Raw genomic sequence first — 115,343 nt, forward strand, 5'->3', positions numbered from 1 at the left:
ACTGCTACGCCGAGCCGTTCGTACGCAGCGTCCGGACTGAATGCACCGATCGGATGCTGATCTGCTACGAGCGCCGCGCCGTCGCGGTCCTGGGGGCGTACGTCGGGCATTTCAACGACCACCGACCACACCCGGGGTGCCGGCCAGCGGCCATCGGACCATGATCCGGCGCGCGTCATCCCCCTGGCGGCTCCGATCACACGCCGGGAGGTCCTCGGCGGCGTGATCAGCGAGTACCGACGAGCCGCCTGACCTGGACGGCGAAACACCTGATCATCGCCGCCGTACGGACCTCTGGCGCGGTACAGGACAGGGCACCGCAGGGGCTGTCTGCGGAGCCGACGTCTCGACGGGAAAGCAGTTGGTCGAGCTGACCGGACGAGGGTGAGACGTCAAGGCCGCATCCACCCGTGAGGCGGATGCGCGGCCACGGCGCGGCGGGCACTCTTGGCCAGCATGGCGGAACGGCGGCAGCGGCACGTCAACCAGGCACTGATGCGCATTCCCCGCCGCGCCGAGAGCACCGACCGGCACACGCTGGCTACGACGTACGTGGCGGCCGGCTCGTTCTCGGCCATGCTCAACTCCGAGGACCACCAGATCTTGTACGGAAGAAGGGGAACCGGCAAGACCCACGCCCTGCACTACCTGAGCGACCTGGTCGAGCGAACCGGTGACGTGGCCGTGTACGTGGATCTGCGCACGATCGGCTCTGCGGGCGGTCTCTACGCCGACAGCTCGCTCACACCATCGATGCGGGGGACGCACCTGTTGGTCGACACGCTGGAGGCGATCCACGACGAGCTGCTCACCGCCGCGATGGAGCGCGACTTCGACGACCCGGACGGCTTGCTGCGGGCCATGGACGCGCTCGTCGAGGCGTCGACGGCGGTCGAGGTGGTCGGTGAGGTCGAGGCGGAAACCCGGCTGGGGGAGCAGGAACACAGCGGCGTCCGAGTCGAGCTGTCGGCCACCGCGTCGCCCGGCGCGCGGTTCTCCGCCGGGCAGAAACGGTCGGTGCGGGCCGAGAGCCGGCTGCGGCGGTCGGGCGTCGAGCGGCACCGCGTGCTGTTCGGGCCGCTCAGCCGCGCCCTCAAGGCCGTCACGAGAGCGTTGGGCCCCAAGCGGTTGTGGCTGCTGCTGGACGAGTGGAGCAGTCTGCCGCTCGATCTCCAGCCGCTGCTGGCCGACCTGCTGAGGCGCAGCGTGCTGCCAGTGCCCGGGATCAGTGTCAAGATCGCGGCGATCGAGCGGCGGTCGCGGTTCTTCCTGCCGGCCGGCGGCGACTACCTGGGCATCGAGGTCGGCTCGGACGCGGCCTCGGCCGTGAGCCTCGACGACTTCATGATCTTCGACCACACCCAGAACCGGGCGCAGGAGTTCTTCGGCCAGCTGTTCTACAACCACGCCGGGCCGCGGCTGGCCGCCATGATGAAGGATCCGCCGGGCGACGCCGACGCGTTCCTCGGCGAGGCGTTCCGGCGCGGGGCGTTCGCGGAGCTGGTACGGGCCGCGGAGGGCGTGCCGCGGGACGCCATCAACATCGCCGCGCTGGCCGCGCAGCACGCCAATGCCGAGCCCATCGCGCTCGCCGACGTGCGCAATGCCGCCAAGGACTGGTATCTGCGGGACAAGCAGAACGCCCTTACCGTCAACGAGGCCGCGCGGCGGACGCTGCAACTGCTCGTCGACGAGATCGTCGGCAACCGGCGGTCTCGGACCTTCGTGCTGGACCAGGTCGGGTACGCGGCGTACGAGACGATCGACGAGCTCTACGACGCCCGCCTGTTGCACCTGCTGCGGCGGGGCATTGTCGACCCGCACCACCCCGGCCGGCTCTACGACGGCTTCGCCATCGACTACGGCTGTTATGTGGCGCTTCTGCTGGTGGGAGACCATAGCTTCCGGGTGCGGGACCGGGGTGGCTGGCTCTCGTCGCCGAAGGGCATCCCACCCGACGGCTTCAGCCTGTCTCGAGTGGCGGTGGACCTGCCGAGCCTGTTGGAGGGGACGGTCTGAGCGTGGGGGATTTCAGAAGTCGGTCCACGCGTCCCAGCAGCGACGGAAACCTGGGAATCTTCCGTGACAACACCACGGACGACACGCGCGGCTGGTGTCCCGGTGGGCTGGCGCCGAGACGGTACTTCCCGACCGGTGGCATCACCGGCAAGGACGTCACCATCGGCATCGACCGCCGGTTCCTTACGTCGGCGATTCCGGCTGCCGCACCGGCGTTTCCCTGCTGGAACGCTGATCCCGAAATCGGGCCGCCGCCCGTCCCGCCCGCAGCGGGCCGACGCGTATCACCAGGAGGAGCAACCCGATCGCCATCCCCGACAGCAGCGACACGCCGTGCAGATCGGCGTGGGCCGCCAGCGCCGTCGCGCAGACCACGGCGGCGGCCAGTGCGATGCGTCGGTTGACGTACAACGCCGCGGCGGCGGCGACCGCGCCCACCGCGGCGGCTCGGATGCCCAGGAATCCCCATCCCGTCAACGCACCGACGTAACACGCCAGGACAGCAACGTCCCAACGACTTGCCTGGTCGCGGCGCGCCAGCAACCAGACCGTCGCTCCGCCGGCAAGACCGCAGATCGCGATCGAATCGCCGCCACCCGGCTCCTGCCAGGAGTAGGCCGCGATCTGGCCGCCAACCGTGCCCGCGACGAACAGCACCAGCCATCGCCCGCGACCCAGTTCGCGCTCGACGACCATTCCCACCAACGCCAACGTCACCAGGTTCGTGACCACTTGGTACCAACCCAGCGTCTGCACGAACAGTGGTGTCGCCGACCGCCACCACTGGCCCGCCTCCAGCGCCCCGGGTGTTCGCTGCAACAGCGGCACTGCCGACGGCGCCGCGTACTGCACGACCGCCGCGATCATCGCGACGCCAACTGCCGCCAGGGTGAGGATCGGCCTATGCCGCACTGTCTGCACATTCTCCGAGACGGATGACCCACCGCGACGGTTGCCGGTTGAGTCCCAACAGTTGCCTTTCGGCAGGCGGAACCAGACGTCCTGGTTGGTGCTCTTGGGGGTGGCGTACACAAGGCAGCGGGTGGTGCCCGCGTCCATCACCCCGCCGCGACCGCCCTCCACGATCGCGGCGTCGAGCCTGCGCAATGTCCTGGCAGGGGTCAGCCCCGGCCGCGACCAGCGCGGCGGCGTTGTCCGGGCGGTTCGCGGCCACTGCACGCCACAGCGCGGTACGCCAGTCCGCCGCCGCGTCCACGTCGTCCACGTGCCGCGCTGGCTCGGCCACCACCCCCGCCGAGCCGTGTGCCGCATGGGCGCCGACTCGAACTGGCGCGTCGTCGCGCGTCGTGGCCGACGATCTTCCGGGCTTGACCAGGGCGCGAGCGGGCGAGGAAAGTGATCAGGACTGATCAGGCAGCCCGTGCTGACGGACCCGTCCGGCTCGGAGGTGGGGGATCATGGCTGAACACGACACCGCCACCCCACCCGGGCTGGGTGGGATGTGGGACCTTCAACGCGGCCGTCTGCGCCGCGACTTCCATCGGCTCGACGTGCTGTTCTTCCTCGTCTGCACACTGGTCGGCCTGGACACGATCGGGTCCGCCGCGGCGAACGGACCGCAGGGCCTGACCTGGCTGGTCGCGCTGGCCGTGGTCTTCTTCCTGCCGTACGGCCTGATGGTGGCCGAGCTGGGCACGGCCTTTCCGGTCGAAGGCGGCCCGTACGTCTGGACGAAGCTCGCGCTCGGCCGGTTGGTCGCCGCGGTGAACCAGTTCCTGTACTGGTTCTCCAATCCACTGTGGATCGGCGGCTCGCTGTGCATTGTCGCGATCAGCACCTTCGAGGCGTTTTTCGTGCCGCTGCCCGGCGCCTGGAAGTACGTGGCCGGGCTGGTGTTCATCTGGGCCGGCGTGCTGGCGGTGCTGTTGACGGTGCGGGTCGGCAAGTGGCTGCCGACGATCGGCGCCCTGGCGCGTATCGTTCTGCTGGCCTTCTTCGCCGTCCGTGGTGATCTACGCGGTGCGCAACGGCCTGCAGCCCTTGTCGGCGCGGGACTTCACGCCGACCTACGCCGGATTTGTCGGCCTGGTGCCGGTCCTGATCTTCAACTACGTCGGGTTCGAACTGCCCAGCACGGCTTCGGAGGAGATGACCGACGCGCGGCGGGACATCCCGTTCGCGGTGCTCCGGTCCGGTCTCGCGGCATTCCTGCTCTACGGCGGCCCCATCGTGGGGATCCTCCTCGTGCTGCCGGGGAAGGCGATCGGCAGCCTCAGCGGGTTCATCGACGCGGTCAAGGCCGTGTTCACCGTCTACGGCGGCTCGGTGGCCGAGGACGGCACGGTCACGCTGTCCGGCTGGGGCCAGGCGTTGGCTTCGATCGCCGCGGCCGGGCTGATTGTGGGCGTTCTGACCAGCGGTATCACCTGGGCGATGGGCGGCGACCGGGCACAGGCGGTGGCCTGCGCCGACGGCGCCGGTCCGGCGTGGTTCGGTCGGATCTCGCGGCGCTTCGGCACCCCGGTGCGGGTGAACGTGTTCTCCGGCGTGCTCGCCTCGATCGTGATGGCCGTCGCCTTCCTGCTCAGCAACGGTTCCGCCGACAAGTACTTCGCCGCCGGACTCGGCCTGGCCATTTCCACGAACTTCATCTCGTACGTGTTCACGTTCCCGGCGCTGGCCGTGCTGCGCCGCAAGCTGCCGGACGTTCCGCGACCCTATCGCGTGCCAGGGGGCCGGATCGGGGTGCGGATCGTCGCCGGCGTCACCTCGGCAATGGTGCTGTACACCGTGATCGTGCTGATCTGGCCGGGATTCGGGGTCGGCTGGTTCGGGACCGAAGGCGACCCGGCGGCTTCGCTGCCGAAGAGCTTCAGCGGGCAACGCTGGTCGTACACCCTGAGCCAGGTCGTACCGCTTCTGGTGATCGTGGCGCTCGGATTCGCCGCCTACGCGGCAGGTGCTCCCACGCGCCGCGCCGAACGCGAGTCGCTCGCCGCAGCCGTGCCGACAACGGGCCAGTCGAGTTCCTGAAACCACGGCTTGGCGCGCCGCGGGCAGACCGGAGACGGGATCGCTGCTGGCGGCACACCGGCCTCGCCGCAACGTATGCCGGGGCATCGGAGCAGTAGTCAGCACAGTCAACCCATGCCGTGCTGGCACCCGAGCGGTCCGGCGCGGCCGGCGACCCAGATCGGCATGGCGGCGGTGTGGACGGAGATGAAGGTGACCCGGAGGCCTCCGGGTGCTCCGACACCGGCGCCGACTCCTGCCCTGACGTCGGAGTCGGTCCACCGTCTCGCTGGGTACCTCGAACAACACGGCCGCGCTACTCGTCGCAGACCGTGTCCACCCTCTTCCTGGGACAACAGTGCGAAGTGGACCCCGTGGGGACGCTACTGTCCTACCGAGAAGCAAATGTATCCATTCGCTGCCGCCGTGTCTCGCCGGAACTGTCCCGAACCGGACCCAGAACTGTCGTCGCCAGGCCAATTCCCGGGAAACGTGCCGCGGCAGATGGAGGCACGCCCGGAGGTGGCCACATTTGGCCACGTGGCAAACTCTCACCCCACCGGGGGTATTCGCTACTTGTGACTCCTGATTGTGTGGACCACAATGCCTGGATCGGTTGCACGGCTGCCGAAAATGAGGATGTGTCATGCGCTCGGCCTTGGTCGACATCGTACGAAATGTGAATGAGAAGACCGCGAGGGGATCGTCGGCGGTAACGGCGATGGTGATCGTCGTCGGGTTCGCGTTGACCTCCTGGGTATGGACGTTGTTGGTCCTACCCCAGGTAGCGCTGACAGCCCGGTTCGGAACTGCCGCTCTCGGGCAGGTCATGCTGCTCTCTGCGTCGCTGGCCATGACCATGGTGGGACGGCTGGCCGCCGGCATACTGACCGACCGCTGCGGCGCCCGCGTGATGCTGCCGGCGGTCAGCGTGGCCGCCGCGGTGCCGCTGGCCGTGGTCGGGACCGTGGAGTCGATACCGGCGCAACCCCTGCTTGTGTGCGCGGCCGGAGTCACGGGCACGATGTTCCCGGTCGGGATCGCCGCAGTCGCCCGCGCCTATCCGGTGCGACGACGGGGCCTGGCAGTGGCGACCTGCGGCGCCGCTAGCCTGGGTGGGCTGGTGGTAGGCGCTCTCACCGGGCCGGCGCTGCTCGACGGACGTCGCTTGGTGCTGGTGCTGGCCGTCACGCTGTTGGTCGGATTCGCGATACTGGCTCCGACACTGCTCCGCGACAGGAGCCAGGGCATAGTGGAGCCGGCCTTACGGCGCACGTTCACCAGGACGCTGGGTATTCCGTCGACATGCCGTCTCGTCCTGCTCTACGCAGTCCCGTTCGGCATCATGCTGGCGATCATGCTGTACCTACCGGCCTACTTGAACGTCGAGTACGGGCTGGCCCGGACTCCGAGGGAGGGCCTCACGGTGGGCTGCCTCGCGGTGGCCGCCGTGGCACGCCCGATCGGTGGCTGGCTGGCCGACCGGAACGCCGGCGGACCGACACTGGTGACCTGTTTCGCTGTCGCCGGTGCGTGCGCGCTGGCGCAGGCGTTCCCGCCCCCTTTGCCCTGGGGCGTGCTCACGCTGGGCGGGGCAGCGCTGTGTCTGGGCATGGCGAGCGGGACAGTTCTGGCCCTGATCGGTTCGCTTGCCCCGACGGGCCGGGTGGGCGCGGTGGCGGGAGTGGTCAGCTCCGTCGGCATAGCCGCCGCGCTGGGGCTTCCCGCGCTGATGTTCGCGACCTACGTCCTGGATGGTTCGTTCGGGATCGCCCTGGCCGTCGTGGCGGCGTTGCTGGTGGCCACCGCGGCCGGTGTTCGACGCTGGCGGAGCCTGTTCGGTATGCGCACCGAGTCGGCCGCGGTGGTGACCGCCGCGGGCACGCTGGTCGACGAGTTCGATCCGATCGAATTCCTGCACCGGGTGACCAGTTGGTGCGTGGATCTGCCCGAGATCGATGCCGCCGGCCTGTTGGTGGTCGATCACCACGGACACCTGCGCGCGGTGGCGTCCTCGGCTGAGGAGAACGCGCTGACGCGACTGCTGGAGATCCAGGACGCGCAGAGCCCCGCCCAGGAATGCCTACGCACCAACGCGGCGGTGCACCACGCAGATCTCGCGGCGGCCGCCCGCTGGCCGCATTTCGCCCCGCTGGCCGTACAGGCAGGATTCGGCTCGATGCAGGTGCTGCCGATGCGGCTGCGTGGCCAGACCATCGGCGTGCTCATCCTGCTGAGCAGACAACTCGGGGCGCTCAACCACACCGAGGACACCGTGCAGGCTCTGGTCGATCTGGCCGCCGTTTCCCTGGTGCACGAACACGCGGTGCGTGACCCGAAGCTGTTGCTCACCCAACGCCAGGCACTGTTGCACGGACGCGCGGTCATCGAGCAGGCCAAGGGCGTGCTGGCCGCACGCCTCGGCGTGGACATGGACACCGCCTTCACCCTGCTGCGCGGCCACGGTCGGCCGCTGGTCGACATGGCCCGCTACGCGATCAACGGCCGACCACCGCAGTGAACGGACAAGGACGCGGATGTGGGCAGACCGAGAGCGCAGGGTGGCGGAGGCGATTCGGGAACTGGCCCGCGCGGAGGGCGCGCCGGTCGCCGCCCGTCACGTGTGCCGGGCCTGTTCCAAAGAGATGGCGGCCGGTGGGGTCGCCCTGTACGTCATCGGTGACCTGGGGCTGGGCGAGGTGGTGTTCACCACCGACCCGGTCAGCGGTCTGGTGGCCGAACACGAGGTGACGTTGGGGGAAGGACCCGCCAGCGACGCGGTGGAGCAGGGGCTGCCAGTGCTGGTGCCGGATCTGACCGGCGAGGCCGCGGCGTGCCGTTGGCCGGTGTTCGCGCCGGCAGCGGTGGCCGCGGGCGTTGCCGCCGTGTTCGCTTTCCCTCTCGCGATGGGGCTGGTCACGGTGGGGTCACTGGAGGTCTACCGGGCGACCTGGGGCGACCTGTCGGACGACGAGGTCAACAGCGGTCTGCTGTTCGCCGAAGCGGCCATGCAGTTGCTCGTCGAACGCATCCAGGGCCAGCCCACCATCTGGGCGGACGACCTGTTCGCCAAGGGGTTCAACCCCGACTGGGCGGTGATCCATCAGGCCACGGGAATGGTCTCGATCCACCTCCAGACCGATCTGACATCCGCCTTCCTTCGGCTGCGTGCGCACGCCTACCTCACCGACCGTGCGCTGTCGGACGTCGCCCTCGACGTCGTCACGCAGCGGTTGAAGATCTCCCCGGATTCGGACAACGAAGGCCAGTCGTAGCGCATCTGCTCACCGCCTCCGCATCGACCCTTGGCGCGGCACAGGCGTGCTGACGGCGTGAGGTCTGTCGTCGCCAACCGGGGTGCGGGACGTCGACGATGATCGTCTGGCTCACCTGGTGCCCCTGGAGAGGGCCCGGCCTGTGTGGCCGGGCCCCTTTCTGCTCAGATCCCGACGTACTGGCTCAGCCAGGCGCGGCTGGCATCGCGGTACAGCGAGGCGTTGGCGGCGAGTGCGACCGAGTGCCCGGACCCGGGCAGCACGTATGTCGTCAGCTGGGCCGCAGCGGAGAAGTACGGCGCCTCCTCGTCCTGCAGGGTGCCCGCGTAGGAGCAGTCGCGGAACAGTCCGCAGAAGCCGGTGTCATTCGTGCCGTCAACCAGGAACACCGGCACTGTGATGTTCAGCGAGACCGGGCTGGCCAGCCCCACCCCGATGATGTCGAGCAGGCTGCTCGCGGAGACCTGGTCCTTGGCGTACGCCTCGTCGGCGGAGACGGCGAGAGGGTCCAGGTCGCCAGGGGAGTAGTACATCGTGCCACGGCTGCCGGGCACGGTGGTCAAGTAGCCGGGATCACCGCCGCGCGGGGCTAGTTGCGGGTCCAGTGTCACCGGGTGCAGTCCCAGCGCGACATCGTCGATCACGACGGGGGCGTTGGGCAGGTGGGTCATTCCCGTCAGCAGTACCCCGTCGACGTCGTGGTAGCCGGCGGCCTCGATGATCGAGATAGCCGAACCGGCGGAGTGGCCGACGAGCACGACCTTGCCGAAGTGGACGCCGCCGACGGCGCCGGCGCGCAGGTCGCCCACGACCGCGTGCACAGCGGCGGCCTGCATCGCGCCGGTGATCACGGTGCTCAGCGGCCGGGTGCTCTGCCCGACGCCGATCTCGTCGACGGCGAAGGTGGCCAGCCCGTGGGCGGCCATGTCCTGTTGGTACGAATAGGAGGCGGGCTGGTAGGGCAGATCCCAGTAGGTCCTGTTGTAGGTGGCCCCGTGCAGCAGCAGTTGGACGGTGGGGGATGGGGTGCCGGCGGGCAGGCACAGCTGCCCGTGCATGGTCAGCGGCAGCAGAGGGTTGGTGGACACCGGCAGGTCGTGCTCGGAGCATCGGGCGGGATCGGCCGAAACGGGCGGCGCGGTCGCGAGCAGCGCGCAGCCGGCGACAAGGGACGCCACGAGAGTGGCCAAGGGTCTCAGTCTCATCGGGAAGGTGCCTCCTGGCGGTGTGGAAGCGCGGGCGGCCTGGGACGCTATCCCCGCCCGGCCCCAGCCACACCGGTTCGACACGATCGTGTGAAACACAGCGTGGTTGTAACCGTTCGATCGGCCGACTTCGGCTACCCGAAAGGGGTATTCAGTGCCGCTGAATGGGTTGTGTCGATCACCGTTCGCATCTACGTCCGGTACGGTCGCCCACCTCGGAGAGGTGGCTTTGTGGGTGAGAATGCGTCGAGACCCGTACCCTGGGTGGTCGATCTGAGCAGACCGAGCCCGTCCAGGGTGTACGACTATCTCATCGGTGGGGCCTGCAATTTCGCGGTTGACCGCGAGTGGGCCGAGCGAGCCATCGAGCAGATGCCCTGGCTGCGGGCGGCCGCCCGGTCCAACCGCATGTTTCTGCGGCGTGCGGTGTTCGCCTGCGCCGAGGCCGGCGTCCGCCAGTATCTTGACCTGGGCTCGGGCATCCCGACGGGTGAGAGTGTGCACCAGATGGCCCGGCGGGTGCTGCCCGACAGCCGCGTGGTCTACGTCGACAACGAGGAAGTCGCGGTCGCGCACAGCATGCTGACCCTCGCCGGGATCGCGGGCGTGGGCATTGTGGAGGCCGACATGCGACACGTCGGCGCCGTGCTCAGGGCGCCGGTCACTCGCCGGCTGCTGGACTTCGACGAGCCGATCGGCCTGCTGATGACCGCCTCGCTCTACTACCTGCCGGACGCCGACGAGGTAGCCGCCATGGTGGCCCACTACAAGGCCTTGCTCGCCCCAGGCAGCCACGTCGTGCTCTCGCACGCCACGCTCGACCGACGCCGTCGGGACATGCTCGAGCTCGGTGCGGTGCTCGAGATGACCAAGTCGCTGACCAGCTCCGCGACCGCGCGGTCCCGGGAGTGGATCGCGGCGCTGCTCGACGGCCTGGAAGTGCTCGACCCGGGGCTGGTCTACACGTCCTCCTGGCGCCCGGAATCGTTGCGTCAGGAGGGCGACACCCCGTGGCACGACTCGATGCTGGCGGCGGTGGCACGGAAAGAGTGACCAGCCGGTGACCCGCATCGGCTTCGCGTCCCGTTGATCGACGCGAGAAGACAGGGGAGGTCCTCGCGGTGCGCCACCAACGCACTGTCCTGCAACGGCAGCTCGGCGGCGTCCGCACGCTGTCGCCTCGATCCGTCACCATCGCCGTCGAAAACCTCGCTTGAAGCCAGCTCCACGATTGCCTGGTGACGGAACGAGTGATCCTCATTTCACGCCGCCTCGACGTCGCCGTCTATCGGGCAGGCAACGAAACCGACCGCAGTGTCCAGTTCAGACCGCAGCGGGCAGATCGTCGGTCCACTTCGCGATGAAGCTACCCCGCTTCACTGCTGGCACGGCCCCGCACAACCGCAGCCAGGTCTTCATCCCTTGCCGGGCAAGGACGTTGTCGGACGTGAACCGGTGAGCGAAGGAACACGAGGTGTTCACCGCCTCAAAACCGTAGGCGAGCATCCGCCGCTCGTACTGGCTGACCGCGGCGAGCAGGTCGCACTCGCCCCGGTGCACGGCCTTGATCTGGTGGGCGAGCAGCGCGGCGTCCCGGAGCGCGGTGTTGGCCCCGAGCCCCATGACCGGGGTCATGTTGTGCACGGCGTCGCCGATGAGCGTGACCGGCCCGGTCGGCCAGGCCTGGACCGGCGTCGCGGCCTTGAACTCGATCGCGTGCACGGTGTCCGGGCTGGACTCGGTGATCATCCGGATCAGGTCGGGATGCCAGCCGCGGAGGCAGTCGGCCACGAGACGCTGCAGGGCGGGTCCGGGCATCGTGTCCGCGTCGAGCGGATAGTCGGCGCGCTTGGCCGCGAACGCCCAGAGCACATAGTCCTGCACGTCGTCCAACAGCTCCGCGCCGGTCAGGCCGTACGCGCTCAGGTCGAGGCCGTCGCCGATCGCGTCGGTGGTGCGGCTGCGGCCGTTGAACACGGCGCTGAACAGGAAACTGCCGGCCGGGGGCAGCACGATGTTGAGCCCGCCCTGGATCCGGTTGGGCAGCCAGGCGCGGGTCTCGTCGGTCAGCGCCAGCTGGCCGGCCACGCCCATCTGGCCGGTCAGGACGCGATGGGCCTGCGGCAGCAACTGTGACCGCACCAAGGAGTTGGCGCCGTCCGCACCAATCAGCAGGTCACCGGTGGCGGTCGCACCGTTGGCGAAATGGGCCGTCACGGTGCCGTCCGCGTTCGTCTCGTAGCGCTCGCAGGCGTGTCCGAAGTGGACGTTGTCGGCGATGCCGGCCAGCAGCAGCCGGCGCAGGGCGATCCGGCTGACCGCGCGGTGCTCTCCCGTGCCGCCCGTCATCAGCTCCTGCTCGACGAACAGCATCTCGCGCAAGCGGTGGGTCTGGAAGCTCATTCCCGCGCCCGGATCTCCCGCCGTGGCGGCAAAAGCGTCCCAGAGCGGGGCGGGCAGGCAGCGGCGCAGGGCACGGCAGCCGAAGAGGTTGAGCTGGATCCGGTAGCCCTGCAACCAGTCGGTCGCCTCGTTGTTGCGCTCGTAGACGTGCACGTCCACGTCGGCGGCGGCGAGCGCCTGGGCCATTGCCAGGCCGCCGATCCCACCGCCGATGATCAGAATTCGCATGTCATCGCCCTTCCTCGGGGTTGCTCAGGTCGGCCAGCCGGGCCAGCACACGGTCGTGCCAGGTGATCTCGGCCTGCAGTCGGATGACAACGTGCTCGAACCCGCACTGCTCCAGGCCTCGCAGGTACGGGGCCGCGTGCTCGTGCAGGTGCTGCCAGGACGCGAGTTCGGCGGTCAGCGCGGCCCGCCGGTCCTCGATCAGCGCGCGCAGCTGCGGCTCGTCGAGGTCCTCGGCGTAGGCCAGCGCCAGGTCGACCGGGTCGGGCCGCAGGCCGGTGTCGCTCAGGATGGTGTGGCGCAGCACGGCGAACTCGCGCCGACCCTCGTCGGTGATCGCGTAGACCGTCCGCTCAGGCATGTTGCCGACGCGCTCGGTCCGCACCGCCTCGATCACCCCCTCGGCCGCCATCCGTCGCAGCGCGCCGTACAGCGAGCCCGGTTTGACGTCGGCCCACAGCTCCGTGCGGTCGACCTGCGCCGCGCGCCGGATCTGATGCCCGTGCATCGCGCCGTCCCGCAGCAACGCACCGAGGATGAACAGCCGTACTGCTCCCATATGACTACTCAAACACGACTACATCAATCTAGTCAAACGCGAGTAGTCGCGCCGGTGGCGCTGGTTACGGAAAGCGATCAACCACTCACGCGGCAGTGGTCAGCGGGCGAGGCTCGAAATGGTGTAGCGGGCGGCCAGCGACCACCGGACGCTCGAGAGCTACAACCTCCTGTCGCAGACGTCGCGACGTGGGTGCTTCTCCCGGCGTCCGCCGTGGGGTGTGCTGCAGGGCGATTGCAAGTTCCGGGGTCGTGTGGCTGGTCGGTTGTGACCGGTTGGGGTGCACAACCAGGCAGGCGCGGGCTTCGTGATCATTGTGGTGTCCAAGCCAGATGATCACGAGGTGGCCCGCGCCTGCTGCTGCGTCTTCTCCCGTCCCTGCCGTGCTGGTGAAACCGGGTCCACTGGAGACCGGCGGGATCGCCGAGTTGACATGGTGGATCGGTCACCGAGGGAAGTCCGCGAGTGTCAGGAGCCTCCTCCGGTACCGAGCGCCCGCAGAGCGGCAGCGCGAATCTCTTGGCGGGTGGCGTCGTCGAGTAGGCCTGCGTGCTCCTGCAATGTGGGCACGACGGTCTGAGCGACGGCGAAGGCGGCACGGGCGCGCACGCGGTCGGCCGGCGTTGCCGCCGGACCGGCGAGCAACTCGATGATCCGCCGGCACGCGGCATCGGCGTCGTACTGCGGGATGAGGTCCGCTGTGGAGGGGTCGCTCGCGAAAGCGAGGAACACGGCGCCTGTTTCGGCTGCGCCGTCGATGTAGTCGGTGAGGATCTGTGCCGGGCTCAGCCGCTGTTCCTCGGCTCGCTCGATCAGCCGGGATACGGCCGTGAACGGCGATTCCAGGAGTTCGGCGGCGATACTCTCCTTCGTCTTGAAGTGGTAGAACACCGCCGCCTTGCTGGCACCAGCGGCTGCGGCGATATCGGCGATCGAGGTCGCGGCATACCCCTTGCGCAGGAACAGCTCACGGGCGGCAGCGAGGAGCTCGTCGCGACGGCGCGGAGTCACCGCGGGCCCGCCGACATCGTCAGGACGATCTTGCCCTGGAGGTGCCCGCGTTCCCCGCGCTCATGCGCACCGCGGGCGTCTTCCAGCGGGTAGACACTATCGATGGCGACCGTGAGCGTGCCGGCGTCGAACAGTTTGTTCAGCTCACGCAGGTCCGCCCCGCTGGACTGCACCTGCCCGCCGGCTTTCGCGATACCGCGCCGCGAAAGTTCTCCGGGCGGATAGAACGCAAGGGTGATGGGAACCACACGGCCGCCGTCGACCAGGGCCGGCAACCACCGTCCCGCTTCGAGTCCCCCGATGCTGCCGACACAGTCGATCAGCACGTCCACTGTGCCCGCAGCCGCGACCGGATCCCCGGTGGTGTAGTCGACGAAAGTCTTGACTCCCAAGTCACGTAGGAACTTTTCGTGTCGCCCGGACGCGACCGCGACGACTTCCGCGCCCCGCAGCCGCGCCAGCTGCACCGCAAAGTGGCCGACTCCGCCCGCTGCGCCGACGACAAGCACACGCTGGCCCGGCTGCACCGCGTCATGACGGTGGATCTGCTGCCAGGCGGTGAGCGCCGCCATCGGCACGGCTGCTGCCTCGACATGGCTGAGCCGTTGCGGTTTCGGTGCCAGGTCGGCGACCGGCGCGTTCACGTACTCCGCGTGGGTGCGGCCGTGGCCGCGACCGTCGAAGGGCGGAAAGCGCACCAGGCCGTAGACCTGGTCCCCCACGGAGAACTCGGCGACGTCCGCACCCACGGCAACGACCTCGCCGCAGACGTCCGCGCCGGAAATCGACGGGCGCGCAATCGGGGGCCGGTACTCCGGCGGCAGATCCGCGAACCCGCTGCGGCCCCGCAGATCGGAGGGATTCACCCCCGCGGCATGCACCTCCAGCAACACCTCACCGCTGCCCGGGGCGGGGCGGTCGATCTCCTCCACCCGCACCACCTCCGGGCCGCCGGAGGTGAATACCACCGCTGCTCGCATCGTCTTCATTCCCCCACCACAACCTTCCCGTCCCACCCTCCTGACCGATCGGTCAGGTCTGTCACCGTACGGTCGCGCTGACCGATCGGTCAAGCAGTCAGGCGTGCCCGGCTTCGGCGTCGGTTCGGCAGCAGCGCACCGGGCGACGAGGATCCTGCTGGCTGGTGGCGGGTCACTGCCCATTCGCCGACATGTTGCTGACTGTCGGGACCAAACCTGTCGCCGGCAGAGCAGGCGTCGGCGGCGCTGGCACAGACCGGGCAGGGCAGAGCTTGATCAAGTGCCTTGGGTGCCCGGATCGTTGGTGATGCCCAAGACGGGGAGTGCTCGCCCTGGCTCGTCGCGGATGGCCCGGGTGGCTCTGGCGATGTTGTCGGCTCCGAGGGTTTTCAGCACACCGATGGCGATGTCGCGGAGGGGTCGCCATATGCTTTGAACTGCATGGACGTAGTTTTCGGCACGAAGAGCCGAACTGACGTCGGCTGCGGTCATCGTGCCGCCGCGCTGGGTCCGGCGCTGTCACACGGCCTGGTGCGAGGTCGGTGGACGTATCTGTGGCGTCAGCCCGTGCCTCTGTTGCCGGCGCCTCTGCCGGCACTCACCGACCGCATGCGCGCACCGTATTCACCAAGTACGTCCAGCACTGCAACGGTCGACAGCCGCGTCGTTCTCGCGAACTCCGCCCGCCGCAGTGGACCGCGCCACGCGGTTCAGCCGTTGTCGAGCTTCTTCACTCCCCATGCCTGGAACAGAAACGCCGTGGCCGATGTCTTGAGCAACCGCACCGTCTCGCCTCGGCCGGCCAGCCAGCGCAGCAGGTCGAGCGCGGAAGGCCGCAGACCGGCCAGGGTCAGCTGGACGCCGTGCCTCGCGCATTCACGCACGAGGGCCTTGCGATCCACCAGCAACGTCGGATCGTGGATCCCCCTGGGGATTCCGCCCGGAACCCGTTCCGCCACGGTGATGGCCAGGATCCGGCAGAGCCTGGTCGCTGCCAGGGTGTCGATGACCAGCAACCCTCCGGGGCGGAGTATTCGGCAGCCCTCGCTGACCGCGCCGGCGAGGTCGGGAAGGTGTTCGAGGATCTCGCCGGCCACCACGACATCGGCGCACGAGTCCGGCAGCGGAATCCGCAGCACGTCCGCGCGAACCGCGCACACCCCATGCTGGGCCGCCTGGGCGAGGGCGGGGGCCGAGAGGTCGAAACCCAGATGAAGGTAGCCCTTGTCCACGAGGTGCGGGGCGAGAAGTCCGGCGCCGCAGGCAAGATCGACCAGGAGTGCCCGCGGGCGATCGGCCGGCGGCAACAGATCCGCGCGGGCGGCAGCCAACCAGTGCAGACCGGCCATGGGTCCGTTGGGTTTCCACCACTGGTCGGCCAGGTCGTTGTACTGCTCGGGGTCGTTCCGCGCGCGGACGGGTCCGGTCCAGCGCTTCGGGCGGACGTAGGTTGTCACCTCGCGTCACCTCCAGTCGGTGGATGCCACAGGGCACCAATCTGCATGGAGCCACGTGAGCTATCCAAGTGGTACGTGCCCGCTCCCGCAGCGATCGGCGCTCGATCAGTCCTCCCAAGCTTTCACTGTCCTGAAAGTGGCTTCGTCGCTGCTGGCGTGCCGATGCCCTCGTCCTGACCAATCCGCACGCCCGTCGGCGGGACGACTGAGGAACTCGACGGGATGGCTCGATGGACAAACCCGGCTTCCCGCCCCGTGGTCCACACGGCGTTGCTCGCGACACGCTGACCCTCGCCGTCTCTGAATCTGTCAGTTCGCGACCGAAGCCGTGCGTGGGAGTTTCGACCACGTTCGGCTAGCCGGTGGGCGCATGGAGTCACATTTCCTGGTGCGTCGGTTCCTTCGGCCCGCGGAAAGTGGTCCCTGCCGTCCGCGTCCGTCGAAACCCGGGCTATTTCACTCGAACGGATGACGGTTGGATCGCGACGAGCGTCCAGCCGGCAGAAACGGTCGTTGCCGCGCCGTCCGCCGCGACGCGGGCGACCCTCGGCGCCGGTGTCGCCGCCGAACCTTCGCGTACGTGGAAATCAGCTGGCAGTGCGCCGGGAACCGGTTTCTTTCGCGTGGCTTGGGCGCTTCTCCGGCGGCGCTCGGCACATCGACGGGTCTCGACGGCTGTGCTAGGTTTCGCGCAACTAAGCAGTTGCAAAGTTCTTTAAGTCGGAAGGCGTTCGGGCGACGGCCTCGGCGGTGCCCGCGCGCCGCCGAGGGTAAGGAGGTGGAGGGCCGGGCGAATCGGCGGCCGTGTCGCGGGACGGCATCGGATCCGTCGACGGCGCACCGTTGATCGAGCGGAAGAATCGGTTGTTTCTGGGCTGTCGCCGAGCGGGCGACGGCGCAAAACGGGCTGCCCGCCCCGTTCGGGTGTTGCGGCTCTGTTTGGCGACGCCTTCTTTGTTTGTTTCGCCGATTCTGCGCGTCCGGCGCTCACTTGAATGTGTGCGCGCGGGCTTTGTGCTCCCTTTCGGAATGGTTCACTCGATAGTGTGGCCGGCGAAGGGGAAGTAACGTTGCCGGCGACTCTCCCGATGACGAATGGCGACGATATCGGGATTATTGGGAAGTGTTCGCCGGGCTGTTGTCGCCGGTGTGCGACGGTCGTTGCGGTGATCAAGTCGGTGACGTGTGGAGTGAAGGCGCGGCCATGTAAGGCGCGGCCATGTCCGGATGGTGTCGGTGAAAGGTGGCGCAATGAAGTTCGAACTGCGCCCGCGTTCGTCGAACGCGGCCTCCGCGATGTGGTGTCGGCGCGGGGCCGGGCTTTCCCAGTCGCCGCCGACTGTCCGGAGTGGACGGTGCGGTACGGACGCTTGTCCTGTGCAGTTGGGTCAGTACGAGGTCGAGGCGCGCGTGTCAGGCGGCGCGTCCTCGTTCGTCAGTTGATGTGAGGAAGGGACGCGTTGTGAACATCGATACGGCGTTGAAGGAATGCATGTCCATCGCCGGCGCTGTGGGTGTCGCGTTGGTGGACTACGAGAGCGGGATGTCGCTCGGCACCAGCGGTGGCGGTGACTGGCTGAACCTCGAGCTCGCGGCGGCCGGCAACACCGAGGTCGTCAGGTCCAAGCTTCGGGTGATGGGCGCGCTGTCGCTCAAGGACACCATCGAGGACATTCTCATCACGCTTCACCGTCAGTACCACCTGATTAGGCTGATCGACTCCGTGAAGGCGAAGAGCTCGCTGTTCCTGTACCTGGTGCTGGAGCGGGAGAACTCGAACCTGGCCCTGGCCAGGCACCAACTCAAGCGCGTCGAGGCCGACCTGTACGTGTAGGCGGCCGACGGCGTCGCGGGCGCTGAATTCCGCGCCGACGATTCGACCGGCGATTCGGCATTCTCTGGTCCGTGCGGGTGTGGCCGCCGCGCGGGCGATGGTTCTGGCACGTTGTCGACAATGTGCCAGAACCATTCGAGAAGCGCCTCCCTGGCCGGGTCGAGTGCGGGACGGGCACGCCGTGCCGCGGGCGCGGTTCTCGGTGGTTCTCCGGTCGCCGGAACGGGACGACGGTGGCCTGGTCGAGCGGGGCGGGTCGCGGGCTGACTGAAGGGAAGCCGAAGATGAGTGGCACTGCGCGGGCCGGGACCGGCGGCCGGAGAATCCGAATTCACCGCTGCGGCCCGGCGGCCCGCGTAACACCGGCAATTCGGTTACGCCTTGCTAAGCTCTGCAACTGTGGATCTCGTCGGGAGCAGATGTGTTCGGTCCTTCGGCCGTGGGTCGAGGAAGGGCCGCGGCGTGACGACGAGGGCGGGGTGGTCCGCGTGAGCAGGCCGCTGTACCAGCTGAAGGCCGAGTTCTTCAAGACGTTGGGGCATCCGGCGCGGATCCGGGTGCTGGAGCTGCTCAGCCAGCGCGAGCACGCGGTGGGCGAGATGTTGCACGAGGTCGGCATAGAGGCGGCCAACCTCTCCCAGCAGCTGGCGGTGCTGCGGCGGGCAGGCCTCGTGGTGACCCGCAAAGAAGGCTCGAACGTCTACTACTCGCTGACCAGTCCGGAGGTGGCCGAGCTGCTCGCGGTGGCCCGGTCGATCCTGACCGGTGTGCTGTCCGGACAGATCGAACTCCTCGAAGACCTCCGCACGGTGACCGGGCGGCGTGCCGGCGCGGAAGGCGCGGGGCTGAGCCGAGGCTGATTGACGCCGGCCGTGGCGCTTCCGTGGTCGGCCTCCGTCGACGGTCCGGGGCCGAGCGTCGGCTCTCAAGCAGTTGCAAAGGGTCAACTGCGCAGAATGTAAATGCCGGTGGCTGGTGGGACGGAGCCGGGGTCGTTGCGGGAGTCCGTGACCACGTCCCCTTGACCCCCAGTTGCCGCCCGAACGGTGCTCTGACCTGCGGAAGCGGAGAATCTGCTGCGTGCTGTGGGTTCGCTGCCGTCGGATGATGGGGGATTCACGCTGTTGAGGTAGGCACGTCGCTCCTGTCTCGCTCCTGCAACCGGCGACCACTCGATGACCGGCAGCAACGCTGGACCGTGCGCAAGTTCAAGGCCTGCGGGCCTTTGCGGACCTGAGTCTTCGCCGGAGTCGTCAACGAGTGCCGAGATGTGGCCTGAGGTGCAGCGACGACTTTTCGAGCCCCACACGGTCCGCCGGCGCTCGTGATCGCGTCGACCCTGGTCGCGTTGGGGCGCAGCCGTTCCACTGACCTTCACGTGGCACGGGTCCACAGACTCGACGACCCCATCGCGCTTGGCGCACAAAGCGGCCCCGCGCGGATCGCGCGTGCCGTCCTTCGTCCGCCGGGATCGCACGCCGAAGTCGCTTGTCCCGGATCACCTTGCGGCCCGAGCAGTCGTTCCACGGTGCATGAACTCCACCGGCAGCAGAACCTTGGCGCCCAGTTCGGGTTCGGTGCCGCCTAGCCAGCCGAGCAGCGTGCGGGCCGCCAGCGCACCCATCTTGTTCAGTGGCACCCGGACGGTGGTGAACGCCGGTGTCAGCCTGCGCATGAAGTCGACGTCGTTGTAGCCGGTGATCGAGACGTCACGCGGGCATTCGATGCCCCGTGCCGTCAGGGCCTCCAGCGCGCCGATGGCGAGCAGGTCGTTGCCGGCGACAATAGCCGTGAAGGAAAAGCCTTGCGCCAGCACGGTGTTGACGGCGGCGGCGCCAGCCTGCTCGGTGAACGACGAGCAGTTGACGACCGCGCGCGCAGTCGGCAACCGCCGCGCCCGCATGGCCTGCCGGAATGCGCTCGCCCGTTCGCGGCCGGTCGACGTGTCGGCGGGGCCCGCGAGGTGCAGGATCGACCGGTGGCCGAGCTGTTTCAGGTGATCGACGCACAGGTCGATGCCGTGCCGGTCGTCGGTGCCGAAGTACGGGAACGAGCAGCTCTGATTGCGGCGGTTGACGAGCACGGTTGGCACCGCGGCGGCGGCCAGCTCGTCGAGCACCGGGTCCTGCCACCGAGCGGTCGCGACGATGAACCCGTCGACGCCGCCAGCCCGCATCGCGGCGACCTGTGAACGCTCACGGCCGGGATCGTTGTTGGTGTCGGTGAGTACCAGGGTGTAGCCGGCCTCCACGAGCACCTGCTCAGCGCCGCGGACGATGTACGGGAACAGCGGGTTGGTGATGTCCGGGACGACCAGTGCGACAACAAGCGATCGAGACGTCCGCAACCCTCGCGCGACAGTGTTGGGAAGGTAGCCGAGAAGGTGCGCGGCCCGCTCGACCCGTCGGACCGTCTGCCGGCTCACCTCGCCGCGCGCGTTCGGGTTGAGCGCGCGAGACGCCGTGCCAGGATGCACACCGGCCTCCCTGGCGACGTCGACCAGGCGAACCCTGTTCACATCGGTAGGATAACCCCGTCACCAGGCACAATCGATTGCGTCGGCCGATTGGCGACGTTGTTCCTTGTGAACAAAGGATTTGCTCCGTACACGTCTTGACACGACCCGTGGTCGGGTGGACGCTTCCCACAATCGATTGTGGGCTTGATGGCGTGCCTCCGATGCCCGGGGAGGGCGGACGATGAGCAAGCGCAACGGCACGGTCGCGGTCGTGACGGCCGCGCTTCTCCTGACTACGGGATGTTCCTCGCCCGGCGGCTCGGCCTCCGGTGACGCGGGGGCGCCGCTGGTGATCGGCGCGTCGGTCTCGCTGACCGGCGACTTCTCCGACTCCGGCAAGGCTGTGCAGCGCGGGTACCAGCTGTGGGCGGACACGGTCAACGCCGCCGGCGGGATCCTCGGCCGCGCGGTGCAGCTGAAGATCGTCGACGACGCGTCCAGTCCGACGCAGGTCGTGACCAACTACCAGAACCTGATCAACAAGGACCGGGTGGACCTCACCTTCGGACCGTTCTCGACGCTGCTCACGATCCCGGCGTCCCAGGTGGCCAAGCGCTACGGCTACGCCTTCCTGGCACCGGCCGGCGGCGGGCCGAAGATGTTCGAGCAGAACCTGGACAACTACTTCTTCGTGCAGCCGGCGCCGACCGTGCAGTCCGGCGACGTGTTCGTCAACTACGTGCTGAGCCTGCCCGCCGACCGGCGTCCCAAGACCGCCGCGTACGCCGAGCTGGACGACCCGTTCGCCGCGCCGCTGGCCGAGAACGTCCGGCAGAAGCTCGAGGCCGCCGGCGTGCGCACCGTCTACAAGCAGGTGTACCCGTCGGAGACGATGGACCTGTCGCCGATGATGGGCGCGATCGCCGCGCTGCGCCCGGACGCAATCATCGCCGGCACCCAGAACGAGGACGCGTACTCGCAGGTGAAGAGCCTGGTGCAGTTGAAGTTCAGCCCCAGCGTCCTGTTCCAGTCCAACGGGGCCAACTCGCCGATGGAGTTCCCGGACAAGGTCGGCGCCGGCAACACCGAGGGCATCCTGTCGCCCGCGGACTGGTTCCCCGGCTCCAAGGCGCCCGGCAGCGCCGACTTCACCGCCGCGTACATCAAGAAGTACGGCGGCACCGCGCAGAGCATCGACGATAGCAGCGCCGAGGCGTACGCGGTCGGCCAGGTGATCTCCGCCGTCGCCGCCCGGACGAACAAGATCGACAACAAGACGATCATCAGCTCGCTGCACGCCGGCAGCTGGCCGACCCTGCTCGGCACTCTGTCGTGGTCGGCCAACGGCGCGCCGAGCGGCGAGTTCAACCTGGTGCAGTGGCAGAAGGGCAAGCTGCTGCCGGTGTTCCCCGCGTCGGTCGCGCAGGCCTCGCCGGAGGCGCCCAAACCGGCCTGGGGCGGGTGAGGCGGTGCACGCTGTGGTCCAGGGCGTCATCCTCGGTGTGCTCACCGCGGGCGTGTACGCGCTGATGGCGTCCGGGCAGACCCTGATCTTCGGCATCATGCGCGTGGTCAACATGGCGCAGGGTGCGATGGTCATTCTCGGCGCCTACCTGTCCTACCAGCTGTTCACGTCGTTCGGCGTCGATCCGTTCCTCGCGATCCCGGCGACCACGGCGGTCATGTTCACGGTCGGCGTCGCGGTGCAGCTGATCTTCCTGCGCCCACTGCACCAGGACGACCGGACCCAGCTGAGCGTGCTGGTGACGTTCGCGGTCGCGCTGCTGCTGGAGGGCGTGATGAGCGTCCTGTGGAGCACCTCGGACCGCAGCATCAACACCGGCTACGTGAATGCGAGCTGGACCGTGCTCGGCTACCAGATCTCGCTGGTGCGACTGTGGGCGTTCCTGCTTTCGCTTGTCGCACTGGGACTTCTGCACGTGCTGCTCAGGCGGACCCGGTTCGGTCGCGCGGTGCGGGCCAGCGTGCAGAATCCGGAGTCGGCGCGGCTGCTCGGTGTCGACGCCGACCGGATCGCCGCGATCGGCTTCGGGCTCGGCGCCGCGACCGCGGCCGCCGCCGGCTCCGTGTACGGCCTGCTGTACCCGTTCAACTCCGGCAGCCACTACGACCTGATCTCCCAGCTGCTGTCCATCGTGGTGCTCGGCGGTCTGGGCAGCATCGGCGGCGCGGTCGTCGGATCGCTGGTCATCTCGGTGTCCACGGCGGTCGTCGCGTCGGCCTTCTCGCCGATCTGGGCCCCGATGACCTTCTTCGTCGTGCTGCTGTCGGTGCTGCTGATCCGGCCGCGCGGCCTGTTCGGCACGGCCGCCCGAGGGGCGCTGTGAGGATGCGGCGCGGCGTCGGACCGGTCCGCGCCGCGGTGTTCTTCCTGGTGCTGGCCGTGGCGCCCACTTTCGGTCTCGCGCACTGGCTACTCACGATGCTGGTGTTCACGCTGATGTTCGCCGTCATGGCCAGCGCGTGGAATCTGCTCGGCGGATTCACCGGTTACCCCTCGCTCGGGCACGTCGCTTTCTTCGGCATCGGCGCCTACGCGGTGGTGTTGTGGTTCCAGCACCACGACATCAGCTCCGGCTACGAGCCGTTCCTCCTGCTGCCGGCGATCGGGCTCGGCGTGGCGCTGGTCGGCCTGCCCATCGCCGCGATCGCGATGCGCACCCGGGCCGACGTGTTCGCGATCGTCACCATCACGCTGCTGTTCGTCGGCCAGACCCTGGCGTTCAACCTGCGCGACATCACCGGCGGCGCGCAGGGGGCCTCGATCGTGCCGGCGCCGTTTCCCGCCGACAGTTACGAGATTCCCTTCTACGACGCGCTTGTTGTGCTGTTGGCCGTGTCGATGGGACTGACGTGGGCGACGATGAGGTCCAAGGTCGGCCTGTCGCTGGCGGCCGTTCGCATGGACGAGGACAAGGCCGCCGGCATCGGCGTGCGGGTGCAGACGGTCAAGTTGCTGGCGTTCTGCGTCAGCGTCGGTCTGACCGCGATGATCGGCGGGATCTGGGCGTACTACGAGGGGTTCATCTATCCGCAGTTCGCGTTCGACCCGTTGATCAGCGTCGCGATGGTGCTGATGACGTTCCTCGGCGGCCGGGCGACACTGTGGGGACCTGTGCTCGGCGCGTTCATCCTGGAGCTGGCCCAGCAGTACTTCGCGTACAGCCTCGGCGGCAGCCGGTTCTATCTCATCGCGTACGCGCTGGTCTTCCTGGTCGTGATTCTCGTGATGCCACGCGGAATCCTGCCGTCCGTTCGGGATCGGCTGTGGCGGCGAGGGCGGCGGCGCATCGTGGACGCGCAGCTGCCGGCGGGGGACGGTCCGCTGTGACACCGTTGCTGGAGGTGGACGGCGTCTCGCGCAGCTTCGGCTCCGTGCCGGCGCTGGTGAACGCGTCGCTGACCGTCGAGCGGAACTCGATCACGGCGCTGATCGGGCCCAACGGCTCCGGCAAGACCACACTGTTCAACGTCATCACCGGAAATCTGCGCGCCGACACCGGCCGCGTTCGCTTCGACGGTCACGACGTCACCACCGCCCGCCCGGCCGCGCTGTACCGGCGTGGCCTGTCGCGGACGTACCAGCAGGCCAGGGTGTTCAGCCAGCTCACTGTCGAGGAGAATCTCGTCGTCGCCGGCGGCTTCGGACTGGCGCAGCTGTTCGGCCGCCGCGTGAACCGCCGGGACCGACAGCGAGCGACCGAGCTGATCGACGAGTTCCGCCTCGGCCGCGTCGCGGACCTGCCGGCGGCCGAACTGTCCTACGGGCAGCGAAAGCTGCTCGAGTTCGCGGCCGTCCTGATGAGCTCGCCGACCCTGATCCTGCTGGACGAGCCGACCGCCGGCGTCAACCCCGTCCTGATCGAGACGATGGAACACCACATCCGCCGCCTGCACGCGGCCGGCATCACCTTCCTCATCGTCGAGCACGACATGAACGTCGTCATGCGGCTGTGCGACCCGGTTGTCGTCCTCGACCAGGGCCGCGAGATCTTCACCGGGCCTCCCGACGCCGTACGGGAGCACCCTGCGGTCCTCGACGCGTACCTGGGGGCGTGATGGTCGATCCGATTCTCACGCTGCGTTCGGTGGTCGCCGGTTACGGCGCGGGCGACATCCTCAAGGGGGTCGATCTCGACGTGCGACCCGCCACCGTGACGTGCCTGATCGGCCCGAACGGCGCCGGCAAGAGCACCGTTCTGCGCTGCGTCAGCGGTTTGCTCCGTCCGAGCAGGGGCAGCGTCGTCTTCCGCGACGAAATGATCGACCGGCTCAGCCCCCGTCAGCGGCTCGATCGCGGCATCGTGCACGTGCCGCAGGAACGCAGCCTGTTCCCGGCCATGACCGTCTGGGACAACCTGCTGATGGGTGGCTACACGATCAGGGATCGCAAGCGACTCCGGGAACGGGTCGAGCACGTGGCCGAGGCGTTCCCGGTCTGTGTGCGGCGCGCGCGCGATGATGCCGGATCCCTGTCCGGCGGCGAGCAGAAGCAGGTCGAGCTGGCCCGCACCCTGGTGCTCGACCCGAGCCTGGTGTTGCTGGACGAGCCGTCCATCGGTCTGGATCCCAGGTCCCGTCAGCAGGTCTTCGGCAGCATCCGCGGCCTGGCCGACCGGGGTGTCGCCGTGCTGCTGGTGGAACAGAACGCCCGCAGCGGCCTCGCGGCGTCCGATGTCGGAGCCGTGCTGGAGACCGGTGTGGTCCGACTCGTCGACAGCGGCGCCAGCCTGCTGGCCAATCCCGAGGTCGCGCGGCTCTATCTCGGCGGCCTCACGCGTACGACCACGGGAGAGACATGAGCACACCCCCGTTACGCATCGGGTGGATCGGGACGGGCCGAATGGGCGCCGTGCTCGTCCACCGGCTGGTCGACGCCGGGCATGACGTGTCGTCTTCGGGGAGGAGATCGAGCAGTTGCTTCGTGGTCAGGCCACGGTAGGCGCTGTCGTCCACGAACTCGACGTGGGCGATGAAGCCCTCCTCCGTGGGCTGCACGATGGCCGCTCCGATCGTGTCCCACGTCTGTTGGTCGGAGAAGTCGGTGCGGATCACCAACGCGACACGGCCCAGCGGCAACGGCTTCATCGTCCTCGCTGTGGTACAAGGCCATCTCTGGCAGGCACGTCCTTTCCGGCCACGGCCTCAGGCCGATGCCTTGCGTAGCGCGGGCAGCAGCTCGGACCGGGCGAAGTCGAAGAAGTCCTCCTGGCGATCGCCGCCGATCTGGACCAGGGCGATATGGGTGAAGCCGGCTTTCCAGTAGGCCGCGACGGCCTCGACCATGCGGTGCACGTCAGGCCCGCAGGGGATGGACTCGGCCACGTCCTCAGGCCGGACGAACTGGGTCGCGCCGGCGAACCCGGCCGGGCCGGGCAGCTCGGAGTTGACCTTCCAGCCGCCGCCGAACCAGCGGAACTGTTCGTGTGCCCTGGCCACCGCGGCCGCCTCGGATCGGTCGAAGCAGACCGGGATCTGCCCGATGAAGCGGTCGGTGTCCGGCGCGGTCCGCCGCCACTGGGCCACGAGGTCGGCGTCAGGGTCGACGGCGACCATCGCGTCGGCCGCCGGTGCGAACAGTTCCACGGACTGGTGCCCGGAAACCGCCAGGGCCAACGGAACCCGCTGCGCGGGCAGGTCCCACAATTTCGCCGAGTCGACTCGATAGTGCCTGCCGACGAAGTCCACCTGGCCGCCGTTGAACAGCCGGGAAATGATCTCCACAGCCTCGCCGAGCATCTCGTGCCGCACGTTGACCGGCGGCCACCCGCCGCCGGTGATGTGCTCGTTGAGGTTCTCCCCAGCGCCGAGCCCCAGCGTGAACCGGCCCTCCGAGAGCAACTGCACCGTGGCCGCCTTCTGAGCCACGACGGCCGGGTGGTACCGGATGGTCGGACAGGTCACGTAGGTCATCAACTCGGTCCGCTCGGTCGCCTGCGCGACCGCGCCGAGCACGCTCCACGCGTACGGGGCGTGCCCCTGCTCGGCCAGCCACGGCGAGTAGTGATCGCTCATCACCTGGAAGTCGAAGCCGGCCTGCTCCGCTGCGACCGCGTGCCGCACGAGCTCACGCGGCCCGGCCTGCTCGGTCATCAACGTGTATCCGAATCGAACCATGTCGGTGGTCAGTCCCTCTTGAACGCGTCCTTGACGTCCTCCACGGCCTGCTTGACCTTGCCCTTGGCCTGATCGCCCTTGCCCTCGGCAGTCATGTTGTCGTCGTCGGTGGCCTTGCCGACGCCCTCCTTGACCTTGCCCTTGACGTCGTCGGCGGTGGCGTCGATCTTGCGTTCGGTGCTCATCGTGCTCCCTTCATCGTGGACAGGCGGGTACCTCGACTCCCGGCGGCCAAACGTCCCTGCCGACGAAGAGGTGGGCGCCCCGCGACAGCGGTCCGCGTTCAGCGACAGCTGACAACGGCGGCGTGGCCTCCGACCGTACGAACCGCATGGCGGGTTGCAGCTGCCGGCCGAACCGGTGCGGGTGACCGGACTGGTGACTGACACTCCCGCGGCCCGCAATCGTTGCTTCCACGGCGTCCAAGGACTCCTCGCCTGGAGGTTGAACTCGACGACGTCCTCGTGGCCCTTCAGATGCGGCCTGTGCGTGGTTGACGCTGAGTGCCTCCGGGGCGGTCGGCGAGGTCGAAAGCCGCGCCGACCGCCCGTCGATATCGAGGATCAGTGCTGGTCCGGTCGTTCGACGCGGTCTCGCCAGGCGCCGGTCTCCCGCCCGTGGCCTTCGATGAACTCCTTGAACCGCTTCATGTCTGCGTTGACTCGGTGGTTGAGAAGGCCGAGTTTGTCGCCTATCTGCTCGACGAAGCCTTCAGGATCGATGTCCATCTGGGCGGTCACCCGCGTCGTCGTGTTGTCCAGCCGGTGGAAGGTGATGACGCCGGCGTGAGTAGGTCCGCTGTCCGACTTCCACGCGACACGCTCGTCGGGCCGCTGCTCGGTGATGGTCGCGTCGAACTCGCGCGTAACGCCACCGACCTGCGTGACCCAGTGCGTGTGGGTGTCATCGAGTTGACGGATTTCTCGGACGCCGTCCATGAACTGGGGGAACGACTCGAACTGCGTCCACTGGTTGTACGCGGTCGACACTGGCACGGACACATCGACGGACTCGGTGATGGTGCTCACACGCTCTCCTTCGCTTGGTCGAGTCGCGTGGTGAGGAATGCTCATCACGCATCGTTTGCGCATCGCGTTCAGCATCGGTGTACCCGGCGAGAAGCGAGCCACACTCGACGGTGCCGAGACGTGGGCGAGGACGCGCATCGGTTGTGCATCACGTGGTGGAATCTGGGTATTCGACGGTCATGACCAGCATCGGTGAGCAGACAGGGGAGAACGGCGGCCCGACCTACGACGTGGCGCTCGTGCGGGCTGTCGGCAAGTTGTCCGAGGCGTGGGAGGCGGCCGAAGAAGCCAGGGGACACCTGTACGCCTTCCATCGCCTGACCGGGCACGCCGACGCGGTGGCTGAGCAGGCCGTGAACCAGCTGCGCGACGCCGGCCAAGGCGCGCTCGCAGACAAGCTGGTGACGGAATTGATCGGTCGCAACGTGTTGCCCGGCCGATGGACCTTCCAGATCGTCGAGGAGTACGACGATGACTACCACCGGCTGTTCAGCGAACTGGAACGCGAGGGCCGGAGCCTGGTCGGCGGTCGCCGGCATGTGTACGAGGCGCAGATGAAGCACGATCGTCGCACCCACGGCCGATCCGGGCACGAGGCGACCCCTGCCGACTTCACGGCATGACTGCGGAAGACCGGGAACCGGAGGCCGCGTGGAGTGCCGGTGCTGTGGCACGCCATCTCCAGATCGCTGAGTCGACGCTACGGTCGTGGCACCGCCGCTACGGTGTGGAACCTCACGGCGCTCCCGGCCGATACCGGCGCTACACGCGGGGTGACGTGGCTCGGCTGCGACGCATGCGGGACTTGATCGCGACGGGCATGCTCCCGTCCGAAGCCGCTCGCGCGATCACCCAGACGCGCGGTGCGAACGGCAGCGTCGATGTGGGCACGCTCGTCCATGCCGCGCAGGACTTGGACACCGCACGATGCGTGGCGCTCGTCGCCGACGCGATTTCCGCGAACGGGGTGGTCATGGCGTGGGACACGCTGTGCCGTCCGGCGTTGATCGCCGTGGACGCCGCGCAAGCGGCCAACCCCGCCTGTGTGGACGGTGAACATGTCTTGTCCTGGGCCGTGCTTGCCGCACTGCACCGCGTCGTGGGGCCGCCCCCGACGGCGTCCACCCGACCGGTGTTACTGGCATGCGTACCCGGCGAACACCACACACTGCCGGTCGAGGCGTTGGCCGCGGCCTTGATCGAGGTAGGTGTGCCCGTCCGCGTTCTCGGTGCCGCCACGCCGTCGGCCAGCATCGCTCACGCACTGCAGCACTCCCGACCGGGCAGCGTCGTCTTGTGGTCCCAATGCCGCGAGACCGCGGACCGCGAGGCCGTGCGTGCCGCCGGTTCCTCGACCGCGCCCCTGCTTCTGGCTGGTCCAGGATGGAGCCATCTCCGGCTTGCCCACCTCGGGCCGTCGACGCGGAGTCCACGGCGCGTAGCTGATCTTCAGGAGGCGCTCATGGCGGCCACGCCTCCCCCAATGACGTCCATGGACCACAGGAGACTTTCCCCACGCGAGGCTGCCAGGGCGGCCACCGAGGCGAGGGTCCGGGGACGTGATGTCATGTGAACACTCCTCAACAGGGCGCATGGTGGTCTGGACCACATGCGGAGGTGTTCCATCAGAACGCCGGCTCTTTCCGTTGTCAATAGCGCTGTCCGAAGCGGACGGTCGCACCCGTTCCTGTCATCTCATACGTTGACACCGCTCTTGACCCACGCCGGCGACGACGCGACCCTTTCGCCCGCGTCGTGAGCCGGAGGACGGCTGGAAACCGTTTCGCCGAAAGGCCGGACGTGCCAGCCCGTATGGCCGCCTGGGTCGTGTCGACCATTGGCGCGGGTCCGTGTGCGAGTTCCAGATGTACCCGCTGGGCTGGCTCTGCCGGCCCCGGTCGGTCCGACGCCGGACGGAGCGGTGGTTGGCGCGCCGGATGCTCGGCAGGGACACGAGCACCCGGCGCGCCGGCTGATCGGCACGCTCCATGCCGTCCGGCTGGCTTGGTCTCGCCGCACGACGGTCACGGTGGCAGCCGACGCACATGATGGCCGCCTCGGATGTACGGCTGATCCAGAACGGGTTCAGCCGGGCCGGCGGCACGGAAGCTGCCGGGGTCGCTGCGGCCCGCGCACCCGGCGACAGGACCGCCAGGCTGTGGTCGCCACCGCGATCACCGGGCCGACCACCCGCTGTGCGCGACGCCCACGCTGGTGAAGCCGCTCGGTGGCCGAAGAGGTATCTCTTTTCTCCAAGGAAGTCGCAGCCGACTGGTCGTCGGTCCACGCCGGTTCGAGTTCTTGACGTCGTCGACCTTCCGGCGCCGGCGTCTTCTCATTGCGCCTCGTGCAATGAGAGATCCGAATGGATACACCCGTCGACGGCCGGCGGAACCCGCACTCTCACGCGTTCGACGCGCCGGCCGTCGTCGTCCTCGCCGTCATGGCAGGCGCCGTGAACATCGCCGAGTGTCGTGGAAAGCCCTGGTGTCGGTCCTCAATCGACCGTGAACCGGCACTCCACGGCGTCGTCGGCCCGGCCAACCGGTTCCAGTGATCGACTTCCGCGCGTTGTCGTCCTATAGATTGGGAACGCTGTTGACCCGTGTTGGCCGGCGGGCAAACCTGGTCCACCTTCCAGTCGAAGGAGGCCGGCGATCCGCTTCTCGGACGTGCTGAGTGACGCCATCGCGCGCAGCGGGCTGACGCTGGAGCGCGTCGCCGATGCGGTCGCCGCACGTGGCGGCGTGCTTGCCGTCAGCACGCTCAGCCATTGGCGGTCCGGTCGGAGCATGCCCACTCGCCGGGGTTCCCTCGTTGTCGTCGGTCACCTGGAGGATGTGCTCGGGCTGGAGTCCGGGTCGCTGCGCCTGCTGGCCAAGCCGGCCTATCGCGGCGGCCGGCCCACGGTGGAGTCGCGCATGTCGCCGGTCGCCGCGTCGTTCAGCAAAGGCGGTCGGGTGCGGGAGCTCCTCGGCGAGGTCGACATGAGATCCGACGAGCGGCTGATGCGGCTGAGTCAGCACGATCGGTGCCGGATCGGGCCGGATCGGGCCAAGGAGTCCCTGCTGGTCCGCCAGGTGCTGCGGGCGACCGAGGACGGCGCGGACCGGTTCGTGATCGCGTTCTGGCACGACACCAGCCAACCGCTGCCGCAGTTGGTGGCGCTGCGCGGCTGCCGCGTCGGCCACGTGGTCCGCGATCCCGCCGCCGCGGTGCTCGTCGCCGAACTCCTGTTCACCCGGCCTCTCGAATGCGGCGAAACCATCGTCACGGAGCATGAACTGCGCCGACTGGCGCCGGCGCCGGACGGTGCCGAGGACTGCTACGGCCGGTCGCTGCGGCACCCGACTCGAGAGTGCTTGCTGGAGGTCGACTTCGACCCGGACACCCTGCCTGTCCGGTGTGAGCAGGTGGCTGAGCCGGAGAACCATTCGCAACCGGCGACGCGCCGGGCCCTGACGGTGGACAGTGACTGCCGGGTGCACGCACTGGCCAACGGGTTCGGGCCCGGCGTCGTCGAGATCCGCTGGACCTGGAGCTGAGCCGCCGCTGACTCCGCCGAGGCGGCCGACCTGCTTTCAGGGCTCCGGTCGCGGCGGCTCGGCACTCATCGGGCTCGCCATCGGGATCAGCCTCATCGGCGGCCCTGGCCTGCGCGCCGGGGGAAGTCGGGCTGTCAGCCCGGCGAGCCGACCAGGGCTTCGGCGAACCGGTCCACGGCAGTGGCGTCGGCGAACGGCAGGAACAGCGACGGCTCGATCAACTCGACCTCCAGCACGCAGTAGCGGTCGTTGTCGTCACGGACGAGATCCACCCGGGCGTAGGTCGGCGTGCCCAACCGACGCGCGACGGACTCCACTGCCGCAGTGGCAACGGAAATCTGGTCGGGCGACGCGCTGTGCCCGGAATTGGTCTCGGCCGCGAACAGGGCCTCCACCGCCCCGGCCCGGGGCAGGGTGACCCGTTTGCTCGCGGCATGGCTGAACGTTCCGCCGAAGAACACCATCGGCCACTCACCGTGCCGGGCGACCGACGCCAACAACGGCTGGATCAGGACCGTCAGGCCAGCGGCGTGCAGTCGGGCGACGTGTGCGGTCGCGCTGTGGTGCTCGTCGGGTCCGTACCAGGCGGCGTCGCGGCTGCCCGCGCCCACGGCCGGCTTCACGACGAACCTGCCGTCCGGGAACCGCGCGGTCGCGCCGGGACGCGCGAACACCGTCGGGGTGATCGACACGCCGTCCTCCGCCAGCTCGGCGAGGTACTGCTTGTCCAGGTTCCACCGCACCGTCGCGGGTGGGTTCACCAGTTCGCTGACGGCGTCCACGTCCTCGACCCAGGTCAGGAAGTCGGGCAGGTGTTGCGGGTAGTCCCAGGCCGAGCGCAGCACCACCCGGTCATAGCCGGACCAGTCCACGCCGAGGTCGTTCCAGTCCACGACATCGACCACCACACCGGTTCGCTCCAGTGCGGTCAGGGCGATCGGCTCGTCCTCGTCCAGTCCCCGCGCTTCCCGTGCCGTCACCCACGCCAACCGCTCGATCATCGTCGGATAGTAGGGACATCGGTCCGTATGAGCGAGTCGCTCAGCCCTGGCGAGTCGGCCGGATGGTCAGGTCCCCGATTTCGACGTCGTCGGGTTGGTCGATCACGAATGCGATCGCCCGAGCCACCGCCATGGGGTCGATACCCAGATCGGCCATGGTCTGCCTGGCCTGTTCGCGCACGGCCGGATCGTCGACGGCGTTGTCGACAAGCTCGGTGCGGACGTAGCCCGGGGAGATCGATGTCGTCCGCAGAAGCCCGTCCGTGCTCTCCTGTCTCATGCCCTCAAGGAGGGTGCGTACCGCATTCTTCGTCCCCGCGTACACCGCTTGGGTGGGGACGATCTTCAGTCCCGAGGTCGAGACAACGGTGACGAGGTGACCGCTGCCCTGACGGCGGAACACCGGCAGGGCAGCGGCGATCCCGTGCAGGATCCCCTTGACGTTCACGTCGACCATTGCCGACCAGCCCTTGACGTCCAGATCGGCAACGGGACTGGTCCTGGCGATCCCGGCGTTGCCCACCAGGACGTCCAGACGGCCGAAGCGTTCGACTGCCATCGCGACGAGCGAGTGGAGGTCGCCGGGACGGGTGACGTCCACTCGCGTGGCGGCCGCCTGACCGCCGGCGGCTTCGATCTCGGCGACCAGCCGGTCCAGCCGGTCGGTGCGGCGGGCGCCGAGGACGACGGCCGCACCGACTGCGGCGAGGTGGCGAGCCGTGGCCGCACCGATTCCGCTGCTGGCGCCGGTGATGGCGACGACCTTGCCGTGGATGGTCATGAAGGTCCTCCGACTAGGATCGGACACATGTCCGGTTATCCAGACAACCATAGCGGACACGTGTCCGCTTCGGTCGAGAGCGGCGGAACGCGGCGTGCGGACGCACAGCGCAACCGCGAGCGGATCCTTCAGACGGCGCGCGATCTCGTACACCAGACGGGAGAGCTGAAGCTCAACGCGGTCGCGAAGGCCTGCGGCATCGGGCAGGGCACGCTGTACCGACACTTCCCGACACGTGAGGACCTCCTCGCCGAGGTGTACCGCCATGAGGTGGACGACCTTGTCGCCGCGGCTCCGCAGCTGCTGGCAACTCACGAGCCGGTGGACGCGTTGGCGGCGTGGTTCGACCGGGTCGCCGCCTACGCCCGGGTCAAGCGCGATGTGTTCGCCGCCGTCGAGGCGGCGACGTGGCACGACCTCGCCGCCCACAGCCTCGGCCCGATCGGTGAAGCGGTGGAACTGCTGCTGGCCGCCGGTCGCTCGGCCGGCAGCATCCGCGCCGATGCCGTAGCCCGTGACGTGATCGTGCTCATCAGCTGGTTGTCACGGCTGGACGACGCCGAACTCGACGCGCGAGGGCCGCGGTTGCTGTCGATCCTCGTCGACGGTCTCCGCGCACACCATCCCTGAGTCGAACGCGTCGCGACGCTCTGGTGACGCCGGTTCCGCTGCACACTCGTTGTGGCGTGTGGCGTGTGGCGTGTGGCGTGTGGCGTGTGGCGTGTGGCGTGTGGCGTGTGGCGTGTGGCGTGTGGTGTGCGGGGTCGCCGCGTCTTATGGCCACCGTTCAGGATCTGTTGAAGGGTGATGGCGACTGGGGTGCACCGGGACGAGATCCGCGTGGCCCTGACCAACGATGGGAGCGTTCCCGGGCTGACCCTGCCCGGCGTCACCTCGATCGCCCCGCCGGATGCCGGAATCGTGGGCAGCGGGTGAGCGTCCGGCGACGAGGAGTAACTTCCGGCCAGATTCCCGGCACGGAGGACGACAACCGGGGCGGTGACGGACCAAGGTGCCGGTCATGCCTCGGTTGGGTCCAGGTCTTCTCGCATCCCTGCTCGCGCTGCCGCTGCTGGCCGTTCCGGCCGGGGCAGCCCAGGATTCCCCACAGCCGGTCATCGTGCTGATGGCCGACCAGTCGGTGCCTTCTCCGTTCGGTTCCTCGTTGCCCGGTTCGGCGGTGCGGCGGCTGGGACTGATCAACGGGTACGCCGCCACCGTCGACATCGCCGCGCGATCGCGGCTCGCGTCGGATCCGCGGGTCCGGGCGGTGATGCCCGACCTGCCGGTGAAGGTGCGACGCCCGTCGACGCCCGTCGGGTCGGGCGGCCCGGGGCGGGCGTCGGCCGCCGAGGCGCCGCCGGGGGTCTGCCCCAGCGATCCCGGCAAACCACAGCTCGAACCGGAGGCGTTGGGGCTGACCGACGCCGTGCGGGCGCAGACCCTCGCCACCGGCAAGGGCGTGAAGGTCGGCTTCCTCGCCGACGGTGTCGACGTGCACAACCCGGAGTTCACCCGGGCCGACGGCAGTTCGGTGTTCGCCGACTACCAGGACTTCGGCGGCGACGGACCGAACGTGCCGACCGATGCCGCCGAGGCGTTCGGCGACGCGAGCGCGATCGCCGCGCAGGGCCGGCAGAGCTACGACCTCAGCCAGTTCGTGAATCCGGCGTCACCGCTGCCGGCGGGCTGCACGATCCGGGTGCGGGGCATGGCCCCGGACGCCTCCCTGGTCGGGCTGAAGGTGGAGACCTCGGACGGCTCCGCCAACACCTCGACGATCGTGCAGGCCATCGACTACGCGGTGAACGTCGACAAGGTGGACGTGCTCAACGAGTCGCTGGGCACGAACCCCTACCCGGATCCGCACAACGACCCGTTCTCGCTGGCCAACCAGGCGGCGGTGCGGGCAGGCGTGACCGTGACGACGGCCAGCGGCGACGCCGGCGTCGCCGGCACCGTCGGCGATCCGGCGGGCGATCCGGCCGTGCTCAGTGTCGGCGCGTCCACCTCGCTGCGGCTGTTCGCCCAGACGCAGCGGAACATGCCGGGGCTCAAGGGGTTCGTCAGCGACAACGTCTCGGCGCTCAGCTCCGGCGGCGTCACCGAGGGCGGTCAGGTGGACGATCTGGTGGCCCCGGGCAACGACGGCTGGGCGGTGTGCACGCCGGACACGACGAGGTTCACCGGCTGCGTGAACTTCAACGGCAAGCCTTCACCGGTCATCACCTTCGGTGGCACGAGCCAGTCTGCGCCGATCACCGCGGGCGCGGTCGCTCTGGTGATCCAGGCGTACCGGCAGACGCACGGCGGCAGCTCGCCGAGTCCGGCGCTGGTCAAGCAGATCCTCACGAGTACCGCGACCGATCACCTGGACCCGTCCGACCAGCAGGGCACCGGCGTGCTCGACGCCTATGAGGCGGTGCGCGCCGCCATGTCCATTCAGGACGGTTACGGCAGGCCCGCGGCCCAGGGCGACAACCTGCTCGTCAAGCAGACCCAGTTGTCCGCGACCGCGAAGCCCGGCGCCGCCCGACAACTGCGGCTGGAGGTCACCAACGTGGGCGCGGGGACGCAGACGGTGACGGCGGCGAACCGAGTGCTGAGCAGGACCGTGTCGGACCAGTCCGGCAGCGTCACGCTGGACGTGACCTCACCGAGCACGCCGCGCTGGACGAGCGGATCCGGCACGACCTTCGCGTTCGCCACCACGACGTTCACCGTGCCGGCCGGCGTCGACCACCTCGACGCGACGATGGCGTTCCCGCCGAATCTGGTGAACCTGCGGCTGTTGTCGCCGACCGGCCAGCTCAGCGCCTTCTCCGCCGTGCAGGGCACCACCGGCTTCGGGCACGCCGAGGTGCACTCGCCGGCGGCGGGCACCTGGACGGCGATCTTCGACAGCTCGGTGGCGAGGAAGTTCAACGGCACGATCAAGTTCGACTTCCGCTCCTCGGCCTACGCGCCGCTCGGCGCCGTGTCGCCTGCGAGCCTGACGCTGGCGCCGGGCCGGACCGGGACGTTCACGGTCGCCGTGGCGACGCCGACCAGCCCTGGCGACCTGGACGCGGCGACCGTGTTGAGTACTCCTCAGCATCGGCTCGCGGTGCCGCTGACGTTGCGCAGTCTGGTGACCGGTTCCTTCGACGGCGTGTTGACCGGCGGCAACGGGCGTGCGGGCATCGCGGCGCAGAACGTCAACTATCGGTTCGACGTCATGGCCGGGCAGCGGGACGTCGGCATCGGCATCACCCTCCCCGGTGCCGCGCACGACCAGTTGACCGGTTACCTGATCGGACCGGATCACCAGATCGCCAGCCGGACCGACAACGTCACGGCTGTGGACGACAACGGCCGGCCGACGGCGTTCGCGAGCTCGATCCAGTCGTATCGACGGGATCCGCAGCCCGGGCGCTGGACCTTCGTGCTGGAGCTGCACAATCCCTCGTCCGGGGTCGCGCTGACGCAACGGTTCTCCGGCCAGCTGCGGCTGAACTCGCTCGATGTCCAGGTCGGGGCCGTGCCGGCGACGCTGCCGGCCGGCAAACCCGCGACGGTGGCCGTTCACGTGCGCAACACCGGCGTCGCCACCGAATCGTTCTTCGTGGACCCTCGGACTTCCGCGCTGGGCGACATCGACCTGGTCGGTGATCGACCGGCGCAGGGGTTGCCTCTGCCGTTGGCCGGCCCGGTCGCCTACACCGTGCCGCCCGGCACTACGTCGATCGCGGGAACCGCGACGTCGAGCGTGCCGGTCGAGGCGGACCTCGTCGCCGACAGCCAACTGCCGGAGGCGCTCGGGCGGCCGACCGCCAAGTACAGTGCGACCGAGGTGCAGACCGGAACCTGGGTGCTGGGCGCGGCCACTGTCGGGCCGAATCCGAGCGGTCGCACCGGCACGGTCGATTTCTCGCTCACCGCGCACACGCAACTGTTCGACGGCAGCGTGACGTCGAGCACAGGCGACGCCTGGCTGCTGGCCGTGCGGCCGGAGCCGCCGGCGCTCACGCCGCTGGTGCTGGCCCCCGGCCAGTCCGGCACGATCACGGTCACCATCACGCCCAAGGCCGCACCGGGGACGCTGGTGTCCGGTGTGCTCTATGTGGACGATCAGAATGCCTTTGCCTTCACCGGGGACGAGCTACGTGCGGTTCCCTACAGCTACCTGATCGGCTGAGATCTTCCGACTCTCGTTGGTTGACCCGGCCTGCCCGGCCACAAAGAGTGGCCGGGCACGGGGATTCCCAACTGGCGAACGCGACCAGGCCACCGCCGCCGTCAACGCACTCACCGCGTGTATCGTGCCAAAAGTTCATGCGTAGGCGATGATCAGGAGTTCGCCGGTCAGGTCAGGCGGCTCGCCGGTACTCGTCGATCACGCCGCCGAGGACCTTCCGGCGTGTGATCGGAGCGTCCAGCGGCATGACGCTCGCTGGATCATGGTTCGGTGGCTGTTGCTCGACGTCCTGGTGTGGCCGGTGGTTGCCGAAATGTCGGACGTACCCTCCCAAGACAGCAGCAGTACACCCGCCGCCTGCGGGACATGCTGCTCGCCCACCCGCACGCGGTCACCATCTTCACCACCCGCCCGATCCGCTCACCAGCGGCGATCGAGACCGCAACCGCATGATCGAACTCATGACCGAGGCCGGCTTCACTCCGGGCGACGCTCTGCGCGTCCTGCGCTGCCTGTGGGAATTCACGATCGGCCACGTCCTCACCCTCGCCGTGCTCCAATTAGGCGGCGAGCGACGCAGTCGGAAACGACCGGTGGACTCGCCGGAGTACAACCTGCTCGCGCGCAGCGCCGACGACGCGGGCGTCGACCGGCACTTCGCCCTCGGCCTCGCCGCCATGCTCGACAGCTTCGCCGGCCATACAGACAAGGACACAAATGGGTTCTGAGACGATCGACGCGGCGGCCGCGGGGACCTGGACGCTCGGGGACGTGACGGTCAACCGGGTCGGGTTCGGCGCGATGCGCTTGCCCCAACGCGGGGCGGCGTTCGCACCCGAAGCCGTCCCCGGTGACCGCGGCCAGGCGATCAAGGTGCTGCGTCGTGCGGTTGAGCTGGGCGTCAACCACATCGACACCGCCGGCTTCTACTTCTCCTCGCTCCGTTCGGCCAACGAGCTGATCAACAGCGCCTTGTCGCCGTATCCCGACGATCTGGTCATCTCCACGAAGGTCGGGCCGCGCCGGGGCGCCTCCGGCGAATGGCTGCCGCAGGCCACTCCGGCCCAGCTGCGGGGCGATGTCGAGGAGAACCTGCGCCAACTCGGCCGTGACCACCTGGACCTGGTGAACCTGCGCCTGTCCGGCCTGGACTCCATCAGCGACCACTTCGGGGCGCTGGCCGAGTTGCGCGACGCCGGCCTGATCCGCCACCTCGGCGTGTCCAACGCCCGCCCGGAGCACGTTGCCCAGGCCCAGGCGATTGCTCCGGTGGTGTGTGTGCAGAACTCCTACGGCCTCGGCCACAAGCCCCAGCAAGACCGGTTCGTGCGCGCGTGCGGCGAGCAGGGCGTGGCGTTCGTCCCGTTCTTCGCCATCGCCGGTGCCGGCCGCGAAGCCGGGCCCGGCGGCGCAGAGCCCAAGGAGATTCTCGCGATCGCCGCTGCGCACCACGCGAGCCCGGCACAGATCCGCCTGGCATGGGCTCTGCACCGTGGACCGCACGTGCTGGTGATCCCGGGCACCGGCGACCTCGGCCACCTCGCCGACAATATCGCCGCCGCGGCACTACGCCTGACCCACGATGACCTGGCCCGGCTCGACGCCATCCATCAAGGCGGACAATAGGCCGAGCCGCTTCAATTCCTGCGCGACGGCAGACGGACTGCCGTGGCCCGCAGCAGCTGGCGACTTTGCTCCACGCGCCGCCCTCGGGACCACCTTTGAAACGACCCCCAGCCTGTCCGTGCGACAGCACAGCACGGCCATGGCGCACGGCGTCGGCTTCCGCTGGCGTGATGGCGAAGCTGGCCCGGGACTGGGACGGCTGGGCCTGATCGTGCGGTTCGGGCAGTTCGTCGACACCGCCCTGGTGCCGGCCGCGACGGGGCATGACGGCGCTGACCAGCGGCTCCGGGCCGGGGACCCGGTGGCGGGTCCCCGGCCCGTCCGTCGGCCGCCGCCGACGATTCAGGAGAGCGCGATCACGGCGTTGTGATCGGCCCCGGGAGTCACGCTGACGGTGAACAGGTGGGTCGACGAGTTGTAGGACACCGTGCCGGCGGCGCCGTCGGTCGCGGTGGCCTTGGGGGCCGACGGGGCGTATCCGTGCAGCGTCACCGACTTCTCGTTGCTCGCGAACGAGACGGTGGCGTGCACGGACCCGTTGTCCGACAGCTGCGAGACGCGCTTGCTGCCCAGCGACACGAACTTGCCGGCGTCGCCGAGGAACGCGATGCCGGACCGCCCGACCGGCGCGACCACGTAGTACGAGTCGGAGCTGACGGTGCCGTTGAACGAGCCGCCGGCCGGCACGAGCTTGCCGGCGCCGGTGAAGTAGTCGTACACGTAGGCGGCCCCGCCCACACCGAGGCTGTTCGGTGTGAAGCTGATCGACTGCGAGCCGCTGTTGCGGGCGTAGGCGAAGACGTAGCCGTCGCGCAGTCCGTTGTGGTCGGTGTAGGTGCCGGCCACCATGGGGGCGCTGGAGTTCTGGGCGACCGCCGCGTAGACGGAGTCCAGCGGCACCAGTGAGGCGTCCGGCTTGACGATCACGCCGTCCGCGCGCACGGTCTGGGCCAGGTTGGTAGTGCTCTCACTGCCGATCGCGTCACCCACGCCGACCATGCCGCCGGACAGTGTGGACAGCACGAGGTTGCTGGTCTCGGTGCTCATGAACACGTCGGTCCACGGCCATTCTCCGAGGCTGCGATCACAACCTTCTCCAAGCTCTACGGCACGAAGTTCCCCAAGGCCGTCAAGAAGATCACCGAAGACCAGGACCAGCTGCTGGCGTTCTACGACTTCCCGGCCGAACACCGGATCCACCTGCGCACCACGAACCCGATCGAGTCGACCTTCTCCACCGTCCGGCTGCGGACCAAGGTCACCCGCGGCGCAGGCTCCCGCACCGCCGCCCTGGCCGTGGTCTTCGAACTCGTCGAATCCGCCCAGCAACGGTGGCGGGCCGTGAACGCCCCCCACCTCGTCGCCCTCGTCCGCACCGGAGCCCGCTTCGAACGCGGTCAACTCGTCGAACGCCCCGAACAACTCGCAGCATGACGGGCCCGCTAGCCAGGGCTCCTGCTCGCAGGCCGTCGATCCGGCTTCAGGCGTAGCGCGCGAAAAGGGCCTGGAGGTATCCCTCCAGCCGCCTGGTCAGCAGGGTGGGAGTCAGATCGGCACGGCCCACCTCGCGCCACGGGACGGCGACCTTTTCGGCGTCCGGGGCGAAGGCCAGGGCGTCCAGCAGGCGCCAGTAGAGATGGGCGGCGCGCTCTTCGGCCAGCGTCCCTCCCGCCGCAACGTAGCGGTCGGCGAAGTGCATGCCCGCGGAAACCCCGTGCAGCAGAGCCAGGGCCGTCGAGCAGTGGGCCACGTCCAGGTCGGCCGGCCCCCAGGAGGTCTCCACCCAGTCGACGACACCGCTGATCCGCAGACCGTCGCCGTCGCCCGTGAAGAGGACATTGCCGGGATGGAAGTCCCGGTGCAGGAAGCAGGCCCGGTACTCCGGGGGCTCGCGGCGGATCACGTCCACGGCCCGTTGCCACAGTTCAGGGTGATCGGTGTCTTCGGGCGGGCTCACCCGCTCGGGAGAGGTCCACGCCTGATACGCGCGCGGCCGTGCCTCGGCGGTCACTGGCAGCCGGTGGATGCGCAGCAACTGGTGGGCCAACAGTTCGGCACGCCGGTCGGTCCCCTCATCGCCCAGGCGCACGGTCCCGGGCAACAGGGACATCAGCAAGGACGGATGGTCGCAGTACTGCGCTGTCGGGTCCACGGCCACCAGCCTGGCCGCGGGCACATCCGTGCTGCCGAGCAGGCGCAGAACGGCTGCCTCGCGGGTCAGCAGGCCCTCGGCGTGCCGAACGTAGAAGGGCTTGACGAAAGACCGCAGGACCAGCGACCGTCGACCGTCCCGCCCGCAGATGTCCAGACGGCGCATTTCCGACGTCCAGCCGCCACGCAACCGCGCGACATCCTCGATGCGTTCTGCCTCGGACAGCCCCTTCTCCACCCAGGCACGCGTCGCAACCCAACCCTGGTCCTCAAGATTGTTACCGATGTGCTCGGCCCCCTCGCCCGCAACCGTGGAGGCAGGCTATCGATCTCATCGACGGACGCATTCGACCCCCACCCACAACCCTTGGCAATCACTCTCTGATTTCCCATTGAACCGATGTGTTCGTCGTGGCGACGGGTCGCGTGGTTGTGTGTTTGGTGAGTGTGATCGCTGTGCTCGTGAACATGATGGCCAGCGGCTGCGGCGACCACTCCGTCACCCAGTCGCCGATCGCGGGCCAGCCCGGCCACCACTACTGGTTCGGCAGCTGTGTCAGCGCGATGTCCACCAAGAGCACGGCGGTGGCATCCGACGGGGACCGGTTCGCCGATCGCTTCGATGGCGTGGTGCAGGTGATCAAGCCGGGGTCTCGTTGCCGTCAGCCGCTGGCGTGGGCGGTGTTGTCGAGCCAGTGCTGGGCGAGGGCAGTGTCGCCATCGACGCTGACTTCGCGCTCGGTGAGCGGGAGTCGTCGGATCAAGGTCAGCAGCAGCGATCGTGCCGGGCCGGTCACCGTCACGTCGGCTTGCTGGGTTCCGGGCTTCCACGTTGCCCCGCCAGGCCGCCGTTCGACGAACCAGGCGCGCGTGTCGTCCCCAGTGTCGGTGGCCAGCCACTGCAGGGTCTGTCCGGTGCCCCGGATGGCGTGGGCGGACTCGGGCCGCTGCATCTCCCACGTGGGGGAGGTGAGCATCGCGAGGTGGTTGCTGATGAGCGCGGCTGCGAGGTCGGCGTCAATGTCGGTCGGTCGGCCCGCCGCGTTGGCTGCGTCGAAGCCGTGAACGACCGCCTCGTTGAGCATGCTGGCCATCCAGAATCGCGTCCCGGACCGCTCGTCCCCGGCGGCGTTGAACACCGGCGCGTCGAGCGCGTCATCGGAGCAGGCGCTCGCGACCCGCTGCGCGGACTCCGACAGCCATGCCTGCCACTCGCGGGGATCGGTGGGGAGTACTGCCATCTCCGTGGGCAGTTGGGTGGGGTCGGCGATGCGCCGCTCGATGATCTCCGCGACCCAGTGTTGGGTCTGGCCCACGTGCTCGACCAGGTCGGTGATGGTCCACTTCGGTGTTGTCGGCACGGCGGTGTCGGGCCCGGCAGCGGCGGCTGATTCCGCCAGGCGTCGGGTGTGTTCGACGATCGCTCGGCGGGCGTGGTCCACGTTCAGTTCGGTCATGGGACTGTCCTCAAGGTCTCGCTAGCCGGTGGTCGTTCACTGAGCCCCCTGCGGGTGCCTTCGACTACGCGTCGAACGACGGTAGCCGGGATCGACAGACCCCAGCAGGATTTTTCGATCTTTGAGGCTGACCATGCCGCCGGGGCTGCGGTCGGGTTGGACCCTGTGGCCGGGGCGCGCGTCCCGGGTCACTGCCAGGGGTCACACATAGTGGCGTGGTTGTCCGTTCTCATCCATCACGTCGTGGGAGCACACCGCTGAGCTGCGCGATGACAACTTCGACGAGGCGAAGTCAGGGGTGACGGCCTGAGCCGACGGGCAGCCTGCGCGCCGAGACCATGGCGACTTGATGATCTTGTCACTACGCGCGCTGCTGACCGGCGAAGTGGCAGGTCTGCTGAGGCCGAAGTCGTCGGTTTCTCACGGAAGTTGGCACTTTCTGGCGGGCGCAGGTCATGCCGCTGAACTACCGGTCGGCGGCATGAGCGCGTGGTGCGCAGGCGAAGCGTCACTCGTCCCGGACTGGGTCTGCTTGTGCGTCGTCGTTGATGGCGTCGGCACGGTCGATCTCGGCCATGTGTTGCTCGGCCCAGGTACGGAGCGCAGCCAGCGGGGTTTCCAGCGACAGTCCCAGCTCGGTGAGCCGGTAGTGCACTCGTGGTGGCACTGTCGGTTCCACCCGGCGGGCGACCAGACCGTCGCGGACCAGGCTTTGCAGGGTTGCCGACAGCATTTTCTGCGAGACACCGGGCATCCTGCGCCTCAACTCGGCGAACCGGACCTCGTCCGGCGCGGCGTCGGCGAGCACCTTGACCGCCATCGACGTCCACTTCGTGCCGATGCGGTCCAGCAGCCGACGCGTCGGGCACTCGGGATCGAACAGATCACCACGTCCGGAGCTCTTCGCACGTGCTGGCCGAGTGGTCACCTGAACCTCACCACCTGTCGACGAAGTGCCGTCTTGGCGGCATCTCTCGAGTTACCTATCGTTTGCTGGTAACCAATGGTAACCGCAGGAGGTATCGTGTCGCACACCCCGGCCACCGGCGCCGCGCAGATCCAGCAGCGCCGGATCGCCATCAACGGCATCCACGCCAACGTCGCCACGGCGGGCACCGGCCCGGCAGTCGTGCTGCTGCACGGTTTTCCGCATACCTGGCAGCTCTGGAGCGAGATCATCGGCCCGTTGTCGTCGCACTACCGGGTCATCGCCCCGGACCTGCGCGGGTTCGGCGCCAGCACCCGCGCCCCGGACGGCTACGACGCCGGCACCATGGCCGCCGACGTCGAGGGAATCCTCGACGTCCTCGCCGAACCCACCGCGGCCGTGGTCGGTATCGACGTCGGCACCACGGTCGCGGTCCTGCTCGCCCTGCGGCGACCCGACCGGATACGACGGCTGGTCGTCATGGAAGGGTTGGCGGGCACGCTTCCCGGCGCCGAGGACTTCCTCGCCGCCGGTCCACCGTGGTGGTTCGGATTCCACGCCGTCCCCGGTCTCGCCGAGACAGTCCTGACCGGCCACGAGGCGCAGTACATCGACTGGTTCCTCGCCGCCGGCACCCGCGGCCGCGGCGTGCCACCGGACGTCCACGACGCGTTCATCAACGCCTACACCGGACGCGATGCCCTCCGCTGCGCCTTCGCCTTCTACCGTGCACTGCCCACCAGCGCCTGGCAGATCAACGACGCCGTGGCCGACGGCCGGCTCACCGCGCCCACCCTGGCGATCGGCGCCCATCCGGTCGGCAACGCGCTGGAACGGCAACTACGCCCCATCGCCGACGACCTCACCGGACACGTCATCCCGGACTGCGGCCACATCATCCCCTTGGACCGACCCCAGGAACTGCTCAGCATCCTCACGCCCTTCCTCGCGGCCGGATCACGCGATCGCCTGCCCCTGCCGTAACCACTCCCTCATCGGCAGTAGCCGACGTCGACGCGCGGGACCTGCGGCATGAGCGGATGTTCAGTCAGCGGCGCGAGTCCGGACCGTCTCCGCCGCCACCGCCGCCGACATCACCTGGTCGATACCCGGTGAGCGGGGCGAGTTGCTGTGCATGATCCACCTGACTCCCGTGGAGCCGGCGCGCATCCAGGAGTTCACCGTGAAAGCCGTCCCCGCCGGCCGACCGCGATCGGCCGGCTCCACGAACATCTCGCTGCAGCGCCGTTTCGGCGAAGCCTACCTCACCCCAGCGGCGAACGTCCGGATTCGATTTCCGGGCTCCGATCCCGAATAACCATCCCTCCCCGCGACTCGGTCCCGACGTTCGAGGCACCGCCAGCATGTACTCGGTGATCGGAGCGTGCAGGGGCCGTCCGTCGTGCGCGTCCATCGGCAGGAGCGGACGTTCGGTCACGAGGAGCGTGCTATCACGCTTCTGCCTCACCATCATCTGAGTCGCTGACGCCACGACCGCGCACCAGCTTGGTCAACTGCCACTCGTAGCTCTCAGGCGCATCCCCGACTGCGATGCCGACATCCCGTTTGGCGGCTTCGTAGAAGCCTCGTCGTGCCAGGCTGGCGGCCTCCACCGCCTCCGTCCACGTCACCTCGACCCTTGCTCCGGCAGCAATGCGCTGAAGGCGGAACACGCTCTCGTGCCAGGTTCGTGCCGCGACGACGGTCTGGGCAGTTCCCAGGAGGAGCACGGCCTCCCATTTCATTGTGCGGTCCTCCTCGGCGAGGGCCAGCGCGGGCATCCCTCCTCCGGCGGAAGCGCGTCGATGTCCCGATGAACGCCTCGGTGAGCGGCCAGTCGGACGGAAATGGAGATCACCTTCTTCACGGCGTGCGCGTACTCCGCATAAGCGGTGAGACGTTTGTCGTCCCATCGGACCGACTGGGCACGCCGCCACCGGGCACGCTCCGCTGCCGATGTGGCGGTGTAGCTGGCCAGAGCGCCGACGAGCACTCCGAGCAACGCCGGCAACTGCTGCACGAACGCCTGCACGCCGGGCCTCTTCTCGTTGTTACCGATGATATTGGGCGGCCTTCGACAGGGCATCGCAATAGCGGTCAAGGTCAGTACGTCGAAGTCGGGCCCATCACTCGACCGGCGGCATGGCAGAGCATCGTCTCGTGGTCGAACCTTCTCCCGGCCGTCTTGCCCACAGAAGTTCCAAGACCGCGCTTGTCGCACCTGGAGAACGGGGAAGCCGCCGCCCCCGGTTACCTTGTATTCGCGCAACCGGCGGGACATTCACGGCCGGGCTCACTGCAAATCAACCGGCAGGACGCGACACACCGCGCTGATCAAGGCGTTCGACCACGTGTGCGACCTCTGCCGCGCCGTCCTCGGTCGCGACCTTCGCGGCGATCGACTTCGCTGCCCGCTCATACCGTGGTTCGTCGACGGCGGCGCGGATCGCGTCGGCGAGACGGTCTTTGGTGAGGTGCTTGAACGGCACGGGACCGGGGCTCACACCCAGCGCGGTCAGGCGCGCCGCCCAGAACGGATGGTCACCGGTCATCGGAACCGGCACAGCAGGCACACCGGCACGTAGACCGGCGGCGGTCGTGCCGGCACCGCCTGGATGCACGACGACGGCCATCCGCGGGAACAGCCACGCGTGCGGAACCTCGCCGATGGTGAGCACGTCGTCGTCCTCGACGGCAAGGCCGGCCCAGCCGGTCTGGATGATCCCGCGCCGTCCGACGCTGCGCAGCGCGCCCGCCACGATCCCGCTGACACGTGCCGCGTCGCCGGGATCGGCACTGCCGAAGCCGACGAACACCGGCGCCGGGCCCGCGTCCAGGAACCGTCGCAGCTTCTCCGGTGGCGTCCAACTGGCCGGGACCGACGGCCACCAGTAGCCGACGACCTCGACGCCTGGCCTCCACTCGCGCGGGCGCGGCACGACGTACTGGCTGAAGCCGTGCAGCACCGGCCACGCGCTGGCTGCCTGCTCGCGGCGGGTGGCGCCGTAGGTGGTCGGCGGCAGGCCGTGCTGGGCGCGGATCTCGTTGATATTGCCGAACATCGATCGCTCGGTGAGCCGGTGCGCGACCCACGCCGCCCGGATGCCGAGCCGTCCCAGCGAGGTGCCGAACACCATCGGTGGAAAGTCGGCCGTCGGCAGCTGCGGTTGCAGGTGCAGGCCGACGCTGGGGATGCCTCGCGCCTGCGCGACATGGTAGGCGGCCGCGCCTAATCCGTTGAACAACACCACATCCACCGATGGGTCGGCGGCGATCTCGGCCACGTTGATGTTCGTCTCGCGAATGAACTGCCGTGCGGCGGCGATCATGTCCATGCCGTTGCGCGAGAACAACCCGTTGCGCGTGTAGTTCTGGCTTGTCTCGTTGACCGCGCCACTTTTGCTGCTTAGCTGGGTCCACAGCGGACGGAATTCCAGGCCTGTCCCGGTGACCAGGTGCTCGAACTCGCGGTCGGCGGCGATAGTGACGCGATGGCCCACTGCGCGCAGCCCCGCGCCCACTCCGGTGTACGGCTCGACGTCACCACGTGAGCCGACGGCGATGATCAATACGTGACTCATGGACGCCTCCTGATCGCACGGTCGAACACAGCGATGAGTTCTGCGGCGAATGCGGTCAGGTCGGTGTCCGGGCGCAACGCGGCCTCCAGCACCGCCGCGTCGACCGCCTGCTGGAACAGCACAGCGAGCACGTGCGGGTCGAACTCGCCGAACTCGCCGGACAGCTGCCCCTCGATGAGGGTTTCTTCGATGCCGGACGGTCCGGCCGCGCTCGCCTGCGCGAGCTTGACCCGACCGGGCAGCGATCGCGCCTGGTTCCAGCCCTCCAGGCCGGCGAGCGCGTGCTGGGGGTGGGCGGCGACGAACTCGACGACAGCCTCGATCGAGCCACGTACCCGCTCCCAGGCTGTCGACGAGGTGGCCACTCGCGAGCGCACGAACTCATAGCTGGTCGCCGAGACCGTGGCGAGCACCTGTTCCACCAGCTCGTCCTTGTTCGTGAAGTGGTAGAGCACGACGCTTTTGGCCAGGTCGGCGCGTTCGGCAATGCGCGCGAGCGTCGCCTTGGCGAAGCCCTCCTGCGCGATCACCTCGATCGCACAGTCGATGATCTGGCGCCGACGGGCCTCGTCCGCGAAGGTTCGACCCGATGGACTATTCATAGACCGCACGGTCGAAGTGTATGCGATCTGCGTGACTGGCGACAGGTGATGAGGGCGCTCTGTCGCGCGGGACGATCCAGACGTGGCGATCAGGCTTGGCCCCACACCGCGACAAGGTCGCCAAGCGCGCAGCGCAGGTCGGCATGAGCGAGTGCCGGGAGCGGCGCGCTCGGCGGCAGCCGAGTGCGTTCGTGGCGGCGAATTGTCATGTCGCCGGCTGGGTCACCGGTCCGATGATCGGCTCATCCGCAATGTGCTTGGTCTTGGCGAAGCGTCTGATCTACTGTCCACCTCGCGTTGATCGCGCACTCCGGGGTGTTGTGGTCGCTCGCCGCTGAACGGAGGCTCTCATGCACAAGCTGGTGGTCCTGTATCTCAAGCCCGCCGATCCCGACCACTTCCGCGACTACTACGTGACCAACCACCTCCCGCTGGTCACGCAGATGCCCGGTCTGCTCGCGTGGCGCTACAGCTTCGACGTGGCAGCGACGCAGGGGCAGGCGCCGTACTTCGCGATCTTCGAAGCCGAGTTCGCTGACGCTGCGGCAATGACCGCGGCGAGGGCGTCTGCGCAAGGCCAGCAGGCGGCCGCCGATGTCGCCAACTACGCCACCGGTGGTGCGGTCGTCATCCACTATCCGGTGCAGAACGGCGCCTGCTGAGCCTGGCCCTGAGGCATCGCCGTATCCGCGGTGAGCCATGTTCGCCGCATTCTCGCGGAATCGGTCCCCGCACTCTCTTCGGCACGAGCGCGAACTGCCTTCACCGAACTACGAGGATCACCACGCAACGCGGTGACTGGGCGGTAGGGCAGCGTGACCACGCGGCGGTCCGGTTGGAGTTGACTCGCGGTTCGAGGGCGACGCTACGCCCGCATGCTCGCCGTGAGGAGGGCGCGGGTGTTGTGGGTGACGACGTAGTTGTCGGTCACGTACAGGTGGTTGAGATTGTCGACCGGCATGCTGGGCGAGTTGTCGACTCCGGTTGGCTGGACCGAGGAGACTCGGTGCCAGGGGTCGATGTCGCCGCCGTGATGCCCGTGATCGAGATGCTGGTTGCGTTGCCGATGCTGCCGATGCCGATCGGTGCGCCGACGATGTGGGGACTGAGGGTGTCCAGCCGGCCGGGAGCGCCGGTGAGCTTCACCGGATTGGCCAGCGGGACCCGGACGTGGTGGCGTGGCCGGAACCCACGAGCCTTGTCATCGTCGGCATGAGCTACCAGTTCGGAGAACTCGCGCGTGGTGACGAAGCGGCAGCGGGACTGCACGCGTAGGTTCCACTCGTCCTCAGACCTCATGCTCTGCGGGATGACCGGCACGCTTTCCTTGGGGGCTTACGGTTCCCGGCGATCAAGCTGGCCCACAGATGGTCGCCGTCGGCTTCGACCGAGGAGCCGACGGCAAGAGTGACCCGGTAGAACTGCCATGGGACCTACCGTGAGACTCGGCGGTCGTGTAGCAGGTCGGTGGGGCAATAATCCGACAGGATCGTTGCCCCACCGCTCGCAGTGGAACCGTCGAGACGTGATGTCAGTGCGTTTGTGCCAGGCGCTGAGTCTGGACCGGGCCGCGCTCGCCCTGGTATTGGGCGCCGCCGAAACCAAGAATCAGGAAGCCGATGACGCTGAAGAGCCAGAGGCCGACGAGTCCGAACACCTTGCTCTTGCCGAAGTTGCGCGCCACGTCCATCGCGACGATCGCGTGCACGATGACGTTGACCAGCGGGATCAGGTAGAGCACGACCCACCAGCCCGGTCGGCCGGCGACCTTGGCCAGCACGTACACGTTGTAGACGGGGATGATCGCGGCCCAGCCCGGCTTGCCGGCCTTGGTGAACACCTGCCACAGCCCGGCGATGAGCAGCACTGCGACGACAAGCCCGATGACGGAGCTGAGAGTGGAGTCCATGGTGTGAGACTTTCTGTGGGGGAAGATTGCGGGCAGTCGCCCGTCGTCGAACGTGGAAAATTTCGCCACTCGCCATGGTTTGCTCGTTTCGAGCGCCGGTGTTTATGCGCGTCTTACGGGCAGCGTTATGTTGTGGTGCAACGGGTGGCTCTTGCGTGTGTGACGTTATCCCGGGCGCACTGCCTGATTTGTGAACGGAAACTGACTGTCGGGCGCCTCCGATGATCCGATGGCTGTCGATGAGCCAGCAGAGAACTGGCGCCCGGCTCACGGGACAAGTGCGCCTGCGGGGATGATCGCGTGCCAGAGACCGCCGACACCCTGCCCTTTGGACTTCCTCTGCCCGATGTCCTTGTTGAACTCGTAGAGCGGGTGGCCGTTCAACGGTTGGTCGTGTCCTTGTCGAAGGCGAGAGGGTGAAGCCGTCGCTGTCCACGTCCGTCTGCCCCAGGTTGTCGTTCTGGGCCGAGTTCAGGTTGGCCAGAGTCGAGCCGCTGGACGCGGCCGAACCGTTGGAGCCCAGGGCGAACCACGTGCTGTTGACTCCCTGGCCGTTGGTCTGCCCCGCGGCGGTGTCGCGGACGAAGTGATACGCGGGCCAGCCGTTGATGGTGATCTGTCCCGCCCCGGATGACCGAGCCGACCGTGCCGGTGATGCCGCTGAGGCTGAGGTTTCCCGAGGCGGATATCAGTGCCGGGGGTCAGGTTCGCGCCCAGTCGTCGGCGCAGTTCGAGGTCGGCGGGTGCGGCGTGTCCCGGTTGAACCGGTACCGGGTGAAGCCGTTGCCGGTGGTGACGACGGTGCCCAGCGTGGTCGTCTCGCTCGTCGATGTCGTTGAGACCTGGCCGGATCGGCTGGCCTGGGAAGGTCGGCCGGCCGATTGCCCGCTCGCTCCGAACGCGCCGAGAACGCAGGCAACCAGCAGTCCGCCGAGTACCAAGGAGATTCGAATGTGAGTGTTCTCTTCCGTGGAAGTGCCACGACTTCGATCTCAGACGCAACACGAGCGTCGCTCGGCACTCGGCGGATGAGCGTGCTGGTGATCGCCCTAATGTGACACGGAAGGATCGGCGATCACCAGGCGACCGCTTTCGACGATTCGTGGTCACGTGTAGCCCACTCCGACAAGGGATCCAGCGTCATCACCACATGGGCGACGGTCTGCTGGCGGTCCGGCGCCTGGCGCAGGCACTGATCGAGCACCGCCCGCATCAGTCCCCGCTCCCGCTCGAACCGCGAGTGCGCCGAGGAGAAGTCGGAGAACTCGATGCCGCTGCCAGGCGGTGCCCCGAGTCGTCGCTTCCCGGTGCTGTGTCCTGGACGCTGCGTGCGATAGGCGTTGCTCACGGTCGTCAGCGGGAACGACAGCAAGCGGCTCAGCGCAGCCCGACGATCATCGTCCGAGTCGATCTCGGCACCCAGGTCACTCGCGAACACCCGGAGCAGGTCGTGGAAGCGGCAGCCACCCGTGCCCGTCGCCTGGACCATGCCGCTCGCGATGAGCCGGTCGAGCACGTCCTCCGTGTCCGGTTCGGGCAGATCGAGCAGGGCGGCGGCCCATCGGAGCGGCACCGATTCGATCCCGGGTACGGCCAGTATCCGGAAGGCCCTGGCGAGCGTGGAATCCAGCTGGTCGTATCCGAGCTGGAAGGTGGACCGGATGTCGAGGCCACCCGATCGCAGCTGGGGGAGCCGGCGGCGCTCATCGGCCAGTCGACGCACGATGTCCGCAATCCGCATCCCTGGCCTGCCCTGCAGTCGGCAGGCGGCGATTCGTATCGCCAGCGGCAGATGTCCGCACAGGGCGGCCAACTGTTGCGCGGACTCGGGTTCGGCGGCGACCCGCTGCCCGCCGATGAGTTTGCCGAGAAGACGGACAGCATCGTTCGGTTCGAAGGTCGACACGTCGACTCCGGTCGCCGGAGTGCCGGCCAACCGAGCACGGCTGGTCACCAGCACGGCACAGCCGGAACAACCCGGCAGCAGCGGCGTGATCTGGCTGCTGTCGCGCGCGTTGTCCAGCAGCAACAGCACCTTCCGGTTCGCCAGCAGGGTGCGGAAGAGGGCGGCGCGGGCCGACTGGTCATCGGGAATCGAGGGTTGCTCGACACCCAGTGAACGAAGGAAGTGTCCGAGCACGTCCCGCGGTGCGACCGGACGGGGTGACTGGCCGGCCAGGTCGACGTAGAGCTGGCCGTCGGGGAACTGGTCGCGTACGGCGTGGGCCACATGGACCGACAAGGCGGTCTTGCCAGCGCCGCCGATACCCGAGACCACACAGATCGGCGCCGCGGTGCCTGGTGTTGCCGTCAACTGGCGACGGAGGGTCGCGACGAACTCGCTTCGACCGGTGAAGTCGGCGATGTCTGCCGGCAGTTGTGCGGGGGCCGGCGCCGTGGAGGAAATGGACGGCGCGGGAAGGAGGCCGGTATCCGACCGCAGAATGCGTTCGTGGATCTCGGTCAGCCGAGGTCCGGGGTCGATACCGAACTCGTCCGTCAGCACGCGTCGGACATCGGTGAAGACACTGAGCGCCTCTGCCCGGCGTCCACACTGGTAGAGCGCCTGCATCTGGAGCGCGCGCAGGCTCTCCCGCAGCGGATGCGCGGCGATCAGCGGATCGATGTCGGCCGCCGCGACGGCAGCCTCGCCCAGGATCAGGTCCAGTTCGAAGCGTTTTTCGAGGATGGTCAGCCGGCGTTGGACGAGCTGATCCCGGCTGTGCTCGGCGAACGGACCCACCAGCCCGGTCAACGGCACTCCCCGCCAGCGTTGCTCGGCCCGCCGGAGCAGGCGGTGCGCTCGGGAAAGATCGCCCGCCAGCCGGGCCGCGTTCGCCGCCGCGACGTCCTGCTCGACCAACTGAACGTCGGTCGACCCAGGCGGCATTCTCAGAATGTAGGCGGTGCCAACGGACACGAGCAGACGTGGGCCGCCGTAGTCTCGATGGTCCGGTTCGAGGATCGTGCGCAGGCGTGACACGTAGGTGCGGGCCGCGCCCAGGGCAGCCTTGGGGGGATCCTCGCCCCAGATCGCCACGATCAGCTCGTCGATGTCGACCGGCTTGTCGTCTCGCGACAGCAGACAGGCGAGCACGGTTCGCTGCTGAGGGCTGCCGAGCGCCAACTCCTGCCCGTCGCGGTAGCCCGACACCGCACCCAACAGAGTGAAGGAGAACGTGCGGTCGTGATCCATCGTGCAGTCCCCTCGGCGGCGTTTCGTGCACATATATGAAATCAGACGAGGGAGCTCGGCAAGGGAAACGGGACAATGTGCCAGGACGTGCTGCCCGTTTTTGCCCCACGACGATCGTCGCAAGCTGCGCCGGCCGGGGTGAGGCGTGGACCGAGTTCGGTCGTGGTCTGGCCGAGCTCGGTTCGCATTTTGGTCCGGGTGTCGGGGATGGGGTTGGCGAATCTGGAGGGTGATCCGGCTGAGCGGTTCACGGGTTTGCGTCGCAGTCGGGTCGGCAGGTGCCGGCTGCACTGTGGAACTGCAGTGACGTGAGTGTGGGGCACCCTCCGAAAGGAAGCCTTGGGGCAGCTTCGGATTGTTGTGTGCTCGGTCGATCCGATCACGTCTGCGGGAATAATCGATGTCGTCGCCGGGCGGTCGGGAACTACGGTGCTGTCGACCTTAGGACACGTTGACGCGCGCGTGGCGATCGTGGCCGCCGACGTCGTCGGCGCCGAGACGATGGCCACGCTCCGATATGTGGCCGAGCACTCGGCTGTGCGAGTTGTTCTGGTGAGCAACGAGATCCCTCGGGCCGATCTGGCGGAGATCGCTTCGTGCGGCGTGGTGACGGTCTTCGGACGCTGCACGACCACCACGGCCGATCGGCTGTTCAGAGCGGTGCGCACGGCTTCGAAGGCGGAGCCGCTGCGGCCAACGAGCAGTCTCAAGAGACTCCGTGAGCAGCTCGACCACCGCGAGAAGCGCCAGCTGGAGCTGGTCGCCGAAGGCTGGGAGGACGACGAGATCGCGACGGAAACGGGCTACACGATCACCACGGTCGAGCGGTACCGGTGGCGGGTCAAATCCCGCCTCGGCCTGCGTGGTCGGGCGCACGCCGCCGGCTACGCGGCGCTGGTCGGCCTGGTGTGAGGTGGCCTGGATGTCATCGGTGTCCCGGGGCGCTTCCCGCCGGGCCATCGTGTCGTCACGTTCGAGTGATGCGGGCGATCTCCTCGTTGATCGTGTGGATGTCTTCGGAGCCGACCACGCCGACCCGACCGAACAGATCGGCTGCCGCGCGCAGGCAGGCAACAGCGTGGTCGACCTCGCCCAAATGCTCCAGTGCCCGGCCCAGCGTGGCCAGCGCGTGCGCCTGACCGCGTGAGTACCCGATCTCCACGCACGCCACGATGGCCTCGTCGGCGGCTGCCGCCGCGGTGGCGACGTCGCCGCGGTCCAGGTGCAGCCGCGCGAAATACGAGAGGAGCGCCGCTCTCATATGTGCCAGGCCATGGACATCGGTGAGCGCGAGTGCTTCCCGGTAGTGGCGCTCGGCTTCGTCCAGCCGTCCGAGTTGGTGAGCCGCGACGCCGTTGTGCAGCATGGCATGGGCCTCGCCCATGACGTCGCCCAGTTCTCGGTACAGGGCCAGCGCTTTGCGGCTGTGTTCATAGGCTTCTCGAGTCTGTCCCAGTTGCAAGCACACCGCGGTCAAATTGCCGAGATTGTTGGCTTCGGCCGAGCGGTTGCCGGTCTGGCGTTGCAGTTCCAACGCCAACCGCAGGAGCCTGATCTCCTCCTCCGGCATGGCACTGTCGCCGGCCACCAGTCCCTGCACCACCAGTGACTCGGCGAGCACGAGCGGATTGACCCGGCAGGCGCGCTCCACGGCGATCTCGATCTCTTCCATCGCCGGGTCGAGCTCGCCCATTTGCCACAACGCGCCGCTGAGCATGTAGCGAGCGGCCGCCTCGGCCTCGCGGAGACCAGCCTGTCGTGCGGTCGAGGCGATCAGCCGGGCCAGGCCGATGCACTGCTGCCAGGCGAAGGACCGCTCCATCAGCGGATCGAGCCCGAGCAGCACGTCGGAGGTGATGCCGATCAGCTCGGGATGGCGCTGCGCGGCCTGGCGCAGGACGCTCAACACGAACTCCCGTTCCTGTCGGAACCACGCGTCGGCCTCCGCTGCGGTGCTGAACCGAACGCCGACATCGGTAAGCGGCTGGAGCAGCTCGACGATGCGATTGCCCGGGCGCACCGCAAGGTAGGCGTTGCGGGCGGTGGCGAGCAGGAAATCGAGCAGACGGTGAGTGGCCTCGGTCAAGTCGGCCGGCGCGTCCTGCTCGGTGCTGCGCTCTCGGGCGAACAGGCGAAGCAGGTCGTGCAGGCGGTAGCGTCCGGAACGCGGCGTCTGGACCAAACCGGTGTCTATCAGCTGGTCGATCTCGTCCTCGGCATCGTCGGGGTGTAGACCGAGCAGCGCGGCGGCCGCGGCCAGCGGCACGGTCTCGGCGTCGGGCAACGACAGCAGCCGGAAGGCGCGGGCCAGCTGCGGGTCCAGTTGGTCGTAGCCGAGACGGAACGTGGCCCGCACGTCGAGCTCGCCGCTGTGCAGCCGGCTGAGCCGGAGACGCTCGTCGGAGAGCAGGCGCAGGACGTCGGCGATGAGCATGTCGGGCCTGGCCACCAGCTGACCCGCGATCACCCGGACCGCCAGCGGCAGGTGCCCGCAGCTCGCCAGCAGCTCACCGGCGGCAGCCGCCTCGGCGAGCACCTTGTCCTCGCCGACAATGGTGGTCAGCAGCCGCAACGCCTCGGCCGGGTCGAAAGCGTCCAGTTCGATGGTGGCGGCGGTGGGCACGGACAACCTGGCCCGGCTGGTGATGATCGTCGAGCAGCCGGGGTAGCCGGGCAGCAACGGCACGACCTGGCCGGCGTCATGGGCGTTGTCCAACACGATCAGCACGTGTCGGTCAGCGAGAACGGTCCGGTAGAGCGCAGACCGTCCGGCCTGGTCCACGGGCAGAGCCTTCTCCGCCACGCCCAGCGAGCGCAGGAAGTACCCGAGCACCTCGAACGGTGACAGCGGCTGGCTCGACGCGCCCGCCAGGTCGATGTACAGCTGCCCGTCGGGGAAACGACCTCGAACCGAGTGGGCGACGCGCACCGCGAGCGCCGTCTTGCCAGCGCCGCCGATTCCGGACACCGCGTACACCGGAACGGCTTGTCCCTGCCGTTCAGTGAGCACACCGGCGATGGACTCGACCAGGTCGCCACGCCCGGTGAAGTCGGCGGTGTCGGCAGGCAGCTGCGTGGGGACCGGCCCGGCCGGGGCGGCTTCAGCGGGTCGTTGTTCGGGCAGCAACGCGGGGTCGCCGCGCAGGATACGTTGCTGGAGATCGTGGAGCCTCTGGTCCGGAGCGACGCCCAGCTCCGAGGCCAGCACATGCCGGATGTCGGCGAAAACCGCCAGCGCCTCGGCCTGGCGTCCACTCTGGTACAGCGCGCGCATCTGCAACTCACGCAGGTTCTCGCGTAGCGGATGCTCAGTGGTCAAGCGGGTCAGGTCGGCAACCGCGGACGCCGCCTCACCCAGTTCGAGGTCCAGTTCGATGCGCTGCTCCACCAGCGCGAGCTGCCGCTGCGCCAGCCGATCACGGGCGTTGTCCGTGTACGGACCGGTCACCCCGGTCAGCGCGGTGCCCTGCCAGCGTCGTTCGGCCTGGCCGAGCAGCTCGTGTGCGCGGTGGAGATCGCCGTCGCCGCGCGCTACGGCCGCTGCGGCGATGTCCTGCTCGACGAGGTCGACATCGAGAGCGCCCTTGGGCAGCCGAAGCAGATACGAGGTGCCGACGGAGACCAGCAGCCGAGGGCCGTCGCCGTCACGATGCTCAGGCTCCAGGGCGGTGCGCAGCCGGGACACGTACGTCCGAGCGGCGCCGACCGCTGCCTTCGGCGGATTCTCGCCCCACAGGCCGAGAACCAGCTCCTCGATGTCCACCGGCTGATCACCGTGCAGCAGCAGGATCGCCAGCGCCGCACGCTGTTGGGGACTGCCCAGCGACAGTTCCGAGGAACCGCGCCAGCCGCGGACCGGGCCGAGCACGGTGAAGAAGAGGGAGCCGTCGGGATCCACCGGTCAGTCCTTTCCGTACGGATGGGAACCCGCCGGCGGTGCCGTGCGGCCGGTGTTGACCGGACATCGATTGGTTCCTGTCATCTTCCCTCCAGAGGATAAGAGAGTGCGCTCCCATCACGAGCCAGAACTTCGTGCATCGTGCTTGGTCCGTATGGGCAGGGGTGCCAGTGGCGGCCACGGCGTGAACGGGACCGAATACCTGGCTGCCGGCTGTGTCGCGAGGTGAGAAGGGAAATGAGCATGAGCACGTGGCTCGTGCTCGACGCGGTCGCCCGCGAGTGGCTGGACAAGGGAACGCAGGCAGCCCGGGAGCTCGCGTTTGCCATGGTGCACCGGGAAATGGGGGAATGAGATGACCGAGCCGACGACCGGTCGCCGGTCGACGTGGACGGCGAGGGACGGTTCCAACCGAACGAGGAGTACCAGCCGGCCACACCCGAGTCACCTACCGATACGGCGGACGCCGCGCTGCGGCTGGCCGCCCGGGGCGAGGTCGACACGGACGCGGTGTTCGCCGTGCTGCGGGAGGCGGAGTTCGCCGTGGCCATGGACGAAGGCAGTCCGGTAGTCGCCCCGGCCCGGGACGACGTTCCGTCACTTCCGGTGACCACGGCCCCCGCTCACCAGGCCCGGGTGCGGGTCGGGTCCTGGCTCTCGGTCGGTGCGTCCCCGGCCGGCGGATCTGCTCGTCGAGCAGGGCGTGGACGTGCTGTTCAATCCCGGGCGCCGACACCGACCCGGCTGGTCGGTGCGATTGTCAGCGAACAGATCGGCAGCCACGCCGAGTGAGACCGTGCGGGCGGGCACCCCGATAAACGGGCAGAACTCGGGCATTGATCCTGTGTTGATCGGGCTTCGGCATTATGGTCGCCGCACGGGGGAGCGCTCTCATCGAATCGTCCCGCGCGTGGCGATCGAGGCTTGCCCGAGAAGTGAGTGAAGGGGATTCGCACTATGAGGCCCCACGAGAGCATGGGTCCGATCGACGAAGGGCGTGGCGCGCGGGTGGCCGCCGTCGTCCGCCAGGACCGGTCCACCAACGGCGGGTCTTCGACGAACGACGCCGTGCGGCTGTCCGTCCTGGGCACGGTAAGGGCGTGGCGTGGCGCCGTCGAGCTCAACGTCGGGCCGCCGCAGCAACGTGCCGTGCTCGCGCTGCTGCTGGCCAACGTCGGGCGGCCGGTCAGCCTGGACGAGATCATCGACGTACTGTGGGGCTCGGACATGCCGCACACCGCCGCCAACGTCATCCACCGCTACGTCGGCATGCTCCGCCGCGTGCTCGAACCCGACCTGCCCTCCCGCGCTCCTGGTCACTGGCTGGTGCGTGGCGGCGGCGGGTACATGGTCCGCGCCGACCCCCAAGCCGTCGACCTGCTGCGATTCCGTGACCTGTTCAGCTTCGCCCGGGAGCAACTCGCCTCGAACGGGGCGGCCGCCGCCACCGAGCAGTTCCTGCGGGCACTGGCGCTGTGGCACGGGCCGGCCGCCTCGGGAATCCCGGCGGTGGCCCGTCAACACCCCGCGTTCGCCGCGCTGGACCGGGAACACCTGGCGGCCATCGCCGAGGCCACGGACGTGGCGTTGCGCTGCGGCATGGTGGCCAGAGTGATGCCGGCACTGCGCCGAAGCGCGGAACTGAACCCGCTCGACGAGCCGCTGCACGCCCGACTGGTCATCGCGCTGGCCGAGAGCGGGCGCCAGGCCGAGGCGCTCGAGGTGTGGCAGAGCATGCGCCTTCGCCTGCGTGACGAACTCGGCATCGATCCCGGAGCCGAGCTGTGTGCGGCCCAGTCGCGAGTGCTCGACGGCACCCTCGCCCCGACGCCCGCCTTGCCGCCGGCTCCGAACGCGACCGCCACCATGACGCCGATGGTTCGGCCCGCCCAGCTGCCCGCCCCGCCGGCCGTGTTCGCCGGTCGCCGCTCAGAGCTCGCGGACCTGCTCGCGCAGTCGGCCGAGCGTACGGGCGTCATGGCGATCACCACGATCGGTGGCATGGCGGGTATCGGCAAGACCACGCTGGCCGTGCAGCTCGCGCACCACATGGCCGATCGGTTCCCCGACGGCCAGCTCTACGTCAACCTCCGTGGCTTCGGACCGTCCGCGGTGGCGATGGATCCGGCCGAGGCCGTCCGGGGCTTCCTGGAGGCGCTGGGCGTTCCGCACCAGCGGATCCCGGCCGGCATCGACGCGCAGTCGGCCCTGTTCCGCAGCGTGTTGTCCGGCCGACGCGTGCTCGTGGTCCTCGACAACGCCCGTGACGCGGACCAGATCCGACCGCTGCTGCCGGGGGCGCTCGGCTGCATGACCATCGTCACCAGCCGAGACCCGCTGCACAATCTGGTCGCGACGGACGGCGCCCACCCGTTGTGCCTGGACGTGCTGAACGACGAGGAGGCCAGGGAACTGCTGGCGCTGCGCCTCGGCCGGCCACGGGTGAGCTCGGAACCGCTCGCGGTCGACGAGATCGTCTCGCTCACCGGCCGGCTGCCGCTCGCCTTGTCGGTGGTCGCGGCCAGGGCCGCGGTCAACCCGACGTTCGCACTGGCCGACGTGGCCGGGGAGCTGCGGACCGCCCAGGGCGGACTCGATGGATTCGCCTCCGACATCCGTGCCGTCTTCTCCTGGTCGTACAGCGCTCTCAGCCCCGACGCGGCTCGCCTGTTCCGGCTGCTCGCACTGCATCCCGGGCCGGACGTCTCGGGCAAGGTGGCCGCCGACATCGCTGGCATGGGCCCGACGCAGGCCCGGCTGGTCCTGGCCGAACTCAGCCGGGCCCAGTTGGTCGGCGAGCACGTTCCCGGGCGGTTCCTGGTGCACGAGCTGTTGCGTGCCTACGCCGGCGAGCTGGTGCGGGCCCAGGAGAACGTGGCCGATCGACGTGCGGCACTCCAGCGCATGCTCGATCACTACTTGCGTGCGGCGATCGAGGAGCAGGCCAGGTTCGCGCCCCGGCGTTCGGCCGTCGGCGTCGCCCCGCCCACGGCCGGACCGACCTCCGAGCGGTCGCCGCTCGACTGGTTCGGTGTGGAACGGACGGTCCTTGAAGGGATTGTTCGGCTGGCCGCCGCTGAGCGGTTCGACGCCCACGTCTGGCAGTTGGTGTGGCGCCTCGAACCGTTCTACGAGAGCCGCGGACACTGGCACGACTGGGCTGCCCTCCAGCAGACGGCCGTGGTGGCCGCGCGCCGCCTGGCCGACGGGCCAGGTCTCGGGCAGGCCAGTCGTGGTCTCGGCCGGGCCTGCCTGCTGCTGCGCCGCTACGACGACGCGTTGGTGCACCTGAGCGCCGCGCTCAACGAGTTCGTGGAGCACGACGACCTGCACGGCCAGGCTCTCACCCACCACGCGATCGGCCTGGTGCTCACCCGCAAGGGCCTGCACACCGAAGCGATCATGCGGGCGCGTACCGCGCTGGAGCTGCACCGGCAGGTCGGCGACATCATCGGACAGGCACAGGCGCTCAACGCGATCGGCTGGTACGAGTCGTCGCGGGGCAACCACCGCGCCGCGCTCGACAGCGGGGAGCGGTCTCTCGCGCTGTTTCGCGAGCTGGGTGAGGACACCGCGCAGAGCCACACATGGGACACCCTCGGCTATGCCTACCACCGGCTCGGCAACTACCGGCAGGCCACTGAGTGCCTCCAGAACGCCATCCTGCGCCACCGGGTCTCCGGTGACCGATACCACGAGGCGGGTTCGGCGAGCCGTCTCGGCGACAACTACGCCGACGCGGGCGACCGCGGGGCCGCTCAGCAGCAGTGGCGGATCGCGCTCACCACGCTGGCCGAGTTCGATCCGCAGTGGGCGACGGAGCTGCGGGACAAGCTGAACTCGACCGCGGCTCCGACAGCGGTGGCGTGACCGATGCGGCCGACGGTCTCAGGGACGGTCACCCAATGCCACGCGCAGCGCGCGGCGGCTCAGCTTGCCGATCGCGTCGCGTGGAAGGTCCGGCATGAACAGGAACTCCTGCGGCACCTTGGCCGCCAGCAGCCGTTCGCGGCAATGCTGGCCCAGGATCCTCGCGGCTTCGTCGGCGTCGGTTGGACGCTCCAGAACGACGGCCGCGGCGATGTCCCGGTCGTACTCCCCGTCGTCCACACCGAACACCGCCACGTCGCGGACCGACTCGTGGCCGCGCAGAACCCGCTCGACCTCGGCCGGGTACACGGTGACCCCGTTGGCGACGATCAGTTCGTCGCGCCGCCCGCTGAGGTAGAGATAGCCCTCGTCGTCGAGATGCCCGATGTCCCCGACCGTGCAGGTCACGTCGTCGAGATAGGCGGCCACGGTGCGTTCCGGCGCGTTGTGGTATTCGAACGGGCGTTGCAGCGGCCGCCGCTGGTAGATGGTCCCGTCGATGCCGGAGGGCAGGGGCGTGCCGGCTTGGTCGGCGACGAAGACCTCCGTCCCCGGAGCCGCGCGGCCGACGCTTCCGGGACGGCGCAACCACTCCTCAGAGTCGATCAAGGTGATCACGGCGGTCTCGGTGGCCCCGTAGTACTCCAGTAGCAGCGGGCCCCACCAGTCGATCATCTGCCGTTTGACCGGCTGCGGGCACTCCGAACCGCCGTGCCACACCAGTCGCAGCGAGGAATGGTCCGCGGCGGCTCGCGTGGCGGCGGGCAACCGCAGCAGCTGGACGAAGTGGATCGGCAACATGTGCGCGTGCGTGACGCCGTCGCGGGCGATGACGTCCAGCGCGCGGCCGGGTTCGAACTCCGCGCACACGGTCAACGGGCAGCCCCGCAGCAACGGGAACAAGGCGAAGAAGACCTGCGCCGAGTGGTACCAGGGGCCGGTCACGAGGGTTCGCCCGCGCTCGGGTATGCCGCACCGGTCACCGACCGCGTCCAGCATGCCCGCGACCGAAGCCAGCGGCGCGCCCACTCGCCACAGGCCGTTGACCGTGCCGTAGGGCTGGCCGGAGGTGCCCGACGTGTAGATCAACAGGGCTCCGGACGCCTGCGTCGGTGCCGTGCCACCGGTCACGGCGGCCAGCATCGGTTCGACGGGAGCGAATCCCTCGACCGGGTGAGTGCCCAGCACTGCGTTCAGTACCCGGTCCTGGTCCGAATCGAGGGCTGCGCCCAGGGCCGCCAGCTCAGGATCGACCAACAACGCGCGGCTGCCCGAGTCCCGCAGCACGTGGGCGAGCTCGTCACGGCCCGAGTTCCAGCTCAACGGGACCAACAGGAGTTCGCTGTGCACGCAGGCCAGCATCACCTCGTACACCTCGGCGCGGTTGCCGGACAGCAGCGCGACCCGGTCGCCGGGACGCAGGCCCGAGTCCCGCAGCAGCCTCGACCACCGATCCACCCGGTCGTCCAGCTCGCTCCAGGTCCGGGCGCCGAAGTCGTCCGTGATCGCCACCTCGTCCGGGCGGCCGCTGACGAACGCGGCCAACAGCTCAGCCATGGTGCCCCTCCGTCGATCAACGGAGGCACAGTGTAGGCGGACCGTCGGGCGGAGGTTCGGCGATCTCGACGGTGCTCTGGCCGGCGGCCACTAGGCGAAGCCGTTCCGTTTCGCGACGCCGCAGACCAGTGTGGTCGACGCCGTCGGGTTCGAGCGCGCCGGACCTGAGCTTGCGGACCTGTCCGAGCACTGTGCCCAGATGGTCCTGCGGCAGTCGGCTGCGCCCCCGCGCGGGCGTCCAGGATCGTGATGGTGAGCCCTTCCATGCTGGCCTCGGCCCGGGGTAGCAGCGCGCCGGCGCCGCACTCGACGCCTCGCGCATGGGAACGACGCGGAGCAGGGGACTGGTACGCAGTGCCGCCGTGATTCCGCCGCAGGTCAACGGATCGGGCGTGTGAACTGCGACGCGGATGGGGTCCACAATGGCCTCCGAGGTGCTGGACCGTCACGTGAAGGCGGTCGACAACAGCATCGGCGGGTGGGCTGAACGAGTCCTCGACGCGTGCTGAGCGCTTCCTTGACGCGGTGGCATTGGCGATGTTCAGGCCGCGACCAGCGTGGAGTGGCTGTCCGACAACGGATACCGGGCGGCGGCGACGCCGGCTTCCGGCGGGCGAGCCGGCTCGCCGACCACGGCAGATCACCCCGGGCCGTGGTGCTCGTGGATACCTACGCCTCGCACGATCCCCACTTCCGCGACCCCGAACAGTTCGCGGCGTTCCTCGAACAACTCTGGTGCCGCCAGACTCCGGGAGCACCGTTCGAGGAGGCCAGACTGTCAGCTTTCGGCTGATACTTGCGCCTGCTGCTGGACGCGCCTGCGGCGGCTCTGCCGCCAACGCCACCGGCGCTGCTGATACGAGCGACCACCGCTCTCAGCGGAACCGCGGGACCGGCACCGACGGCGAGGTCCCTGTCGTGGACGTGCCGGGAACTCACTTCACCCTCCTGGACGAAGGTAATGTCGCTGGCGTCTTCGAGGCCATCGAGCAGTGGGTTGCCCGGCACGGATTGCTCGGTGGCACTTTCGTGGGAAATTTCACCGGCGGCGAGTGACCAGTCGAGACGGATTTGGTGGCGCTGGTCAGTCGTTGTTCACACTTTCACGCGAGCTATCCGGGTACCGTTCGGCGCGGCGAGTTCAAGGGATTCGCTGTTTTGTGGTTCATGTGTGCAAGGTGGGAGTGATGATGAAGGCTTTCCGGCGTTGGGTTGCGGCGGCGGGGCTTGCCGGCCTGCTGTCTGGTGTCACGCTCGTGGCCTCGGCGCAAGCCGCCTCGGCGTCCACCATCCAGCAGGGATGGATTCAGCTCTGCTCGCAGGGTGGATACGATTCCTATCTGGAGTTTCCGGCCTGGCATTCGGCCACGACGATCGTTCCTCAGAAGCAGTGCGACTGGTGGCCGGTCAACACTGGCGGTGCCACCATCCTGGTGGTGGCTCACGACGACAAGGGAACCTCGCTCGGGAGCTACTGGTACAACAGCAGCGGAGAAGGTCTCGGCATCGGTACGGAGTCGGATGTGAAGACCGGCTGGCGGTACGCCATCAACTGGTGACGTCGACCAGCGCATGATTCGGCCCCGGCTGAATTGCCGGGGCCGAATCATGTGCGCGTCGGGTGTCGCGAGGTCAGGGCCGATGACCGGCGACGAGCTCGGCGGAAGTCACCGGCGCCACTGGCTGGGCGGCGGCGCGTTCGTTGGCTCGCTCGGTGCGATAGCCCACCACCACCGTAGTGATCAGCGACAGGGAGATCAGTGCCTCGGCGATGAAGAAAGCGCTGAAGTCCACGACCGATCCGATCGGGGGCTGACCCGGCACCGCGTTGCGCAGGGGCACCAGGGCGAACAGCAACGCGCCCATGAAGCTCATCGACGGCCACAGCAGGCCCCGCTTGCCGCTAACCGCGAACCACGCGGCGATCACGGCCGCCAAGCTCAGCGACCACATGAACACCATGATGAAAAGCGCGAACACGAGCGTGCCGAACGAGCGGCTCGCCTGCGCGGTGAAAAGCACCACGTGCGGGTCGTCCGTCTTCTCAGCCGCGAAGTCGCCGAAGGCGAAGAACGAGTCCGCGGAGGCGAAGGTGACGTTGACCGGGATGGTCGCCTCGTCCTTTGTCTGTGCCGCGAAGCCGAACTCGGCCCGGTAGCCGTCGAAGGGATAGTCGGTGACCACGCCGTTGTTGAGTGGCACCTGCAGGTCCGTCGTGCTGGGGTTGCGGCCTGCCTTGAACGACATGGTGTCGCCTTTGGTGCCTGTGGTGGTGATGGTCAGGTCCTGCTTCGGGTAGCCGTTGGCGTCGGCCACCGTACCCTGCGGTTCGATATCGACCTGCGCGGACACGATTTGGCTCGACGGATCGACCTTCTGCACGAACACGCTGATGTTGAGACGGTCCTGGCTGGTTGTGTCGCCGAGTGTGACCGTCGTCTGGCTCCGCGCCCGCTCGATCAGGTAAACCGACAAGCTCGCGCCGGTGACGACCAACACCACAACCACGGCAAGGGCGATCCGCGCCCGCCCGGCGAGTCGGTGGATGAACGACAACGTCTCTCCTTGGGGATCAAGACATGGCCCGCCACGCCCGGACGGCGTGTGGACCGCGAACAGCCGGTGCATCATGGCGTAGTGGCACGTGATGACTAGTGAACGGATAAATCGGTCCATTCACATGTTGCTCAGTCAATGCGCTGCGCGAGTCGCATGTGAATGCTTCTGGCGGCAAATTCTCCAGAGTTGTCGATTCCTGTTCGCGTGTCGCGGCAGATGTGGAGCTGACCTCGAATTATTCTCCACCGCGACGGTAAGTGGATGTTCACAATCTGTACAGTATCCTCGTCTAGAATCGGCGAACTGGATGTTTGAAATTCGGGAGTGAGTATGTTCGCGGTGGGCAGGATGTCGGCGAGGGTGGGTGTGGCGGCGTCCCTCGGTGTGGTTATGGTGACGGCCGGAGTGTTCAGCGCTTCGGCGAGCGCCGGAACCAATGGTCAGCAGATCGAGGTCTGTAGCGGATTTTCGAACGTCGCGCACGTCGTCGTGAGTGGCACCAATCAGAGTGGAAGCTTTACGTCGGAGTGGCTTGACGCGTCAGGTGGCTGGTGTGTGACGACGTGGGGCTGGTGGTTCAAGAACGAGGTTTACGCGTCGTTCTTGGATGCTGGTTACAATCAGATCGCACACTGGGACTGCGGTTGGGTGCCGACATCATCCAACAACGATGTCTACGGGTGCTTTCGGTCGCAAAGCTGAGTTCATTCGTTCTCGACACTGACCGCTGTACGGCGCCGCGAACCGTGCCCACTGGGCGGCGCGACGCAGGCGGGGAAGCTGACGAATCGACAGGGTCGACAGCCGACACCTCCACGGGATTCGGTGTCCCGAACATCGCGCTTCGGATGTTGGCTCATGCCGACAATATTGCCGTCGTACGGTCTTTGCGCACGATCACACCGGTGGGATTCCCCCTGCCCGTGGTGCGTCGCCGGCCTCGGTGCCGATGCCGCAAGCCCGTGCAATGTCAACGATGGTTGCTCCGTCGGACGTGATGTTCCGCATGACGTTGCCAGCGCGAGGCGGGGGACACGTCGAAGCCTGATTCCCGCAGTTGCGGTACATCCGGAACGCGCAGGCGGCAGGTCGGGCCCGTCGACGTATGAGAGCGCTCCCATGTGTTGGCGGCCGGGCGTCGGTCGTCAATCGGCTGAGCGGAAGCCGTTGGCGGATCAGCACATCCGCGACGGCGGATGGAACGGCGGTGTACTTTTCTTCGAGGCGTGGCCGCGTTCAGGCGGCGGTGCCCGGCCCGGTCGCGGTGGTGTCGAGGGCGGGCAGTGGTCGGCTGCAGATCTCGTGGGCTTCGGCCGCGGTGAGGCCGAGCATGCGCAACAGGTCCTCTGTCACGCGGTCCGTTGCCGCGGCGTCGTCGCGCTCGGGTTGATGGTGTAGCAGGTGACCGAGGCCGAGGGCGGCCCCGGCGATCGTGACCATGGCGAGTTCGGTGTCGCCGACGGTGAAGCGGCCGGCGCGCACGGCGGCCTCGATGTCGCGGCGGGCGCGGGGAGCCAGCCCGCTCTCCGAGGTGGCGAGTTCGAGCCCGTAGTGCAGCAGGACCTTGCTGAGTTCCGGGTGTCTCCGGTGCAGGCGGCCGGTCAGCCGGAAGCTCTGCGCGAAGACCTGTGCCGGGTCGTCGAGGCCGGTGGTCAGCTCGTCCAGCAGGGCCCCGTGCGTGTCGAGGGCGTCCTCGACCGCGGCCTGGTAGAGCTGCTCCTTCGTCTCGAAGTGGTTGTAGAACGACCCCATCCCGACGTCCGCCGCCTGGGTGATCTCCAGGATCGGCACCGCGGTCTTGCCCTCCGCGATGAGCGCCTGGGCAGCTCGGATCAGGGCTGCGCGGGTGCGCGCCTTGCGCCGTTCCAGTCGGCTCGGAGCGTGCTCCGGCATCCGTGCTCCCGTCTGAGCTGGTCGGTCGCCGCATCATAGCCCATCGCGTCACTGTTGAGGAAATCGTCATAACCCCTTGCCTGATGACATGTTCGTAACTGACGATGTCGTCATCAACGTGGATGGAGGGAGCAGCCGTGGGAGATCCGCACAGCGGGCTGCACAGCGAGCGCGGCGCGCTCGCGGGCGAGCGCCCCGGCCGGGCCGCGAACCCGGTGATCAAGGTGCACGACCTGGCCTGGCTGGAGTTCGAGAAGCCGAACCTGACGCGGGCGGAGGTGTTCGCCCGGGCCTTCGGGTTCACCACCGTGCTCAGCACCAGGCACGAGCTGCACCTGCGGGGCACCGATGCCGGCGCGCCGTGCGTGCTCATCCGCAAGGGTCCTCGGTCGAAGTTCCTCGGGCCGGCGTTCCTGGCCGCAACTCCGGGCGACGTCCTGCGGCTGGCCGAAGCCACCGGGCGGCCGGTCGCCGCGTTGCCCGACGCGCTGGGCGGTGTCGTCGTCGACCTGGCCGACCCGAGCGGCCTGCGCGTCCGAGTCGTCTCGGACACCCATGAGCTGCCCGCGCTGCCGCCGCAGGACCCGCACGTGCTCAACCTCGGCCACGAGGTCCGGCGGGTCAACGCCACCCAGCGGCCGCCTCGGGCCCCGGCGCTGGTGCAGCGGCTGGGGCACGTCGTGCTGCAGACGACCCGCTACGGCGAGGCGCTGGACTGGTACCTGCGGCACCTCGGGTTGATCGTCAGCGACTTCCTGTACTACCCGGGGCAGCGCGAGCGCGGGCCGGTGATGAGCTTCATCCGGTGCGACCGCGGTGCCACCCCGGCCGACCACCACACGCTGGCCATGGTCCTCGGCCCGGCCGACCGCTACGTGCACTCCGCCTACCAGGTGGCCGACCTCGACGCGCTGGCCGCCGGCGGCGAGTACCTGCGCGAGCGCGGCTACCAGCACTCCTGGGGCATCGGGCGGCACATCGAGGGCAGCCAGCTGTTCGACTACTGGCGTGACCCGGACGGGTTCCTGGTCGAGCACTTCAGCGACGGCGACCTGTTCGACAACACCCTGGAACCCGGCTGGGCGCCGTTGACCGCCTCCGGGCTGGCCCAGTGGGGGCCACCAGCCACCGCCGACTTCCTCGGCGTCAAGCCGGGCAGGGAATCCCTGCGCGAACTGCGTGCGGTGTTCTCCGCGCTGCGCGGAGACAACGAATTCGACGCCCAGCGTCTGCTGGGCCTGCTGAAAGTGGCCCGCTCATGAGCCTGACCGTGCTGCGCACCGCCGACGCCTGGTACGTCGCCACCCCGTCGGGGGCGGCGAAGGTTTCCACGGCCGCGACGACGACCGCCGAACTGCTCGGCGACCGTGCCGCGATCAGCGCCGCGGCCGGCTCCGCGGACACCGTGCCGGTGGCGTCGCTCGACCTGGTCTCCCCGGTCACCGCGCCCTGCCGAGTGGTCGCCCAGATGACCAACTTCGCCTCGCACGTCATCGATGCCGGGATGGATCCGGAGACCGTGCCGTTGACGTTCTTCCGCAAGGCCTCCGGGTCGATCAGCGGCCCGTTCGACGACGTCGTCCGGCCGGCGCACGTGACGCTGCTCGACTACGAGGTGGAGATCGGCCTGGTCATCGGCCGGGAGATCCCGACCGGCACGGGGATCACCGCCCTTGGCGACTACGTCGCGGGTCTGGTGGTGACCAACGACGTGTCGGCCCGCGACATCCAGCTGCCCCAGACCCAGTTCTACGAGGCCAAGTCGTACCCGACGTTCACCCCGGTCGGGCCGGCCCTCGTGCTCCTGGACGCCGACGAGCTGACGCGGTTCGCCGACCTGCGGCTGCGGCTCTCGGTCAACGGTTCGGTGCGCCAGAACGCGGTCGTCGGCGACGACATGATCTACCGCCCACTCGAAGCCCTGCGGGCCTTGACGCGGTTCCAGCGGCTGGATCCCGGCGATCTGGTGCTGACCGGGACCCCGGCCGGCACCGCGCTGTCCGCACCGCCGAAGGTCGTCGAGAAGATCGCCGCGCTGCTGCCTCCGGCACTGAAGTGGAAGCTGTTCTTCAAGGGCCAGGCGAAGAACGCGAAGTACCTGGCCGATGGCGACGTCGTCGAGGCGACAGTCGCCACCGACGACGGTGCCCTCGATCTCGGCACCCAGCGCACGGTCGTGAGGTACCGGCGATGACCGGCGCCTCCCTGTGGCCACGCTACGCCGAACCGGCCGATCTGGCGGCGATCGAGGCGGTCCCGCTCGCCGAACGGAACCTGCCGGAGTCGACGTACACCTTGCTCGGGCGCGCCGCCGCGCGGTGGCCGGACCGTCCGGCCACCACTGTGCTGCCCGCCGCCGCGCGGTGGCGCGAACCGGTCCGGCGCACCTTCGCCGAGCTGCTCGCTGACGTCCATCGCTACGCGAACCTGCTGCGGGAACTCGGGATCCGGCGTGGCGACGCGGTCGCCCTGATGGCGCCGAACTGCGCCGACCTGGTCCCGGCGACCCTGGCCGCCCAGCTCGCCGGGATCTCGGTCCCGCTCAACGGCGCCCTGTCCCGCGACCACCTCGCCGAACTGCTCCGCCTCTCAGGCGCACGCGTGCTGATCACCGCCGGCCCGGAACTCGCGCCGGAGATCTGGGATACCGCAAAGGGGTTTGCTCCACAGCTGGACGCGCTTCTCGTGCTGCGACCGACCGGCGCGGCAGGCGAACCCGCCGTGCTGCCCGCCATCGACAGCGTGCGCGTGGGCTACCTCGCCGACCTCGCTGCCGACCACGACGCCTCCGACTTCGACGGTGAACCACCGGCGGCGTCGGATCTGGCCGCGCTGTTCCACACCGGAGGCACCACCGGGGCGCCGAAACTGGCCGCGCACACGCACGCCAACGAGGTCGCCGACGCGTGGATGATCGCGGCGAACTCGCTGCTCGACGTCGGCTCGGTGATCTTCGCGGCGCTGCCGCTGTTCCACGTCAACGCGTTGGTGGTCACGATGCTCGCGCCGTTGTTCAAGGGCCAGCACGCGGTGTGGGCCGGCCCACTCGGCTACCGCGAGCCCGCCTTGTACGGGCAGTTCTGGAAGATCGTTGCGGAACACCGGATCGCCGCGATGAGCGCCGTGCCGACCGTGTACTCGGTCCTCGCGCAGTGCCCGGTCGACGCTGACATCTCCAGCCTGCGTCACGCCATGGTCGGCGCCTCGCCGCTGCCCGCGGCCGTGCGGGAGGGTTTCCAGGCCCGCACCGGCGTCACGCTGGTCGAGGGGTATGGGCTGACCGAAGCCACCTGCGCCAGTGCCCGCAGCTTCCCCGACGACCCGCGTCCTGGCACCGTCGGCCAGCGCCTGCCCTACCAGCGGATGAAGGTCGTCCACCCGGACACGGGGGACGAGCTGCCCCGCGGCGAGACCGGCGTGCTGGCCATCAGCGGCCCCACCGTGTTCCCCGGCTACGTCGTCGGACGGGACGGAGACGGGTACGTCCTGGACGGCCTCGGCAAACTCCGCGGCGGCTGGCTGGACACCGGCGATCTGGCCCGGCTCGATGCCGACGGGTTCGTGTCCCTGGCCGGCCGGGTCAAGGACCTGATCATCCGCGGCGGGCACAACATCGACCCGGCGATGATCGAGGACACCCTGCTGGATCACCCCGAGGTCACCGCGGCCGGCGCGGTCGGCCGCCCCGACGAGCACTCCGGCGAGGTGCCGGTCGCCTACGTGACCCTCACTCCCGGCGCCACGGCGACGGAGGCGGACCTGCTCGCCTGGGCCGCCGGTCGCGTTCCCGAGCGCGCCGCCGCCCCGAAGGCGGTCACCGTGCTCGACGCGCTGCCCGTGACCGACGTCGGCAAGCCCTACAAGCTCGCCCTGCGCGCCGACGCCGCCCGCCGAGCGATCGCCGAGGCGCTCGCCCCGTTTGACGGGGTGACCGTCGACGGGGTGATCGAAGACGGGACCGTGGTCGCCATCGTCACGCTCGCGTCCGAAGTGGACGAAACCAAGGTGACATCCACCCTCTCCCGCTACACCGTTCCCCTTCGCCTGACGTACGAAGGACACCCATGACCGCCTTGATCGTGCTGGCCGTCCTCGTGGCGGTCATCTTCCTCCTCTTCGGCGCGGCCAAGCTGTTCGCGCTCGCGCCCATGCGGGAACGCGCTGCGCACGCCGGGTTCTCGGTCGGCGCCTACCGCGTCATCGGCGCGCTGGAGATCGCCGGAGCCGCCGGGCTCCTGCTCGGCTTGGCCGTGCCGGTGCTCGGTTTCCTGGCCGGTGTCGGCCTGCTCCTGCTGCTGGCCGGCGCCCTCGTCACGCACGTGCGCAACCGGGACCGTGGCTCCGATCTCGTGCCGGCGCTGGGCTGCGCGGCGCTCGTCGTCGGCTACCTCGTGGTCCTCGGGGTGTCGGCGTGAAAGTGCCTGTCGTCATCGTCGGTGCGGGCCCGACCGGGCTGACCGCCGCAGCCCTGCTCGGCCGGCGCGGCGTCGAGTGCCTGGTGCTCGAGCGGTGGGAGTCGGTCTACCCGCAGCCCCGGGCGGTGCACCTGGACGACGAGATCTGCCGCATCCTCGGACGGCTCGGGCTGGCCGGCGAATTCGCCGCCATGTCATGGCCCTGCCACGGGCTGCGGCTGCTCGACCCGGACCTGCGGGTGCTGGCCGAGTTCCACCGTTCTCCGGGCGCCGGGTGCCACGGCTACCCGGAGGCGAACATGTTCGACCAACCCGACCTGGAACACCTGCTCCGTGCCCACCTTGAGGCGGTCGGCGCGGTCACCCTGCGCGGCAGCACCGAGGTCACCGGTATCCGGCAGGACAGGACCGGCGTGCGGGTCGAGGTGACCGACCGCGGCACCGGTGCGCGGGAGACGATCCACGCGGACTACGTGCTGGGTTGCGACGGCGCCAACAGCCTCGTCAGGTCGGCGATCGGCGCGACGATGGCGGACCTGAAGTTCGAGCAGCGCTGGCTCGTGGTGGACGTCGCCACCACCGCCGACCTCGGCCAGTGGGAAGGCGTGCACCAGGTCTGCGACCCGGCCCGCGCCGCGACCTACATGCGCATCGGGAAAACCCGCTACCGCTGGGAATTTCGGCTGCTGCCGGGGGAGGCTGCCGACGACTTCGGCGACCTCGACCGGCTGCACCCGCTGATCACGCCGTGGACGCGGGACATCCCGCCCGGCGACCTGGAGATCGTCCGGGTCGCCGAGTACACCTTCCGCGCGCGGATCGCGGACCGGTGGCGCGACCGCAGGGTGTTCCTGCTCGGCGACGCCGCCCACCTCACCCCGCCGTTCATCGGGCAGGGCATGGGAGCCGGCCTGCGCGACGCGGCCAATCTCGCCTGGAAACTCGCCGGCGTCCTCGACGGGAACCTGCCCGCGAACGCGCTCGACACCTACGAGGCCGAACGCAAGCCGCACGCCCGCGCCATGATCCGGCGAGCCGTGCTGATCGGCAAGGCCATGACCGAAGGCGGCCGGTTCGGCGACCTCATCCGCCGGGTGGTCGCACCGCGCCTGAACGGCCGCGCCCTCGACAGCGCGACACCCGCACTGCACCGCTCGGCCTTGGTCACGCGGCCTCGCTTCCGGCGGTCCCTTGCGGGCCGGCTGTGCCCCAACGTCCTTCTCGACGCCGGAACCCGCTTCGACGACGAGGTCGGAGGCCGCTTCGCCGTCGTCACGGCAGACATCCCGTCGGACCGCGAGCGCGCGATCATCGAGGAGCGCGGCGCGGTCCTCGTCACCACCCGGCAGTCCGGCGAGCTGCACCGATGGCTCCGGGCCGGGGCCGCCATCGTCCGTCCGGACGGCACGGTGCTGAGCACGAGCAACAGCCTCTCCCAGATCCTGCCGAGGTTCACCGCGGACCTTCGCTGAACGTGACAAGGAGCAACGATGCGCCGACGCCACGAAGTGCCGGTGTACCGGCCGGACATCTATTCGCCGCAAGCGATCCTGGACCCGTACCCGCATTACGCGAAGCTGCGCGAACTCGGCCCCGTGGTGTGGCTGCCCCGGCGCAAGGTCTACGCGCTGCCCCGCTACGCTGAATGCAAGGCCGTGCTGCTGGACGACAAGACCTTCGTCTCCGGTGACGGCGTCGCGCTCAATCCCGTCACCAACCGGCTTTCCCGCGGCACGACCCTCAACAGCGACGGCGAAGACCACGCCGCCCGCCGTGCCCGGGTCGCCAACCGGCTCACGCCCCGGGCGCTGCGCGCGATGACGGACGTCGTGGAACGCCAGGCGGCCGAAATCGTCGACACCGCACTCGAGCGGTGCACCGTCGACGGCGTCGAGGTCGCGGCCGCGCTGCCCATGTCGGTGGTCCCCGACCTCGTCGGGTGGCCGGAGGAAGGACGCGAGCACCTCCTCCGCTGGGGCGCGGCCACCTTCGACGTCCTCGGCCCCCTGAACGGCCAGGCGATCCAGGCGATACCAGACGGCCTCGGAATGATGCGGTTCGCGCACACCGTCGCGAAGCGGCGGAAGGTCCTGCCGGGCAGCATGGGCGACGACCTGCTGCGCGCGGCCGACGCGGGCGAACTCGCCCACGCCGAGTGCCCCGCGCTGATGATCGACTACCTGGCGCCGTCCCTGGACACCACCCTCAGCGCGATCGCGAGCGCCCTGCACCTGTTCGCCACCCACCCCGGCCAGTGGCAGCTCCTCAAGGACGACCCCGGCCTGATCCCCAACGCGGTCAACGAGGTCGTCCGGTTCGAGTCCCCGTTGCGCGCCTTCAGCCGCAAGGTCGCGCGCGACACCGAGATAGCCGGCACCGCGCTGCCCGCGGGCGCACGCGCCCTCGTCCTCTACGCCTCCGCCAACCGCGACGCGCTGAAGTGGGACGACCCCGACACCTTCGACATCCGCCGGAACGCCGCCCACCAGCTCGGTTTCGGGCACGGCACGCACGGCTGCGCCGGGCAGGGCCTCGCCCGCCTGGAAACCCAGGCGATGCTGCGTGCCCTCGTCGCCCGCGTCGACCGGATCGAGCCGGCCGGGCCACCCGAATGGGCGCGGAACAACATCATCCACCGCCTCGGGCGGCTCCCGATCGAACTCATCCCGGCCTGATTAGGGGACACCCGGTGAAGATCTCCGCCGACTACGACCGCTGCGAAGGCCACGGCCTGTGCGCCGAACAGGCTCCCGCGATCTTCGAACTCGACGACGATGCCGAACTCGTCCACCACTTCGACGGCAGCGACATCCCGCCGGAGCAACTCGCCGCCGCACGGGCCGCCGTCACCGCCTGCCCGGTCGCCGCGCTGCGGGAGCTCCCGTGACACCACCGCGCTCGATCGTCGTCGCTGGCGAGAGCACCGCCGGCATCACCGCGGTGAGGGACCTCCGGGAACTGGGCCACGCCGGTCCGACCACCGTAATCGGTGCGGAAACTGCGGCGCCTACGCCCGGCATCCGCTGTCCAAGGCCGTACTCAAGGACCACCGTTCCGACAGCTCGCTCGGCTACCGGCTCGACGGTGTACGTGCCGAAAACTACGTCCGTGCAGGTCAGCGGTCGTTGAGAAGTCCTGCGCTGGTCCTGATCTCGAAACGCGAGCCACAACCGGTTCACAAGCGGCCTGCCCTAGGAATGACCGATGAGGTTATTGCGAACACTCGTCGCGATGGCGGCGTTGGTGTGGGGCATGGCGGCGCCGTCACCAGGGGACACCGGCCAGCCGTCGCCGTGCGACCCCCAGAAGGCCAACTGCATTCCGGACCTGCAGCCGAACAGCGAACCAATCTGCTACCTGCCGGCCGACCGGTGCCCGGTCACCTTCGAGAACCTGACCGGACCGGTGCAGCAACCCGTGGAGGTGCACTTCAAGGCGGTGCCGCTGGGCCAGATGGCATTCGACTTCGTCCCGGAGCTCGACGGCGTGGCGGTCATCCAACCCGGCAAGACCACGGGGGAGTCGATCGTCTGGTTGGTGGCGAACCCACCGCTGCCGAAGGAGGAGTTCACGCTGGAGATCACGGCGGTGTCCGCCGGCAAGATCGCGGTCCCACGGGTCCGGAAGCTGATCACCCGGCGCGGGTAGTCAGCTGGTCTGCCTCGGTCGTCGCGTTGGCCTGCCGGTACAGCGCGGCGGCGCGGTCCCAGTGCTCGGCGGCGTCGGCCGGCCGGCCGCATCGCGCCTCCAGATCGCCGAGGTCGCGGTGCAGGTGCGCCTGCTCGTAGGCGTCCGGCACCGTGGCGCGCACGGCCATCGCGAGATCGAAATGGGTTCGCGCGGCGTCCAGGTCACCGGCGGCGAGGTGGGTTCGCCCGAGATGGCTCAGCGCGGACGCCTCGCCGTGCCGGTTGTGCAGCTCCCGGGCGATCCCCAGCGCCCGCTCGAACTGCGCCAGCGCCGTGTCCAGGTCCCCGAGCCCGAGATGGGCCCGGCCGGAGTCCAGGGTGGACCCCCACTCCAGCCAGCGGTCGCCGCAGGCGCGGCTCACCGCAAGCGCCTCGCCGAAGTGGGCCAGGGCGTTGCGGTGGTCGCCGAGTTGCAGCTCGGCTTCGCCGAGCGCGTCCAGCGTGCCCGCTTCGAGACGGGCGTTTCCGAGTTCCCGGAACATCGGCAGCGCGAGGGAGAGCGGCTCGAGGCCGTCGGCCGCACGACCCATCCGGACCAGCGTGTGCCCGAGGTTACGGAGGGAAAGCGCATGCCCGAACCGGTTGCGGGCAGCTGACGACCGGTCGACGGCCAGGCGGTGCGCGGCGATCGCCTCGTCGAACCGGCGCATCTCCGAGTAGGCGTTCGCGAGGTTGTTGTGCACGTGGCCCTCGCCGGTGACATCGCCGGCGGCCTTGGCCGCGCGCAGCGCCGACTCGCCCACCGCCACGGCGTTGCCCAGCCTGCGGGTCATGAAGTACGCCACCCCGAGCGCTCGCAGCATCTCCGCCTCGGCCGCCGGGTCGCCCGCCTCGGTGGCCGCCGCGGCACCTTGCCGGCAGAGCTCGACCCGATCCTGCCAGTGCCCGGTGCTGTCGTAGAAGCTGGTCAGCAGGTAGGTGAGCTGCCACGCGGCGACCGGCCTGCCGGTCTGCCGCGCGTAGCGCACCACCGCCGTCAAGTTCTCCCGTTCCGCGCCGAGGAAGGCGAGTGCGGCGCGCCGGTCGGCGCCGAACGGGACCTCGGGCGGCGGGTGCCGAAGCACCGGCGTGACCCGGTCGCGGCTGGGGTCAACCAGCCGGTTCGCCTCGGCGGCCACGGTCAGGTACCAGTCGACGAGCCGCTCGCCGGCCGCGGTCCGCACGGCTGCGGGCTCGTCGGCTTCCGCGCGGTGTCGAGCGAAGTCGCGCACCAGGTCGTGGAACCGGAACCGCTCGTCGCCGGCCGCGGTGACCAGGTGGGCCGCCGACAGCTCGGCGAGCACCGCCCGGCCGACGGGCGTCGGCACGCCGGAGACGGCCGCGCTGAGCCAGGTGCTGAACGACACTCCCGGCAACAGCCCGAGCAGTCGAAACGTTGTCGCCTGCTCGGCCGCGAGTGGCAGATACGCGCTCGCCAGCACCGCCCGCACGGTGCGGGTGTCTCCTTCCACCGCGAGGCCGTCCAGCCGGTCGCCGCCGGCCAGCTCCGCGGCGGACTCCGCGATCGTCCGGTCCGGGTCGACGGCCAGCCGGGCGGCTGCGATCCGCAGCGCCAGCGGCATCCCGCCGCACAACCGCGCCAGCCGCGCGGCCGGCCCGGACTCGCGGTGGACTCGTTGCGGGCCAAGGACTCTGGACAGCAACGCGGTCGACTCGCCATGGTCCAGCGGGCTGAGCGGGACCTGATGCACGGCGTGCCGGGCGCCGAGCGCGGCCAGCGTCAGCCGGCTGGTGATCACCAGCAGGCTTCGGCCGGTGCCTGGCACCAGCGGCAGCACCTGCTTCACGCCTCCCGCGTCGTCGGCGACGACGACGCATCGCCTGACGTGCAACAGGGACCGGTACAGGGCAGCGCGCTCGGCGAGCTCGGCCGGGATGCTCGCGTCCGGCACGTCGAGGCCGCGCAGCAGGTGGGCGAGCGCCTCGGCGGCCGGCATGGACAGCTCCGGATCGTGCCCGTGCAGATCGAGGAAGAGCTGGCCGTCCGGAAAACGGTCGACGATCCGGTGCACCCATTCCAGGGCCAGCGCGGTCTTGCCCATCCCGGCGGCGCCGGAGACCGCCACGACCGGCTGCTCGCCGACGGGTTCGTCCAACAGCCGGTCGAGTGCCTTGAGCTCGGCGTCCCGGCCGGTGAAATGCCCGACCCGCGCGGGGATCTGCGCCGGCACGGCGCTGGCGCGGGCCGAGTCCAGGCTCGGATCCCGGCGCAGGATCAAGGTGTGCAGGGTGGCCAGCTCGGGTCCCGGGTCGGCGCCGAACTCGTCGGCCAACCGGCGCCGCAGCCGCTGAAACGCCGCGAGCGCGTCGGCGTGCCGGCCGCAGCGGTACAGCGCCGTCATGTGCAGCCCGACCAAGCGTTCACGCATCGGGTGCGCGGCGAGCAGCCGGGGTAGCTCGAGCACCGCCTCCGCGTGCTTTCCCAGTCGCAGCTCGGCTTCCCACAGATCCTCCATTGCGGACAGTCGCAGCTCGTGCAGCCGGTCCACCTCTCGCCGGCCCCACCCGGCGAGGTCGGCGTCGGCGAACGCGTCGCCTTGCCACAGCGCCAGTGCCTCGCGCAGCGCCGCCGCGGCGCGCTCCGCGCCGCCACTGGCCAGGTCGGCCAGGGCGGTGCGCACCAGCGCATCGAACCGGTGCGCGTCCACCATGGCCGGATCGACCATGAGCGTGTAGCCGGGCCCGTTGGTCACCAGGACCGGCGCGAACCCGGATCCGGCGAGAGCCTGCCGAATTCGCGCGACGTGGCTGTGCAGCGTCTTGACCGCGGTGCGTGGCGGGTCCTCGCCCCACAGCAGGTCGATCAGCCGGGAGACGGACAGCACTGTTCCGGCGTGCAGGGCGAGCATGCCGAGGACGGCCCGCTGCCGGGCGCCGTGCAGCTGCGCCGCAGCGTCCGGACCGAGGGCACGGACCGGACCGAGCACGCGCAGCTCGCAGCGCTTGCGCACCCCGACTCCTTCCCCCGGGCCAGGCCTCGCACCGAGCGTAACCTCGCGCAATTGCGACGAAAACGCCCAACCGGCCGTCCTTTGGGGTAGCGCCGACAACCCGTTCACAACCGGCGGCGCTGAGCCTGGACGCGGTTCGACCACCATGAGGAGGGAACCGCAGATGAGACGATTATTTCGCCGGCGCGGACAGTTGCTCGTCGCGCTCGTGACCGTCATGGCCGGTGTGCTGCTCTCCGCCGTCCCGGCGGCGGCGACGCCGAGCGCCGTCGACGTGTGGATGCAGGACAACCCGTCCGACAACGCGTCCGAGCCCAGCCTGCCGGTACCGCCACCGTGGTGGGGGCCGGACGTGTTCTCCAGCCCGGACATCTGGGTCTGCCCGACCAGCAACCCGACCTGCACCACCGACACGAACCCGGCCAACGGCTCGCTGGCCTACGTCCACGTCCGGCTGCACCGGCGCGAAGGCGCACAGGGCAACGTTTCCGGCCGCCTGCAACTGTTCTACACGACCATGGGCACGTCCGCGTGGTGGGACAGCCCGACGTCGACCGTCGACGACTGGCAGGACATCAGCGGGACGCCCGGCGTCTTCACCGTCGTGCCGCCGAGCGGCACCGAGGTGATCATCCCCTGGACGGTGCCGACCGCGCCGACGCACTTCTGCCTGCTGGCCCGGTGGGACTCCGCGACCGACCCGATGACCTTCCCGGAGGGGCCCACCACCTCGCAGAACACCTGGTTCAACAACAACATCGCCTGGCACAACGTGAACACCGTGCAGCTGTTCCCGCTCAAGCCCGTCCGGGTGCCGATCATGATCGGCAACCCCTGGCCGGACCCGACGAACATCGACCTCGCGCTGTTCCCGGTCGGCCAGCCGTTCGTCGGCGGCGGCAAGGTGATCGTCGACCTCGGCCCGGAGCTGGCGGCCCGCTGGCGCAAGACCGGTCAGCACGGCGTCGGGGTGGCCCCGGTCGGCGACACCCAGGTGCAGATCCTCGATCCGAAGCAGGCGCTCATCCAGGGCCTGCCGCTGAACGGACGGGAACGGCTGGAGACCGACCTCGAGCTCACCGCGGGCGACCGGCAGGTGGGCGGTCAGTTCCTGCTGCGGGAGGTCCAGCTCGACAGCCAGCACCAGGACGCCGGCGGGGTGGACCACCGGATCAACGTCGGGAAATGACATCGTGAGTTCCGGCCCGGCCGCGCCCCCACCGGCGGCCGGGCCGGATCGCTCCTCTGACGGGTTGGCCGGTCGATCGGTGCTGTGACGGTGCAACCGGCCGAACGCTGCCAGCCGTCAACCCGACCGAAGGCAACCCCTGGACATGTACTGGTGAATCACCGCGACGTCTGCTCGAAGGTCGTCACCGCGACGACCTCCCCGATCGGATGTCTGGGACGTCGCATACATCCGATCAGTGACGGTCGCGCAGCGCTCATGGACCGGCGCCTCGATCGCGGGCCACCGAAACCATCGGCTGGTCCGATTCGCCATCGAAACTCGTCCTGGTTACATGTTCGTGCTGATCGACGCCAGGTTCCGGCGGGTCGTCGCCCGAGCGGCGGCGCGGGTGGTCGAGGACTTCCGCCCCTTGACGAGGTGCCCTGGTCGCATGTTTCCTGTTGGCCGATACATCGGAGGACTGCCCTTGGGTCTGTGTAGTTGGGGCTTGTCCGTCCGAACAGACGCCGCCGCCCAGCAGTTCCGACCACCCGTCGACGGCTTGCTCCTGGGAGGATGCCGATGAACACCACCGTCCTGCGTGGACAGTGGCGGCGGCCGCGCGGCGTGGCCGCACTGGCCCTGGCCGCGGTTGCCACGCTGACCCTCACCGTCTGCGCCGCCGCGAGTGTCAGCGCGGCGCCCCGCACGCCCACCGACGACTGGGCCGCGATCCAACGGATCCTGTCCGGGATCCAGGGGCACGCGGCCGCACCGATTGCCAACGTAGCCACGCCGAAGTTCAGCCCTGGCATGTTGCTGGGCAACGGCGACCTCGGCGCGGTGGTCGGCGGCAGCAGCACCACCAGCCAGAAGTTCTACTTCGGCAAGGGTGACTTCTGGGGCACCGCGTGGAACTCCGGGCACAGCCAGTTGGTGCCCGCGATCCTGTCGGCGGGCAACCTGACCATCTCGTCGCCTAAGGCCAGTTCGAACCCGGGCCCGGCGTACGGCATGACGCAGGACATCCTCGACGCCGAGGTGCGCAGCACGGTCCAACTCGGTGGCGTCACCGTGTCCATGCGTTCGTACACCGCCGACTCGGACAACGACTTCATCACCGAACTGTCCAGCCCGGCCGGCAGCCCGAGCGTCACCCTCGATGTCGCGCTGGCGCTGCCGGGGCCGGACTCGCACACCACCTACCCGACCACCGTCGCAGCCACCGGCGGCACGATCGTCGCCACCCGCCACAACAACCTGAAAGGCGGCAGCGACTTCCAGAGCGAGGTCGCGATCGCGGTCCGGCCGGTCGGGGCCGGCTTCGCGAGCACGAGCACCAGCGGCTCGACGGCCACCGGCACCCTCACCCTGGCCGGCGGCTCGACGGTCGAGCTGGCCACGGTGTTCCGCAGCGACGCCCGACAGGGCTCCGGCGGCCCGAGCGCGTCGGCGCTGGCCGGCAAGGCCACCTCGGCGGTCAACGGGCTGAGCACCGACGACGTGGCCACCCTGCTGGCCGCGCACCGCCAGTGGTGGAAGAACTTCTGGCTCCAGTCGTACGTGCAGACCAACGACCCGACGATGAACGCCTACTGGTACGGGGCGCTGTACGCGATGGGCTCGGCGTCCCGCCCGGGCAAGGTGCTGGCCGGCATGAACGGGCCGTGGGTCATCGACGACTTCACCCAGTTCCCGCGGTACTGGTACAACTACAACGTCGAGGCGCCGTTCTACGGCGTGGCCTCGGCCAACCATCCCGAGCTGCTGCAGCCCTACAACGTGCAGCAGCAGGCCGAGCAGCAGTGGCAGATCAACTGGACCGCCCAGAGCGGCGGCTACCAGGGCGAGATGTGGCAGCGGTCGATGGGCCCGTTCCACCAGTTCCTGCCGACTCCGGCGCCGGTCGCGCCGAGTGGGAGCAAGAAACCGCGCTGGACCGACCAGAAGTCCAACGGCATGTTCGCCGCCCTGCCCTCGCTGTTCTACTACGACTACACGCAGGACCAGAACTTCCTGAAGACCCAGCTCTACCCGAACCTGCGGGCGGTCGACGCCTTCTACCGCGACTACCTGACCACCAGCGGCAACCGGCTGGTGGTGGCGCAGAGTTCGGCGCACGAGGGATCCACCGACCTGAACCCGAATCTGGACATCGGCTTCATCCGACGGGTGGAGACCGCGCTGATCACGTTCAGCGGACGGCTGGGCGTCGACCAGAACCTGGTGCCGGTCTGGCAGAACACCCTGGCCAAGCTCGCCGCGTACCCGACCGGAACGGTGAACGGCACGACCGTGTACCTGATGGCCGAGAACGTCAACGGCTCCACGGCCATCGCGAACACGTTCCACCCCGGTGACCAGCCGATCAACCTGGAGGGCGGGGTGTTCCCCGGCGAGAACATCTACCGGGGCGGCGACCCGGCCCAGGTGCAGATCGCCATCAACACGCTGCGGCAGATGAACTCCTGGGGCGTCACCTCGGGGGAGAACATGGGCAACGGGTTCCCCAAGGAGTTCCCGATCGCCGCCCGGGTCGGCTGGCCGGCCGCCGACCTGGAGGCCAAGTTCGACGCCGCGATCACCAAGCAGTGGCGGTCCAGCAACCTGACCGTCGCGCAGTCCGGCGGCGGGATCGAGACCAGCGGCTCGATCGAGGCCGTCGACTCGATGCTGATGCAGAGCGTGTCCGGCACCATCCGGCTGTTCGCCGACGCGGACTGGCCGACCACCAAGGACGCCTCGTTCACCCGGCTGCGGGCCGAGGGAGCCTTCCTGGTCAGCGCGGCGCTGGCCGGTGGCAAGGTCGGCCCGGTCACGCTGACCAGCACGGTCGGCGGCCAGGTCAGGATTCTCGATCCGTGGCGGACCGGGGGTGTGAGCGTCACGGCGGCGGACGGCAGCACGGTGTCGGCCACCGATTCCGGTGGCGTGATCAGCTTCGCCACCACCGCCGGCACCACGTACACGGTCGCGGCGCGGTAGTCGAGTCCGGGTCGCCGAGCCGGACATCATCCAGGCCCAGGCCCAGGCCCAGGCCCAGGTGCTGGTGGCGCCGGCGTACGGGTCGCCGAACCTACTCGGCGACCCGTACATGATGGTGGTCGGCACCGCCGCCGCGGTCGTGCTGAACCTCAGCCCGAAGCAGGCGGCCGCCGTGCTCGGTACCGCCGCGAAAATGGGCTTCACCGCCCCGTTCCTGGTCAGCCTGCCCGGCTTCGGCCCCGGCGTCCTCGCCGGTGACCTCGCCCGACCGCGCCGGACAAGGCGGTCCCGTACGCACCGCTCGACAGGGGCTCGGCCGACGTTGAGAGCGGCGCCAGCGAGCGCGAGTTGGCGCCCCTGCGGCCGCTTGTAGAGCACGGGCGGGACCACCCTCTGCACCGGACCACCTGACTGGTCATGGCGGGGTGAGACCGACCCGCCTCGCCATGCACCGGCGAGATCGGTGATCAGCGCCGCCTGCCGGCGGCTGAGCCCGCACGCGGTGCATCGCGGCTGCTCCCGCTCAGCTGAGCGATCTTGCCACGCCCCGGCGGCCGAGGATCAGGTACAGGGCGGCGGCGATGACGAAGCCGACGAGGAAAGTGATGTCACCGATCTGCGGGATCGCCGCGGGCACCGGCCCGAGGTAGAGCGACTGGTTCGCGAAGAACAGGATCGAGATCACCGCGCCGGCCAGGAACGACACCAGCCCAGGCCAGCCAATGCGCGACCGGTCGGTGAGCAGGGCACTGGCGTCCCGGCCCGCGCACAGCCACTGGTCGGCGAAGACCACGCCCAGCCAGGGCGCGATCCAGTACGAGATGACCAGCAGGAAATTCTCGTACGCGGCGCCGGCGTCGGACAGACCGAACAGGGCGAGCACGTAGCCGACGGCGCCGAACCCGAGTGCGACGATCGCCCGCCGCCAGGCCAACGGCAGCGTGATGCCCAGGGTGAGGAATGCCAACGCGCCTGAGTAGATGTTGAGCGCGTTCGCCGCGATAGCCCCGAGCACGATCGCCAGCAGTGTGATCGTCGCCAGCCAGCCTGGCAGATGCCCGGTGAAGGCGGCCGTCGGAGTCTGGTCGGCGCCACCGCCGATGGTCGCGGACGCGGCGCCGACGCCCATCAGCACCGTGCACGACACGAACAGGCCGAGCGCAGCGAACCAGCCGACCGCCCGGCCACTGACCGTCGCCGGCAGATAGCGCGTGTAGTCGGCGGCGTAAGGATTCCAACCGGCTGCATAGCCGAACGCCGCACCCATGGTGAGCAGGAAGCCGCCAACACCGCCGGCGCCGCTGGGCGCGTTCGGATGTGCCTGGGCGAACGTCACCACGGTGACGATCGCGAAGATCACCGCCAGCACGGCGAAGACGTACTTCTCGTACGCCTGAACCAGATTGTGGCCGAAGAACGCGATGCCGCTCTGGACCACCACGACCACGGCGAGGGACGCCGGCAGGGGCAGTCCGGTCAGCGTGTTGAGGGCGAACGCGCCGCTCACGCTGTTCACGGCGAACCAGCCGATGCCGGCGGTGACGGACATCAGCGCTGCGGGCGCCAGGTTTCCCCAGTACCCGAATCCGAGACGGCTCAGCACCATCTGCGGCACGCCGTAGCGCGGACCGCGGGCGGACAGCAGTCCGTGGGTCAGCGCGCCGAGCCCGTTGCCGAGCACGACGGCGGCGATCGCCTGCCAGAACGACAGGCCGAACACCGAGACCGCCAGCACGCCGACGAAGATCGTGGCGAACTCCAGGTTCGGCGAGGACCACGTCCAGAACAGTTGGCGTGGTGTGCCGTGTCTGTCCCCGGCGCCGACGGGCTCTATGTCGCCGGTCTCGACGGCGACGACCCGATCTGCGTACGCGCTGGACCGCACCGGTCCGGTCGCCGAGACCGCCATGGCTGCCTCCTCTGATCGCTTGGACGCCGGAACGCTAGAGGACGCTTGTCACAGTAGTGTGGCTCGCCGTTAACGCGGCTTTTCGCCGTTCGGTCTCGGTACTTGTCAAGTGCAGTTGAGACGGTTGTGCCTACGAGGCTGGTCGTGGCTCCTGGCTGACGGGCTGGTTGATCCAGGCCTGTGCCGTGCCAGGACTCGACGCTGAAGCTGTGACCTGGCGTTTCGTCAGCGTCGGTACCACGGCATGATCAACTCACGTGGTGTTCCGTCTCTTGTACATGCTCAGAGTTCGGTTGCTCGGGTGGCTGGCGTTGCTTGCTGGCAGCAGGACCGTGTTGATCGCCGAGGTGCTGGCTCTGCGGCACCACGATCCCATGGCGTCGTGACGTACCAGAAAGTTCCCGAAAGGTTCGGTGGCGAACGATTCCATCCAAGGCTGGTCGCGCACAGCCGCGCGGATGCCGGTCTGTTCAGACACCGCTCCTGGCCATCATCCGCCGCGCAACGGCGAGGACAAGACGCGTTGGCAGCAACCTACCGAACAAGAAAGCGTTCAGCGCATTGACTTTGCCATCGACGACTGCGGGTCCGTTGCCTGACAGGGCACGCAACACGGTAGCGGCGACAGCCTCTGCGCTCCGCGTGCCGCGAGTGTTCATCGGCGTCTTCGTGGGGCCAGGACTGACCGCCACCACCCGGACTCCGGTGCCTTGGGTCTCGGCCCACAGCGCCTGGGTGAACGAGACGACGTACGCCTTCGTCGCCGCGTACACCGCCAAATAGAGGGCGGGTATGTAACCCCCGGTGCTGGCGATGTTGACGACGGCCCCGTGGCCGCGGGCGACCATCGCGGGCATCAGGAGCGTGGTGAGCTCGGTCAACGCGTTGACGTTGATGTCGATCAGGGACCGGAACCGGGCCGGATCCCCGTCGAGCACCGGACCTCGCGCGCTGACACCGGCGTTGTTGACCAGCATCTCCACCTCGATGCCCTCGTCAGCCAACGTCTTGGCCAGCCGCGTCGGCGCGTCGGCGGTGGCGAGATCGAGTGGGAGGGTGCGCACTGTCACTCCGTGACGACGGCTCAGCCGCGCGGCCGCTTCGTCGAGCTTGTCGGCGCTGCGGGCGACCAGGACGAGGTGCGCGCCGTGGGCGGCCAGCCGCTCCGCGATAGCCGCCCCGATGCCGGTGGAGGCGCCGGTGACGACGGCGAACTTGTCGCGCATCTGCGCTGCTGTGGTCATGGTCTCGACGCTAAACCTTGACGTCGGTGTCAAGGTCAAGGTGAAGTGAGGCATGCCCATCGGCGAGTTGAGCAAGGCGACCGGCGTCAGCAGTCGGGCACTGCGCTACTACGAGCAGCAGGGCCTGCTGCGCAGCGAGCGCCGGCCCAACGGGTACCGCGAGTACGCCCTCGAGTCGATCGAGGTCGTCGCGTTCGTCCAAGACCTGTTCCACGCCGGCCTTTCCTCCGACGTGGTCCGGGACATCCTGCCCTGCGCCCGGGATGAGCACCCGCGTGGCGACTGCGCCGAACTCCTCGCGCGCGTCCGGCAGGTCCGCGACGAACTCGTGCGGCAGGAACACCACATCGCCGAGCGTCGCCAGCGACTGGACGCCTACCTCGCCGACGGCTATCTCGCCGACGGCTACGAGGCGCGTCCCGCCCGTTGACCGGTCACGGCAGGCGACCGCGCACGGCGTTGCCCGACGTCGAGTACGCCGGCGTGACCAGCGCCCGGCCATCGCTTCCTGCTGGTGTCGTTGACAAGCAGGACGATTCGCCGCCAGTGGATCCCGCCCGGGATGCCGCTCGACGTTTCTGACCGGACGGGTTGGACGCCTTCACGCCGACGGCCCGCCCGGCCTGGTGTGGGAGGTCGACCGCGGTCGAGACGTGTCGGGCCGGCAGGGCGGCTTCCGCGCTGGCGAACAAGGCGGCGCGATCCTGCGGGGAGAGGGTGTCCCACCATGGTGTGTCCAATGTCCGGGGATAAGCCCCGTCCGTGGCTGTTCGGCTGTTGTACGGGATCTTGGTCCAGGCGTTGTCCTGGCTGACGCTGCTGGCTCGGGGCTCAGCGTCCATGGACGCGGAGATACTTGCGCTGCGCCACGAGGTCACGGTGCTCCGCCGCGCCAACCCTCGCCCACGGCTGGACTGGGCCGACCGGGCGGTTCTCACGGCCCTATCCCGGCGCCTGCCGAAATCCCTGCGGGCCTGCCGCGTCGTCACCCCGACGCATCGACAGTTTCGACAGTCGGAATCCACAAGATCGGCCGGCATATCTTGATCTGACCGAGGCGCGCGGTAGCGTGTGCGCACCACGGGAGGATCGATGCATTCGGTGCCGCGCAGCACCAATTCCACGGCGGAGTCCCACCAGCGGCCGGGCTTCTGGGTCAGGCCGGTCATGGGAGTGCCGATGCGCTCCATGGTCGGTGTGGTGCTCGCGTTCGTGACCAGCGGCGTGATCGCGGTGGAGACACTGCCCTCGACCGTGTCCCCGAGCCCGCAGAACGTCGTGGTGGCCGCGGATGCGCCGGCGTCGCCTCCGGACAGTTCCTCAACCCGCCAGCAGGTGTCGCCGCCCGTGGCCATCACCACGACGAATACGACACAGGCCGTCACTTCGACGAATTCGACACACACCGCCACATCTGGCACTGCGAGCACCGGCACGAGTGCAGCCGACAAGACGTCGCCGAGCCCTGCTGGTCAGACGTGCGGCGATTGCTCCGGCGGGGGTGGCACCACGACGAGTCCACGACCGCCGAGTGGCCCCGTCCATCTCGTGTCCTGCCCGGACGTCGCCTCGGCGTTGCCCACGGTCCCGCAGCAGGCCGCCGCGGAGGTGAACCAGAACCTGGCCGAGCTCGGTCAGCAGATCACCGACGCGGACAACGGGATCGCCGCCGCGCGGGCCCAGGGCCAGGGCATCGACTTCATCAACAACACGGTTCTCGGCCCGCTCAAGGACCGGCGGGTCGCCACGATCGACCGCATAGCCATCGCGATCGGGCGGTACGCGCCGCAGCCGACCGGCCTCGACCGCCTCGCACAGTGCGCACTCGCGTCGTAGTGAAGATCGAACTGCGGATGCCGTACCGCGGCGTAGCGTGTGCGGGCATGCCGGGTCCTAGACGACGTTCCGTGTTGATCGCGCGGCTGGCGGGTGAGCACCCCGACAGCTCGCAGGCGGCGATCCTGGCCGAGCTGCGGCGGTGCCTGCTGGACGGCGGGGTGCCGCCGGGCACGCCGATTCCGCTGGACGAGGTGGCGATGGTGTTCGGGGTGAGTGCGATCCCGGTCCGGGAGTCGCTGAAGACGCTGGTCGGCGAGGGGCTCGTGGAGCACCGGCCGAATCTGGGCTACACGGTGGCGAAGCTGACGGTGGCGGAGCTGCGCGAGATGTACCTGGTGCGGGAGGTGCTGGAGACGGCGGCACTGACCGCGGCCGTACGGGCGGCGGCCGCAGCCGACGACGAGGCGGTGGCGGCGGCGCACCGGGCGATGGAGTGCGCGGTCCGGGACGGCGACGCGCTGGCGTATCACCGGGAGAGCCGGGGGTTCCATCTGGCACTCGTACGGCCGTGCGGAATGCGCCGCCTGCTGGGCATGTTCGAGTCCGCCTGGAACATCACGGAGCCGCTGCAGTCGATGACGCACCTGACGGCGACGGAACGGGCGACGCTGCAGCGGGATCACGACGAGATCGTGGCGGCCTTCGTGGCCCGGGACACCGAGGCGCTGCTGGCGGCGGCCCGGGCACATCACGGCCGACTGCGCAGCGCGCTGGACTCGCTGCCGAGCGACACGGGTTTGTTCGCCTAGAACACGCATTCAGGCCGGCGGGGAACATATATGGTTCCCGTCATAGCGCCGTAACACGGCGCTCCTAGCGTTTCGCGCAACCGATCGCTCAGGAGCGCCCCATGACCGACGTCCTGGCCCGTACCTCGGAAACCGCCGCCACCGAACTCGATCCCCGACTGGCCAACGACGATCTGAAGCCGTTGGCCGAACAGAGTTGGGGCGCCTACAACATCTTCGCGTTCTGGATGTCGGACGTGCACAGCGTCGGCGGTTACGTGACCGCCGGCAGCCTGTTCATGCTCGGCCTGAGCAGCTGGCAGGTGCTGGTCGCGCTGCTCGTCGGCATCGGCATCGTGCAGCTGTTCTGCAACCTGGTGGCGAAGCCGAGCCAGGCCGCGGCGGTGCCGTACCCGGTGATCTGCCGCAGCGCGTTCGGCGTGCTGGGCGCGAACATCCCGGCGGTGATCCGCGGTCTGATCGCGGTCGCCTGGTACGGCATCCAGACCTATCTCGCCTCGGCGGCACTGGATGTGCTGCTGCTCAAGGTGTTCCCGGGCCTTGCCCCGTTCGCGGACGTGCGGCAGCACGGCCTGCTCGGCCTGTCGCTGCTGGGCTGGGGCTCGTTCATGCTACTGTGGTTGTTGCAGGCGGCGGTGTTCTGGACCGGCATGAACACCATCCGCCGCTTCATCGACTTCTGCGGGCCCGCGGTGTACGTCGTGATGATCATGCTCGCCGGCTACCTGGTCTACCGCGGCGGCTGGGGTGCGATCGACCTGAACCTCGGCGCGGTGAAGTACTCCGGCCTCGACGTCGTCCCGGTGATGCTGGGCGCGATCGCGCTGGTGGTGTCGTACTTCTCCGGGCCGATGCTCAACTTCGGCGACTTCTCCCGCTACGGCAAGTCGTTCCGGGCCGTGAAGCGTGGCAACCTGCTCGGCCTGCCGGTGAACTTCCTGGCCTTCTCGGTGCTCGTGGTGGTGACGGCCTCGCTGACGGTGCCGGTGTTCGGGCAGCTGATCACCGACCCGGTGCAGACCGTGGCCCGCATCGACAGCACCACCGCGATCGTGTTGGGGGCGTTGACGTTCACCACCGCCACCATCGGCATCAACATCGTCGCCAACTTCATCTCGCCCGCGTTCGACTTCTCGAACCTGAGCCCGCAGCGCATCAGCTGGCGCGCCGGCGGCATGATCGCCGCGGTCGGCTCGGTGCTGATCACGCCGTGGAACCTCTACGACAGCCCGGACGTCATCCACTACACCCTGGAGACGCTCGGCGCGTTCATCGGCCCGCTGTTCGGGGTGCTGATCGCCGACTTCTACCTGGTGCGCCGGCAGAAGATCGCCGTGGCCGACCTGTTCAGCATGTCCCCGTCGGGAACCTACTGGTACCGAGGCGGTTTCAACCCGCGGGCGATCATCGCCACCGTCATCGGCGCCGCCGTCGCCGTGACACCGGTGCTGTGGACGGCCGGGCCGGGCATGGCGACGGCGGCGCAGTACAGCTGGTTTATCGGCATGGGTCTGAGCCTGGCCGTGTACCGGGCGGTGTCGCCGAAGTGCTGATCAAGGTCGTCAACCCCAACACCACCGCCGCCATGACTGCCGTGATCGAACGGGCGGCCCGGGACGTCGCCGGGCCCGGCACCACCGTGCGGGCCGTGACGTCCCGGATGGGGCCGGCGTCCATCGAGAGCCACTACGACGAGGCGCTGTCCGTGCCCGGGGTGCTCGCCGAGATCTCCGGCGCGGACGGCTACGTGATCGCCTGCTTCGGCGATCCCGGCCTGGACGCCGCCCGCGAGCTGGCCGAGGGCCCGGTCGTCGGCATCGCCGAGGCCGCCATGCACGCCGCGGCCTTCCTCGGCCGGGGGTTCACCGTCGTGACCACCCTCGGCCGGACCGTCGGCCGGGCCTGGGACCTCGCCGACCGCTACGGCATGGCTCGGCACTGCCGCCGGGTCCGTGCCTGTGAAGTGCCCGTTCTGGAGGTCGCCGTCGCCGAGAAGGCCATCGCCAAGGAGTGCCGGTCGGCGGCCGTCCAGGACGGCTGCGACGCCATTGTTCTCGGCTGCGCCGGGATGGCCGACCTGGCCGCCCGGCTCACCGCCGAGATCGGCCTCCCGGTGATCGACGGCGTCGCCGCCGCCACCCTCCAGGTGCAGTCCCTAATCACCATGGGCCTGCGCACCGGTTCCCGCCAGGAATACGCCCCACCCCTGCCCAAGCCCTACACCGGCCCCCTGGCCCCCTTCGAAATCCCTGCGTAGTCGTTTCCGGGCGCACGACGTCGTCGTGCGCCGGGACAAACCGTGTACCGTGCCAAAAGTCGATGCGTAGGCCGTGACCAGGTGTTTCGCCGGCCAGCTCAGGCAGTTCGCCGGTACTCGTTGATCACGCCGCCGAGGACCTTCCGGCGTGTGATCGGAGCGTCCAACGGGGGCGGGTCTCATGGCAACGACGGTCAACGGTGGCGGACGGTCGTTGGCTGAGTGCGGTTCGTGGGTGTTGTGGTCGGTTGGCGACGGTTGGCGGATCCACCTGGTCGGGTAGTGCGAACCGTGACCCCATAACGGTGTTACGTAAAAACTTGGAGGGGACCGCTCCTGTTTGGGGGCTGCGGCAGGGTAGGGGTCCACTGTGGATGATCGACTTAAGACTGTCGTCGGGTATGAGAAAGGCCGCGGCAGGCCACACGTCCTCGCCGGCGGGGGAGAACCGCCAAGCCTGACGCGGCGAATCGGTGCGAACCGGACCGTCGCGGCGGCGCCGGTAGGTTGCCCGACCGGCCGACCCGATCCCGTGCCGGCCCTCACCGATCCCAGATTTCTCGTTGTTCGGTGACCCATGCCGCGAGCTGGGTGCGTTTGGTAAGGCCAAGCTTGGCCAAGATGTGTTCGACGTGGCCTTCGGCGGTGCGTTGGGCGATCACCAACTGGGCGGCGATGTCCTTGTTGGACAGTCCCTTGGCAACGAGCTCGGCGACCTGCTGCTCCCGCTTGGTCAGGGGTGATCTCGCGGTGGGAGCCGGGGTAGGGGGTGCGGGTTTCTCGCCCAGGGCGTAGGCAATGGCCTGATCCAGGTCGAGCGCGGTGCCACGGCCGAACGCAGCCTGGAAGGCGCGGTCGCCGAGACGGTGGCGGGCCTGGCGCTCGCACGCCTCACGCGCGGCGCGGTGATGTTTGAAGTCGAGCGCGGCCGGGTCGCCAAACAGCGGCCAGAGCTGGTGCGCCGCGCCGAGCAGCACGGTGGCCCGTTCGCACTCGCCGGCCTCACTGGCGATCCAGGCCAGCCGCTCAATTTGCAGCGCCGTGCCGACAGGGTCGCGGAAGTTGCGCATGTCCCGGAGATTTTCCCGGGCGTGCGCGCCCGCCTGCGTCACCTCGCCTCGTGTCCATTCGGCGAGGGACAGGGTGCTGACCACATAGGATCGGGCCCATTGCTCACCATGTCGCTCACACAGCGCCATGCCCTCGCCGCAGAGCTCGATGGCGCGGTCCGAGTCTCCCTGGAGAAGGACCACCGCGGCCAGCAGGGCATGGGCGAGGATCACGTTGGTGCTCAGTTCGCCCAGCACCTCGAAGCGTGCCAAAACATCCTCGACCAGCATCTGCGCGCGTGGCAGGTCGCCGTTGAGCCGTGCGAGAAGGCTCCGGGTGAACTGGGCGCAGGCAAGCGTGGTCTCCGCGCCCCGTGGTACGGCCCAGTCCCAGCACTCCTGTGCCATGGCTGTGGCGGCGGGGTAGTCCCCTTGCAGTGCGCTGATGTGGGCGGCGGCGCACAGGGCAGTGGCCCGCGGCTTGCTCGGCTCGGTGTCCAGGGCCAGCGCCCGGTCCAGCCAGTGGCGCCCCTCGGCCAGCAAGCCGCAGCAAAGCCAGTAGAACTGCAGAGCCGCGGCCATCCGGAGTCCGGTCTGGGACTCGCCGGGAGTGGTCAGGCAGTACTTCAGGGCGACGCGCAGATTGGGGTGTGCGGACCGGATGTGGGCGGACAACTCCAGCTGGTTGGGTCCGAACCACTCGGCCTCGCCCCGTTCGGCCAGCCCCAGGTAGTAGTCCCGATGCCGCCGACACAGCACCGCCTCCTGCCCACCCGCCCGCAGTCTGTCCCGCCCGTAGTGGCGAAGCGTGTTCAACAGCCGATACCGTGCCCAGGCGTGATCCTGGTTCTCCCGGATCAGGATCGACTTGTCCACCAGCCCGGTCAGCAGGTCAAGTACCTCTTCGCGGGCGATGCCGTCCCCGGCGCACACCGCTTCGGCCGCGTCCAAGTCGAACCCGCCGGCGAACACCGACGCCCGCGCCCACAGCGTCTGCTCCGCCGGCGAACACAACTCGTAGCTCCAGTCCACCACCGCCCGCAACGTCTGATGCCGGGGCAACACCACATGGCTGCCCCCGCGCAGCAGACGGAAGCGGTCGTCCAGCCGAGCCAGGATCTGCTCCGGAGACAGCACCCGCACCCGCGCCGCGGCCAACTCGACCGCCAACGGCAGCCCGTCCAGCTGACGACAGATCCGGCCGACCGTCGCGCGGTTGTCGGCCGTGACCTCGAAGTCCGGTCGTACGAGCATGGCTCGCTCCGCGAACAGGTGGATCACGTCGTCGCCAACGGGTCTTCCCCGCAGCGGTGGGTGTTCCGGGTCCGGCAGCGGCAGCGGCAGCACCACAAGGAGTTGTTCGCCCGGCGCGGACAGCGCCTGTTGGCTGGTGGCCAGGATTCGCACTTCCGGCGCCGCGGCAAGCAGTTCGGCCGCCAAGTCCGCACAGTACTCCGCCACGTACTCGCAGTTGTCCAGCACCAACAACAGCTGCCTGTCCCGGAGATAGCCCACCAACACGTTCCGTGGCGACCGCGTGGTCCGATCCCGAATCCCCATGCTGTCCGCGACCGTCTGGTCCACCAGCATGTGATCCTGCAACGTGGCCAGCTCCACCAGCCACACCCCGTCGACGAACGCCCGCCGCACCCCTGCCGCCACCCGCAGCGCCAGCCGACTTTTGCCCACCCCACCCGCACCGGTCAACGTCAACAACCGGGCGACGGACAGCAGCCGTTTCGTCTCGGCGACCTCCCCCCGGCGGTCCACAAAACTGGTCACTTCAGCAGGAAGATTGCCACGCTGCCGCAACTGGTGCCCGACCGCCATCATTCAGGCCGTGAGCGATACCGACAACGGCCACCCTGGGGTGGCTGTGATCGTCCGCGGGCACCGGACACACTTCCGTAGGTGACGAAGACCCCAGGCTGCCGACAAAACTCCACCTCCCGAATGTGGCAGCAGCCCGCCTGGTTGAGCGGTAGGACGTTGACGCAGTCTCGACAATGGCCATCAAACGCCAGCGAGACAGTGGGCCACTCGGTGCCGCCGGCGGGTGATGCCGGGCAGGTCCTGTACTACATTCCGAGGTCGAGTGGGAGTGGGTCGCCTCGTCGGCGGTAGTGGCTGATCATGGCTCTGGTCTGATGGACTTGGCGCCACACGGCACGGGCGATCGCGGCGGCGACGCCCACAGCATGTAGCAGTGTCGTCGCGGCCAATAGCCGACGGATCGCCGCGGTCGACGACGGGAGAACGGCCGACCTCGGCAGATCGCCTGACCCTCCCGGAGCGGTGCGTGTTTTCCCTGGCTGGCACGGGTCACCGCGAGAAGTGCCTGAGCCAGCATGCACATCGTGACGTGCCGATGCCACGGCACCCACTTGCGGACCTGGTAGGCGTCCATCCCGACCTGGTCCTTGCCGGTCTTGTTGTCCTCCTCGACCGTCCAGCGCATACCCGCCGTGCGGGCGGTTGAACATCCAACTCAGGCGGTCGATCGGGGGCTGAAGGTCAGCGTCCCAGGCGGCGATGTCCCGGGCGGTTACCTGCTCCACGCCAACATCAACAACTGCTTACACGGGCACATTCCTTGATCTGGGAATGTAGTACAGGTGTGCCAACCGATTCCGATTCCTGTCCGAACCGGAATTGGGCGTTGTGGTCATCGTTTTTTGCTGTGTGCGCTGAGCATCATGGTGGGCGTCGGCGCGGCCAGGCCCGGCACTCCAGCGTCCACGCCGCCTCTCGGCCGGGTGACCCGGTGCTGCGGCCATGCGCGGCCGGCTGGGGAGCTACGCCTCCAGTATTCGGCGGCCGGCGATGAGGGCGAGGACGGCGGCCGCGGCCTGCTCGGCGGTGTTGTCGACATTGGGGGAGGCGCTGTCGATCAATAGGGCGGCATGGCCGTGTGCGGTCGCGACGATGGCGGACGTGAGGCGCTGGGCGTGTGGCTCGGTGTCGCACAGCTCGCGCGCCGGTGCCAGGAACAGTTCGCCGACCTTCTGCGCGGTACGGTGGAGATCCGGGCGGCTCTTGTCCAGCCTGCCGCCGAACAGGGCCTTGAACAGGGGCTGTTGGTCGCCGGCGAATCGGACGTACTCGGCGGCCGCGGCGGCCAGGCGCTGGCTGGCAGTGCCGGTGGCGGTGACCTGGACCAGCCGCTCGTGCAACAGGTCACCGGCGTGCACGGCGATCGCGGCCAGCAGTTCGTCTCGGTCGGCGAAGTGCCGGTAGGGCGCGGCCTGGGCGACCCCGAGCCGACGGCTCACCTCGGCCATCGAGAAGCCCTCCAGGCCGCGCTCGGCGAGCAGTTCGATCGAACTGTCGATCAACGCGGCCCGCAGGGCGCCGTGGTGATAGCTCTCTCTTCTGGTGGTGTCCGGCATGGCGACACAGTAGTTCGCCGCTCAGGACGCGGGCTGGTCGACGGGGAAGGGCACGATCCGGCGCATGACGGCGTCCCAGCCGCGGTCGCCGAGCAGCCGTCGCAGCGTCGGTGCCATGTGCGCCGGCGCGCCCACCTTGTAGCGGGGCTTTGGCCGCCGTGCGGTGATGGCTTTGACGATCACCTTGGCCACGTCCTCGGCGGTGGCTACGCCACCGCCCTGGCGATGGGCGCGTTCGGCCATCTTGTCGATGCTGGCCTTATACGCCGCGTAAGGTCCCCCGTCGATGACCGGTGTGTGCCGCTCGCTGTTGGCCATGAACTCGGTGCGGACCGCTCCCGGTTCGATCAGTACAGTCCGCACACCGAACGGGGCGACCTCCAGCCGCAGCGTGTCGGCGAGCGCTTCCAACGCGTACTTGGACATCGCGTACGGACAGCCCGTCGGCGGCGTCACCAGTCCGGCGGCCGAGCCGAGATTGACGATCGTGCCGTGGCGCGCGGCGCGCATGGCCGGTAGCACGAGCTGACACATCCGGACCAGCCCGAACACGTTGGTCTCGAAGACGTCTCGCACGGACTCCAGCGGGATCTCCTCCACCGGTGCGCCGCCGCCGTGCCCGGCGTTGTTGACCAGCGCGCCGACCGCACCGTGCTCGGCCTCGACGGCCCGCACGGCGTCCACTCTCGACTGTTCGTCGGTGACGTCCAGGCGCAGCACCCGGCAACCGGCTTCCTCAAGTTCGACAAGGGTTTCCGGTCGTCGGGCGGTCGCCCACGTCGGCAGCCCCGCGCGGACGAGGGCCAGCGCCGTGGCCCGGCCGATCCCCGACGAGCACCCCGTGACCAGCACGGCCCGTGGCACCATCCGACACCTCCATGTATTAGGCAATCACATTGTGTATTCCTATCACATGCGAGGCGGGCCCGTCGAGAATCGGGCCCGTGTCCGCTGCCGCACGAGCCGCCTGCCGGAGGCGCGTTCCGCCCCTCGTACAGAGGAAAGCGCCGCCACCAATCTCCTGAGCCACCCGGGCGATCACCAGTTCGACGCTGGTCTGGGGTACCGAGCGTCGATCATCCAAGCCTGAAAGTGTTCGATGTGGGCGCGGGTGACCTCGGTCGGGTTCTGCGCCGCGGCGTCGGCTTCGGGGTCGGGGGAGTACTCGGCGAGGTAGCGGGCGAGCTGGCTCGCGGCGAGTAGGTAGTTGTAGCGGGTGGTCTCCGGGCGGTTGGCGGCGCGGAGGGACCGGCCCCGGCCTCGCAGATAGCCGTCCCAGGTGTCGGGAAGCCCGTTGGTGATCTTGTCCAGCGCTTCGGCACTCACAGGGACAACGCCGCCGCCGCCGACATCCAGCCCGCCGGGCGGCGACCTTGGGCTGTGCGATGCGGTCACCGGCGTCGTACCCGGCGGCCTCAGGGCTTGAGGTGCTCGACCACCCAGCGGGTCATCGTGACCCGTGACCTGATTCCCAGTCGTGCGTACACCTTCTGCAGATGCGTTGTGACCGTGCGGGTGCTGATGTAGAGCCGCTCGGCGATCTCCGGATTGGACAGTCCGGCCGCCACCAATCGCACGACTTCCTCCTCGCGCGGAGTCAACTCGGCCGTGCGGGCACGGCGCGCCGACGGCGACCCTGGCGTCCCGCCGTGATCGCGTAGCAGGCGCCTGGCGCGGTTCGCCCCCGCCTCGACGCCACGCTCGGAGAACACTCGAAGCGCCCGCTCCAGGAGTTCTCGCGCCGAGTGGGAACCGAGCCATTCCGGCTCGGGCCTGCCGTCATCGACCGGTCGGCAGCAGAGGGCGTCCAGCCAGGCATGAGCGGCCTGGACAACCATGCCAAGCCGGTCGAAGCCGTCCGCAGCGGCGGCGTACAGGCTCGCCGCGGTTTCTTGCTCGCCCTGCGCCGCGGCGACCTGAGCTTCCAGCCGATCGGCGAGTGCGGCCGTCAGGTCCCTCCCGCTGGACTGTGTCCGCAACTGGTCGAGCGCCGCGGTCGCCTCGGCCCAGCGGCCGTTACGGGTCAGCGCCTGGCCATACGCGCCGACCAGGAGCGCGCGCACTGCGGGCCGCCGCTGCAACGCGGCTCGTGCGGTCTTCTCGGCTTCGGACGCGTCCCCGTGGTCAAGCTGGACGAGCACCCTGGCGAGGTCCACGAACCCGAAGACACTGCGATCGGCTTCGGCCAGCTGGCCGAAGCGTTCCCCGACCTGGCCGAGCAATGCCTCCGCCTCGGTCACCTGTCCGGTGCCGCGAGCGACGAACGCCAGTTGGGTCATGCCCATGGCGGTGGCGCGCTCCATGCCCGTCTGCTCGCCGATCTCGATCAGCCTGGCGGCCATCGCCGCCGCGTCCGAGAAGCGACCCTGTTGCAGCCGGACCATGCCCAGGTGCGCGATGTGCACCGTGGCCAGTGTCGGCGAGCCGAACTGGCGGGCCAGGACGATTCCCTCGTCGGCGCGCTCGGCGGCGGCGTCGAAGTCGCCATGGACCAGGAAAGCCTGGGTGAGCGAACGCAACACCACTTCAGTGAGCTGCGGGTTGGCCAGCCGTCGGCTGAGGGACAGCAGACCGTCGACCCGCCCCAACGCGTCCGGGACCCGTCCGTCGTCCAGGTCCCGGACCAGGTATGCGATCTCGAGAAGGGCTCGCGCCCGAACGATGCCGGTCCGCGCCGTGAGGTCGGCCAGGCGAGGCAGCGCCGCGTCGAGGACATCGCGCCGGTCGCCCTGTATGCCGTTGCGTATCTCCACCTCGGCGAGATAGACGTGCACCGGTCCGGCGGGGCGCTCGTCGATCAGATGGTGGGCATCTCGTAGGCATCGTTCGGCCAGGTCGAAACGGCCCAGGTCCCAGGCGATACGCGCGGCGGCGCCCACGCGCTGTGCCCGTGCGAGCGGATGTCCGGCGCCGGCGGCGTCGAGCATGGCGGTCAGCGCCTCCTCGAGCCGGCCGGCCATCTGCGCCCCGTGGGCCAGTGCGGTCAGCAGCGCCGTTCGAGAGCCGGGCAGCCGGTGTTCGGACATGAGGTCCAGACCTGCCTGGGCCAAGAGGACAGCGTGGTCGCCGGCACGACGGTGCAACGCCGTGGTCACCGCCTCGACCAGGGTTGCCAGTGTCGTGGCGGGTGCCACCAGCGCGCCGGCGCCGAGCAGGTGGTGAGCCAGCTGGAGGACGTCCGGCCGGCCTTCCTGTTCCAGCACCCGCGCGGTGGCGGCGTGCAGAGCCTGTCGCTGTTCGGTCGACAACGACCCCACGGCGACTTCGGCGAGCAGGGAATGCGACGGCCGGTACACAGTCGTTCGCCCCGCCGGTACTTCGTCGATCAGGCCGGATCGGCGTAGCCGTTCGAGTGCGTCGACGGCGTCGGTCGGGCTGGTCCCGGCGATCCTCGCGACCATAGGCGCGGTGGATTCCGGTGCCAGGCAGATGACGTCCATGACGCGGCGCGGAGCTGGTGCCAGGATGTCCAGACGGCGTTGGAGCAGGGTGCGGGCGACCTGCGGCACCGTGTGGGGCGCGGCGGACCGCAACACCCATCGTCCGGCCACCTGGGTCAAGGACTCCGTCTCGGACAGCGTCGAGAGCAACGCGTACACGAACAGCGGAACGCCGGCCGATCGAGCGGACAGGAGCGTGACCAGGGCGCGCGGCGCCACGCCACCGAGCAGGTCCGCCGCCAGCGCCGTCAGCGCCGACTCGTCCAACCCGGGCAGGGACAGCTCGGACAGCGACAGCCCTGGCGCGATTGCCGTGCCGACCGCGCTGCTGGCGACGGTCGGTACGCGGGCCGCCCATCGGAGCGTGTCCAGCAGCGGAATGTTCTCCGCCGGATCGCCCGGTTCGTCGTCCCGGCGGGTCAGCAGGAGCAGCAGCCGGCTGTCGGTGAGGCAGCGCGCGAGATAACCCAGCAGGCTCTGGCTGGCCCGATCGAGCCAGTGCACGTCGTCGACCAGCAACGCGATCGGCTGTGCCGCCGTGGCCCGGCGGACGAACTGCCGAACCGCCTCGTACAGCCGCGTGCGCTCCAGCCCCGGGTCGCCGAGATCGGGCGGCGGGTCGGGCCATTCCAGATCGACGAACAGCCGCCCGAGCTGCGGCAGCCCGGCGACCAGGTCCCTGCGCCGGGTGTCATCGTCCAGCAGTGGACGCAGGGCCCGGACCAGCGGCGCGTAGGACAGGTCCTGCTCCAGTGGCGCCGCCCCCGCGCTGAGCGTCAGGAAGCCCTGCGCGCGCGCCACCGCCAGCGCCTCCAACGCCAACCTGGTCTTGCCGATGCCGGCCACGCCACTGATCACCACGGCATGCGAGCGGCCGGCAAGCACGCTGGGCAGCGCCGCGGTCAGCGAGGCCAGTTCGGCGTCCCGCCCGACCAAAGTGGCCGCGGAGAACCTGAGCGCAGCACATGATGACGTCGGCAACGGCCCGCTCATGCCACCCCGGTATGCGCCGATTCACAGGTGTGTCCGCATGCGGCCGGACAAGTTGCGATCTCACACAGCTGACTGCGGCGCAACCGTGTCTGGTAGGGGATCGCCCGCATCGGTCAAGTGTATGCCCGGCAGCTGCCAGGATACGTAAATCGTCCGATCGTGCAGCGGATACGTACTGAGGGACTCTTGATCGAACGGAGATGACCTCGGCGCCGGATTCCCCTTCCTGACAGAGGAACGCGTTCGAATCAGGCGCCCTGTACGTGACAATCGGGAGTAGACATGCCGCCCAACACGTCCGATCCGGCCACCGCCACCGCCACCGACCGGCAGCCCGGCGGACGGCTGCGGAGTCCGGTTGTGCGCGCGATGGCCAGCACGCTCTTCTACGACATCGGTCTGTCGGTGATGGCGTACTTCGCCGCAGAACTGCTCGGGGCGAGCAACTTCCTCGCGCTGCTCGCCGGCACCCTGGTCTCCGGGTTGCGCACGCTCTGGGTGGCGCTGCGGCACCGCAGGCTCGATCCGTTCGCGTTTTTCCTACTGGTCCTGTTCGCCGTGAGCCTCGCGCTGAGCTTCGTCACCGGCGATCCCCGGTTCCTCCTGGTCAAGGACGCGGCGCAGTCCTGCACCGCGGGTCTGGTCTTCCTCGCCAGTTGCCTCGTCAAACGCCCGCTCGCCTACTACGCCGCCCTGCGGTTCGCCCGCTCGGCCGGCGACGCCGCGCACGGCCAGTTCCAGGCCGAGGCGGGGACCGCAGTCATGCGGGCCCGCTGGTTCCGCGTCTCCCTGGTCTGGGGGATCGGGCTCCTGGTCGAGACCGGTCTGCGGATCGTGGCCGTGTACCTGCTGCCGATCGCAGTGGCGGCGAACGTGTCGCAGGTGCTCGTGATCACCGTCTTCAGCCTGCTGTTCCTGTGGACCGTCGTGACGGCCAAGAGGGCGCAGCCCGCACCGCGGACCGCGTCGTGACCAACCCGGTGCGTGGAACGGACCGCACAGAAAGGAAAGGTGCCATGCGGGTCCTCGTCGATCTGAACCGCTGCCAAAGCTACGGGCAATGCGTGTTCGCCGCGCCTGAGGTGTTCTGGTTCCGGGGAGCGGAGTCGCTGGAGTACGACCACGTGCCGGACGCGGAGTCCGACCGGGCCACGGAGCGGGCCGCGCGGGCCTGCCCGGTGCAGGCCATCACCCTCGGCCCGGCAGTCGAGGCGATCGTCGGGGAGGCGGGGTGACGCCCGGGCGAATCGTCGTCGTCGGCGCCTCGCTGGCCGGCCTGCGTTCCGCCGAGTCGTTGCGGGCCAACGGGTTCACCGGCGAGTTGGTGATCATCGGTGACGAGCGGCACGAACCCTACGATCGCCCGCCGCTGTCCAAGGCGGTGCTGTCCGGAAGGGTCGGCAGCGACCGGCTGCTGCTGCCGAGGACGGGGGAGTTGAACGCGCGTTGGCTGCTCGGAGCCCGCGCGACCGGATTGGACGTGTCCACCCGTGAGGTGCGCCTCGCCGACGGACGCGTCGTCGGCTTCGACGGACTCCTCGTCGCCACCGGCGCTCGGGCCCGGCCCTGGCCGGACGCCGGCGAGGCCGCGCTGCGCGGCGTGCATCTGTTGCGCACCCGCGACGACGCCGATCGGCTGCGCGGCGATCTCGTCCAGGAGCCACGCAGGGTGCTCGTCATCGGCGGCGGTTTCACCGGGTCGGAGGTGGCGTCGAGCTGTCATGACCTCGGTCTGTCGGTCACCGTCACCCAGCGCGGAAGCGCGCCGATGGCGACAGCGCTCGGCGGCGTGGTCGCAGCGGCCATCGGCGTACGGCAGCAGGCGTGCGGGATCGACCTGCGGGCGCGGACCACCGTCACCGCGCTCAACGGTGACGCCGAAGGCCGGCTGACGCGGGCGCGACTGTCCGATGGGGACGTTCTCGACGTCGACGTCGCCATAGTCGCCACAGGTTCGGTACCCAACACCGAATGGCTTGCGGACAGCGGACTCGCCGCCGATGGCGGTGGCGTCGACTGCGACAGCGCGTGCCGGGCGCTCGACGTAACCGGGGCGGTGGTGGCAGGCGTGTACGTCGCGGGCGATGTGGCCCGCTGGCGGCATCCGCACTTCGACGCCGAGCCGCAGTCGTTCGAGCACTGGAGCAACGCCGTCGACCAAGCCGAGCTCGCAGCGCACAACCTCATCCACGAGGCGACGGACGTGCGACACAACACGGCGCTGCCCGCCTTCTGGTCCGATCAGTTCGGCATGAACATCAAGTCCGTCGGCCTGCCGCAGGTGGCAGACCAAGTCGTGCTCACCCAGGGCTCGTTCGCCCGGGGCCCGTTCGTCGCCGTCTACGGCCGTGACGGAATCACCGTCGGCGCGGTCGCGGTCAACTCGCCGCGCGTCATGGACGGCTACACGGCACTCGTCGCCGAGCGAGCCCCGTTTCCGCCTGCCATCAACGCCACCGATTCCCCGGCGTCGGTCGCCGTGCTCGACGCGGGCTTCGCCCGCACGACACCACATCGCGCACCCCTCACCCTGGCAGCCGACGGAGGACGGTCATGACCAGCACCCATCCCCACCCCGCCGCGACCGCCTACGGCCGACTCCTCGACCACAGCAACCGCCACAACCCCTATCCGCACTTCGCCGAACTCGCCAAGGAACCCGTCCACCAGCTCGACGAGCACAACTGGCTGGTCACCCGGCATGCCGACATCACCGCGCTGCTGCGCGATCCCCGCCTCAGCGCGCAGAACCCCGCGCCGACCGACCCGGACGCCCCGCTCGGTTCGGACGGCAAGCCGTTTCGGGGACCGTTGCTGATGCTGGATCCGCCGCACCACGACACGCTGCGGCAACGGACCATGGACCAGTTCGTGCCGCGGATCCTGGGCATGCGTCCGCGCATCGAGGCCATGGTCGCCGACCTGCTCGACCGACACGTCGGCACGGGTTCCGGCGAGATCGACGTCGTCGCCGCGCTGGCCTACCCGCTGCCGGTGGGCGTGATCTGCGCGCTGCTGGGCGTGCCGCCGGAGGAGGAGCCGGTGTTCCACTCCTTCGCGGGCCGGCTCACCCGCGCGCTCGACCCGGTCGAGACCCTCACCGAGCAGGAGATCACCCAGCTGGCGGTGACCCAGCGGGACTGGCGTGCGTACCTGATGCCCATGATCGAGCAGCGGCGCGCCCAGCCGGGCACGGACTTGATCTCCGGGCTGCTCACGAAGGGCGATCCGGCGACCAGGATGAACACCGTCGAGCTCGCTGTCACGCTGGGCCTGTTGCTGATCGCCGGCCACGAGACCACGGTGAACCTCGTCGCCAACGGCACTCTTGCCCTGCTGCGCAACCCGGACGTGCTCGATCGGCTCCGCGCCGATCCCGACCTGGCGGCCGCCGTAGTCGAGGAGGTGCTGCGCTACGACCCGCCGGTGCAGATGAACGGCCGGCACACCACCGCGGACATCGTCGTCGCGGGCCAGGTCGTGCCCGCCGGCGACCACGTCCAGCTGCTGCTCGCCGCGGGCAACCGCGACCCGCGCCGGTTCGCCCATCCGGACCGGTTCTGGCCGGAACGGCCGGGCAACGCCCATCTCGCCTTCGGCGGCGGCGTGCACTACTGCCTCGGCGCGGCACTGGCGCGGATGGAAGGCCAGGCCGCGTTGACCGCGATCGCCAGCAGGCTGAGCAACCCGCGTCTGGTCGTCGACCCGCCGCCGTACCGGCCGAACATGCTGCTGCGCGGGCCGGAAGAAGTCCGGGTGGGCTACGACGCCGTGACGACCTGACCGAGCGACAGCCACGCGCCGGCAACCCGAAGAAGGGAATCATTGACATGCAGAACAGGCCGTCGGGTGGACGTTGGACCCTGACTCGTCGCCGGATGCTTGGTCTGTCCGGAATGACGGCCGGGCTGGTCGCCGCGGGGATCACGAGGTGCGCCCCCGGCGGTGACCACGCGACAGGCCCGCAGGGCACGACGCCCGCCGGCGCTACGCCCGTCGGCGACACCCAGACGAGCCGGATCACCGCGCCGGCCGCGGCCGGCGTGTTGGGGGCAAACGTCAACCAGGACCTGGACACCCTGAACCTCGCCGAGCTGCATGCGGTCTCAGCGACCTGGCTGCAGGCTTTCTATCTCATGCAGAACGCCGATCGCGGCAACGTCGCCGACCAGCCCGGCATGCAGAAACTCACCACCGCCGTCGAGCAGGGTTACGGCACCGTGCTGAACCTGAGTTTCCCCTACGACAATGGAGTCCCGACCAGCGGCAGCGGCGCGATGCAGGTCGCGCTGCGACGCCTGGAGAAAGTCCTCGCCGTGGTCATGGGCAAGGTCGACGTCCTGGTCATCGGCAACGAACCCTTTTTCGAGTCGAGCCGACAGGACCGGGCCACCCCGGTGATCAACGAGTTCTACGAGACACTCGCCCAACACACCGTCCAATACCGACAACAACACCCTGAAGCAGGCAAGACCCAGATCTACATGGGCGCTCTCACCTCCCTGGAAAGCCTGCCCGCCGCGGAGGTCGCTCAGATCAACCGGTGGCTGGACTTCGCGAAGAACACCCCTGCCATCGCCGGGACGGACTGCCATCCGCATGTGGCCTCGCTGACGGACGCTCAGCGCTACCCCAGCTACATCCTGCCGCGGCTGCGCCCGGACCAGAAATTCCTGGCCACCGAGTTCTCGCTGGTCAGGTTGTACGCGAAACATCTCAAGGACCCCGTGTCCACCACGTTCGCCGATCGCTACGGCATCCCGCCCGGCACCCTGGTGTGGCAGGTCGGCGCCAGCGCGACTCAACGCCCGTTCCCGCAGGCCGAATGGAACGACTTCCTCACCTCCAGCCCGTGGTTCGAGAACAACAAGAACTTCATGTCCGACACCATGGCGTACTTCCGCGACACGGGCCGGTGCGCCATGGCCGGCTGGGGACTGTTCCAGGACGCGGGCGGGGCCAAGAACGTCGGCCCGGACACGCTGCCGTGGGTGTTCAACACCATGTTCTGCCCCTACACCTGTCAGCCGGGCGTGGACGGCCTACCAGGCCGGAACGTCACCTGGGCCGCCGAATTCCGGTCGCTCCAGAGGTGAATCGCGCAGCTCGCCGCCCGCTGCCCACCCGTGTGCAGCCTGGCGATTTCCCGTTGGTTTCTGGCAATCCAACCGCTGTCGCGCCGTGCGTGCAGCGGTTAGCGTCCAACTCGTGCTGATTGTCGCTCCGATTCTCATCGGTATCGCTTATGTGATCGTCATGTCCCTGTTTCGTGAGCCCGTCAGGCGACGGTTCAATGCCATCATGGTCGCCGGCGCCGGCGCCGCCTACTTGAGCAGTGGCAGCTTCGGTCCATGGGAGTTCGTTTTCACCGCGGTTGTCACCTACTGCGCATACCGTGGGCTCGATTCGTACATGTGGATCGGCATCGCCTGGTTGCTCCACACCGCTTGGGACGTCCTGCACTTTCTGCGCGGAGCGCCGATCATTCCGTTTCTCTCGCACTCGTCGCTCGGCTGCGCGATCTGCGACCCCGTGATCGCCGTCTGGTGCCTGGGCGGCGGTCCGTCACTGCCCGATCTGGTCAGATCATGGTTCGCGCGGCGCCCGTCGCGCCACCCGAACGGACTCGACCGCACGCTACCGTCGGCCGAGTAGGGGTGCAGGCGAGGGTCGGCCGCTTCACTGCACGGACGTATTCGTGGCCCCAGGCGGGAATTCCTCGATGCCGAGCACCCGGAGCAGCTCCAGCCGCTCACGGGTCCGTGCGTCCGCCGGGGTGCACGGTCGCCCAGTTGGCCATCGCGTGGGTGGCCGCGCGGGGCGAGGACATCGTGCCACTGGTCGGCTCGCGCACCCGCGAGCGGCTGGCCGAGGCGCTGCCCGCGATGGAACTGAATCTCACTGCGGGCGACCTCGCCGAGGTCGAGGAGGCGGTGCCGCTGGGAGCGGCGCGGCGACCAGTGCCCGACCGCATCCATGTCCAGTCTCGGCGTGGGGAACTGAGTCCGGTGCTCCGGGCTTCACGGACGCCTGGCGAGGCTCGACCACGCGGAACTTCCCGGCGCAGCCTCGTGAAGGCCGTCGAGTAGCGTCCCGGTATGTATTCCCTGCCGAAAACGGCGCCCAGGGCCCGTTCCTGGATCGGATTGGTCTTCGTGATCGCCGTGCTTGCCGCCGTGTGCGCGTACTTCGTCGGGCCCGGACGGGTCGAGGACAGCGCACTGACGTTGTTCGGCGGCGTTCCGGGCCATGCCACCGTGAACGAGTGCAGTGGCGTCAAGGGCGGCCGGCGGTGCACCAGCACGTTCGTCTCGGATCCCGGGGCGCCGAGCGTGCGGATCAGCGGCGTCCTGATCGAGCCCGCCAGTGGTCTGCAGCCCGGCACAACAGTGGCAGGCCGCGTGGCCGGCGCGGAATCCACTCAGATGTACGCGGACGGGAGCCTGGTGCAGCTGATCCCGCTGACCATCTTCGGCGGCACACTGCTGGGCCTGATCGTCCTGCTCGTGCGGTTCCCCCTTCGGGCCGCGATTCACCTGTGGCGCCCCGACATCTGGCCGTATTCCGTGTGGCCGCCGCGGGTACCGCGCGCTGGGCGGATCGGGGCTACGGCAGCCAAGGTGAGCGCCACGCTGCTGGCCGCCGGTTTCGCGCTGGGCATCGCGAGCGGCGTCGGCGTCTGGTGGGCTATTGGCCTGCTCGTGGTCATGCTCGCGATCGCGGCGACGGTAATCGTCCGCAAGGCACGTCATCGGGCTGCGGCGAGTCCCTGAACAAGGCACGGATCGTGTACCTGCCACCTGGACGACGGCATCTCGCGCACGCGAATCTTGCGCCGCTTGGTCATGTGCGCGCGGACGGCGTCGTCGAGGGTCGCGACGGTGAGTCGAGGCGGCCGCCCGGTCAGGGTGGGCTTGCCGAGGTGATCGTCGTTCGTGACGTGGAGTGCCGTCAGAAGGGCGTTCAGGCCGGTCCTCACGAACTGATCTTGAACATCCTTCGTCCGCCTCCAGCTACTGCCCGGACTTCGGACCTACTCGTCCAATGGTTGTGGGACCGGGTTCCGGCCCCACAACGGTGTTGGATCAGGCGCTCAGGATGGGCAGTGCGGTCTGGGCCACCGCCCGACTGGTGTTCGACGTGGCCTCGTCGTGGGCTACGGTCAGGTCCCTGGCCCCTCGCTGACAGCCGTTGTAGGCCGTGCGGATCCAGATGGTGAAGGGCGGCGAGCCCGGATCGCTGTCGGTGCCGTACAAGGTGCAGTCGGGCAGCAACGCGGTGACGAGCGTGGTGCCGCCCTGGATCAGCACGGAGTTCAGGGCACGGCCTGGTGAAAGCAGGTCAACGCACGACTGTCCCGGCGAGTGCCCCGCAGGCGACGCTCAGCCTTGAGCAGCCGACTGACGTACCGGGCATGAAGATCTTCTTTGGCGGGAGTTCTTCTCGTGAGATCACTTCAGCGACCTGTCGGTCGGCACCAACCTTGTGCAACACCCTTACGGTACTCGCGGATCTGGAACTGACCTCATGTGGTTGACCAGGCGGGACCGCGCCGTGTCGTGGATTGCCCCGCGTCGGTCCGGGGCATGCCCGGCAGTCGGAATACGTAAATCGTCCGATCGTGCAGCGCATACGTACTACTGGATTATTGGGTGCGTGACGCCGCCGCAGAAGGGAGTCTGAATGGTCGTGTCACGCCGAGGCGGGCTGGGGCACCTTGAGTGGCGACCGGGCGGCGACTACTGCGATACCGCAGCCCGGAGAGTGAACACAGCGAGCCTTACGAACACGCGGCAGGCAGCGAACGGGCTGGCTCCGTGGGGCGAGTTCGGCTTGGCTGGTTGTTCTGAATTCTGTTCTTGTGCTCACAGAGGAGATGTGTAATGAAAGAATTTGCGAAACGAGTGGCTGGGGCCGTGCTGACGACCGCCGCGTTGGTGGCCTCCCTTACCGTTGGCGCGACCGCCGCCTCCGCCGCGCCCGCGATCAATACCGTCCCGTGCGACCGGCCCGACTACCTGCAGCTCACCTTGCACCGGTCCGGCGGCTCGGAAATCTTGGAGTGTTTCGCCAACGGCGGAGAGTGGGACTATCCCGGCAATCAGCCCTTGTGGGTGACCCGGATCTCGACCGGCAACAACCGTGTCCAGTGGCACGGGGACGGAGCGTGGCAGCCGGCTACCCCGATCGGCAAGAACACCGTCTTCACCTGGCCGCACTTCCCCGGCGGGGTCAGGATCGACGCGATCAGGATCGTCTGAACCGGCGACGACAGCGACCGTTCGCCGTTTGTCGCTGTCGGGACGTGCTGGTGGCCAGTAGATAGGTGACGACGCCGTGTACCGAAGGGTCTTGCGGGCACGGGATGGGGGCGGTTCGGATCGCGCGAGCCGACCCTCGACCCGTTCATGCGCGCGGCCCAACTCCGTCAAAGCCACATCGACGACCACGGAGAATACGATCCACTGCGATCCGTCCAAGTGTCGTTGCAGTATTAACACGGAACCGCGGCTGACGACCGATACGTCGGCGACAGCCGCGGTTCCGTGCCGAGTGCGCCAGTACCGCACGTTGCCCATTTTGTGAGTATGTCGGCGGGCCCCAGATGCTCGGTCGCATCTTCGCTCGCCGGCCATGACTTCGCAACTCGCCAGGATTCAGGTTGAACTGGTCGGCCGACTCGGAAGTCATATCCGCCCGATTTTCGGCGAGTGCTACGGCGATCCTGTGGGTTTGCCTCCACGGCTTCCGAGGCCGGAAAGCACATCGCGGCCAGCGGCGCGCCGGCCTCGCCGGAGCGTACGGCCGGGACGTCAGAGGAGTAGTCAGCATGGTGACCGCATGCTGTGTTTGGTCAGGTTGGCACCCGGTGATTCGACGCCGCTGCGACCGAGCTCGATGCGGGGGAGTCGAAGTCCCTCCGGAGGAAGATGCCGGCCGCGGCGTGGAGAGAACGTTCGACCTGGGGGCCTTGTAGTCCACAGATGGTCCGCAAGGCCATGGTCGCGTGATCTTGGCATGATCGATCTGAGATAGACGGGAGCCGCGCTGACCTGGCTTTCGGCTGGATCGGCGGGGCTCCGCTGACCGTCGGGACGACAGGATTTGAATCTGCGGCCCCTTGGCCCCCGGTTGAATCCAGTGACAACGGTGTGCTCGTGTCCGTTCTCCAGGCCCGGCTCCAAGTCTACTTGTCACAGTAAAGGAGTCTGTGAATCTGCCTATTGATCACGGATGGGTGCGGGATGTGGGCGTTCATCTCAATACGTGGGCATCCGTGGGTGCCGGCATGATCGGCCCCGCATGGGGGTCGGCCTGCTGAGACTGGGGCGTGGCCGACCCTGATGTAGTTCGCGGCAGGCGCAGTGCAGTCGCGGCGAGGTCATGCTGGTGCCTCGGTGTGGGTGTCCGTCGACGTCGGGATGGAAATGTGGGATTACGCGTCACTGGCGGTTTTGACGGATGAGAACACAATGGCGAAAGTTGTCCTGGACAATCTCATGTCAACCATTGACAACAGCTTCCTGTAGTTGTGTCATTACTCTGCGTCAACCTGGTGTGGGTCGAGTGGCCCGAACCGCCGGCAGTCGCACGTACGACCTCTCGCCGACCTGACGACCCGGGGAGGACCGATGTTCCGTCGTGGTGTGGATGCCTGGCTCGCGTTGTCGGCCGCACTGGCGGTCGGTCTGCTGGCCGCAGGCACGGCGGTGGCCGACCAGTCGGCGACCGATCCGGAGTCGCTGCCAGCGATTTACCCCGTGCCGCAGTCGATCCAGCGGCACGGCCAGCCCGTGCGCCTGGGACCGGCGGTGGCGGTGGTGAGCGGGGCACACACCGACGCGGCCGCGGTCGGTGTGGTGCTCGACCTGCTGCGTTCCGCCGGCGTCAGTCGGATCGACCAGACCGACGACACCGGCCGGATCCAACCCGGCGAACCGGTGGTCGACGTCGGCGGCGCCGAGGAGAATCCCGACAGCGACAGGACGCTCGCCGGTCTCGGTGTCACTGACGCCACCGGCCTGCCGGCCGAGGGCTATGTGGTGGCGGACGGCCGGGTCGGTGACCACCCCGTCGTCGTGCTCGCCGGCCACGACCCCGTCGGCACGTTCTACGCGGCCCAGACCCTGCGCCAGTCGGTCCAGGGGGCTACCGGCGTCGTGCCCGGCGTGGAGGTCCGGGACTGGCCGGCCTATCCGGTGCGCGGCGTGATCGAGGGGTTCTACGGCCCGCCATGGTCGGACCAGGCCAGGGCCGACCAGCTCGACTTCGACGGCCTGCACAAGCTGAACACCTACGTCTACTCGCCCAAGGACGATCCTTACCTGCGCGCCCAGTGGCGCGTCCCTTACCCGGCCGCGCGGCTGGCGCAGCTCACCACGCTGGTGGAGCGGGCCGGCGTCGACCACGTCCACTTCACCTACGCGCTCTCGCCCGGCCTTTCGGTCTGTTACAGCTCGACCGCCGACGAACAGGCGCTGGTCGCGAAGTTCCAGTCGCTGTGGGCCATCGGCGTCCGCGACTTCGCCATTCCGCTCGACGACATCAGCTACACGAGTTGGAATTGCCCGGAGGACCAGGCGGCGTTCGGCACCGGCGGCGCGGCGGCCGGCGCGGCCCAGGCGTATCTGGTCAACGAGGTGCAGCGCGACTTCATCGCCACGCATCCGGGCGCGGCGCGGCTGGAGATGGTGCCGACCGAGTACTACGGCGTGGCCGCGAGCCCTTACAAGGACGTGCTGCGGACCCAGCTCGATCCGGCGGTCGTGGTGGAGTGGACCGGAGTCGGCGTGGTCACGCCGACGATCACCGCCGGCCAGGCGGCCGCCGCGCGATCGGTGTTCGGTCACGACATCCTGGTCTGGGACAACTACCCGGTCAACGACTACGCCCCCAACCGGCTGCTGCTCGGCCCGTACGTCGGCCGCCAGGCGGGCATGTCAGGCTCGCTGGTCGGCCTCACTGCCAATCCGATGATCGAGCCGATGGCCTCCGACGTCGCCTTATCCGGGGTGGCCGACTTCACGTGGAACGACCGGGCCTACGACCCGCAGCGTTCGTGGCAGGCCGCGCTGGACGAGTTGGCCGGTCCGGACCCGCTGGCCCGGCGGGCGCTGGACGCGTTCGCCGACCTGGAGCACTACTCGCAGATCGATCCGGTGCAGGCGCCGGTCCTGGCGGGCAGGTTCGCCTCGTTCTGGCAGGCCTGGGAGAACGGCGACGATCGGGCGGCCGGCGCCCTCGACGACTACCTGCGACTGATCGAGGACATTCCCGCACTGCTCGACAGCCACATGCACAACCCCGAGTTCGTCGCGGAAATCCGGCCCTGGCTGGATGCGGCCGCGACCTGGGGCCAGGCGGACCGGGCCGCGCTGCGCATGCTGGTCGACGAACGCGCCAACCGGGGCTCGGCGGCCGCCGCGGACCGGGTTCAGGCCAGGACGCTGGCGACGAAGGGGGACGCGTACCTGCACCCGCGGTTGAGCGGCACCGTCACGGTCGGCGATGGCGTGGTGGACACGTTCGTCAACTCCGCGTTGGCCGAGAACGAGAGGTGGCTCGGACTGACCGGCCTGCGGCCCGTCGCTCAGACGTCGTTGTCGGCCTACCAGAACCACACGCCGGACAAGATGGTGGACGGCGACGTGGACACCTACTTCTGGAGCGACCGGCCGCCGTCGGACGGCGACGTCATCGGTGTCGACCTCGGCTTGGACCAGCCGATCGCCGGCGTGGCGGTGCACATGTCCAAACCGGACAGTCCGGATGACTACCTGCACCGCGGCGTGCTGGAGTACTCCAGCGACGGCCGCACCTGGACGGCGATCGGCACCTTCGCCGACACGCCCACGGTCATCGCGACCCCGCCAGCGGGTACCGTGGCTCGCTACGTTCGCTTGCGTGCCAACGGAAGCCAGGGCAACTGGGTGGTCGTCCGTGAGTTCACCGTGACCGGACCGAACATCGGCCCGATCACGGTCACCGGCGGGCCCACGCCCGCCGCCGGGTCGAGGCTGGCCGCGGCCGCCGACGGCGATCCGGACACCGCCTACACGGCGAGCACATCGCCCGCGCCTGGTGACGCGCTGGTTGTCGGACTGCCGGCGACTCGACCGGTTCGTTCGGTCGAGGTGGTCGGGCACGGCTCGGGCACCGTGCAGTTGCACGGCACGGATGGCTGGCACACGATCGGAAAACTCGCCGACGGTTACACCGCCCTGACCGACGGCGGGGTGCGCGCCGACGCTATCCGCCTGCTGTGGACCCCGTACAGCGCACCGCCGGCGATCGACGAAGTTGTTCCGGTGTATGCCGACCGGCCCGCCGTCACACTGAGTCCGGTGCCGGCCCGACTCGATATCGAGGTGGGGCAGTCCACCGCAGTGACCGTGGGGCTCACGGCCAACGGCCTGAGCGATGAGCATGGCGTGCTCCTGGCGAGGCCGGCGGCCGGTGCGCTGGTCACGCCGCCCGCAGCACCGGTGACCGTGGATCGAGGCGCCCAACCCACGAGAACGCTGACCGTCGAAGGAATCGCGGTGGGCACTTACCGGATTCCGCTCAGCTTCCTGCCGGATGGTGGCGCTACGCCCACGACGGTAACCGTTAGCGTGCATCCGAAGACCAGCAAGAAAAACGTGGCCCTCACGTCTGCCGGCGCAGTGGCGAAGGCGTCCAGCGTCGAGGACGACCTGGCCCAGTTCACACCGGACCATGCCATCGACGGCAACCTGGCCACGCGCTGGTCGTCCGACTACACCGACGGCGAATGGTTACAGGTGCGGCTGGCCGCGCCGCAGCACGTCGGCGAGGTTGTGCTGTACTGGGAAACTGCGCACGCCAACGGTTATCAGATCCAGACCTCCGCCGACGGTCTCGCCTGGACGACGGCGGCGTCCATTGCGGACAGTCAGGGCGGCACGGAGAGGGTCTGGTTGGACCAGGCCGACGTGCGATACCTGCGGATGCTCGGCGTCAGCCGCTCGACCCAGTTCGGCTACTCGCTCCGTGAGCTCCAGGTGTACCCGGTCGGCTGACGCCGGCCAGTTTCGACGCCTGTGGGGTTCCAAAAGTCGGTCCACGGGTCCGACCTGCGACAACGAGCACGTGACGGGCAGGGCAGGATCGCCAGCCATGGCGCTTCATGCCGGAGTACGGATGTTGGCGTGTCAGATGGGTCTGACCTGCACGGATGCAATATTCGGCACCTGCAGCGAGCAGCGCCCTGTCCTCGGGCCGCAAGCGCGGTCCGCTGATCGCCGAGTTGTCTCTGTAGGATCGTGAGTTGATGACGTAGGGTAAGGATCTCGACGTCCTTCTCGCGGTCGGTCATGCGGGATAGCCGTAGCGCGGCGACGGCGAGGCAGGCGAAGCGGATCAGCACGAGCCGTGATGTAGTGCTCAGCAGGTACAGGGTCGCAGAGGCTGGTCTGTCGCCTGTGCGGTTCCACGACCTGCGTCAAGGCCGGCTTGGTCGAGCACCCTAGCGCGGTGCTCAGACGCCTCCGAACTCGTTCGTGTGAGTTCGTTTTCTGCGCGCTGCCGCGGGGTCGTGCTCGAAGCGGGCGATCTCGCGGAGGGACTCGACGGCCTGGCGCACTGAGGCATCCCAGAGCACCTCGCCGTAGGCCGGTGTCGCCTGCGTGGGGTCTCCGATGACGCCCGGGGTCCCGAAGTCGTTCGACAGCCAGCCAAAGCTCACGGGGCGCCCGTTGAATCCGATGTGCTGGAAGTCCGCCAGGTGCTCGGGCACCCAGCGCTCGGCACGCGAGAGGTCCACGAGGTCGGGGCGCAGGTGCAGGACGAGGGAGGTCTCCGCGGCGCCGCCGTGGATGCCGAGCTCCCGCTCGTCGAGCCCTTCGCCCGTGGGCGGGGCCGCGCGGACGAGCGAGGGCATGAGGAAGGTCCTGAGCCCGTAGCGCTTGCGGATCTCCCGCAGCGCGACCTGCAGGAGCGCGGTGTTTCCCCCGTGCCCGTTGACGAACACCAGTGTGCCGGCTCCCATGAGCGCCACGGCCCGCCCGATCTCGACGACGGTGCGGAACAGGGTCTCGGCGTCGAGCCAGACCGTGCCGGGCGCCCAGCTGTGCTCGTCCGATTTCGTGTAGGCGAGCGTCGGCAGCTGCCAGACGTCGACGCCTGCGGACGCGGCCCGTTCGACCGCGGCGCCTGCCACCGCTTCGGCGAGCAGGGCGTCGGTGCTGAGCGGAAGGTGCGGCCCGTGGTGCTCGATCGCGCCCGTCGGGAGGACGACGATCGATTCCGTGCCGATCCGGTCCGCGAGGGACGGGCCCGCGAGTTCGGCGATGATGCGGTTCATCCGGCCTCTTTCCAGAACTTGGACGGCGCGGGCAGTGTCACGGGCGCGCCGAGGTGGCCGGGGTTGAGCAGCCCGTCCGGGTCGGTGCGCTCCTTGAGCGCGACGAGCTCTTCGACTCCGTGGTCGACGTAGAACTGGTGCGGGCTGTGGACGCGCACACCGAGTTCGACGAGCTTCGCGTACCCCGCGTAGACGTCTGCCGCGCCCGTGTACTCCGCGGCGAGCATCCCGATGGGGAAACGGTGTGCCGCCTCGATGTGCAGCATGCCGCCGGGGTACACGGCCTCCACTTCGTGAATGCGGTCGATCAGTGCCTCGCCGCCGACCTCGACGTGGAAGTAGTCCGTGCCGGGGCTGTTCTTCTTGAGCCACCAAATGGGGTGGTTGTAGGAGAGCATCGACACCTTGACCGTCTGCTGTGTACCTTCGCGCACGTCTTCGACCGAGCCACCGGCGGCGCAGACGAGTGACGACGCCGTGCCGAGCGCCGCCGCGTCGACGATCGCGCGCAGGCTCGCGCGCCCGGCGGGGATCGCCGGGTCCGCCGGGAGCCGTTCCGCGACGGCGGCCCGGTCCGCGCTCACGAGCCGGGGCAGCGGATCGATGGTGCGGAGCGTCCGCACCGCGCCGAGCGCCTCCTCGAAGGTGGGGAAGCTCGCGTAGACGGCGCGCCAGTCCTGGGCCGGTTCGAGCCGGACAGTGGCGCGGGCGATCACTCCCGCGGTGCCGTAGCTGTGCACGAAGGTCCGCGCGTCGTCGCCCTCGACGTGGACAAGCGCCGGCTCGGTACCCGGAAGGGCGACGTCGAGCGCGACGACGAAGCCTTCCCAGTTCGAGCCGTGTGCGATCGACCCGGTGCCGCCGGAACCGCCGGAGAGGAAGCCGCCCAGGGTGGACTGGGCGGTCGACGGATACATCCAGATCTGCTGGCCGCTCGCGTTGCCCGCGCGCTCCAGCAGCGCCATGGAGACGCCGGCTTCGGCGGTGATGACGCCGTCGCCCACCTCGACGATCGCGCGGGCCCGCGTCGTGTCGAGAACCAGGCCGCCGTGCAGCGGGATGCCCTGCCCGTAGTTGCCGGTGCCCTTGCCGCGAGCTGTGACGGGGACGCGGTGGCGGGTCGCGGCGGCCACGACCGCCGCGATCTGCTCCGCGTTCGCCGGGTAGGCCACGAGGTCGGCCAGGCCGAGCGGGAGCTGCTCGGAGAGGATGGGGCTCATCGTGGCCTCGTCGACCGAGGCGCGCTCGCGGGTCTTGAGGTCGGCGCTCACGCCGCGCTCGCCGAGCATCTCGACGAGTTCGGCGCGCAGCGCGTCGACGCTGTCAGGGGTGGTCATGCCGCTCCCGTTCACCAGCCGAGGCCGATCTTCGGGTCGAGGAACTGGTTCGTGACCAGGTCGCCGGCGGCCAGGCCGGTCTTCACGTGCCCGCCCGACTTGCCGAAGATCGGCGCCGCGACCGTGATGAGTTCGGAGACGCGCTTGTCGTCCATCGCGCCGACGTGCCCGGTGCTGCCGTCGGTCGCGATCTTGAGCTCCTTCATCTGGGTCACGGCGGCCTTGCCCACCTCGGCGTCGTACGTCCAGCCGTTGTTATAGGCCTGCACGAGCTTGACGATGAGGTCGTTGGTCGCCGCCGGATTCCTCATGAAGTCGACGTCGGCCTGCTGCATGACGGGCACCAGCTTCTTCAGACATGGCGAGAGCGAGGCCAGGTCGGCGGTGCGGACGGACATCGTCTCCGGGTACGGGGACCAGCCGGTGTCGGCGACGAGCTGGAACTTGAGCGGCTTGCCCCAGGCGGCGATCTCGTTCTGGTAGACGTACGGTTCGGCGGTCGCGAAGCCCTGCTGTGCGTCCTTGCCCTTGGCGGTCACGAACTTCGCCGGGGCGCCGTCGTAGCTCCCGTCGAGGACGCCGGCGGGCAGGTAGGCCGCCGCGGTGAGGTAGGACATGTAGGCGGCGCCGTTGAAGTACCGGACGACGCCGCCGTTTGCCTGGAGCTTGGCGCCGAGGTCCTTGATCGTGGCGACCCCCGGATAGGTCTTCGGGTCCCACATGATCATCATGGGTGACTTGTCGTTCTCGGCGAACACGGCCGTGGTCGGCATGTTCCCGGAGAATTCGATGGCCTCGTCGGTGGAGACGTAGCCGAGGGTGATCGACTTGTCCTGGCTCATCTGCGCCGAGACGGTCGAGTAGCCGATCGCCGGGCCGCCGGCGCGGATCTGGAGCTTGACGCCGGTGGGTCTGCCGTTCGCGTAGAGATCCCCGGTCACGGACTTCTGGCTGGCGTCGATCGAGGGGGAGGGGCCGAGCAGCTGGTACAGGTGCCCGTGGTCGGCCTCGGGATTCCAGTCGGTCTGGACGACGACCGTCGACGGGCACACGTCGGACAGGCTGATGGCGGGGCCGGTCGCGGTGGACGGCGCCGGGGACGACCCGCCGGCTTCGGCCGATCCGCCCCCGCCGCAGGCGGCGAGGGAGGCCGCGAGCGCGGCGACGGACAGGGTGATGGCGGCGGTGCGGGGTCGGGTGCGCATCGGGGCTCCGTTCGGGGGAGGGGCGGGTCAGCTGAAGTCGAACCAGCGGCCGACCGCGAGCCGGCCGATGAGTCCGAAGGCGAGGAAGACGGCGATGCCGTA

103 protein-coding genes and 3 pseudogenes (2 of these 106 only partly in view) are annotated in these 115,343 nt (G+C 69.0%); 61 read left to right on the top strand and 45 right to left on the bottom strand.

What is annotated here, in order from left to right:
* Both BCF44_RS56710 and BCF44_RS22065 read left to right on the top strand, forming a co-directional pair.
* Positions 1–164, top strand: the 3' portion of a protein-coding gene (locus tag BCF44_RS56710; protein ID WP_211353151.1) for an integrase core domain-containing protein. The gene continues 4 nt to the left of window position 1, outside the view; only the last 164 of its 168 coding nucleotides appear in the window; the start codon falls outside the window, past its left edge; its stop codon occupies positions 162–164.
* A gap of 292 nt (positions 165–456) precedes the next feature.
* On the top strand, positions 457–2,019 hold the full coding sequence (locus tag BCF44_RS22065) for a hypothetical protein (RefSeq protein ID WP_116176458.1): 1,563 nt from the start codon (positions 457–459) through the stop codon (positions 2,017–2,019).
* A 183-nt stretch (positions 2,020–2,202) separates the two neighbouring features.
* On the opposite strand, the gene BCF44_RS22070 is transcribed toward BCF44_RS22065, so the two are convergent.
* Positions 2,203–2,931, bottom strand: coding sequence for a rhomboid family intramembrane serine protease (locus BCF44_RS22070; protein WP_170217670.1), 729 nt, complete (start codon positions 2,929–2,931; stop codon positions 2,203–2,205).
* A 548-nt stretch (positions 2,932–3,479) separates the two neighbouring features.
* Here BCF44_RS22070 and BCF44_RS59225 point away from each other — a divergent pair.
* The 4 genes and pseudogenes from BCF44_RS59225 to BCF44_RS22090 all read left to right on the top strand — a co-directional run.
* A pseudogene (locus tag BCF44_RS59225) lies at positions 3,480–3,923 on the top strand (amino acid permease); the annotation flags it as partial.
* A 61-nt stretch (positions 3,924–3,984) separates the two neighbouring features.
* Positions 3,985–5,013 carry an APC family permease gene (locus BCF44_RS22080; protein WP_211353152.1) on the top strand — a complete coding sequence of 343 codons (1,029 nt, stop codon included), beginning with the start codon at positions 3,985–3,987 and terminating at the stop codon, positions 5,011–5,013.
* Between the two features lie 658 nt (positions 5,014–5,671).
* Positions 5,672–7,513 (top strand): MFS transporter, encoded by a 1,842-nt coding sequence (locus BCF44_RS22085; protein WP_170217671.1) that lies wholly within the window; start codon positions 5,672–5,674, stop codon positions 7,511–7,513.
* A gap of 16 nt (positions 7,514–7,529) precedes the next feature.
* Positions 7,530–8,267 (top strand): hypothetical protein, encoded by a 738-nt coding sequence (locus BCF44_RS22090; RefSeq protein WP_147328580.1) that lies wholly within the window; start codon positions 7,530–7,532, stop codon positions 8,265–8,267.
* Between the two features lie 164 nt (positions 8,268–8,431).
* On the opposite strand, the gene BCF44_RS22095 is transcribed toward BCF44_RS22090, so the two are convergent.
* Positions 8,432–9,457 carry an alpha/beta hydrolase gene (locus BCF44_RS22095; protein WP_246015395.1) on the bottom strand — a complete coding sequence of 342 codons (1,026 nt, stop codon included), beginning with the start codon at positions 9,455–9,457 and terminating at the stop codon, positions 8,432–8,434.
* A 279-nt stretch (positions 9,458–9,736) separates the two neighbouring features.
* On the opposite strand from BCF44_RS22095, the gene BCF44_RS22100 reads away from it, so the two are divergent.
* Positions 9,737–10,525, top strand: coding sequence for an SAM-dependent methyltransferase (locus BCF44_RS22100; RefSeq protein ID WP_281283139.1), 789 nt, complete (start codon positions 9,737–9,739; stop codon positions 10,523–10,525).
* A gap of 270 nt (positions 10,526–10,795) precedes the next feature.
* Here BCF44_RS22100 and BCF44_RS22105 read toward each other — a convergent pair whose 3' ends face one another.
* The 5 genes from BCF44_RS22105 to BCF44_RS22130 all read right to left on the bottom strand — a co-directional run bounded on the left by BCF44_RS22105 (position 10,796) and on the right by BCF44_RS22130 (position 16,107).
* Positions 10,796–12,103, bottom strand: coding sequence for an FAD-dependent oxidoreductase (locus tag BCF44_RS22105; RefSeq protein WP_116176250.1), 1,308 nt, complete (start codon positions 12,101–12,103; stop codon positions 10,796–10,798).
* A gap of 1 nt (position 12,104) precedes the next feature.
* Complete coding sequence (locus BCF44_RS22110; protein ID WP_116176251.1) at positions 12,105–12,659, bottom strand: PadR family transcriptional regulator; 555 nt, start codon at positions 12,657–12,659, stop codon at positions 12,105–12,107.
* A 468-nt stretch (positions 12,660–13,127) separates the two neighbouring features.
* Positions 13,128–13,670 carry a TetR family transcriptional regulator gene (locus BCF44_RS22115; protein WP_116176252.1) on the bottom strand — a complete coding sequence of 181 codons (543 nt, stop codon included), beginning with the start codon at positions 13,668–13,670 and terminating at the stop codon, positions 13,128–13,130.
* Entirely contained in the window at positions 13,667–14,659 is a 993-nt protein-coding gene (locus tag BCF44_RS22120) for an NADP-dependent oxidoreductase (RefSeq protein WP_211353153.1), read from the bottom strand. Before BCF44_RS22120 ends, BCF44_RS22115 begins: the two co-directional genes overlap by 4 nt.
* A 701-nt stretch (positions 14,660–15,360) precedes the next feature.
* The gene (locus BCF44_RS22130; RefSeq protein ID WP_246015397.1) at positions 15,361–16,107 is read right to left on the bottom strand and encodes a methyltransferase domain-containing protein; all 747 of its coding nucleotides are present in this window, start codon (positions 16,105–16,107) and stop codon (positions 15,361–15,363) included.
* 1,462 nt (positions 16,108–17,569) lie between these two features.
* On the opposite strand from BCF44_RS22130, the gene BCF44_RS22135 reads away from it, so the two are divergent.
* Positions 17,570–17,941, top strand: a complete 372-nt coding sequence (locus BCF44_RS22135; protein WP_170217673.1) for a hypothetical protein — start codon at positions 17,570–17,572, stop codon at positions 17,939–17,941.
* Positions 17,942–18,429: 488 nt separating this feature from the next.
* Positions 18,430–18,801 (top strand): ArsR/SmtB family transcription factor, encoded by a 372-nt coding sequence (locus tag BCF44_RS22140; RefSeq protein WP_116176463.1) that lies wholly within the window; start codon positions 18,430–18,432, stop codon positions 18,799–18,801.
* Between the two features lie 638 nt (positions 18,802–19,439).
* Here the strand turns inward: BCF44_RS22140 and BCF44_RS22145 are convergent.
* Complete coding sequence (locus BCF44_RS22145; protein WP_116176253.1) at positions 19,440–20,459, bottom strand: LacI family DNA-binding transcriptional regulator; 1,020 nt, start codon at positions 20,457–20,459, stop codon at positions 19,440–19,442.
* 181 nt (positions 20,460–20,640) lie between these two features.
* Between BCF44_RS22145 and BCF44_RS22150 the strand changes: the two genes are divergently transcribed.
* Genes BCF44_RS22150 through BCF44_RS59230 form a run of 6 tightly spaced genes read left to right on the top strand, consistent with a single transcriptional unit; the run spans position 20,641 to position 25,362 of the window.
* On the top strand, positions 20,641–21,864 hold the full coding sequence (locus tag BCF44_RS22150) for an amino acid ABC transporter substrate-binding protein (protein WP_116176254.1): 1,224 nt from the start codon (positions 20,641–20,643) through the stop codon (positions 21,862–21,864).
* 4 nt (positions 21,865–21,868) lie between these two features.
* Complete coding sequence (locus tag BCF44_RS22155) at positions 21,869–22,747, top strand: branched-chain amino acid ABC transporter permease (RefSeq protein ID WP_116176255.1); 879 nt, start codon at positions 21,869–21,871, stop codon at positions 22,745–22,747.
* A 2-nt stretch (positions 22,748–22,749) separates the two neighbouring features.
* Positions 22,750–23,751 carry a branched-chain amino acid ABC transporter permease gene (locus BCF44_RS22160; protein ID WP_116176256.1) on the top strand — a complete coding sequence of 334 codons (1,002 nt, stop codon included), beginning with the start codon at positions 22,750–22,752 and terminating at the stop codon, positions 23,749–23,751.
* Positions 23,748–24,479 carry an ABC transporter ATP-binding protein gene (locus tag BCF44_RS22165; RefSeq protein WP_116176257.1) on the top strand — a complete coding sequence of 244 codons (732 nt, stop codon included), beginning with the start codon at positions 23,748–23,750 and terminating at the stop codon, positions 24,477–24,479. Before BCF44_RS22160 ends, BCF44_RS22165 begins: the two co-directional genes overlap by 4 nt.
* On the top strand, positions 24,479–25,222 hold the full coding sequence (locus BCF44_RS22170) for an ABC transporter ATP-binding protein (protein WP_170217674.1): 744 nt from the start codon (positions 24,479–24,481) through the stop codon (positions 25,220–25,222). The genes BCF44_RS22165 and BCF44_RS22170 overlap by 1 nt, the downstream gene beginning before the upstream one ends.
* A 41-nt stretch (positions 25,223–25,263) precedes the next feature.
* Entirely contained in the window at positions 25,264–25,362 is a 99-nt protein-coding gene (locus BCF44_RS59230) for a hypothetical protein (protein WP_379797685.1), read from the top strand.
* Here the strand turns inward: BCF44_RS59230 and BCF44_RS59235 are convergent.
* From BCF44_RS59235 to BCF44_RS22190, 4 genes and pseudogenes are all read right to left on the bottom strand, one after another.
* Positions 25,320–25,508: pseudogene (locus BCF44_RS59235) on the bottom strand (DUF6924 domain-containing protein); the annotation flags it as partial. The gene BCF44_RS59230 and the pseudogene BCF44_RS59235 sit on opposite strands and share 43 nt — an antisense overlap.
* Positions 25,509–25,565: 57 nt before the next feature.
* Positions 25,566–26,537, bottom strand: a complete 972-nt coding sequence (locus BCF44_RS22180) for an LLM class F420-dependent oxidoreductase (protein WP_116176259.1) — start codon at positions 26,535–26,537, stop codon at positions 25,566–25,568.
* Between the two features lie 8 nt (positions 26,538–26,545).
* Positions 26,546–26,722, bottom strand: coding sequence for a CsbD family protein (locus BCF44_RS22185; RefSeq protein ID WP_116176260.1), 177 nt, complete (start codon positions 26,720–26,722; stop codon positions 26,546–26,548).
* A 378-nt stretch (positions 26,723–27,100) separates the two neighbouring features.
* Positions 27,101–27,565, bottom strand: a complete 465-nt coding sequence (locus BCF44_RS22190; RefSeq protein ID WP_116176261.1) for an SRPBCC family protein — start codon at positions 27,563–27,565, stop codon at positions 27,101–27,103.
* A 179-nt stretch (positions 27,566–27,744) separates the two neighbouring features.
* On the opposite strand from BCF44_RS22190, the gene BCF44_RS22195 reads away from it, so the two are divergent.
* From BCF44_RS22195 to BCF44_RS22210, 3 genes are all read left to right on the top strand, one after another.
* Entirely contained in the window at positions 27,745–28,188 is a 444-nt protein-coding gene (locus tag BCF44_RS22195) for a hypothetical protein (RefSeq protein WP_116176262.1), read from the top strand.
* On the top strand, positions 28,185–29,138 hold the full coding sequence (locus tag BCF44_RS22200; protein WP_116176263.1) for a MerR family transcriptional regulator: 954 nt from the start codon (positions 28,185–28,187) through the stop codon (positions 29,136–29,138). The genes BCF44_RS22195 and BCF44_RS22200 overlap by 4 nt, the downstream gene beginning before the upstream one ends.
* 1,099 nt (positions 29,139–30,237) lie before the next feature.
* Positions 30,238–31,110, top strand: coding sequence for a hypothetical protein (locus BCF44_RS22210; RefSeq protein ID WP_116176265.1), 873 nt, complete (start codon positions 30,238–30,240; stop codon positions 31,108–31,110).
* A 134-nt stretch (positions 31,111–31,244) separates the two neighbouring features.
* Here the strand turns inward: BCF44_RS22210 and BCF44_RS22215 are convergent, their stop codons facing one another.
* Together BCF44_RS22215 and BCF44_RS22220 are read right to left on the bottom strand one after the other, a co-directional pair.
* Entirely contained in the window at positions 31,245–32,111 is an 867-nt protein-coding gene (locus BCF44_RS22215) for an ATP-grasp domain-containing protein (RefSeq protein WP_116176266.1), read from the bottom strand.
* A 40-nt stretch (positions 32,112–32,151) separates the two neighbouring features.
* Positions 32,152–32,892, bottom strand: a complete 741-nt coding sequence (locus BCF44_RS22220; protein WP_116176267.1) for an SDR family oxidoreductase — start codon at positions 32,890–32,892, stop codon at positions 32,152–32,154.
* Positions 32,893–32,952: 60 nt separating this feature from the next.
* Here BCF44_RS22220 and BCF44_RS22225 point away from each other — a divergent pair, with 60 nt between their 5' ends.
* The 6 genes from BCF44_RS22225 (at position 32,953) to BCF44_RS22245 (ending at position 39,065) form a co-directional block, all read left to right on the top strand.
* On the top strand, positions 32,953–33,522 hold the full coding sequence (locus tag BCF44_RS22225; protein WP_116176268.1) for a TetR/AcrR family transcriptional regulator: 570 nt from the start codon (positions 32,953–32,955) through the stop codon (positions 33,520–33,522).
* A gap of 177 nt (positions 33,523–33,699) precedes the next feature.
* Entirely contained in the window at positions 33,700–33,828 is a 129-nt protein-coding gene (locus BCF44_RS58575; RefSeq protein WP_281283140.1) for a hypothetical protein, read from the top strand.
* A gap of 85 nt (positions 33,829–33,913) precedes the next feature.
* Entirely contained in the window at positions 33,914–37,069 is a 3,156-nt protein-coding gene (locus tag BCF44_RS22230; RefSeq protein WP_116176269.1) for a S8 family serine peptidase, read from the top strand.
* Positions 37,070–37,518: 449 nt separating this feature from the next.
* Positions 37,519–37,797 (top strand): TetR/AcrR family transcriptional regulator C-terminal domain-containing protein, encoded by a 279-nt coding sequence (locus tag BCF44_RS55590; protein ID WP_281283141.1) that lies wholly within the window; start codon positions 37,519–37,521, stop codon positions 37,795–37,797.
* Positions 37,787–38,695, top strand: a complete 909-nt coding sequence (locus BCF44_RS22240) for an oxidoreductase (protein ID WP_116176271.1) — start codon at positions 37,787–37,789, stop codon at positions 38,693–38,695. The genes BCF44_RS55590 and BCF44_RS22240 overlap by 11 nt, the downstream gene beginning before the upstream one ends.
* 118 nt (positions 38,696–38,813) lie before the next feature.
* Positions 38,814–39,065: a hypothetical protein gene (locus tag BCF44_RS22245; RefSeq protein ID WP_170217678.1), complete on the top strand. Its 252-nt coding sequence runs from the start codon at positions 38,814–38,816 to the stop codon at positions 39,063–39,065.
* Here the strand turns inward: BCF44_RS22245 and BCF44_RS22250 are convergent.
* The gene (locus tag BCF44_RS22250) at positions 39,038–39,742 is read right to left on the bottom strand and encodes a hypothetical protein (RefSeq protein ID WP_147328582.1); all 705 of its coding nucleotides are present in this window, start codon (positions 39,740–39,742) and stop codon (positions 39,038–39,040) included. The two genes, BCF44_RS22245 and BCF44_RS22250, sit on opposite strands and share 28 nt — an antisense overlap.
* Before the next feature lie 24 nt (positions 39,743–39,766).
* On the opposite strand from BCF44_RS22250, the pseudogene BCF44_RS22255 reads away from it, so the two are divergent.
* Positions 39,767–40,129, top strand: a pseudogene (locus BCF44_RS22255) (transposase); the annotation flags it as partial.
* A 46-nt stretch (positions 40,130–40,175) separates the two neighbouring features.
* On the opposite strand, the gene BCF44_RS22260 reads toward BCF44_RS22255, so the two are convergent.
* From BCF44_RS22260 to BCF44_RS22270, 3 genes are all read right to left on the bottom strand, one after another.
* The gene (locus BCF44_RS22260) at positions 40,176–41,084 is read right to left on the bottom strand and encodes a phosphotransferase family protein (protein WP_211353154.1); all 909 of its coding nucleotides are present in this window, start codon (positions 41,082–41,084) and stop codon (positions 40,176–40,178) included.
* Between the two features lie 424 nt (positions 41,085–41,508).
* The gene (locus BCF44_RS22265; RefSeq protein WP_116176275.1) at positions 41,509–42,303 is read right to left on the bottom strand and encodes a maleylpyruvate isomerase family mycothiol-dependent enzyme; all 795 of its coding nucleotides are present in this window, start codon (positions 42,301–42,303) and stop codon (positions 41,509–41,511) included.
* 508 nt (positions 42,304–42,811) lie between these two features.
* On the bottom strand, positions 42,812–43,231 hold the full coding sequence (locus BCF44_RS22270; protein WP_116176276.1) for a winged helix-turn-helix transcriptional regulator: 420 nt from the start codon (positions 43,229–43,231) through the stop codon (positions 42,812–42,814).
* Positions 43,232–43,327: 96 nt separating this feature from the next.
* Here BCF44_RS22270 and BCF44_RS22275 point away from each other — a divergent pair, with 96 nt between their 5' ends.
* Both BCF44_RS22275 and BCF44_RS22280 read left to right on the top strand, forming a co-directional pair.
* On the top strand, positions 43,328–44,215 hold the full coding sequence (locus tag BCF44_RS22275) for an alpha/beta fold hydrolase (protein WP_246015401.1): 888 nt from the start codon (positions 43,328–43,330) through the stop codon (positions 44,213–44,215).
* Between the two features lie 151 nt (positions 44,216–44,366).
* Entirely contained in the window at positions 44,367–44,549 is a 183-nt protein-coding gene (locus tag BCF44_RS22280; protein ID WP_116176278.1) for a hypothetical protein, read from the top strand.
* Positions 44,550–44,682: 133 nt separating this feature from the next.
* Here BCF44_RS22280 and BCF44_RS56720 read toward each other — a convergent pair whose 3' ends face one another.
* From BCF44_RS56720 to BCF44_RS22295, 4 genes are all read right to left on the bottom strand, one after another.
* On the bottom strand, positions 44,683–45,012 hold the full coding sequence (locus tag BCF44_RS56720; RefSeq protein WP_211353155.1) for a hypothetical protein: 330 nt from the start codon (positions 45,010–45,012) through the stop codon (positions 44,683–44,685).
* Positions 44,973–45,263, bottom strand: a complete 291-nt coding sequence (locus BCF44_RS56725) for a hypothetical protein (RefSeq protein ID WP_211353156.1) — start codon at positions 45,261–45,263, stop codon at positions 44,973–44,975. The genes BCF44_RS56720 and BCF44_RS56725 overlap by 40 nt, the downstream gene beginning before the upstream one ends.
* Positions 45,264–45,534: 271 nt before the next feature.
* Complete coding sequence (locus BCF44_RS22290) at positions 45,535–46,812, bottom strand: glycosyltransferase (RefSeq protein WP_116176279.1); 1,278 nt, start codon at positions 46,810–46,812, stop codon at positions 45,535–45,537.
* Positions 46,809–47,519 (bottom strand): TetR/AcrR family transcriptional regulator, encoded by a 711-nt coding sequence (locus BCF44_RS22295; RefSeq protein WP_147328583.1) that lies wholly within the window; start codon positions 47,517–47,519, stop codon positions 46,809–46,811. Before BCF44_RS22295 ends, BCF44_RS22290 begins: the two co-directional genes overlap by 4 nt.
* A gap of 245 nt (positions 47,520–47,764) precedes the next feature.
* Between BCF44_RS22295 and BCF44_RS22300 the strand changes: the two genes are divergently transcribed.
* Positions 47,765–48,076: an EthD family reductase gene (locus BCF44_RS22300; RefSeq protein ID WP_116176281.1), complete on the top strand. Its 312-nt coding sequence runs from the start codon at positions 47,765–47,767 to the stop codon at positions 48,074–48,076.
* An 869-nt stretch (positions 48,077–48,945) separates the two neighbouring features.
* Here BCF44_RS22300 and BCF44_RS22305 read toward each other — a convergent pair.
* From BCF44_RS22305 to BCF44_RS22325, 4 genes are all read right to left on the bottom strand, one after another.
* Positions 48,946–49,323 (bottom strand): DUF5684 domain-containing protein, encoded by a 378-nt coding sequence (locus BCF44_RS22305; RefSeq protein WP_116176282.1) that lies wholly within the window; start codon positions 49,321–49,323, stop codon positions 48,946–48,948.
* A gap of 267 nt (positions 49,324–49,590) precedes the next feature.
* Positions 49,591–49,707: a COG4315 family predicted lipoprotein gene (locus BCF44_RS59240; RefSeq protein ID WP_116176283.1), complete on the bottom strand. Its 117-nt coding sequence runs from the start codon at positions 49,705–49,707 to the stop codon at positions 49,591–49,593.
* Positions 49,708–50,024: 317 nt separating this feature from the next.
* A complete protein-coding gene (locus BCF44_RS59245; RefSeq protein WP_170217679.1) occupies positions 50,025–50,264 on the bottom strand; it encodes a hypothetical protein in 240 nt (79 codons plus the stop codon).
* Between the two features lie 134 nt (positions 50,265–50,398).
* Positions 50,399–52,450 carry an AfsR/SARP family transcriptional regulator gene (locus BCF44_RS22325; RefSeq protein WP_170217680.1) on the bottom strand — a complete coding sequence of 684 codons (2,052 nt, stop codon included), beginning with the start codon at positions 52,448–52,450 and terminating at the stop codon, positions 50,399–50,401.
* Positions 52,451–52,831: 381 nt separating this feature from the next.
* Here BCF44_RS22325 and BCF44_RS22330 point away from each other — a divergent pair, with 381 nt between their 5' ends.
* Complete coding sequence (locus tag BCF44_RS22330; protein ID WP_147328585.1) at positions 52,832–53,431, top strand: helix-turn-helix transcriptional regulator; 600 nt, start codon at positions 52,832–52,834, stop codon at positions 53,429–53,431.
* Between the two features lie 55 nt (positions 53,432–53,486).
* Here BCF44_RS22330 and BCF44_RS22335 read toward each other — a convergent pair whose 3' ends face one another.
* Positions 53,487–56,417, bottom strand: coding sequence for an AfsR/SARP family transcriptional regulator (locus BCF44_RS22335; protein WP_116176287.1), 2,931 nt, complete (start codon positions 56,415–56,417; stop codon positions 53,487–53,489).
* 387 nt (positions 56,418–56,804) lie between these two features.
* On the opposite strand from BCF44_RS22335, the gene BCF44_RS22340 reads away from it, so the two are divergent.
* Together BCF44_RS22340 and BCF44_RS22345 are read left to right on the top strand one after the other, a co-directional pair.
* Positions 56,805–57,209, top strand: a complete 405-nt coding sequence (locus BCF44_RS22340; RefSeq protein WP_116176288.1) for a hypothetical protein — start codon at positions 56,805–56,807, stop codon at positions 57,207–57,209.
* 165 nt (positions 57,210–57,374) lie between these two features.
* Entirely contained in the window at positions 57,375–60,287 is a 2,913-nt protein-coding gene (locus tag BCF44_RS22345) for an AfsR/SARP family transcriptional regulator (protein ID WP_116176289.1), read from the top strand.
* 18 nt (positions 60,288–60,305) lie between these two features.
* Here the strand turns inward: BCF44_RS22345 and BCF44_RS22350 are convergent, their stop codons facing one another.
* Positions 60,306–61,844, bottom strand: a complete 1,539-nt coding sequence (locus BCF44_RS22350; RefSeq protein WP_116176290.1) for an AMP-binding protein — start codon at positions 61,842–61,844, stop codon at positions 60,306–60,308.
* Between the two features lie 918 nt (positions 61,845–62,762).
* Here BCF44_RS22350 and BCF44_RS55595 point away from each other — a divergent pair.
* The gene (locus BCF44_RS55595; RefSeq protein ID WP_170217681.1) at positions 62,763–62,900 is read left to right on the top strand and encodes a hypothetical protein; all 138 of its coding nucleotides are present in this window, start codon (positions 62,763–62,765) and stop codon (positions 62,898–62,900) included.
* A 131-nt stretch (positions 62,901–63,031) separates the two neighbouring features.
* Positions 63,032–63,403, top strand: a complete 372-nt coding sequence (locus BCF44_RS22355; RefSeq protein WP_116176291.1) for a hypothetical protein — start codon at positions 63,032–63,034, stop codon at positions 63,401–63,403.
* A gap of 73 nt (positions 63,404–63,476) precedes the next feature.
* On the opposite strand, the gene BCF44_RS22360 is transcribed toward BCF44_RS22355, so the two are convergent.
* On the bottom strand, positions 63,477–64,400 hold the full coding sequence (locus BCF44_RS22360) for a DUF4436 family protein (RefSeq protein WP_170217682.1): 924 nt from the start codon (positions 64,398–64,400) through the stop codon (positions 63,477–63,479).
* Between the two features lie 333 nt (positions 64,401–64,733).
* Here BCF44_RS22360 and BCF44_RS54780 point away from each other — a divergent pair, with 333 nt between their 5' ends.
* Positions 64,734–65,105: a hypothetical protein gene (locus BCF44_RS54780; RefSeq protein ID WP_147328586.1), complete on the top strand. Its 372-nt coding sequence runs from the start codon at positions 64,734–64,736 to the stop codon at positions 65,103–65,105.
* 534 nt (positions 65,106–65,639) lie between these two features.
* Here BCF44_RS54780 and BCF44_RS22365 read toward each other — a convergent pair.
* Positions 65,640–66,296, bottom strand: coding sequence for a TetR/AcrR family transcriptional regulator (locus tag BCF44_RS22365; protein WP_116176293.1), 657 nt, complete (start codon positions 66,294–66,296; stop codon positions 65,640–65,642).
* A gap of 137 nt (positions 66,297–66,433) precedes the next feature.
* Here BCF44_RS22365 and BCF44_RS22370 point away from each other — a divergent pair, with 137 nt between their 5' ends.
* From BCF44_RS22370 to BCF44_RS22405, 8 genes are all read left to right on the top strand, one after another.
* Entirely contained in the window at positions 66,434–67,558 is a 1,125-nt protein-coding gene (locus BCF44_RS22370; RefSeq protein WP_246015405.1) for a VOC family protein, read from the top strand.
* On the top strand, positions 67,555–68,490 hold the full coding sequence (locus BCF44_RS22375; RefSeq protein WP_116176295.1) for a fumarylacetoacetate hydrolase family protein: 936 nt from the start codon (positions 67,555–67,557) through the stop codon (positions 68,488–68,490). The genes BCF44_RS22370 and BCF44_RS22375 overlap by 4 nt, the downstream gene beginning before the upstream one ends.
* Positions 68,487–70,364 (top strand): acyl-CoA synthetase, encoded by a 1,878-nt coding sequence (locus tag BCF44_RS22380; RefSeq protein ID WP_116176296.1) that lies wholly within the window; start codon positions 68,487–68,489, stop codon positions 70,362–70,364. Before BCF44_RS22375 ends, BCF44_RS22380 begins: the two co-directional genes overlap by 4 nt.
* Positions 70,361–70,711 (top strand): DoxX family protein, encoded by a 351-nt coding sequence (locus tag BCF44_RS22385; RefSeq protein WP_116176297.1) that lies wholly within the window; start codon positions 70,361–70,363, stop codon positions 70,709–70,711. The genes BCF44_RS22380 and BCF44_RS22385 overlap by 4 nt, the downstream gene beginning before the upstream one ends.
* The gene (gene mhpA / locus BCF44_RS22390) at positions 70,708–72,183 is read left to right on the top strand and encodes a bifunctional 3-(3-hydroxy-phenyl)propionate/3-hydroxycinnamic acid hydroxylase MhpA (protein ID WP_342775629.1); all 1,476 of its coding nucleotides are present in this window, start codon (positions 70,708–70,710) and stop codon (positions 72,181–72,183) included. The genes BCF44_RS22385 and mhpA overlap by 4 nt, the downstream gene beginning before the upstream one ends.
* Positions 72,184–72,201: 18 nt before the next feature.
* Positions 72,202–73,386 carry a cytochrome P450 gene (locus BCF44_RS22395; RefSeq protein ID WP_116176299.1) on the top strand — a complete coding sequence of 395 codons (1,185 nt, stop codon included), beginning with the start codon at positions 72,202–72,204 and terminating at the stop codon, positions 73,384–73,386.
* Positions 73,387–73,400: 14 nt separating this feature from the next.
* A complete protein-coding gene (locus BCF44_RS22400) occupies positions 73,401–73,598 on the top strand; it encodes a ferredoxin (RefSeq protein ID WP_116176300.1) in 198 nt (65 codons plus the stop codon).
* A 317-nt stretch (positions 73,599–73,915) separates the two neighbouring features.
* Entirely contained in the window at positions 73,916–74,359 is a 444-nt protein-coding gene (locus tag BCF44_RS22405) for a hypothetical protein (RefSeq protein WP_147328587.1), read from the top strand.
* Here the strand turns inward: BCF44_RS22405 and BCF44_RS22410 are convergent.
* A complete protein-coding gene (locus BCF44_RS22410; protein WP_246015407.1) occupies positions 74,343–77,351 on the bottom strand; it encodes an AfsR/SARP family transcriptional regulator in 3,009 nt (1,002 codons plus the stop codon). The two genes, BCF44_RS22405 and BCF44_RS22410, sit on opposite strands and share 17 nt — an antisense overlap.
* A 163-nt stretch (positions 77,352–77,514) precedes the next feature.
* Here BCF44_RS22410 and BCF44_RS22415 point away from each other — a divergent pair, with 163 nt between their 5' ends.
* The 3 genes from BCF44_RS22415 to BCF44_RS22425 all read left to right on the top strand — a co-directional run bounded on the left by BCF44_RS22415 (position 77,515) and on the right by BCF44_RS22425 (position 81,880).
* Positions 77,515–78,540 (top strand): hypothetical protein, encoded by a 1,026-nt coding sequence (locus BCF44_RS22415; protein ID WP_147328588.1) that lies wholly within the window; start codon positions 77,515–77,517, stop codon positions 78,538–78,540.
* 564 nt (positions 78,541–79,104) lie between these two features.
* On the top strand, positions 79,105–81,507 hold the full coding sequence (locus BCF44_RS22420; protein ID WP_116176303.1) for a glycosyl hydrolase family 95 catalytic domain-containing protein: 2,403 nt from the start codon (positions 79,105–79,107) through the stop codon (positions 81,505–81,507).
* Positions 81,508–81,571: 64 nt separating this feature from the next.
* Positions 81,572–81,880 (top strand): hypothetical protein, encoded by a 309-nt coding sequence (locus tag BCF44_RS22425; RefSeq protein ID WP_147328589.1) that lies wholly within the window; start codon positions 81,572–81,574, stop codon positions 81,878–81,880.
* A 150-nt stretch (positions 81,881–82,030) separates the two neighbouring features.
* Here the strand turns inward: BCF44_RS22425 and BCF44_RS22430 are convergent, their stop codons facing one another.
* Positions 82,031–83,416 (bottom strand): purine-cytosine permease family protein, encoded by a 1,386-nt coding sequence (locus BCF44_RS22430; RefSeq protein WP_116176305.1) that lies wholly within the window; start codon positions 83,414–83,416, stop codon positions 82,031–82,033.
* A gap of 257 nt (positions 83,417–83,673) precedes the next feature.
* Here BCF44_RS22430 and BCF44_RS58580 point away from each other — a divergent pair, with 257 nt between their 5' ends.
* A complete protein-coding gene (locus BCF44_RS58580) occupies positions 83,674–83,802 on the top strand; it encodes a hypothetical protein (RefSeq protein ID WP_281283142.1) in 129 nt (42 codons plus the stop codon).
* 84 nt (positions 83,803–83,886) lie between these two features.
* Here BCF44_RS58580 and BCF44_RS22435 read toward each other — a convergent pair whose 3' ends face one another.
* Positions 83,887–84,642: an SDR family NAD(P)-dependent oxidoreductase gene (locus tag BCF44_RS22435; protein WP_211353157.1), complete on the bottom strand. Its 756-nt coding sequence runs from the start codon at positions 84,640–84,642 to the stop codon at positions 83,887–83,889.
* A gap of 70 nt (positions 84,643–84,712) precedes the next feature.
* On the opposite strand from BCF44_RS22435, the gene BCF44_RS22440 reads away from it, so the two are divergent.
* Positions 84,713–85,090, top strand: coding sequence for a MerR family transcriptional regulator (locus BCF44_RS22440; RefSeq protein ID WP_116176307.1), 378 nt, complete (start codon positions 84,713–84,715; stop codon positions 85,088–85,090).
* Positions 85,091–85,094: 4 nt separating this feature from the next.
* Here BCF44_RS22440 and BCF44_RS54785 read toward each other — a convergent pair whose 3' ends face one another.
* Positions 85,095–85,502 carry a hypothetical protein gene (locus BCF44_RS54785; protein ID WP_147328590.1) on the bottom strand — a complete coding sequence of 136 codons (408 nt, stop codon included), beginning with the start codon at positions 85,500–85,502 and terminating at the stop codon, positions 85,095–85,097.
* Positions 85,503–85,752: 250 nt separating this feature from the next.
* On the opposite strand from BCF44_RS54785, the gene BCF44_RS22445 reads away from it, so the two are divergent.
* The 4 genes from BCF44_RS22445 (at position 85,753) to BCF44_RS22460 (ending at position 89,505) form a co-directional block, all read left to right on the top strand.
* Positions 85,753–86,496, top strand: a complete 744-nt coding sequence (locus BCF44_RS22445; RefSeq protein ID WP_116176308.1) for a hypothetical protein — start codon at positions 85,753–85,755, stop codon at positions 86,494–86,496.
* Positions 86,497–86,567: 71 nt separating this feature from the next.
* On the top strand, positions 86,568–87,248 hold the full coding sequence (locus tag BCF44_RS22450; RefSeq protein WP_211353158.1) for a GntR family transcriptional regulator: 681 nt from the start codon (positions 86,568–86,570) through the stop codon (positions 87,246–87,248).
* Positions 87,249–87,349: 101 nt separating this feature from the next.
* Positions 87,350–88,801 carry an NCS1 family nucleobase:cation symporter-1 gene (locus BCF44_RS22455; RefSeq protein ID WP_116176309.1) on the top strand — a complete coding sequence of 484 codons (1,452 nt, stop codon included), beginning with the start codon at positions 87,350–87,352 and terminating at the stop codon, positions 88,799–88,801.
* Positions 88,795–89,505 carry an aspartate/glutamate racemase family protein gene (locus BCF44_RS22460; protein WP_116176310.1) on the top strand — a complete coding sequence of 237 codons (711 nt, stop codon included), beginning with the start codon at positions 88,795–88,797 and terminating at the stop codon, positions 89,503–89,505. The genes BCF44_RS22455 and BCF44_RS22460 overlap by 7 nt, the downstream gene beginning before the upstream one ends.
* A 542-nt stretch (positions 89,506–90,047) precedes the next feature.
* On the opposite strand, the gene BCF44_RS22470 is transcribed toward BCF44_RS22460, so the two are convergent.
* From BCF44_RS22470 to BCF44_RS22490, 5 genes are all read right to left on the bottom strand, one after another.
* Entirely contained in the window at positions 90,048–92,336 is a 2,289-nt protein-coding gene (locus BCF44_RS22470) for an ATP-binding protein (RefSeq protein WP_246015409.1), read from the bottom strand.
* Positions 92,337–93,349: 1,013 nt separating this feature from the next.
* The gene (locus BCF44_RS22475) at positions 93,350–93,943 is read right to left on the bottom strand and encodes a TetR/AcrR family transcriptional regulator (protein WP_116176311.1); all 594 of its coding nucleotides are present in this window, start codon (positions 93,941–93,943) and stop codon (positions 93,350–93,352) included.
* Positions 93,944–93,964: 21 nt separating this feature from the next.
* Positions 93,965–94,810 (bottom strand): SDR family oxidoreductase, encoded by an 846-nt coding sequence (locus tag BCF44_RS22480; RefSeq protein ID WP_116176312.1) that lies wholly within the window; start codon positions 94,808–94,810, stop codon positions 93,965–93,967.
* Between the two features lie 171 nt (positions 94,811–94,981).
* Positions 94,982–95,269 carry a phage integrase N-terminal SAM-like domain-containing protein gene (locus BCF44_RS22485; RefSeq protein WP_116176313.1) on the bottom strand — a complete coding sequence of 96 codons (288 nt, stop codon included), beginning with the start codon at positions 95,267–95,269 and terminating at the stop codon, positions 94,982–94,984.
* A gap of 89 nt (positions 95,270–95,358) precedes the next feature.
* Positions 95,359–98,376, bottom strand: coding sequence for a helix-turn-helix transcriptional regulator (locus BCF44_RS22490; protein WP_116176314.1), 3,018 nt, complete (start codon positions 98,374–98,376; stop codon positions 95,359–95,361).
* 282 nt (positions 98,377–98,658) lie between these two features.
* Here BCF44_RS22490 and BCF44_RS22495 point away from each other — a divergent pair, with 282 nt between their 5' ends.
* From BCF44_RS22495 to BCF44_RS22535, 8 genes are all read left to right on the top strand, one after another.
* The gene (locus tag BCF44_RS22495; RefSeq protein WP_246015411.1) at positions 98,659–99,348 is read left to right on the top strand and encodes a VC0807 family protein; all 690 of its coding nucleotides are present in this window, start codon (positions 98,659–98,661) and stop codon (positions 99,346–99,348) included.
* A gap of 44 nt (positions 99,349–99,392) precedes the next feature.
* Positions 99,393–99,611, top strand: a complete 219-nt coding sequence (locus tag BCF44_RS22500) for a ferredoxin (protein ID WP_116176315.1) — start codon at positions 99,393–99,395, stop codon at positions 99,609–99,611.
* A complete protein-coding gene (locus BCF44_RS22505; RefSeq protein ID WP_116176316.1) occupies positions 99,608–100,933 on the top strand; it encodes an NAD(P)/FAD-dependent oxidoreductase in 1,326 nt (441 codons plus the stop codon). The genes BCF44_RS22500 and BCF44_RS22505 overlap by 4 nt, the downstream gene beginning before the upstream one ends.
* On the top strand, positions 100,930–102,159 hold the full coding sequence (locus tag BCF44_RS22510) for a cytochrome P450 (protein WP_116176317.1): 1,230 nt from the start codon (positions 100,930–100,932) through the stop codon (positions 102,157–102,159). The genes BCF44_RS22505 and BCF44_RS22510 overlap by 4 nt, the downstream gene beginning before the upstream one ends.
* Positions 102,160–102,272: 113 nt before the next feature.
* Positions 102,273–103,472 carry a hypothetical protein gene (locus tag BCF44_RS56730; RefSeq protein ID WP_211353159.1) on the top strand — a complete coding sequence of 400 codons (1,200 nt, stop codon included), beginning with the start codon at positions 102,273–102,275 and terminating at the stop codon, positions 103,470–103,472.
* 112 nt (positions 103,473–103,584) lie between these two features.
* Positions 103,585–104,031: a DUF6010 family protein gene (locus BCF44_RS22520; protein ID WP_116176318.1), complete on the top strand. Its 447-nt coding sequence runs from the start codon at positions 103,585–103,587 to the stop codon at positions 104,029–104,031.
* 137 nt (positions 104,032–104,168) lie between these two features.
* Entirely contained in the window at positions 104,169–104,465 is a 297-nt protein-coding gene (locus BCF44_RS57700) for a hypothetical protein (RefSeq protein WP_342775631.1), read from the top strand.
* A gap of 66 nt (positions 104,466–104,531) precedes the next feature.
* A complete protein-coding gene (locus tag BCF44_RS22535; RefSeq protein ID WP_147328591.1) occupies positions 104,532–105,149 on the top strand; it encodes a hypothetical protein in 618 nt (205 codons plus the stop codon).
* Here the strand turns inward: BCF44_RS22535 and BCF44_RS22540 are convergent.
* Entirely contained in the window at positions 105,125–105,355 is a 231-nt protein-coding gene (locus BCF44_RS22540; protein ID WP_116176320.1) for a hypothetical protein, read from the bottom strand. The genes BCF44_RS22535 and BCF44_RS22540 overlap by 25 nt on opposite strands.
* A 106-nt stretch (positions 105,356–105,461) precedes the next feature.
* Positions 105,462–105,686, bottom strand: a complete 225-nt coding sequence (locus BCF44_RS22545) for a hypothetical protein (RefSeq protein ID WP_116176321.1) — start codon at positions 105,684–105,686, stop codon at positions 105,462–105,464.
* 606 nt (positions 105,687–106,292) lie between these two features.
* Here BCF44_RS22545 and BCF44_RS22550 point away from each other — a divergent pair.
* Both BCF44_RS22550 and BCF44_RS22555 read left to right on the top strand, forming a co-directional pair.
* Positions 106,293–106,637, top strand: a complete 345-nt coding sequence (locus tag BCF44_RS22550; RefSeq protein WP_211353160.1) for a beta/gamma crystallin domain-containing protein — start codon at positions 106,293–106,295, stop codon at positions 106,635–106,637.
* 1,371 nt (positions 106,638–108,008) lie between these two features.
* Entirely contained in the window at positions 108,009–111,416 is a 3,408-nt protein-coding gene (locus BCF44_RS22555) for a glycoside hydrolase family 84 protein (protein ID WP_170217683.1), read from the top strand.
* A 458-nt stretch (positions 111,417–111,874) separates the two neighbouring features.
* On the opposite strand, the gene BCF44_RS22565 is transcribed toward BCF44_RS22555, so the two are convergent.
* The 4 genes in view from BCF44_RS22565 to BCF44_RS22580 are tightly spaced (at most 27 nt apart) and all read right to left on the bottom strand, a layout consistent with a single transcriptional unit that may run on beyond the window.
* Positions 111,875–112,699 carry a creatininase family protein gene (locus tag BCF44_RS22565; protein WP_116176324.1) on the bottom strand — a complete coding sequence of 275 codons (825 nt, stop codon included), beginning with the start codon at positions 112,697–112,699 and terminating at the stop codon, positions 111,875–111,877.
* A complete protein-coding gene (locus BCF44_RS22570; protein ID WP_116176468.1) occupies positions 112,696–114,036 on the bottom strand; it encodes an FAD-binding oxidoreductase in 1,341 nt (446 codons plus the stop codon). The genes BCF44_RS22565 and BCF44_RS22570 overlap by 4 nt, the downstream gene beginning before the upstream one ends.
* Positions 114,037–114,047: 11 nt before the next feature.
* Positions 114,048–115,241: an ABC transporter substrate-binding protein gene (locus BCF44_RS22575; protein WP_116176325.1), complete on the bottom strand. Its 1,194-nt coding sequence runs from the start codon at positions 115,239–115,241 to the stop codon at positions 114,048–114,050.
* 27 nt (positions 115,242–115,268) lie between these two features.
* Positions 115,269–115,343 carry the 3' end of an ABC transporter permease gene (locus BCF44_RS22580; RefSeq protein ID WP_116176326.1) on the bottom strand. The gene runs 795 nt beyond the window's last position, so only the last 75 of its 870 coding nucleotides appear in the window; the start codon falls outside the window, past its right edge; the stop codon is at positions 115,269–115,271.

Source organism: Kutzneria buriramensis (assembly GCF_003387475.1).
GTDB classification, from domain to species: Bacteria; Actinomycetota; Actinomycetes; order Mycobacteriales; family Pseudonocardiaceae; genus Kutzneria; species Kutzneria buriramensis.

Bases quoted from the DNA above. Each gene is read 5' to 3' on its own strand.
- BCF44_RS22415 (WP_147328588.1), top strand. From the start codon at position 77,515: ATGAGACGATTATTTCGCCGGCGCGGACAGTTGCTCGTCGCGCTCGTG.
- BCF44_RS22120 (WP_211353153.1), bottom strand. From the start codon at position 14,659: ATGAAGACGATGCGAGCAGCGGTGGTATTCACCTCCGGCGGCCCGGAG.
- BCF44_RS56720 (WP_211353155.1), bottom strand. From the start codon at position 45,012: ATGCCCGCGCTGGCCCTCGCCGAGGAGGACCGCACAATGAAATGGGAG.
- BCF44_RS22200 (WP_116176263.1), top strand. From the start codon at position 28,185: ATGACTGCGGAAGACCGGGAACCGGAGGCCGCGTGGAGTGCCGGTGCT.
- BCF44_RS22510 (WP_116176317.1), top strand. From the start codon at position 100,930: ATGACCAGCACCCATCCCCACCCCGCCGCGACCGCCTACGGCCGACTC.
- BCF44_RS54785 (WP_147328590.1), bottom strand. From the start codon at position 85,502: ATGGACGCTGAGCCCCGAGCCAGCAGCGTCAGCCAGGACAACGCCTGG.
- BCF44_RS22365 (WP_116176293.1), bottom strand. From the start codon at position 66,296: ATGCCGGAGCACGCTCCGAGCCGACTGGAACGGCGCAAGGCGCGCACC.
- BCF44_RS22500 (WP_116176315.1), top strand. From the start codon at position 99,393: ATGCGGGTCCTCGTCGATCTGAACCGCTGCCAAAGCTACGGGCAATGC.
- BCF44_RS22305 (WP_116176282.1), bottom strand. From the start codon at position 49,323: ATGGACTCCACTCTCAGCTCCGTCATCGGGCTTGTCGTCGCAGTGCTG.
- BCF44_RS22230 (WP_116176269.1), top strand. From the start codon at position 33,914: ATGCCTCGGTTGGGTCCAGGTCTTCTCGCATCCCTGCTCGCGCTGCCG.
- BCF44_RS22090 (WP_147328580.1), top strand. From the start codon at position 7,530: ATGTGGGCAGACCGAGAGCGCAGGGTGGCGGAGGCGATTCGGGAACTG.
- BCF44_RS22440 (WP_116176307.1), top strand. From the start codon at position 84,713: ATGCCCATCGGCGAGTTGAGCAAGGCGACCGGCGTCAGCAGTCGGGCA.
- BCF44_RS22105 (WP_116176250.1), bottom strand. From the start codon at position 12,103: ATGCGAATTCTGATCATCGGCGGTGGGATCGGCGGCCTGGCAATGGCC.
- BCF44_RS22455 (WP_116176309.1), top strand. From the start codon at position 87,350: ATGACCGACGTCCTGGCCCGTACCTCGGAAACCGCCGCCACCGAACTC.
- BCF44_RS22395 (WP_116176299.1), top strand. From the start codon at position 72,202: ATGCGCCGACGCCACGAAGTGCCGGTGTACCGGCCGGACATCTATTCG.
- BCF44_RS22380 (WP_116176296.1), top strand. From the start codon at position 68,487: ATGACCGGCGCCTCCCTGTGGCCACGCTACGCCGAACCGGCCGATCTG.
- BCF44_RS22430 (WP_116176305.1), bottom strand. From the start codon at position 83,416: ATGGCGGTCTCGGCGACCGGACCGGTGCGGTCCAGCGCGTACGCAGAT.
- BCF44_RS22185 (WP_116176260.1), bottom strand. From the start codon at position 26,722: ATGAGCACCGAACGCAAGATCGACGCCACCGCCGACGACGTCAAGGGC.
- BCF44_RS22490 (WP_116176314.1), bottom strand. From the start codon at position 98,376: ATGAGCGGGCCGTTGCCGACGTCATCATGTGCTGCGCTCAGGTTCTCC.
- BCF44_RS22565 (WP_116176324.1), bottom strand. From the start codon at position 112,699: ATGAACCGCATCATCGCCGAACTCGCGGGCCCGTCCCTCGCGGACCGG.
- BCF44_RS22445 (WP_116176308.1), top strand. From the start codon at position 85,753: ATGCATTCGGTGCCGCGCAGCACCAATTCCACGGCGGAGTCCCACCAG.
- BCF44_RS22160 (WP_116176256.1), top strand. From the start codon at position 22,750: ATGCGGCGCGGCGTCGGACCGGTCCGCGCCGCGGTGTTCTTCCTGGTG.
- BCF44_RS22345 (WP_116176289.1), top strand. From the start codon at position 57,375: ATGAGGCCCCACGAGAGCATGGGTCCGATCGACGAAGGGCGTGGCGCG.
- BCF44_RS22065 (WP_116176458.1), top strand. From the start codon at position 457: ATGGCGGAACGGCGGCAGCGGCACGTCAACCAGGCACTGATGCGCATT.
- BCF44_RS59230 (WP_379797685.1), top strand. From the start codon at position 25,264: ATGGGCGCCGTGCTCGTCCACCGGCTGGTCGACGCCGGGCATGACGTG.
- BCF44_RS22575 (WP_116176325.1), bottom strand. From the start codon at position 115,241: ATGCGCACCCGACCCCGCACCGCCGCCATCACCCTGTCCGTCGCCGCG.
- BCF44_RS22180 (WP_116176259.1), bottom strand. From the start codon at position 26,537: ATGGTTCGATTCGGATACACGTTGATGACCGAGCAGGCCGGGCCGCGT.
- BCF44_RS22220 (WP_116176267.1), bottom strand. From the start codon at position 32,892: ATGACCATCCACGGCAAGGTCGTCGCCATCACCGGCGCCAGCAGCGGA.
- BCF44_RS22350 (WP_116176290.1), bottom strand. From the start codon at position 61,844: ATGGCTGAGCTGTTGGCCGCGTTCGTCAGCGGCCGCCCGGACGAGGTG.
- BCF44_RS22215 (WP_116176266.1), bottom strand. From the start codon at position 32,111: ATGATCGAGCGGTTGGCGTGGGTGACGGCACGGGAAGCGCGGGGACTG.
- BCF44_RS22240 (WP_116176271.1), top strand. From the start codon at position 37,787: ATGGGTTCTGAGACGATCGACGCGGCGGCCGCGGGGACCTGGACGCTC.
- BCF44_RS22300 (WP_116176281.1), top strand. From the start codon at position 47,765: ATGCACAAGCTGGTGGTCCTGTATCTCAAGCCCGCCGATCCCGACCAC.
- BCF44_RS22150 (WP_116176254.1), top strand. From the start codon at position 20,641: ATGAGCAAGCGCAACGGCACGGTCGCGGTCGTGACGGCCGCGCTTCTC.
- BCF44_RS22250 (WP_147328582.1), bottom strand. From the start codon at position 39,742: ATGAGCACCGAGACCAGCAACCTCGTGCTGTCCACACTGTCCGGCGGC.
- BCF44_RS22495 (WP_246015411.1), top strand. From the start codon at position 98,659: ATGCCGCCCAACACGTCCGATCCGGCCACCGCCACCGCCACCGACCGG.
- BCF44_RS22385 (WP_116176297.1), top strand. From the start codon at position 70,361: ATGACCGCCTTGATCGTGCTGGCCGTCCTCGTGGCGGTCATCTTCCTC.
- BCF44_RS22375 (WP_116176295.1), top strand. From the start codon at position 67,555: ATGAGCCTGACCGTGCTGCGCACCGCCGACGCCTGGTACGTCGCCACC.
- BCF44_RS22195 (WP_116176262.1), top strand. From the start codon at position 27,745: ATGACCAGCATCGGTGAGCAGACAGGGGAGAACGGCGGCCCGACCTAC.
- BCF44_RS22170 (WP_170217674.1), top strand. From the start codon at position 24,479: ATGGTCGATCCGATTCTCACGCTGCGTTCGGTGGTCGCCGGTTACGGC.
- BCF44_RS22480 (WP_116176312.1), bottom strand. From the start codon at position 94,810: ATGGTGCCACGGGCCGTGCTGGTCACGGGGTGCTCGTCGGGGATCGGC.
- BCF44_RS22475 (WP_116176311.1), bottom strand. From the start codon at position 93,943: ATGCCGGACACCACCAGAAGAGAGAGCTATCACCACGGCGCCCTGCGG.
- BCF44_RS22405 (WP_147328587.1), top strand. From the start codon at position 73,916: ATGAGGTTATTGCGAACACTCGTCGCGATGGCGGCGTTGGTGTGGGGC.
- BCF44_RS22435 (WP_211353157.1), bottom strand. From the start codon at position 84,642: ATGCGCGACAAGTTCGCCGTCGTCACCGGCGCCTCCACCGGCATCGGG.
- BCF44_RS55590 (WP_281283141.1), top strand. From the start codon at position 37,519: ATGATCGAACTCATGACCGAGGCCGGCTTCACTCCGGGCGACGCTCTG.
- BCF44_RS22355 (WP_116176291.1), top strand. From the start codon at position 63,032: ATGATGAAGGCTTTCCGGCGTTGGGTTGCGGCGGCGGGGCTTGCCGGC.
- BCF44_RS22265 (WP_116176275.1), bottom strand. From the start codon at position 42,303: ATGACCGAACTGAACGTGGACCACGCCCGCCGAGCGATCGTCGAACAC.
- BCF44_RS22420 (WP_116176303.1), top strand. From the start codon at position 79,105: ATGAACACCACCGTCCTGCGTGGACAGTGGCGGCGGCCGCGCGGCGTG.
- BCF44_RS22290 (WP_116176279.1), bottom strand. From the start codon at position 46,812: ATGAGTCACGTATTGATCATCGCCGTCGGCTCACGTGGTGACGTCGAG.
- BCF44_RS22555 (WP_170217683.1), top strand. From the start codon at position 108,009: ATGTTCCGTCGTGGTGTGGATGCCTGGCTCGCGTTGTCGGCCGCACTG.
- BCF44_RS22110 (WP_116176251.1), bottom strand. From the start codon at position 12,659: ATGGGAGCAGTACGGCTGTTCATCCTCGGTGCGTTGCTGCGGGACGGC.
- BCF44_RS54780 (WP_147328586.1), top strand. From the start codon at position 64,734: ATGTTCGCGGTGGGCAGGATGTCGGCGAGGGTGGGTGTGGCGGCGTCC.
- BCF44_RS22570 (WP_116176468.1), bottom strand. From the start codon at position 114,036: ATGACCACCCCTGACAGCGTCGACGCGCTGCGCGCCGAACTCGTCGAG.
- BCF44_RS58575 (WP_281283140.1), top strand. From the start codon at position 33,700: ATGGCGACTGGGGTGCACCGGGACGAGATCCGCGTGGCCCTGACCAAC.
- BCF44_RS22280 (WP_116176278.1), top strand. From the start codon at position 44,367: ATGATCCACCTGACTCCCGTGGAGCCGGCGCGCATCCAGGAGTTCACC.
- BCF44_RS56730 (WP_211353159.1), top strand. From the start codon at position 102,273: ATGACGGCCGGGCTGGTCGCCGCGGGGATCACGAGGTGCGCCCCCGGC.